At 58.4% G+C, this 106,286-nt stretch carries 86 protein-coding genes, 4 tRNA genes, 5 pseudogenes and 1 riboswitch; of the genes and pseudogenes, 43 read left to right on the plus strand and 52 right to left on the minus strand.

The window, feature by feature from the left end:
- Positions 1 to 163 precede the first annotated feature (163 nt).
- The 4 genes from MRS74_RS13970 (at position 164) to MRS74_RS13985 (ending at position 2,992) form a co-directional block, all read left to right on the plus strand.
- Positions 164 to 238 (plus strand) — tRNA-Gln (locus MRS74_RS13970).
- A gap of 4 nt (positions 239 to 242) precedes the next feature.
- Positions 243 to 319, plus strand: a tRNA-Met gene (locus tag MRS74_RS13975).
- Between the two features lie 202 nt (positions 320 to 521).
- Positions 522 to 596 (plus strand) — tRNA-Gln (locus MRS74_RS13980).
- A gap of 260 nt (positions 597 to 856) precedes the next feature.
- Positions 857 to 2,992 (plus strand): EAL domain-containing protein, encoded by a 2,136-nt coding sequence (locus MRS74_RS13985; RefSeq protein ID WP_254580896.1) that lies wholly within the window; start codon positions 857 to 859, stop codon positions 2,990 to 2,992.
- A 300-nt stretch (positions 2,993 to 3,292) separates the two neighbouring features.
- On the opposite strand, the gene serB is transcribed toward MRS74_RS13985, so the two are convergent.
- Positions 3,293 to 4,531: a phosphoserine phosphatase SerB gene (gene serB, locus MRS74_RS13990; protein WP_254580897.1), complete on the minus strand. Its 1,239-nt coding sequence runs from the start codon at positions 4,529 to 4,531 to the stop codon at positions 3,293 to 3,295.
- Between the two features lie 311 nt (positions 4,532 to 4,842).
- Between serB and MRS74_RS13995 the strand changes: the two genes are divergently transcribed.
- Positions 4,843 to 6,195, plus strand: coding sequence for a bifunctional DedA family/phosphatase PAP2 family protein (locus MRS74_RS13995; RefSeq protein WP_254580898.1), 1,353 nt, complete (start codon positions 4,843 to 4,845; stop codon positions 6,193 to 6,195).
- Positions 6,196 to 6,474: 279 nt separating this feature from the next.
- Here MRS74_RS13995 and rnr read toward each other — a convergent pair whose 3' ends face one another.
- The 6 genes from rnr to queA all read right to left on the minus strand — a co-directional run bounded on the left by rnr (position 6,475) and on the right by queA (position 14,697).
- Positions 6,475 to 8,943: a ribonuclease R gene (gene rnr, locus MRS74_RS14000; RefSeq protein ID WP_254580899.1), complete on the minus strand. Its 2,469-nt coding sequence runs from the start codon at positions 8,941 to 8,943 to the stop codon at positions 6,475 to 6,477.
- 297 nt (positions 8,944 to 9,240) lie between these two features.
- Complete coding sequence (gene secF / locus MRS74_RS14005; RefSeq protein ID WP_254580900.1) at positions 9,241 to 10,164, minus strand: protein translocase subunit SecF; 924 nt, start codon at positions 10,162 to 10,164, stop codon at positions 9,241 to 9,243.
- A gap of 10 nt (positions 10,165 to 10,174) precedes the next feature.
- Positions 10,175 to 12,028, minus strand: coding sequence for a protein translocase subunit SecD (gene secD, locus MRS74_RS14010; protein WP_254580901.1), 1,854 nt, complete (start codon positions 12,026 to 12,028; stop codon positions 10,175 to 10,177).
- A gap of 117 nt (positions 12,029 to 12,145) precedes the next feature.
- Entirely contained in the window at positions 12,146 to 12,478 is a 333-nt protein-coding gene (gene yajC, locus MRS74_RS14015) for a preprotein translocase subunit YajC (protein ID WP_254580902.1), read from the minus strand.
- A 36-nt stretch (positions 12,479 to 12,514) separates the two neighbouring features.
- Positions 12,515 to 13,636, minus strand: coding sequence for a tRNA guanosine(34) transglycosylase Tgt (tgt, locus tag MRS74_RS14020; protein WP_254580903.1), 1,122 nt, complete (start codon positions 13,634 to 13,636; stop codon positions 12,515 to 12,517).
- 14 nt (positions 13,637 to 13,650) lie between these two features.
- Complete coding sequence (gene queA / locus MRS74_RS14025) at positions 13,651 to 14,697, minus strand: tRNA preQ1(34) S-adenosylmethionine ribosyltransferase-isomerase QueA (RefSeq protein WP_254580904.1); 1,047 nt, start codon at positions 14,695 to 14,697, stop codon at positions 13,651 to 13,653.
- 124 nt (positions 14,698 to 14,821) lie between these two features.
- Here queA and MRS74_RS14030 point away from each other — a divergent pair.
- Together MRS74_RS14030 and MRS74_RS14035 are read left to right on the plus strand one after the other, a co-directional pair.
- Positions 14,822 to 14,908: transfer RNA gene (locus MRS74_RS14030), tRNA-Leu, on the plus strand.
- A 238-nt stretch (positions 14,909 to 15,146) separates the two neighbouring features.
- The gene (locus MRS74_RS14035; RefSeq protein ID WP_254580905.1) at positions 15,147 to 15,500 is read left to right on the plus strand and encodes a hypothetical protein; all 354 of its coding nucleotides are present in this window, start codon (positions 15,147 to 15,149) and stop codon (positions 15,498 to 15,500) included.
- Positions 15,501 to 15,551: 51 nt separating this feature from the next.
- On the opposite strand, the gene MRS74_RS14040 is transcribed toward MRS74_RS14035, so the two are convergent.
- From MRS74_RS14040 to MRS74_RS14050, 3 genes are all read right to left on the minus strand, one after another.
- Positions 15,552 to 16,055, minus strand: coding sequence for a DUF934 domain-containing protein (locus MRS74_RS14040; protein WP_254580906.1), 504 nt, complete (start codon positions 16,053 to 16,055; stop codon positions 15,552 to 15,554).
- The gene (locus MRS74_RS14045) at positions 16,052 to 17,734 is read right to left on the minus strand and encodes a nitrite/sulfite reductase (RefSeq protein ID WP_254580907.1); all 1,683 of its coding nucleotides are present in this window, start codon (positions 17,732 to 17,734) and stop codon (positions 16,052 to 16,054) included. The genes MRS74_RS14040 and MRS74_RS14045 overlap by 4 nt, the downstream gene beginning before the upstream one ends.
- A 105-nt stretch (positions 17,735 to 17,839) precedes the next feature.
- Positions 17,840 to 19,240 (minus strand): aminotransferase-like domain-containing protein, encoded by a 1,401-nt coding sequence (locus MRS74_RS14050; RefSeq protein ID WP_254580908.1) that lies wholly within the window; start codon positions 19,238 to 19,240, stop codon positions 17,840 to 17,842.
- Between the two features lie 97 nt (positions 19,241 to 19,337).
- Here MRS74_RS14050 and ccoG point away from each other — a divergent pair, with 97 nt between their 5' ends.
- The 3 genes from ccoG to MRS74_RS14065 all read left to right on the plus strand — a co-directional run bounded on the left by ccoG (position 19,338) and on the right by MRS74_RS14065 (position 23,107).
- Positions 19,338 to 20,696 (plus strand): cytochrome c oxidase accessory protein CcoG, encoded by a 1,359-nt coding sequence (gene ccoG, locus MRS74_RS14055; protein ID WP_254580909.1) that lies wholly within the window; start codon positions 19,338 to 19,340, stop codon positions 20,694 to 20,696.
- Positions 20,697 to 20,827: 131 nt separating this feature from the next.
- The gene (locus MRS74_RS14060) at positions 20,828 to 21,760 is read left to right on the plus strand and encodes a DMT family transporter (protein ID WP_254580910.1); all 933 of its coding nucleotides are present in this window, start codon (positions 20,828 to 20,830) and stop codon (positions 21,758 to 21,760) included.
- Positions 21,761 to 22,243: 483 nt separating this feature from the next.
- Entirely contained in the window at positions 22,244 to 23,107 is an 864-nt protein-coding gene (locus tag MRS74_RS14065) for a methylenetetrahydrofolate reductase (RefSeq protein ID WP_254580911.1), read from the plus strand.
- 211 nt (positions 23,108 to 23,318) lie between these two features.
- Here MRS74_RS14065 and MRS74_RS14070 read toward each other — a convergent pair whose 3' ends face one another.
- Entirely contained in the window at positions 23,319 to 23,654 is a 336-nt protein-coding gene (locus tag MRS74_RS14070) for an aminotransferase-like domain-containing protein (RefSeq protein ID WP_254580912.1), read from the minus strand.
- 36 nt (positions 23,655 to 23,690) lie between these two features.
- On the opposite strand from MRS74_RS14070, the pseudogene MRS74_RS14075 reads away from it, so the two are divergent.
- Positions 23,691 to 24,116, plus strand: a pseudogene (locus MRS74_RS14075) (cytochrome ubiquinol oxidase subunit I); the annotation flags it as partial.
- Positions 24,117 to 24,201: 85 nt separating this feature from the next.
- Here the strand turns inward: MRS74_RS14075 and MRS74_RS14080 are convergent.
- Positions 24,202 to 25,113, minus strand: a complete 912-nt coding sequence (locus tag MRS74_RS14080; protein WP_254580913.1) for a LysR family transcriptional regulator — start codon at positions 25,111 to 25,113, stop codon at positions 24,202 to 24,204.
- Between the two features lie 106 nt (positions 25,114 to 25,219).
- Between MRS74_RS14080 and mdlC the strand changes: the two genes are divergently transcribed.
- The 5 genes from mdlC (at position 25,220) to MRS74_RS14105 (ending at position 31,645) form a co-directional block, all read left to right on the plus strand.
- On the plus strand, positions 25,220 to 26,809 hold the full coding sequence (gene mdlC / locus MRS74_RS14085) for a benzoylformate decarboxylase (RefSeq protein WP_254580914.1): 1,590 nt from the start codon (positions 25,220 to 25,222) through the stop codon (positions 26,807 to 26,809).
- Positions 26,810 to 26,843: 34 nt separating this feature from the next.
- Complete coding sequence (locus MRS74_RS14090) at positions 26,844 to 27,866, plus strand: TRAP transporter substrate-binding protein (protein WP_254580915.1); 1,023 nt, start codon at positions 26,844 to 26,846, stop codon at positions 27,864 to 27,866.
- 35 nt (positions 27,867 to 27,901) lie between these two features.
- Complete coding sequence (locus MRS74_RS14095; RefSeq protein ID WP_254580916.1) at positions 27,902 to 29,353, plus strand: aldehyde dehydrogenase; 1,452 nt, start codon at positions 27,902 to 27,904, stop codon at positions 29,351 to 29,353.
- A 158-nt stretch (positions 29,354 to 29,511) separates the two neighbouring features.
- Entirely contained in the window at positions 29,512 to 30,489 is a 978-nt protein-coding gene (locus MRS74_RS14100; RefSeq protein WP_254580917.1) for a ketopantoate reductase family protein, read from the plus strand.
- Between the two features lie 22 nt (positions 30,490 to 30,511).
- Positions 30,512 to 31,645, plus strand: coding sequence for an alpha-hydroxy-acid oxidizing protein (locus MRS74_RS14105; protein WP_254580918.1), 1,134 nt, complete (start codon positions 30,512 to 30,514; stop codon positions 31,643 to 31,645).
- Positions 31,646 to 31,719: 74 nt separating this feature from the next.
- Here the strand turns inward: MRS74_RS14105 and MRS74_RS14110 are convergent, their stop codons facing one another.
- Complete coding sequence (locus MRS74_RS14110; protein WP_254580919.1) at positions 31,720 to 32,766, minus strand: helix-turn-helix transcriptional regulator; 1,047 nt, start codon at positions 32,764 to 32,766, stop codon at positions 31,720 to 31,722.
- Positions 32,767 to 33,102: 336 nt separating this feature from the next.
- Here MRS74_RS14110 and MRS74_RS14115 point away from each other — a divergent pair, with 336 nt between their 5' ends.
- From MRS74_RS14115 to MRS74_RS14125, 3 genes are all read left to right on the plus strand, one after another.
- Positions 33,103 to 35,388, plus strand: a complete 2,286-nt coding sequence (locus MRS74_RS14115) for a beta-glucosidase (RefSeq protein WP_254580920.1) — start codon at positions 33,103 to 33,105, stop codon at positions 35,386 to 35,388.
- Between the two features lie 78 nt (positions 35,389 to 35,466).
- Positions 35,467 to 36,843, plus strand: a complete 1,377-nt coding sequence (locus tag MRS74_RS14120) for an MFS transporter (protein WP_254580921.1) — start codon at positions 35,467 to 35,469, stop codon at positions 36,841 to 36,843.
- A gap of 121 nt (positions 36,844 to 36,964) precedes the next feature.
- Positions 36,965 to 38,299, plus strand: a complete 1,335-nt coding sequence (locus MRS74_RS14125) for a carbohydrate porin (protein WP_254580922.1) — start codon at positions 36,965 to 36,967, stop codon at positions 38,297 to 38,299.
- A 940-nt stretch (positions 38,300 to 39,239) separates the two neighbouring features.
- On the opposite strand, the gene MRS74_RS14130 is transcribed toward MRS74_RS14125, so the two are convergent.
- Positions 39,240 to 40,373, minus strand: a complete 1,134-nt coding sequence (locus MRS74_RS14130) for an IS110 family RNA-guided transposase (protein ID WP_254580979.1) — start codon at positions 40,371 to 40,373, stop codon at positions 39,240 to 39,242.
- 290 nt (positions 40,374 to 40,663) lie between these two features.
- Between MRS74_RS14130 and MRS74_RS14135 the strand changes: the two are divergent.
- A pseudogene (locus MRS74_RS14135) lies at positions 40,664 to 40,801 on the plus strand (IS5/IS1182 family transposase); the annotation flags it as partial.
- Between the two features lie 340 nt (positions 40,802 to 41,141).
- Here MRS74_RS14135 and MRS74_RS14140 read toward each other — a convergent pair.
- Positions 41,142 to 42,068 (minus strand): LysR family transcriptional regulator, encoded by a 927-nt coding sequence (locus tag MRS74_RS14140; protein ID WP_254580923.1) that lies wholly within the window; start codon positions 42,066 to 42,068, stop codon positions 41,142 to 41,144.
- 112 nt (positions 42,069 to 42,180) lie between these two features.
- On the opposite strand from MRS74_RS14140, the gene MRS74_RS14145 reads away from it, so the two are divergent.
- Genes MRS74_RS14145 through MRS74_RS14155 form a run of 3 tightly spaced genes read left to right on the plus strand, consistent with a single transcriptional unit; the run spans position 42,181 to position 44,641 of the window.
- Positions 42,181 to 42,654 (plus strand): DoxX family protein, encoded by a 474-nt coding sequence (locus MRS74_RS14145; RefSeq protein WP_254580924.1) that lies wholly within the window; start codon positions 42,181 to 42,183, stop codon positions 42,652 to 42,654.
- A 28-nt stretch (positions 42,655 to 42,682) separates the two neighbouring features.
- Positions 42,683 to 43,678: a glutathione S-transferase family protein gene (locus MRS74_RS14150; protein WP_254580925.1), complete on the plus strand. Its 996-nt coding sequence runs from the start codon at positions 42,683 to 42,685 to the stop codon at positions 43,676 to 43,678.
- Positions 43,679 to 43,720: 42 nt separating this feature from the next.
- The gene (locus tag MRS74_RS14155; RefSeq protein ID WP_254580926.1) at positions 43,721 to 44,641 is read left to right on the plus strand and encodes an SDR family oxidoreductase; all 921 of its coding nucleotides are present in this window, start codon (positions 43,721 to 43,723) and stop codon (positions 44,639 to 44,641) included.
- A 328-nt stretch (positions 44,642 to 44,969) separates the two neighbouring features.
- Here the strand turns inward: MRS74_RS14155 and MRS74_RS14160 are convergent.
- The 8 genes and pseudogenes from MRS74_RS14160 to MRS74_RS14195 all read right to left on the minus strand — a co-directional run bounded on the left by MRS74_RS14160 (position 44,970) and on the right by MRS74_RS14195 (position 53,238).
- Positions 44,970 to 46,342, minus strand: a pseudogene (locus MRS74_RS14160) (IS1182 family transposase).
- Between the two features lie 200 nt (positions 46,343 to 46,542).
- A complete protein-coding gene (locus tag MRS74_RS14165) occupies positions 46,543 to 47,565 on the minus strand; it encodes a carbon-nitrogen hydrolase family protein (protein ID WP_254580927.1) in 1,023 nt (340 codons plus the stop codon).
- A 33-nt stretch (positions 47,566 to 47,598) separates the two neighbouring features.
- Entirely contained in the window at positions 47,599 to 48,501 is a 903-nt protein-coding gene (locus MRS74_RS14170) for a SphA family protein (RefSeq protein WP_254580928.1), read from the minus strand.
- Positions 48,502 to 48,599: 98 nt separating this feature from the next.
- Positions 48,600 to 49,550 carry a branched-chain amino acid ABC transporter permease gene (locus MRS74_RS14175; protein ID WP_254580929.1) on the minus strand — a complete coding sequence of 317 codons (951 nt, stop codon included), beginning with the start codon at positions 49,548 to 49,550 and terminating at the stop codon, positions 48,600 to 48,602.
- 65 nt (positions 49,551 to 49,615) lie between these two features.
- The gene (locus MRS74_RS14180) at positions 49,616 to 50,482 is read right to left on the minus strand and encodes a branched-chain amino acid ABC transporter permease (protein WP_254580930.1); all 867 of its coding nucleotides are present in this window, start codon (positions 50,480 to 50,482) and stop codon (positions 49,616 to 49,618) included.
- Between the two features lies 1 nt (position 50,483).
- Positions 50,484 to 51,176, minus strand: coding sequence for an ABC transporter ATP-binding protein (locus MRS74_RS14185; protein WP_254580931.1), 693 nt, complete (start codon positions 51,174 to 51,176; stop codon positions 50,484 to 50,486).
- Positions 51,163 to 51,933 (minus strand): ABC transporter ATP-binding protein, encoded by a 771-nt coding sequence (locus tag MRS74_RS14190; protein WP_254580932.1) that lies wholly within the window; start codon positions 51,931 to 51,933, stop codon positions 51,163 to 51,165. Before MRS74_RS14190 ends, MRS74_RS14185 begins: the two co-directional genes overlap by 14 nt.
- Positions 51,934 to 51,948: 15 nt before the next feature.
- Complete coding sequence (locus tag MRS74_RS14195; protein ID WP_254580933.1) at positions 51,949 to 53,238, minus strand: ABC transporter substrate-binding protein; 1,290 nt, start codon at positions 53,236 to 53,238, stop codon at positions 51,949 to 51,951.
- Positions 53,239 to 53,592: 354 nt separating this feature from the next.
- Between MRS74_RS14195 and MRS74_RS14200 the strand changes: the two genes are divergently transcribed.
- Positions 53,593 to 54,624, plus strand: a complete 1,032-nt coding sequence (locus MRS74_RS14200; RefSeq protein ID WP_254580934.1) for a helix-turn-helix domain-containing protein — start codon at positions 53,593 to 53,595, stop codon at positions 54,622 to 54,624.
- Positions 54,625 to 54,654: 30 nt separating this feature from the next.
- Here the strand turns inward: MRS74_RS14200 and MRS74_RS14205 are convergent, their stop codons facing one another.
- Entirely contained in the window at positions 54,655 to 55,140 is a 486-nt protein-coding gene (locus MRS74_RS14205) for a thymidylate synthase (RefSeq protein ID WP_368671277.1), read from the minus strand.
- A gap of 116 nt (positions 55,141 to 55,256) precedes the next feature.
- Positions 55,257 to 56,244 (minus strand): annotated as a pseudogene (locus tag MRS74_RS14210) (IS5 family transposase).
- A gap of 96 nt (positions 56,245 to 56,340) precedes the next feature.
- Here MRS74_RS14210 and MRS74_RS14215 point away from each other — a divergent pair.
- A complete protein-coding gene (locus MRS74_RS14215; protein WP_254580936.1) occupies positions 56,341 to 56,766 on the plus strand; it encodes a TetR/AcrR family transcriptional regulator C-terminal domain-containing protein in 426 nt (141 codons plus the stop codon).
- Between the two features lie 57 nt (positions 56,767 to 56,823).
- Here the strand turns inward: MRS74_RS14215 and MRS74_RS24115 are convergent, their stop codons facing one another.
- From MRS74_RS24115 to MRS74_RS14230, 4 genes are all read right to left on the minus strand, one after another.
- Positions 56,824 to 57,294 carry an NAD-binding protein gene (locus MRS74_RS24115; RefSeq protein WP_306422003.1) on the minus strand — a complete coding sequence of 157 codons (471 nt, stop codon included), beginning with the start codon at positions 57,292 to 57,294 and terminating at the stop codon, positions 56,824 to 56,826.
- Positions 57,191 to 57,634, minus strand: a complete 444-nt coding sequence (locus MRS74_RS24120; RefSeq protein ID WP_306422002.1) for a hypothetical protein — start codon at positions 57,632 to 57,634, stop codon at positions 57,191 to 57,193. Before MRS74_RS24120 ends, MRS74_RS24115 begins: the two co-directional genes overlap by 104 nt.
- A 76-nt stretch (positions 57,635 to 57,710) precedes the next feature.
- Positions 57,711 to 58,337, minus strand: a complete 627-nt coding sequence (gene ycaC, locus MRS74_RS14225) for an isochorismate family cysteine hydrolase YcaC (RefSeq protein ID WP_254580937.1) — start codon at positions 58,335 to 58,337, stop codon at positions 57,711 to 57,713.
- A gap of 76 nt (positions 58,338 to 58,413) precedes the next feature.
- Positions 58,414 to 59,280 carry a pirin family protein gene (locus tag MRS74_RS14230; RefSeq protein ID WP_254580938.1) on the minus strand — a complete coding sequence of 289 codons (867 nt, stop codon included), beginning with the start codon at positions 59,278 to 59,280 and terminating at the stop codon, positions 58,414 to 58,416.
- A gap of 108 nt (positions 59,281 to 59,388) precedes the next feature.
- Between MRS74_RS14230 and MRS74_RS14235 the strand changes: the two genes are divergently transcribed.
- Positions 59,389 to 60,294 carry a LysR family transcriptional regulator gene (locus tag MRS74_RS14235; RefSeq protein ID WP_254580939.1) on the plus strand — a complete coding sequence of 302 codons (906 nt, stop codon included), beginning with the start codon at positions 59,389 to 59,391 and terminating at the stop codon, positions 60,292 to 60,294.
- Positions 60,295 to 60,442: 148 nt separating this feature from the next.
- On the opposite strand, the gene codB is transcribed toward MRS74_RS14235, so the two are convergent.
- The 3 genes from codB to MRS74_RS14250 all read right to left on the minus strand — a co-directional run bounded on the left by codB (position 60,443) and on the right by MRS74_RS14250 (position 64,767).
- Positions 60,443 to 61,744, minus strand: coding sequence for a cytosine permease (gene codB / locus MRS74_RS14240; protein WP_254580940.1), 1,302 nt, complete (start codon positions 61,742 to 61,744; stop codon positions 60,443 to 60,445).
- A 124-nt stretch (positions 61,745 to 61,868) separates the two neighbouring features.
- On the minus strand, positions 61,869 to 63,149 hold the full coding sequence (locus MRS74_RS14245; RefSeq protein ID WP_254580941.1) for an amidohydrolase family protein: 1,281 nt from the start codon (positions 63,147 to 63,149) through the stop codon (positions 61,869 to 61,871).
- Positions 63,150 to 63,789: 640 nt separating this feature from the next.
- Complete coding sequence (locus MRS74_RS14250) at positions 63,790 to 64,767, minus strand: YeiH family protein (RefSeq protein WP_254580942.1); 978 nt, start codon at positions 64,765 to 64,767, stop codon at positions 63,790 to 63,792.
- A gap of 94 nt (positions 64,768 to 64,861) precedes the next feature.
- Here MRS74_RS14250 and MRS74_RS14255 point away from each other — a divergent pair, with 94 nt between their 5' ends.
- A complete protein-coding gene (locus MRS74_RS14255; protein ID WP_254580943.1) occupies positions 64,862 to 65,746 on the plus strand; it encodes a LysR substrate-binding domain-containing protein in 885 nt (294 codons plus the stop codon).
- A gap of 174 nt (positions 65,747 to 65,920) precedes the next feature.
- Positions 65,921 to 66,103 carry a hypothetical protein gene (locus tag MRS74_RS14260; RefSeq protein ID WP_254580944.1) on the plus strand — a complete coding sequence of 61 codons (183 nt, stop codon included), beginning with the start codon at positions 65,921 to 65,923 and terminating at the stop codon, positions 66,101 to 66,103.
- Positions 66,104 to 66,155: 52 nt separating this feature from the next.
- On the opposite strand, the gene MRS74_RS14265 is transcribed toward MRS74_RS14260, so the two are convergent.
- Entirely contained in the window at positions 66,156 to 66,860 is a 705-nt protein-coding gene (locus MRS74_RS14265) for a glutathione S-transferase N-terminal domain-containing protein (RefSeq protein ID WP_254580945.1), read from the minus strand.
- A 123-nt stretch (positions 66,861 to 66,983) separates the two neighbouring features.
- Complete coding sequence (locus MRS74_RS14270; RefSeq protein ID WP_254580946.1) at positions 66,984 to 67,394, minus strand: hypothetical protein; 411 nt, start codon at positions 67,392 to 67,394, stop codon at positions 66,984 to 66,986.
- A 389-nt stretch (positions 67,395 to 67,783) separates the two neighbouring features.
- Here MRS74_RS14270 and MRS74_RS14275 point away from each other — a divergent pair.
- From MRS74_RS14275 to MRS74_RS14285, 3 genes and pseudogenes are all read left to right on the plus strand, one after another.
- Positions 67,784 to 68,871, plus strand: a pseudogene (locus MRS74_RS14275) (alkene reductase).
- Complete coding sequence (locus MRS74_RS14280; RefSeq protein WP_254580947.1) at positions 68,864 to 70,060, plus strand: MFS transporter; 1,197 nt, start codon at positions 68,864 to 68,866, stop codon at positions 70,058 to 70,060. Before MRS74_RS14275 ends, MRS74_RS14280 begins: the two are co-directional and overlap by 8 nt.
- 264 nt (positions 70,061 to 70,324) lie before the next feature.
- The gene (locus tag MRS74_RS14285; RefSeq protein WP_254580948.1) at positions 70,325 to 71,146 is read left to right on the plus strand and encodes a LysR family transcriptional regulator; all 822 of its coding nucleotides are present in this window, start codon (positions 70,325 to 70,327) and stop codon (positions 71,144 to 71,146) included.
- 17 nt (positions 71,147 to 71,163) lie between these two features.
- Here the strand turns inward: MRS74_RS14285 and MRS74_RS14290 are convergent, their stop codons facing one another.
- From MRS74_RS14290 to MRS74_RS14310, 5 genes are all read right to left on the minus strand, one after another.
- On the minus strand, positions 71,164 to 71,796 hold the full coding sequence (locus MRS74_RS14290; protein ID WP_254580949.1) for a type 1 periplasmic-binding domain-containing protein: 633 nt from the start codon (positions 71,794 to 71,796) through the stop codon (positions 71,164 to 71,166).
- 148 nt (positions 71,797 to 71,944) lie between these two features.
- Positions 71,945 to 72,706: a sulfite exporter TauE/SafE family protein gene (locus MRS74_RS14295; RefSeq protein ID WP_254580950.1), complete on the minus strand. Its 762-nt coding sequence runs from the start codon at positions 72,704 to 72,706 to the stop codon at positions 71,945 to 71,947.
- Between the two features lie 137 nt (positions 72,707 to 72,843).
- Positions 72,844 to 73,293 carry a cyanase gene (gene cynS, locus MRS74_RS14300; protein ID WP_254580951.1) on the minus strand — a complete coding sequence of 150 codons (450 nt, stop codon included), beginning with the start codon at positions 73,291 to 73,293 and terminating at the stop codon, positions 72,844 to 72,846.
- 69 nt (positions 73,294 to 73,362) lie between these two features.
- The gene (locus MRS74_RS14305) at positions 73,363 to 75,081 is read right to left on the minus strand and encodes a bifunctional protein-serine/threonine kinase/phosphatase (protein WP_254580952.1); all 1,719 of its coding nucleotides are present in this window, start codon (positions 75,079 to 75,081) and stop codon (positions 73,363 to 73,365) included.
- 51 nt (positions 75,082 to 75,132) lie between these two features.
- The gene (locus tag MRS74_RS14310; RefSeq protein ID WP_254580953.1) at positions 75,133 to 75,957 is read right to left on the minus strand and encodes a formate/nitrite transporter family protein; all 825 of its coding nucleotides are present in this window, start codon (positions 75,955 to 75,957) and stop codon (positions 75,133 to 75,135) included.
- 585 nt (positions 75,958 to 76,542) lie between these two features.
- Here MRS74_RS14310 and MRS74_RS14315 point away from each other — a divergent pair.
- The 4 genes from MRS74_RS14315 (at position 76,543) to MRS74_RS14330 (ending at position 84,007) form a co-directional block, all read left to right on the plus strand.
- Positions 76,543 to 77,862, plus strand: coding sequence for an HD-GYP domain-containing protein (locus MRS74_RS14315; RefSeq protein ID WP_254580954.1), 1,320 nt, complete (start codon positions 76,543 to 76,545; stop codon positions 77,860 to 77,862).
- A gap of 429 nt (positions 77,863 to 78,291) precedes the next feature.
- Positions 78,292 to 80,370, plus strand: coding sequence for a TonB-dependent receptor plug domain-containing protein (locus MRS74_RS14320; RefSeq protein WP_254580955.1), 2,079 nt, complete (start codon positions 78,292 to 78,294; stop codon positions 80,368 to 80,370).
- 98 nt (positions 80,371 to 80,468) lie between these two features.
- On the plus strand, positions 80,469 to 81,338 hold the full coding sequence (locus MRS74_RS14325) for an ABC transporter substrate-binding protein (RefSeq protein WP_254580956.1): 870 nt from the start codon (positions 80,469 to 80,471) through the stop codon (positions 81,336 to 81,338).
- A complete protein-coding gene (locus MRS74_RS14330) occupies positions 81,335 to 84,007 on the plus strand; it encodes a response regulator (protein WP_254580957.1) in 2,673 nt (890 codons plus the stop codon). Before MRS74_RS14325 ends, MRS74_RS14330 begins: the two co-directional genes overlap by 4 nt.
- A gap of 11 nt (positions 84,008 to 84,018) precedes the next feature.
- Here the strand turns inward: MRS74_RS14330 and MRS74_RS14335 are convergent, their stop codons facing one another.
- The 3 genes from MRS74_RS14335 to MRS74_RS14345 all read right to left on the minus strand — a co-directional run bounded on the left by MRS74_RS14335 (position 84,019) and on the right by MRS74_RS14345 (position 85,246).
- Positions 84,019 to 84,393, minus strand: coding sequence for a hypothetical protein (locus tag MRS74_RS14335; RefSeq protein ID WP_254580958.1), 375 nt, complete (start codon positions 84,391 to 84,393; stop codon positions 84,019 to 84,021).
- 3 nt (positions 84,394 to 84,396) lie between these two features.
- A complete protein-coding gene (locus tag MRS74_RS14340) occupies positions 84,397 to 84,879 on the minus strand; it encodes a DUF2489 domain-containing protein (RefSeq protein ID WP_254580959.1) in 483 nt (160 codons plus the stop codon).
- A 193-nt stretch (positions 84,880 to 85,072) separates the two neighbouring features.
- Complete coding sequence (locus MRS74_RS14345) at positions 85,073 to 85,246, minus strand: hypothetical protein (RefSeq protein ID WP_254580960.1); 174 nt, start codon at positions 85,244 to 85,246, stop codon at positions 85,073 to 85,075.
- A 344-nt stretch (positions 85,247 to 85,590) separates the two neighbouring features.
- Here MRS74_RS14345 and MRS74_RS14350 point away from each other — a divergent pair, with 344 nt between their 5' ends.
- A complete protein-coding gene (locus MRS74_RS14350) occupies positions 85,591 to 86,268 on the plus strand; it encodes a hypothetical protein (protein ID WP_254580961.1) in 678 nt (225 codons plus the stop codon).
- Between the two features lie 195 nt (positions 86,269 to 86,463).
- Here the strand turns inward: MRS74_RS14350 and MRS74_RS14355 are convergent, their stop codons facing one another.
- From MRS74_RS14355 to MRS74_RS14385, 7 genes are all read right to left on the minus strand, one after another.
- Complete coding sequence (locus MRS74_RS14355; RefSeq protein ID WP_254580962.1) at positions 86,464 to 86,961, minus strand: 6,7-dimethyl-8-ribityllumazine synthase; 498 nt, start codon at positions 86,959 to 86,961, stop codon at positions 86,464 to 86,466.
- Between the two features lie 141 nt (positions 86,962 to 87,102).
- Positions 87,103 to 87,273: riboswitch (FMN riboswitch) on the minus strand.
- Positions 87,274 to 87,367: 94 nt separating this feature from the next.
- Positions 87,368 to 87,667 carry a DUF6506 family protein gene (locus MRS74_RS14360; RefSeq protein ID WP_254580963.1) on the minus strand — a complete coding sequence of 100 codons (300 nt, stop codon included), beginning with the start codon at positions 87,665 to 87,667 and terminating at the stop codon, positions 87,368 to 87,370.
- Positions 87,668 to 87,844: 177 nt separating this feature from the next.
- Positions 87,845 to 88,780: a bifunctional enoyl-CoA hydratase/phosphate acetyltransferase gene (locus tag MRS74_RS14365; protein ID WP_254580964.1), complete on the minus strand. Its 936-nt coding sequence runs from the start codon at positions 88,778 to 88,780 to the stop codon at positions 87,845 to 87,847.
- Between the two features lie 325 nt (positions 88,781 to 89,105).
- Positions 89,106 to 90,869, minus strand: coding sequence for a sulfoacetaldehyde acetyltransferase (gene xsc / locus MRS74_RS14370; protein WP_254580965.1), 1,764 nt, complete (start codon positions 90,867 to 90,869; stop codon positions 89,106 to 89,108).
- Positions 90,870 to 90,937: 68 nt separating this feature from the next.
- Positions 90,938 to 92,047: an alanine dehydrogenase gene (gene ald / locus MRS74_RS14375; protein WP_254580966.1), complete on the minus strand. Its 1,110-nt coding sequence runs from the start codon at positions 92,045 to 92,047 to the stop codon at positions 90,938 to 90,940.
- Between the two features lie 451 nt (positions 92,048 to 92,498).
- Positions 92,499 to 93,965 (minus strand): MocR-like pyridoxine biosynthesis transcription factor PdxR, encoded by a 1,467-nt coding sequence (gene pdxR, locus MRS74_RS14380; protein WP_254580967.1) that lies wholly within the window; start codon positions 93,963 to 93,965, stop codon positions 92,499 to 92,501.
- 245 nt (positions 93,966 to 94,210) lie between these two features.
- Complete coding sequence (locus MRS74_RS14385; RefSeq protein WP_254580968.1) at positions 94,211 to 95,599, minus strand: aminotransferase family protein; 1,389 nt, start codon at positions 95,597 to 95,599, stop codon at positions 94,211 to 94,213.
- A 363-nt stretch (positions 95,600 to 95,962) separates the two neighbouring features.
- On the opposite strand from MRS74_RS14385, the gene thiS reads away from it, so the two are divergent.
- The gene (gene thiS / locus MRS74_RS14390) at positions 95,963 to 96,166 is read left to right on the plus strand and encodes a sulfur carrier protein ThiS (protein ID WP_254580969.1); all 204 of its coding nucleotides are present in this window, start codon (positions 95,963 to 95,965) and stop codon (positions 96,164 to 96,166) included.
- A gap of 41 nt (positions 96,167 to 96,207) precedes the next feature.
- Positions 96,208 to 96,945 (plus strand): beta/alpha barrel domain-containing protein, encoded by a 738-nt coding sequence (locus tag MRS74_RS14395; RefSeq protein WP_254580970.1) that lies wholly within the window; start codon positions 96,208 to 96,210, stop codon positions 96,943 to 96,945.
- Positions 96,946 to 96,953: 8 nt separating this feature from the next.
- Here MRS74_RS14395 and MRS74_RS14400 read toward each other — a convergent pair whose 3' ends face one another.
- Both MRS74_RS14400 and MRS74_RS14405 read right to left on the minus strand, forming a co-directional pair.
- Positions 96,954 to 97,655 carry a tRNA-uridine aminocarboxypropyltransferase gene (locus tag MRS74_RS14400; RefSeq protein ID WP_254580971.1) on the minus strand — a complete coding sequence of 234 codons (702 nt, stop codon included), beginning with the start codon at positions 97,653 to 97,655 and terminating at the stop codon, positions 96,954 to 96,956.
- Positions 97,656 to 97,770: 115 nt separating this feature from the next.
- Positions 97,771 to 98,271: a hypothetical protein gene (locus tag MRS74_RS14405; protein ID WP_254580972.1), complete on the minus strand. Its 501-nt coding sequence runs from the start codon at positions 98,269 to 98,271 to the stop codon at positions 97,771 to 97,773.
- Between the two features lie 248 nt (positions 98,272 to 98,519).
- On the opposite strand from MRS74_RS14405, the gene MRS74_RS14410 reads away from it, so the two are divergent.
- The 5 genes from MRS74_RS14410 to MRS74_RS14430 are packed head-to-tail and all read left to right on the plus strand — an operon-like array spanning position 98,520 to position 104,763.
- Positions 98,520 to 99,458, plus strand: a complete 939-nt coding sequence (locus tag MRS74_RS14410) for a phosphate/phosphite/phosphonate ABC transporter substrate-binding protein (protein WP_254580973.1) — start codon at positions 98,520 to 98,522, stop codon at positions 99,456 to 99,458.
- 15 nt (positions 99,459 to 99,473) lie between these two features.
- On the plus strand, positions 99,474 to 101,537 hold the full coding sequence (locus MRS74_RS14415; protein WP_254580974.1) for a putative bifunctional diguanylate cyclase/phosphodiesterase: 2,064 nt from the start codon (positions 99,474 to 99,476) through the stop codon (positions 101,535 to 101,537).
- 6 nt (positions 101,538 to 101,543) lie between these two features.
- A complete protein-coding gene (locus tag MRS74_RS14420) occupies positions 101,544 to 102,113 on the plus strand; it encodes a hypothetical protein (protein ID WP_254580975.1) in 570 nt (189 codons plus the stop codon).
- Complete coding sequence (locus tag MRS74_RS14425) at positions 102,113 to 103,189, plus strand: c-type cytochrome (RefSeq protein WP_254580976.1); 1,077 nt, start codon at positions 102,113 to 102,115, stop codon at positions 103,187 to 103,189. The genes MRS74_RS14420 and MRS74_RS14425 overlap by 1 nt, the downstream gene beginning before the upstream one ends.
- A gap of 14 nt (positions 103,190 to 103,203) precedes the next feature.
- Entirely contained in the window at positions 103,204 to 104,763 is a 1,560-nt protein-coding gene (locus tag MRS74_RS14430; RefSeq protein WP_254580977.1) for a SulP family inorganic anion transporter, read from the plus strand.
- A gap of 109 nt (positions 104,764 to 104,872) precedes the next feature.
- Here the strand turns inward: MRS74_RS14430 and moaA are convergent, their stop codons facing one another.
- A complete protein-coding gene (moaA, locus tag MRS74_RS14435; RefSeq protein WP_254580978.1) occupies positions 104,873 to 105,880 on the minus strand; it encodes a GTP 3',8-cyclase MoaA in 1,008 nt (335 codons plus the stop codon).
- Between the last annotated feature and the right edge of the window lie 406 nt (positions 105,881 to 106,286).

A 106,286-nucleotide genomic window follows, 5' to 3' on the forward strand; every position in this document is an offset into this window, starting at 1 on the left:
GCAACGCATTCATAATGCGTGGGTCGCAGGTTCGAGTCCCGCCATTGCCACCATTCTCGATGGATTGAGAATCCCGGCCATTATGGCCACCATTTTCGATACTGCGGTATTGGCAAATGGAGATCTCCTCCAGGGGAGGTCACAGATTAGACGTCGAGGCTGTAGGGGTATAGCCAAGCGGTAAGGCAACAGGTTTTGATCCTGTCACGCGGAGGTTCGAATCCTCCTACCCCTGCCACAGTGGCAATGTAGCTCAGTTGGTTAGAGCAACGCATTCATAATGCGTGGGTCGCAGGTTCGAGTCCCGCCATTGCCACCATTTTCTGATCGACTAAAAATCGATCTGAAAATAAAGGGAATGAAGTCCCGGCTGTAGTGGCCACCATCTTCTGATCGACTAAAAATCGATCTGAAAATAAAGGGAATGAAGTCCCGGCTGTGATTGCCACAGAGTTTCACGTGCAAGACTGCGCATGCAAGATGCGCATCAGGAGTCGCCCTCGGGCTCACTCTTCAGGTATTGGGGTATCGCCAAGCGGTAAGGCACTGGATTCTGATTCCAGCATGCGGAGGTTCGAATCCTCCTACCCCAGCCACTCTCTTCGAAGTCCTCTTATACGCATCACCCCGTTTCTAAAAACCCAAGCCTGCGTATCACGCCCGCTACTCGATTCAACTTTAGCTTCTGCCTGCGCAGCCACCTAAATATCAGGCAAAGCGCCCGCAACCTTGGCACACTTACACTCGGCCCCCGATAGCAGCGCGCTCATAGAGCCCCGTCACTGACAGCCCCGGGCAAAACAGCTACACTTGCTGCACAGTGCGCCCATACGGATCGATGGCAATTGGTACCCCCATGTCAGACTCAACCGCTGCAAATACCACTAACATCCCTTCAGACCCTTCCCTGGTCGCCCGTGACCCGCACCGGCTGCGCAAGAATGTACACATACTTTTTCTCGGTCTGGGGCCCAGCGAGACCGACCCCGTCATCAATCTGCTGCGTGCAGCCCGCATAGCCCCGCGCGGACGCCAGATTGAAAACGAAAAGGACTTTCTTGGCGCCCTGAGCGAGCGCTCCTGGGATCTGATTATCTGCTCGCCCAACGAAGGCGAACTGAAAAACAACCGCGTGCTGCATCACCTGCTGCGGCTGGACAAGGACATTCCGGTGATACAGCTGATGGATGAGCTGGACTGCTCCCGCATGGCCAAGGGACTCAAGGACGGCATGCGCGCCGTTGTCAGCAAGCAGGATACCGAGCTGCTGCTGCTGAGCCTGCAGCAAGAGCTCAGCAGCCTTGAGCACCGCCGCAGCCTGCACATGGCCGAAGCCAGGCTCAGCGATGCCGAACGGCGCTGCCAGCAGCTGATGGACGTCTCCAGCAACGGTATCGTCTGTCTCGATGGCGAACGCATCATGTATGCCAACCCCTGTTTCTGCCACCTGTTTGGCTATAACGACGAACGCCCGCTGATCAACCAGCCCTTCGAGCAGCTGATGATTGCGGAGGATCGCGATGAATTGACCGAGCAGCTGCGCGCGTTCAAGGATGCCCGGCGCAAGGACATGCTGATGCAACTGTCGGCGGAGCGCGCCGACGGCAGCAACTTCGTCGCCAATCTCGAAATGCAGGAGGCGCGCTATAACGACCGCCCCTGCGTGCAGCTCACCATCCGCCCGGACCGCCAGTTCCGCGAACTGCAGCAGGCGGCGCAGCAAGAGTTGGTCACCGGCCTGTACAATCGCCAGTTTCTGGAACAAAGCCTGGAGGACGCCATACAGAGCGCCCTGGATGGCGGCTACGACTGCAACCTGCTGTATATCAGCGTGGACCAGTACAGCATTATACGCTCTGAGATTGGCTTTGAAGGCTGCGATCAGGTGGCACGGGACATTGCCGACATACTGCGCCTGCACATCAACCAGGCCCATCTGATTGCGCGTCCCAGTGATGACATCTTCGTGGTCATCTTTCGCGACCCCAGCCCCGACAAGTCAGTGCGCCTGGCGCGCAAGCTGTGCAGTGCCATCGCCGACAGCACCACCAGCGTCAACGACACCCTGCTGCACGTGACCTGCTCCATCGGCGTCACCACCATCAACGATAACTCACCCCGGCCCGACGAAGTCGTGGCCCGCGCCCGCATGGCATCGGAAAGCCTGCGCAACCGCCAGAGCGGCGGCAATGGCGTCAAGCTCTACACGGTTGAAACCCAGGTCAAGCCGAGTGACTCCAAGACCGTGCGCATGCTGCGCGATGCCGTCAAGGACCAGCGCTTTCGCCTGCTCTATCAGCCGGTTGTGGCCTTGCACCAGGAAACCGATGCCAACCACTACGAGGTACTGCTGCGCCTGCTGGATCCGGAGAACCGGGAGATATCCCCCAACATCTTTCTGGCCACGGTCGATCATGCTGACCTCAGCATCACCATGGACCGCTGGGTCATCCGGGAAAGCCTGCAGCAGCTGCGCACGGAACTTGAAAAGGGCCACCGCAACCGGCTCTTTATCACCATTACCGGCAGCACCCTGAAGGACAAGGACCTGGTGCCCTGGCTGTCGGATATATTGCGCGAATTCCGACTGCCGGCGGATCGCATCGTTTTCCAGCTCAGCGAAACCGATATCTCGTCACAACTGCCGACAGCGATTGAGTTCACCCGCGCCGTCAAGGAACTGCACTGTCGCATCTGCATCAAGCATTTCGGCACCTCGACCAGCTACCGTGAAGTGGCCAAGGCCATCGCCGCCGACTACATCAAGATCGACGGCTCCTACGTGCAGGACCTGGCCAACAGCAACTCGCTGGATAAAAGCTTCAACCGCATGGTGGAGCAACTCAACGGTAACCGCCGCATAACCATAGCGCCGCTGGTCGAGAGCACCAAGGTGATGAGCAAGCTGTGGAAATCCGGGGTCAATCTGATTCAGGGCTATTATCTGCAGCCGCCACGCGAACGCATGGACTACGATTTTTTCGAGCACTAGCAGCCTGTCGGACTTGACCGATCGTAGCGAGGGAAAGTCCGTTTTGAGTCAGTTTTTGGGCTCTTTTAAGGCGAATAGTGGTTCTATTTAACGAAAAAGAGTGCGAAAAGTGGCCAAAATCGGCGTTTCCGCACGACTGCATGGATGCAGGAGGTAGGGCGAAGCAGGATGCCCGAGCCGAGTAGATCAGTGTTAAGTCCGACAGGCTGCCAGGACGTACTCTGGCGATTCAAAGCAGCACGCCGCCCCCAAGAACCAGAGCCCGCCATTGCAGCGGGCTCTGTTTTTTAACCTTGCTAATCAGCCGTTTTCGTCAGTCACCAGGGTGTCGCGATCCCGAAAGCCGATCAGGTACAGAATACCATCCAGCCCCAGGGTGGAAATTGCCTGCTTGGCACTCTGGCGTACCAGCGGCTTGGCGCGAAACGCAATGCCGAGCCCGGCAATGGACAGCATCGGCAGATCGTTGGCGCCATCTCCCACCGCAATCGTCTGCTCCAGACGCACACCCTCACGGGCGGCTATTTCCCGCAGCAGTTCCGCCTTGCGCTGACCGTTGACGATGTCGCCCTTCACTTCGCCGGTGACCTTGCCATCAACGATATCCAGCTCGTTGGCGTACACATAGTCAAAACCCAGCTTCTGCTGCAGGTAACGCCCAAAGTAATTGAAGCCACCGGACAGAATCGCCGTTTTGAAGCCCAGCGCCCGCAGGTTGGATACCAGCTCTTCCACACCTTCGGTCAACGGCAGGTTCTCGGCGATACGCTGCAGTACCGAAGCATCAAGCCCCTTGAGCAAGGCCACACGACGACGGAAACTCTCATCAAAGTCCAGCTCGCCCCGCATGGCCGCTTCAGTAATCGCAATCACCTGATCACCGACGCCCGCTTCCTTGGCCAGCTCGTCGATTACCTCAGCCTCGATCAGGGTGGAGTCCATATCGAACACCACCAGGCGACGGTTGCGACGATAGATATTGTCTTCCTGAAAGGCGATATCCACATCCAGGTCGCTGGCGGTCTTGAGGAACTCTTCACGCAGCGCAGCGTTGTCCGCCGGCACACCCCGCACCGAGAACTCGACACAGGCCTTGGTACGATCCCCCGCCCCCGGCGGCGCGTTCAGCGATACACGCCCGGACAGGCGGCTGATATTGTCGATATTCAGATCGTGCCGTGCGGCGATTTCGGTGACCTTGGCGATATGGCCCGCGGTAATGCGCCGGGCCAGCAGGGTAATGATATGACGTGACTTGCCCTGCACTCCGACCCAGGATTCATAGGCGCTCTCGTCCACCGGTTCAAAGCGCACGGTCATCTGCAGCTCGTGGGCCTTGAACAGCAGATCCCGCAGCACGCCGGAGGACTCGGCCGCGGCGGGCACTTCCACCAGAATGCCGAGCGACAGGGTGTTGTGAATCACTGCCTGACCGATATCGAGAATGTTGATGTTGTACTGCGCCAGAATGGCACTGATTGCGGAGGTCACGCCCGGCTTGTCGGTGCCGGAAACGGTTAGCAGGATAATCTCTTTCACGAATGATTCCATCTAGGAGCCTGTCGGACTTGACCGATCGTAGCGAGGGAAAGTCCGCTTTGAGGCAGTTTTTGAGCTCTTTTGAGACGAATAGTGGTTCTATTTAACAAAAAAGAGCGCGGAAAATGGCCAAAGGCGGCTTTTCCGCAGTAGGTTAGCGTTAAGTCCGACAGACTGCTAGTACGCCTTCACAGACGCAGCAGCCACAGGATACTATCGGCGGATTATAACAAGGCGCCCCCGATTTACCCATCAGCGACATCGCTTTCGCTTGCCCGCCGGTCCGTGCCGGCCATTCAGGAATCAAGACTATGGATCTGGCACAGCTCTCGCAGCCCTCTATTCTGCTGCTTATCGGCGCTATTGCCATGTGCGAATCCCTCGCCTTTATCGGTATCCTGGTGCCGGGTATCGCGCTGCTGTTTGCCATTTCCCTGGTCGCAGGCGAGCAGCAGATTGCGCTGCTGCCGCTGCTGTTCAGCGCCTTTGCCGGCGCTGTGGCCGGCGACGGTCTGAGTTATTATCTGGGGCGCTACGCCAATCCCTGGCTGCAGCACCGCTGGCCCTTCAACGCCTACCCGGCCTGGCACCAGCGCGGCGCCAGCTTTTTCAGGCGCTACGGCGCCCTCAGCATCCTCGCAGGGCGATTTATAGGCCCGATCCGCCCCGTTATACCCTTTGTGGCCGGCACCTTTGAAATGCCCGTAGCGCGCTTTTTCGGCGTTAATATCCTCTCGGCTGCGCTCTGGGCACCGGCCAACATACTGCCGGGTTACTGGGTCGGCCAGTCCGCCGAGGCGCTGCTCGGGCACTGGCAGGCACTGTTCTACCCGGCGCTGGGGCTGGTGATTCTGGTACTGGTGGCAACGATACTGCATCAGCACCTGCAGCCCGATCAGCCACTGGCGCGCTGGGGCTCCAGGCGCCTGGGCCTGAAGCCGGAACGCCTGGCGGCACTGCTGCTGTTCACAGCCGCCGCCAGCGGGCTGCTGATTCTCTGCCTGCTGCAGTACCTGGGGGTGGCCCAGGGCTGGAATCAGCACATCCAGCAGCTGCTCTGGCAAAGCGCGGAGCACGCCCGGCCTGCGTGGGTCTTTGTCACGGCGCTCGGCGACAGCAGCAGCCTGATTCCGGCGGCACTGCTGCTGGCCGCCAGTCTGCAAGGGCTCAGGCACTCCCGCGATGGCTGGCGTTTCGTGTTCCTGCTGTTGCTGTGCGTGGCACTTAACAGCACCCTGAAATGGCTCTTTCAGGCGCCGCGCCCCGAGATGGGTCCGATCATCTCGGGCTTCAGCTTCCCCAGCGGCCATAGCAGTGCCAGCGCGGCCTTTTTTGCCATGCTCGCCATCCTGCTGGGAACCGGCCATCGCCTGGTCTGGCGCCGCCTGGGCTACCTGAGCGCCCTGCTGCCGGCGGTACTGATCGGCATCTCGCGCATCATGGTCGGGGCACACTGGCCTCTGGATGTAATGGCCGCCTGGTGTGAAGGCCTGATGGCCGCCGCCGCACTGCGACTCTGGCTATTGCGACCACAGCGGGCACTGCATCCGGTACCGGGACGGGATGCCGGCCTGCTGATTGCCGGGTTGCTGTTCCTTCTGGGCGCACTGGCGTTGTGGCGCCTCGATTCCCAACTGCTGCACTACCAGGCCCTGGCGTTATAACGCAGCAAAAAGGCAGGGAAAAACTTACCCGCCAGAAACAACAAAACCGGGCTCAGGAGCCCGGTTTTGTTGATCAGTTCCCCTTTTCAGGAAACTGTCAGTGCGTCACGGCCGCCAGCAGCCTTTCGGGCTTGACCGATCGTAGCGAGGGAAAGTCCGCTTTGAGACAGTTTTTGAGCTCTTTTAAGACGAATAGTGATTCTATTTAACGAAAAAGAGCGCGGAAAATGACCGAAGTTGGCTTTTCCGCAGTAGATTAGCGTTAAGTCCGACAGGCTGCTATGACGGACGACGGTTGCGCGAGCGCGGACGCCGGCTTTTACCGGCAGGCTTCTTGCCAGCGGGCCTGGCGCCGTTACCGGCATTTCCAGCATTGCCGCCTTCTGACCTGGCACCCGAACGGCCATCGTCCAGCTTGCCTTCGGCCAGACGCTCACGCGTGCTTTTAGTCTTGCCAGAGCCGGGCTTGTCGAGCAGCTCGAAATCGATCTTGCGCTCATCCAGGTCCACCCGCAGTACCTTCACCCGTACCGCGTCGCCGAGCTTGTAGGTTTTGCGCATGCGCTCGCCCACCAGACGCTGCTTGGCGGCATCGAAGTGATAGTAGTCGGATGGCAGCGCAGTGATGTGAACCAGCCCTTCGACGTACACCTGCTTGAGCTCGACAAAGCAGCCAAAGCCGGTCACGGCGGTAATCACGCCGTCGTGCTCCTCGCCCACCTGATCCAGCATGTACTCGCACTTGAGCCAGGACATGACATCGCGGGTGGCATCGTCGGCACGACGCTCGGTCATGGAACAGTGTTCGCCAAGCTGCACCATCTGCTCTTCGGTGTAGCGATAGCGGAACTGCGGATTGGACTTGAAGCCATCCGGCCGACGCATGGTCTTGGACGATCCGCTGCTGAAGGCCGACTTGAGACGATCCATCAGCGAGCGGTCACCCTCGGCATGAATGGCAGCACGAATAGCCCGATGCACCAGCAGATCCGGATAACGACGGATTGGCGAGGTGAAGTGGGTGTAAGCCGCATAAGCCAGACCGAAGTGCCCCAGATTTTCAGGGCTGTACACGGCCTGGCGCATGGAGCGCAGCATCATGGTCTGCACGACCAGACGATCCGGGCGTTTTTCGATCTGCGCCGCCAGCTTCTGGTAGTCGGACGGCTCCGGCTTCTCGCCGCCACCCAGCGACAGACCCAGCTCGCCGAGGTAGGCACGCAGGCTCACCAGCTTCTGCTCTTTCGGGCCTTCGTGGATACGGTACAACGCCGGCACCTTGAGCTTGGCGAGAAAGCGCGCTGTCGCCACGTTGGCGCACAGCATGCACTCTTCGATCACCTTGTGGGCATCGTTGCGCACGACCGGCACTATCTCCTCGATCTTGCGTTCGGTGGAGAAGAGAATACGGGTTTCGGTGGTTTCAAAGTCGATGGCCCCACGCACATCCCGCGCCTTGCGCAGCCCGAAGTACAGGCTGTAGAGGTCTTCCAGATGCGGTACAACGGCGGCGTATTCACCGCGCAGCTGCTTGCCCTGGGCGCTTTTCGGCTCGGTCAGCATGCTGGCGACCTTGTTGTAGGTCAGGCGCGCATGGGACTGAATCACCGCTTCATAGAACTGATAACCCGACAGCTTGCCGCTGGCGCTGATGGTCATCTCGCACACCATGGCCAGGCGATCCACATGGGGGTTCAGCGAGCAGAGGCCATTGGACAGCACTTCGGGCAGCATGGGCACCACAAACTCGGGGAAGTACACCGAGTTGCCGCGGCTGATACCTTCCTTGTCGAGCTCAGTGCCGGGGCGAACATACCAGGACACATCGGCAATCGCGACCCACAGACGCCAGCCGCCGGTGCGCTTGCGCTCGGCATAGACAGCGTCGTCGAAATCCTTGGCGTCTTCACCGTCGATGGTAACCAGCGGCAGATGGCGCAGGTCGACACGGTTCAGCTTGGCGGATTCCTCCACCTCAGCCGACAGACTGGCCACTTCCTGGCGCACCGCATCGGGCCATTCATCGGGAATTTCGTAGTTGTGGATGGCCACCTTGATTTCCATGCCCGGCGCCATGTGATCGCCCAGCACCTCGACCACGCGAGCCTGGGGAATCTCGTGCTTGCCCGGCTGCTGCATCAGCTCGGCGACGACCAGCTGGCCATCACGGAACGGCGGGCTGCCCTTGGCATCCGCCGCGATCATGATCTGCTGGGTGATGCGCTGGTTTTCCGGAATCAGGTAGCCCAGGTCGCCCTGCACCTTGTAGCGCCCCACCAGAGTGCGGGTACCGCGCTCGAGCACTTCTATAATCTTGCCTTCGCGGCGGCCGCGGTAGTCGATGCTGACTTCCTGCACCAGCACACGGTCACCGTCGAATACCTGGCGCATCTGACGCGGGCTGATGAACAGGTCATCGCCTTTGGCGTCCGGCGTCACAAAGCCAAAGCCATCGCGGTGGCCGATAACACGGCCGGCGATAAGATCCATTTTCTTGATGATGCCGAACTCGCTGCGACGGTTGCTCATCAGCTGGCCGTCACGGCACATGGCCTTCAGGCGGCGGGACACCGCTTCAACACAGTCTTCATCATCTATACCCAGTTCACGGCACAGGCGGCCGTGGCTGATCGGCGCACCCCACTCCTGCAGGAACTCCAGCAGGAAGTCGCGGCTGGGCGCCGGCTTGCCATATTTTTCTGCTTCGGCCTGAGCCTGGGGGTCACGTTTTAGCCAGTCGTTTGTCATTAATAATCCAGTTAGGTCCTTGATCCCAGAAACATAATAGATGCGAATGCAGTGGGACGCCTGCGACGTTGCGCCCGCGCCCACAGCCCTGCGCAGCGGCATGGTTCTGAACGAACGTACCCGGTGCGCTTGAATACCCGGTTGTACCCGACAGCAGAGTGCGTCGGCGCGGTCTTTGCCCGCAGGCAACAGGAGGGGCATCACAGCCCTGTCACTTCCCCTGTACAGTTCTCTGAACTGCGAAGATCCGGTCAAGCAAAAAATTGAGCCGACTCTCAGGTCGGCTCGGGGAGTCTATCACGGCAACTCGTCGATCACGTCGTCTTCTTTGGGCGGCGGTATCAGGTCATCCCGGCTCACACCCATCAGCAGCATCACGTTGGCAGCCACATAGATGGACGAGTAGGTACCCACACCGATGCCCACCAGCAACGCCAGCGCAAAACCGTGGATAGTCTCGCCACCGAAGATTGCCAGCGCCAGTACCACCAGCAAGGTGGTAAAGGATGTCATCAGGGTACGGCTGAGAGTTTGCGTCAGCGAGATATTGATCACCTCGACCGCGTCTTCCTTGCGCAACAGGCGGAAGTTCTCGCGGATACGGTCGAATACCACAATGGTATCGTTGAGCGAGTAACCGATCACCGCCAGCACTGCCGCCAGTACTGTCAGATCGAACTCGATCCCCATCACCGAGAAAAAGCCCAGAGTGATGATGACGTCGTGGGCCAGCGCCAGCACCGAGCCCACGGAGAACTTGAACTGAAAGCGAAAGGCGATATACAGCATAATCATGAACAGCGCCATGAGCATGCCCAGGCCACCCTGCTCGCGCAGTTCTTCGCCGACCTGAGCCCCCACATATTCGTTACGGCGCAGCTCCAGCTTCTGGGTTTCGCCGGCCTGCAGCGCAGCCAGTACGGCGTCACCGAGCTTGGGATCATGGGCTTCACCCATACGAATCAGTACATCGGTGGCGGCACCGAAGTTCTGCACGATCACATCCTCGTAACCCGCCTCACCCAGCAGCTGGCGAATCTTGCCAAGATCGGCATCCTGCTGATAACCCACCTCCACCAGGCTGCCGCCGGTGAAGTCGAGGCCGAATTTCAGCCCCTGGGTGGCCAGGGATCCCAGCGAGATCAGGATCAGCAGGGCCGAAATCGTGAATGCGGCCTTGCCCAGTCCCATAAAGTTGATGATTTTGTTCTGCTTTGCCATAACCTGTTCCTCAGAGCGCCAAGCGGTTGAGCTTGCGCCCGCCGTAAGTCAGATTCACCAGCGCCCGTGTTACCACAATTGCCGTGAACATTGAGGTCACTATCCCCACCGACAGCGTCACCGCAAAGCCCTTCACAGGCCCCGTACCCATCGCGAACAGAATCAGCGCGGCGATCAGCGTGGTGACGTTGGCATCCAGAATGGTGGTGAAGGCGCGGCTGAAACCGGCATTGATGGCAGACTGCCCCGGCACACCGTTATTCAGTTCCTCCCGTATACGGGAGAAAATGAGCACGTTGGCATCCACCGCCATGCCCACTGTCAGCACGATACCGGCAATACCCGGCAGCGTCAGCGTGGCCGACATCAGCGACATGACCGCCACCAGCAGCACCAGGTTCAGCGACAGGGCGATATTCGCCAGAATGCCGAACACACGGTAGTAAAGCACCATGAAGACCAGCACCAGCGCGAGGCCGATCTTCACCGACATCACACCCAGCGCTATATTCTCGGCCCCCAGACTCGGCCCGATGCTGCGTTCCTCGACGAAGTAGATCGGGGCCGCCAGGGCACCTGCGCGCAACAGCAGCGCCAGTTCCGACGATTCTGTGGCGCTGTCCAGCCCGGTAATGCGGAACTGTGAGCCCAGCACAGACTGGATGGTCGCCAGCGAAATGATCTTCTTCTCGACGTAGGGAATACGCCTTTCCTGCGCCACGCCATCCACGGTTTCGGTCAGGGTGCGGCTCTTGTACTCGACAAAGAGTACCGCCATGCGACGCTGAATGGCGTTGCGCGTGACACGCCCCATCATCTGACCGCCCTTGGCATCCAGCGTAATGGATACCTGCGGCTGACCGTTCTCGTCGAAGGCGGCCTGGGCATTGGCAACGCTGGAGCCGGTAATGATGATGTCACGCTCGATGGTGGCTTCCCGGCCCGGCTGGCTGCGGAACTCGTAGGTTTCGGTGGTGACACCGGTCGCCTGGGGCGACGCTTCGAGGCGGAATTCAAGATTCGCCGTCTTGCCGATAATGCGCTTGGCCGCGGCCGCGTCCTGCACGCCCGGCAGCTGCACCACTATGCGGTTGCGGCCCTGACGCTGCACCAGCGGCTCGGCCACGCCCAGCTCGTTGACACGGTTGCGCAGGGTAGTGAGGTTCTGCTTGACGGCATAGTCCTCGATATCGCGCACCGTCTGCTCGGTCAGGTTGATAACGACAAAAAAGGCGCCGTCGACGGTTTCATCGGACAACAGGAATTCGGGGTAATCCTTGCGCAGCAGACTGCGAGCTTCATCACGCATCGCCTCGTCGGCAAACTTGACCTCAAGACTGCCATCGCTGCGGTGATCCACCAGCCGGTAACGCAGCTTTTCCTGTCGCAGCTTGGTCTTGATCTCGGAGACATAGACATCAAGCCGCTGCGCCACCGCCTGCACCGTGTCGACTTCCAGCAGGAAGTGCACGCCGCCACGCAAATCCAGACCCAGCTTCATCGGGCCCGCACCCAGGGCGCTCAGCCAGTCCGGCGTGGTGGGGGCCAGATTCATCGCCACGACATACTGATCACCCAGCAGCCCGGCAATAACAGCCTTGGCCCGCAGCTGGCTTGCGCCATCGGCGAAACGCACCAAACCGCTACCATTTTCAACTTCAGTGCCCTTGGAACTGATACCTTCGCGCTCCAGCACCGTGGTGATACGTTCCAGCAGCGGCTCATCCACGTGATAGGCTTCGCGCGTGCCCGACAACTGGATGGCATAATCATCGGGGTACAGATTGGGCGCCGCATACAACAGGCCCAATGCCAGCAGCAGCAGAATCAGCAGGTTTTTCCACAGAGGGTAGCGATTGAGCATAGGTCGCCCTGTTCGTTCAGCACCGCGCCTGCGCCAGCAGCGCTGCGCGGCATGCAATACATCCGGTGGTTAAATAAAAACGCCACTGAAGCAGTGGCGTTTTCCGTCAGGCAGGCATTAGATATTTTTAATCGTGCCCTTGGGCAGTGCCGCCGCCACGTGGGCTTTCTGGAAGCTCAGCTGAGTGCCTTCGCAGACTTCCAGTACCACGTAGTCATCGCTGACCTTGGCCACCTTGCCGATGATGCCGCCAGCGGTAAGCACTTCATCACCCTTGGCCAGATTGCCGATCAGGGTTTTATGGTCTTTTGCACGCTTGGCCTGCGGACGCCACATGAAGAAGTAAAAAATCAGACCAAAGCCGACCAGAAACAGAATGTTGAAAATGCCTGGATCCATACCGCCGACGCCGGCCTCTGCCGCCTGGGCTGAAGAAATCAGAAAGCTCATCTAGCTTTACTCCTTAGAACGTTGAAATGCTGTGATTTATATGGAGGCAAGCAGCGGCGTTTCAAGGCCTCGCTCAGCATAAAACTCATCCACAAAGGCGCTCAATTTACCCTGTTCGATAGCGGCACGCAAACCGGCCATCAACACCTGATAGTAATGCAGGTTATGGATGGTATTGAGCTGCGCGCCCAGGATTTCCTTGCACTTGTCCAGATGATGCAGATAGGCACGACTGAAGTTCTGACAGGTGTAGCAGTCGCACTGCTCGTCCACCGCGCGCGTATCCGTCTTATTGGCCGAATTGCGAATCTTGACCACGCCCTTGCCGGTAAACAGGAAGCCGTTGCGGGCATTGCGCGTCGGCATGACGCAGTCGAACATGTCCACGCCGCGGCGCACGCCTTCCACCAGATCTTCCGGCTTGCCCACACCCATGAGGTAGCGCGGCTTGTCTTCCGGCATTTTCCAGGCCAGATGATCCAGCACCCGCATCATGTCTTCCTTGGGTTCGCCCACCGACAGGCCGCCAATGGCATAGCCATCGAAGCCGATTTCGGTCAGACCCGCCAGGGACTCATCGCGCAGCGACTCGTACATGCCGCCCTGCACTATGCCAAAGAGCGCCGACGGACTGTCGCCGTGGGCGGTCTTGGAGCGTGCGGCCCAGCGCAGCGACAGACGCATCGACGTGGCCGCTTCGGCCTCGGTGGCAGGATGAGGCGTGCATTCATCGAAGATCATCACCACATCGGAGCCCAGATCCCGCTGCACCTGCATCGAACGCTCGGGATCGATAAACACCTTGGAGCCGTCCACCGGCGACTGGAAGGCCACGCCCTCTTCCGTAATCTTGCGCATGGCACCGAGGCTGAAGACCTGGAAGCCGCCGGAATCGGTCAGGATCGGGCCCTTCCACTGCATGAAGTCATGCAGATCGCCGTGCTGCCGAATAATCTCGGTGCCCGGGCGCAGCATCAGATGGAAGGTATTGCCCAGGATCATCTGTGCCCCTGTGGCCTCGATATCCCGCGGTAGCATGCCCTTGACGGTACCGTAGGTGCCCACCGGCATAAAGGCAGGCGTTTCCACCGTGCCGCGGGGGAAGGTCAACCGACCGCGGCGCGCCTTGCCATCAACGGCCAGGCGCTCGTAATTCATAAAACAGCTTCTGCTCACTTATCCTCCAAAGCCGCGCCACGGCGCGTCAGAAACATCGCATCCCCGTAACTGAAAAAACGGTAGCGCTCGGCCACCGCCTCGCGGTACGCCTGCATGATGCCGTCGTAGCCCGCAAAGGCGCTCACCAGCATCAGCAGCGTTGATTCAGGCAGGTGAAAATTGGTAATCAGGGCATCCACCGTGCGGTACTCATACCCCGGGTAGATGAAAATATCGGTATCGCCGCTGTAAGGCGCGATCTCGCCACTGCGACTGGCCGTCTCCAGACAGCGCACGCTGGTGGTCCCCACCGCCACCACGCGACCGCCACGGGCGCGGGTGTCACGCACCGCCTGGCACACCGCCTCGCTGACCTCGATAAATTCGGCGTGCATCTGGTGATCCTGCACCTGCTCAACCTTCACCGGCTGAAAGGTGCCGGCGCCGACGTGCAGGGTCACAAACGCCTGCTGCACGCCGCGGGCTTCAAGCTGTGCCAGCAGCTCATTGTCAAAATGCAGCCCCGCTGTGGGCGCGGCCACCGCACCCGGATTGCGGTTATACACCGTCTGATAGCGCTCGCGATCCGACTGCTGGTCATCCCGCTTCATATAGGGCGGCAGCGGCATATGACCGAACTCTTCCAGCACTTCAACCAGATGGCGGTCAATATCGAAGCTCAGTTCGAACAGGTTGCCCCGCCGACCGGTCACCTCGGCACGCACGGCGCCTTCAAGCAGCAACTCGGTGCCAGGCTTGGGCGCCCGGCTGGCGCGCACATGGGCCAGCGCCTGACGTGCATCCAGCACCCGCTCTATCAGCACTTCAACCTTGCCACCACTGGCCTTCTCGCCAAACAGCCGCGCCGGAATCACGCGGGTATCATTAAATACCAGCAGATCCCCAGGGTTGAGCAGCGTCAGAATATCGCTGAAGGCACGGTGCTCAATGGCACCGCTATCGCCCTCCAGACACAGCAGGCGGCTGGCTGAACGCCGCTCCAGCGGGAAGCGCGCGATCAGCTCGTCGGGCAATTCAAAACTAAAGTCTTTAACCTGCATCACAGCTCGAACGGACATTTGTGGAAAGGGAGCGGATTGTAACGGATGCGGAAGTTTTTTTCAGTCGTTTTGACTCATGGCGATTGACCCGCCGACAAAGCTACTTATAATATGCCCTCGCTGTGCCAGTGTGGTGAAATTGGTAGACACAGGGGATTCAAAATCCCCCGCCCTTAAAAGCGTGCCGGTTCGAGTCCGGCCACTGGTACCATGTTGAAGAAGCTTGCAGAAATGCAGGCTTTTTTCGTTTCTGGCGGATGTAAACGTCGTGATGCCAGGCAGGAAACCCCCTATCAGTCACGGACCAGCACATGGGGTTGCTGCAACAGACGCCGGAGTGGGTGAAGAAGTGCTCCAAACACCCACACCTTGCTTACGCGGCGAGAAGCTATTTGCAAGCCGGGTTGATAACGGGCTCTCTCAAAACCAACAATCGCAGAGACTAGCCGATGAACTTCAAAGACCCCTTCGGACGCCAAGAGAAAAGACGCGAGCGCGAGTACGCCTCGCTACGACAGAAACTGCCAGACGCAGGCGTCACCACCCGGGCCGACGCCGAGCAGCTGATAGAGAAAGTAGGTAAACGCGGCAAGTACGGTTTAATGTTTATTATTCCGCTAACGTTGCTGCTGATGCTGCTCATACCCGAAGGGCGTATTATTTGCGTCGCAACCGGCACTCTGGTGGGTCTGTGGGCATATATCACCAGCCGCAAGATTCAGGGTCACGTTCAGCGTTATATCCAGGAGGAGCTCACCACTGACAGCGACTCCGGATCAGCGCCCCCCGACGATGCAGGATGATCAAGCGGGCCGGCAAGGTGATTGCCGGCTTTGGATGTCACCAGTTCTAAGCTATGCGTGTACGGCGCACCGTCTCCTGAACAAGGGTTCGGGATTCAGAACCGAACGTGCATAGATCTGATCGAAGTTGTGCAACCCCTTCAGGGCGTCCTCCGCAGAACGGTCATGACGCACCGCGAAAGAACTGAATCCACAGTGGCGCATCGCCGCCAACTGATCGCGCAACACGTCACCCACCGCGCGAAGCTCTCCCTCGAACCCAAGGCGCGAACGCAGTAGCACGGCCTGTGTATATGCCCTCCCGTCGCGAAAGCTCGGAAACATCAGAGCAATGAGTTCAATCTGCCCCAGCCAGGGCGCAAGGATCTCGGGATCGTCATCTGGATACAGCAGCACCGCTGCCCTAACCTTGGCGCTGTCCGTCAGTACCTGCCAACGTGCCAGAGGCACAATCCTGTTATCAGCCACCGAGGCATCGCTATCCTCCTGAATTTCCCACGGATCCCGATCGACCACCTTGGCCTCACCATCAACGATCTTGATCAAGTTGTTCATGCCCCTGCCTCTTGAGCCACCTGGTCCCGGCCGTAAGCCCCTTCTTTGAACGGTCCCAGGCCGATGCGGTTCAGCGTATCCACGAAGGTTTCCTCAGCCTCGCGGTACTGCAGGTAGGTTGTCAGCACTCGATCGATCACATCCGGCACGTCCTCGGCACGGACCGAGGGTCCGATCACCTTACCGATTGCACTGTCCTTGCCCTGGGCTCCGCCGATTGTGATCTGAAAATACTCCTCACCTTTACGGTCGACGCCCAGGATGCCGATATTACCGATATGATGGTGCCCGCAGGCATTGACGCAACCGGAGATATTGAGACTGATTTCGCCGAGATCGTGCAGGTAATCGAGATCGTCGAACCGGGTCTGGATGGCCTTGGCCACTGGCAGCGATCGAGTACTGGCCAGACTGCAGTAGTCGCCGCCCGGGCAAGAAATCACGTCAGTCAGCAGGCCGACATTGGGCGTCGCCAGGCCGATATCCTCGAGCGCCTTCCAGACGAGGTAGAGGTCGCCCTTGCGGATATCCGGCAGCACCAGGTTCTGCTCGTGCGTCACGCGGATCTCGCCGAAGCCATAAAGGTCGGCCAGATCGGCGACGGCGTGCATTTGAACTCCCACCAGATCCCCCGGGGCGGAGCCCTCCGTCGGCTTGGTTGACAGCACGACGGATGTATAGCCAGAGACCCTGTGGGGCCGGGTATTGGTCTGTGCCCAGCAGGCAAACGCCGGATCCCGGGCCAGCCAGGCGCCGAATACAGGATCCAGTGCGTCGAGCCTCTGGTAGTTCGGAGACGCAAACCCCTCGGCGACCCGTTCGTACTCCGCTTGGGTCAGCTCGCCGGCGCTGTCGCGGATCTGTTCCCACTCTCGCTCGACCTCGGCCGCAAAGGCTTCGACGCCCAGGGACTTCACCAGTATCTTGATCCGCGCCTTGTATTTGTTGTCCCGCCGCCCGTAGCGGTTATAGACCCGCAGTACAGCCTCTACATAGGTCAGCAGGTGTTGCCAAGGCAGCCCCTCGCGGACCAGTTCATTGAGTATTGGTGTGCGCCCGAGTCCGCCTCCCACCATCACGCGCAATAGCATCTCACCGTTCTCGCCACGGTAGAGATAGAGCCCAATATCATGCGCGCGCAGCGCGGCACGGTCGACCTCGGATGACGAAATGGCGATCTTGAACTTGCGCGGCAGATAAAGGAACTCGGGATTGACCGTCGACCACTGCCGCAGGATCTCGGCCAGCGGACGGGGATCCAGCAGCTCATCGTCCGCAACGCCGGCAAAGGCCTCAGTCGTAATATTGCGCACGCAGTTGCCAGAGGTCTGAATCGCATGCATCTGGGAATCGGCCAGCACCTGCAGAATATCAGGCACCTGTTCCAGCTCGATCCAATTAAACTGGATATTCTGCCGTGTGGTGAAATGACCGTAGCCGCGATCGTAATCCTCGGCAAGCCGGGCCAGGGTCCGCAGTTGTACCGATGACAGCGTGCCATAGGGAATCGCGACCCGCAGCATGTACGCATGACGCTGCAGGTAGAGGCCGTTCTGCAAACGCAGCGGCAGGAATTCGTCTTCGCTCAGCTCGCCACTGATACGCCGGGCGACCTGGTCGCGGAACTGCTCGACCCGTGCCTGGACCAATGCGCGGTCGTACTCATCGTATCGGTACATTCTGTCCGCTCCTGATTTTTCTCGTGGAAAGGCGCCCAGACTAATGAAACCGATACCGCAGGTGCAGGCTCAAAAAATTTAATTCCGATCAGTACAGATTGATGGTCAGCGACGCAGCAGCAGCTCCGGCAGGCGGCTTAGCGCTTCGATCCTGCGCCCATCCCAGGGATGGGCGTAGCTGATGCGCAGACAATTGCGGAATTGTCCGGATACCGAAAATAGCGGGCCGGGCGTTATCACGACGCCTTGCTGCAGTGCCGCCGGGTAAGCCGCGAGGGTATCGATCGACTCGGGCAATTCCAGCCAGATGGCCAGACCACCGAGCGGTGTACTGACCCGAATCTCCCCGGGCCATGCATGCAAGGAGGCGATCAGGCGATCCCGCTGGGTGCGAAGCTCGTTGCGCTGGCGGCGCAGATGGGTCGCGTAGCTGCCGTCACGCATGAATTCAGCAACCCCCTGCTGCTGGTAGCGACTGCTGGCCAGCTGCGTCACCAGTTTCAGGTGCAGGATTTTTTGGTGCCAGCGCGCGCCGGATATCCAGCCAAGGCGCAGGTCGCGGGACAGACTTTTAGAAAAGGAGCTGCACAGAATGACCCGATCGGAACTGTCCAGCGCCTTTAGCGGGTCGGGTACCTGGCCAAAGGCGGTGTCGGCATAGATATCATCCTCGATGATCGCCAGGTCATTGGCGTCTGCCAGCGCCAGCAGACGCTTTCGCGCCTCTTTTGGCATCAACGCGCCACCCGGCGTGGCAAAGGCCGGTGAGACAACGCAAGCCTTGATATCCCAGCGCTCCAGCGCGGCTTCCAACGCCTCGATGTCCATTCCCTGCTCGCTGGAACTCGGTACCTCGACCACCTGCAGCTCCAGCTGTTCCAGTAGCTGCAGCACACCATAAAAGCCCGGCGACTCGACCGCCACGATGTCCCCGCGCCGGCAGCAGGCCATCAGCGCCAGGAACAGCGCATGCTGGCAACCCGACGTGATGCAGAGCTGCTCCGGCAGCACCGTCCAGCCGCGTCGCGCCGCATGCAGCGACAGCTGTTCACGCAGCCCGGGGTCGCCCGCCGGTTCATCGTAGTACTGATGATCGTCGCCTTTCTGGCGGCGCAGCGCGCGACCCAGCGCGCGATTAAGCGCCACGATGCCCGACGGCACCTCGCCCGCATGCAGATCCGGCAGCAGGTCGAACGCCGCACTGCGGCGCATGACATCGAGAAACAGCTCGCTGACCGTCACCGGACGGGGCGCTTCTACTTGAACCCGGCTGCGCGGCGCCCGGATCGTCTTTGGTTGAAGCCTGACGAAATAACCGGCCTTGGGCCGAGCCTCGACCAGCCCCTGCGCCTCGAGCCGTTGCAACGCATGCTGCACAGTCGCCTTCGATACGCCTTGTTGTTCGCACAGCGTGCGGATCGACGGCAGCCGTTCGCCAAGCCGCCAGCGCTGTTCCCGTATGCTCTGCAACAGCCAGTTTTCCAGTTGTTGATATCGGTAATCCACTCGATTCTGTCCCTATCGAATTTATTTTTTTTATACCTGATCCTATTCAAATCACCAAGTTAAGCTGCACACAAAGTTACACTTGCGGACAGCGACTATGGAAAAAATTGATGTTGTGCAGGACTATACGCCCCCGCTTGCGCGGGACGGGAAGTTTCATATACGCCTCATCGAAGGGCGTTTCCAGAACTGGCGCCGACTGACCAGCTGGCCGCTGCTTGCGTTGTTTTTCGGTCTGGTCTGGGTCCGGGTCGACGGCCAGCCCTGGCTGCTGTTCTCGTTCGAGCAGCGGCGGATCAACCTGTTCGGCAGCGCCCTATCCTGGCATGACTTGCCGCTCTTGGCGGGACTAATGATCGCTGGCGCCAGCCTGCTGTTCTTTCTCGCCGTCGCCTGGGGACGCATCTGGTGTGGTTTCGCCTGCCCACAGAGCATCTGGACCTGGCTCTTCATCCGCATCGAGCAGTTCACCGAAGGTCGCGCCAGTCAGCGCGCGCGCCAGGAGCATCAGCCACTCACCGCGGCATTGCTGCTACGCCGTGTCGTCAAGCACGGGCTCTGGATGTTGCTGGCGACCGCCACCGCCACCACCTTCACCGGCTATTTCGTACCGATCCGCGAGATCGTCGCCGATAGCGTGAATCTTGAAATGTCACCCGCTCTCTGGGGCTGGATTGTGATTATGGCCGCACTGACCTATGCCAACGCGGGCCTGGTTCGCGAGAAGATCTGCCTGCACGCCTGCCCCTACTCGCGCTTCCAGGGCGTGATGTTCGACCGCGAAACCCGCTCCGTCAGTTATGACCTTGGTCGCGGCGAACCGCGCGCGAATCGCCGCAACGCCGGTGCCGACAGCGGCGACTGCGTCGACTGCGGCATCTGCGTCCAAGTCTGCCCGACCGGGATCGATATCCGCGACGGGCTGCAGGCTGCCTGCATCGACTGCGGGGCCTGCATCGATGCCTGCGACAACGTGATGGAGAAAATCCAGCGACCGACCGGCCTGATTCGCTTCGCCTCCGAAGCAGAATTCGCCGGCGAAAAAGCTCGTCTCCTGCGTCCCAGGCTGGCCGGCTACGGCGCTGTGATAATCGCGGCCATGGGTGGGGTGCTCTGGGGCTTTGCCGGTACCACCGATCTACTGGTCGAAATCCGCAGGGATCGTGGCGCCCTCTTCACCCAATTGGATGAACATACCGTGTGCAATAACTATCGCGTCAAGGTTGAAAGCTTTGCCAAGGTGCTGTCACCGATCAATGTCTCGGTTCAAGGCCCGGAGCAGTTCGAATTATTCGGTGCCGAGACCATCGACCTGAACGAAAGTAATTCCACCTGGCTGCCATACCGGGTGTGCGGAATCGATATCGAACAACCGCGCTCCACCTTGACGTTCAACTTCCAAGGTCAGCAAGCCCTAGCTTCCAAGGAAACAACCTTCCTGACCCAACGCAAATAGACAAGCGGGACTTTTCTGATGCACGAAACAACATTGCTTTTGGTTCGCATCCAGTTCGGCTTCACAGGTTCCGCCCCTATCGTGCATGACGGTGCCGGCAGCCCGGCTGAATACCGGCGGAAGCGAGGTTGATGGTGGCAATAACCGAAGCTATCGCAATCGACCATCGTGCCAACAGGATGGGTTGCTTCTGGATGGTGTTTTCGATGGCGGCTTTCGCCATAGAGGATGTGTTCGTCAAGGCCGCATTCGAAAAGCTGCCTGTCGGTCAGATTCTCATCTTCTTCGGCTCGGGTGGCGCCCTGGTATTCGCTTGCCTGGCCATGCTCAAACGGGAAAGGCTGCTCTCGGCAGACGTCATTTCCCGTCCGATGCTCGTCCGTGCAGGCTTCGAGGTTCTTGGCCGCCTGTTTTACGTGCTCGCCATCACGTTAAGCCCGCTGTCCGTTGCAACGGTGATCCTGCAGGCAACGCCGATAGTGGTTGTGGCCGGCGCGGCCATGTTGTTTGGCGAAAAAGTGGGATGGCGGCGATGGGCCGCGATTGTCGTCGGACTGGCAGGCGTAATTGCCATTATTCGCCCGGGAACGGAAAGCTTTTCGACGCTGTCGATTCTGGCAGTCGTTGGAATGCTCGGTTTTGCCGGCCGGGATCTTGCCAGTCGCGCTGCCCCTGCCTCGCTTGGCACCTCGGTATTGGGGCTGTACGGTTTTCTGGCTGTTATAGCTGCCGGCGCCACGTTTTTGCTCTGGGAGTCAGAGGTTTTCGTGCGGCCCGACCTCGAAACCTCGCTGTACCTATTGGGTGCTATCCTGTCGGGTGTCGCAGCGTATTCAGCCCTGATGAAGGCGATGCGCACCGGAGAGGTTTCAGCCGTGACACCCTTCAGGTACACGCGGCTGCTATTCGGCCTTTTCTTCGGCGTTTTCCTGTTCGGCGAACAGTTGAGTTTTACAATGTTTATGGGGTGCGGTCTGATTGTTGTATCTGGCGTTTTCATCCTTTTGGGAGGGCAAGGGAAGCTGAAGAACAAGTTCTCTGTCGCGCTGTCACGTGAGCATTGATCCAAAAAAAGCCTTTCACTCTCGATACAGATCACACACTTTGTTTGTGTCTGCACCGGAATCGAGCCCATTCTAGTCAGATTGACAGACCAGCAACTGTCATGGACAAGAACAGCTTGATATTGCTTCGGCGCAATGTTCGCCTCCTGGGCCAGGAGACCTCAGTGGATAGTACCCTGACGCAGTTCTGCGCCCTGCTGATACCCGCCGACATAGCGCGCATTACCGGTTGTGGCGTACACCCAGTGTTTACTCTTTGACATCATCTCGCCATCAACGAGAACTCCGCTCCTGCCCGCTTGATTTGCGTTCAGCAGATCGGGCAGGTAGATAACCGTCTTTTTGGCCCGGAGTAACTGGCTGCCGATGGGATATCGACGAAGACGCACTAACGGGTTGGCCAGCCTGAAACGCCAGGGGCGATCCAAGTGATTTCGATCAAATATTCAATCGCTTATGAATTATTTTCTGGGAAGTCGACCAATGCATACTGTCAATACCGGGAGCGAGGCGCATTCCCGAAACCAACGGAGAGCAACGGCGTATGCGCTTGAAGTGACGGGTAAGGACATCCGTCAGGTCGAGGTGTCCGCATCGGAGATTCCGCCGGGCACGTCGATCAACATCGCGTTCTTGGGAAATGAAACCCACGATCAGCGCGTTAATGCCGCCCGGGTCATACGGAAATACGGATTCGAGCCTGTGCCGATTATCTCGTCTCGTCGCCTTCGCTCCGAACGGGATCTCGACAGCCTGCTCAACCTGCTCAACGAGGCCGCCAGTCCTTCACGCTTCATTTTTGTAGGGGGCGATCCTTCCACGCCTGCAGGCCCGTACAGGGATTCGCTGGCGCTCCTTGCAAGCGGGGTTGTACAACGTCACGCCATTCGTCATGTCGGAATCGTCGGCTATCCCGAAGGGCACCCTAAGATCGATACGGATACCCTCTGGCGATCTCTTAAATGGAAACATCGCTTTCTTCGGGACAGCGGCTGCACGGTGGAGATAACCACCCAGTTTGGTTTCGATACCGATGCCGTCCTTCACTGGACTCAACGGCTACGCGATGAAGGCATTGACGCGCCCGTTCGTATCGGCGTACCAGGACCGGCAGATGTCGGGAAGCTCCTTCGATACGCGAAGCAGTTTGGCGTCGTAACATCAACGGCAATCGCCCGGCGATATGGTTTCTCATTGACCAACCTTTTGCGCCACTCCGTCTCTGATCGCTATTGGAAAGATCTTGTGACCGGCGCGGCGCGGCAAAACCTTGGCGATATCCGTTACCACCTCTATCCATTCGGTGGAATGCTGGAAGGCGTCCGCTGGATGAACAAGCAGGTATAGATTTTCAGGTTGTTAATCACATGCAACGCCAGACCTCTGTGGCCATAGAACCAGATCGCCGTGTAGGCTTCACGAGATCAACCGCATGATGTTCTTTCAGCTCGGTGCTCTCACCCAGGGCCGAGCAACTGAAGAGGGCGCGTACCCTGCTACCCCCTCGGCTGAGCGCGCATCACCGGGTGTTTTGTACACCCAGTGCTTATGTTCGACGTTATGTCGTCAGCGAGGACAGGTAGGCCGGCTGGTCTATCAGGTCGGCGACCTGCTGCAGTCCTTCCTCCCAGCTGTCGCGACTGATCGGGCCTCCAAAGCAGAGACGGATGGCATCGGGCGGATGATTGTCAGTACTGAAGGCGGCGCTGGCGACGGCACTGACACCATGGGAGCGCAGCTGTACCGCCAGTTCCGACGGGTTCCAGTTGGAGGCCCTGGGCAGTTTCAGCCAGAGGTGAAAGGCGCCGCTGGCCGAAGCGATGCGATGGCGGCCGAGGTATTGCTCCGCCAGCTTGAGTCGGGCAATGGCTTCTGCGCGGATCGCCTTGATCACTGCCTCGGCGGTACCATCGTTGATCCACCGGGTTACTTCGCGCCTCTGATGGTCGCGATCGGCACGCTGATTTCAGCCACCTGGATTCTGGCCTCCAACTCCTGGATGCACACACCCGCCGGCTACACCATTATCGACGGCCGCGTCGTACCAACCGGCTGGTTGGCGATCATCTTCAATCCGTCTTTCCCCTACCGGCGGGTTCACATGTGGTTGTCCGGTGACCTTCATGGTTTGAATACACTTGAGCATCAACTCGCAAAGGTTGCAGCGATGGAAGGTCATTGGCGCAATGAGGTCAAAGGTGAAGGCGTGCCGCTACTGCTTTTTGGCTGGCCCTACAACGAAACAGAAACGACCCATTTTGCCATCGGCATTCCGCGCCTCGCCAGTCTCATCCTGAACAGCAGTTGGGATGGCACCTTGAAGGGTCTTTCCGAATTTGCGCCTTACGCATTGCCAGCGCCAGAGTTGAACGGTGCCCATTTCCTGAAGCTGCCCTTGGATCTGTTTTGAAGGTCGAGCAAGTCTGTCACGGCGACATTTTTCAGCACGCACCCTGACACTCTGCTTCAACACCCAATGCCTCTGCAATCAGCTGGCGCATCCAGCCTAACGCCGGTGATCGCTCGCTACGTGCGGACCAATAGAGCGCTACATCGATGGTCGGCACGACGAATGGCAAAGGAAATATCTCCAGCGCGCTGGCAGCGGAAAAAAGCTGTGCGATTTTGAACGGTACAATCGCGAGCAGATCTGTTTCACCCAGCACCGCTGGCAGTATCGAGAAGTGCGGTAGCACCAAACTCACCTTGCGCTGTACTCCAAGGTCGCTCAGCACCTCCTCCGCCAAGCCGTGGCCAAGCGAGCGACTGACCACCAGATGTTTACGACTCAAGAACTCCTCCATCGTCAGCGATGCCGGAGCACTTTTCGCATTCATGATGCAGACATAACGTTCCCTCAGGATCACTTGACGGCGAATATCACGCCCGGGAATCGGTCGACTGCAGATCACCGCATCGACTTTACCCGTCGACATCCACTCGCCGACTTTATCGATCTCAAGCGGCACTACTTCCAGTTCGGTGCAGGGCGCCTCATGCTGCAATAGTCTGAAGATGTGTGGCAGAAGGGCCATCTCACCAAGGTCCGTCATCGCCAGGGTAAAGCGCTTCTCGGAACGTGCCGGTTCAAAGCTCCTCGCGCTCTCTACTGTGTGCTCTATCTGTGTCAGAGACTGCCGCAGTACCTGATATAGCTGGGTGGCTGCGGCTGTGGGCTCCATCCCCTCTTTGGTCCTCACAAACAGGCGGTCATTAAACAGTTCCCGCAACCGGGACAGGGCGTAGCTCACCGAAGGTTGAGTCACGAATAGCTGCTCGGCGGCGAGGGTCACGCTACGTGCTTCGTACAAAACGACGAATGTGCGGACCAGGTTGAGATCAATACCGGACAATAATAGACACCATCTATTTTTATTAGAGAAACTATCAATTTGATCAATTTAAACAGACGCAATAAGGTGTGTTCAAGCATTAATCAATTTTTCAGAGACATCATCAATGGCGACCGTACATTCAGCGACCTATGAGCTACTGCGCAAACAGGGGATCACCAAGGTTTTCGGCAATCCGGGCTCCAACGAACTGCCGTTTCTGAAAGGTTTTCCGGAAGATTTTCAGTATATTCTGGGCTTGCATGAAGGGGTTGTCATGGGTATCGCCGACGGCTATGCCCTGGCCAGCTCTAAGCCTGCGTTCGTTAACCTCCATGCCGCTGCCGGTACCGGCAATGCGATGGGCGCTTTGACCAATTCCTGGTACTCGCACTCGCCGCTGGTTATCACCGCCGGTCAGCAGGCACGCGCACTGGTTGGCGTAGAAGCAATGCTATCCAATGTCGACGCCACTCAACTGCCCCGTCCATTGGTGAAATGGAGCTATGAGCCCACTTGGTCCGGCGATGTTCCACGCGCCCTGAGTCAGGCCATTCATATGGCTACCCAGCCTGCGCCCGGACCGGTTTATGTCTCAATTCCCCATGACGATTGGGCGCAGGAAATCGCCGATGATGCGCTGCTACTGGCAGACCGCGAGGTAGCCACAGCCGGGCTTCCATCCACAGCCCAGCTTACCAACCTGACGGACCGGCTCAACAACGCAAGCAACCCGGTACTAGTGCTTGGTCCAGACGTCGATGCTTACCAGGCCAACGCGATGGCTGTCGAGCTGGCGGAGAAACTGGCTGCTCCGGTATGGGTAGCACCATCAGCCCCGCGCTGTCCCTTCCCGACACGACACAGCTGCTTCCGTGGAGTTCTGCCAGCGGCTGTTGCAGGGATAGCGTCAAGACTCGAAGGGCACGACCTGATCGTCGTGATCGGAGCGCCGGTATTTCGCTATCACCAGCATGCCCCGGGGAGCTACCTACCTAAAGGCGCCAAGCTCATTCACCTCACTTGCGACCTTCAGGAAGCTTCTCGCGCGCCCATGGGTGACGCACTGATCGGCGATATCAGCGAGATGCTCAATCTGCTCGTGCAGAAGATCCAGCAGGTCGATCGCGCGATGCCCGAACCACTCCCCCTCCCTGCCCCGCATCCTGATTCGCAAGATGGCCCACTGGCTCCAGAGGTGATCTTCGATGAACTGAATGCGTTAGCGCCGGAAGATGCGATCTTTGTTAAGGAATCCACTTCGACCGTCACCGCCTTCTGGCAGCGGGTCGAGATGCGTCATCAGGGTAGCTATTACTTCCCCGCCGCAGGTGGACTCGGTTTTGGGCTTCCGGCAGCCGTAGGTGCCCAGCTCGCAAAACCCAATCGCCAGGTGATCGGCATCATCGGCGACGGATCTGCCAACTACTCCATTTCGGCGCTGTGGACCGCCGCGCAGTATCAGATTCCGGTGATCTTCATCATCCTGAAGAACGGTACCTATGGTGCTCTGCGCTGGTTCTCCCGCCTGCTTGACGCAGAAGACTCACCGGGACTGGATGTGCCCGGTCTCGATTTCTGCGCCATCGCACAGGGATACGGCGTCGAGGCCGTCGAAGCCAAAACGCGCGATGAGTTCAGAACCGCGTTCAACAACGCTCTGGCCGCGAAACGGCCGGTGCTTATCGAAGTACTCACAACAACAATCGAGCCTTGAAGGACCGCCGAATCAGAATGAACTGGAGATAATAATGAAAAAAGCACTTTCCACCTGCCTACTTAGCGCAACGCTAGCGTTTTCCGCCGCTCATGCATCAGCCGCAACAACCCTGCGTCTTGCCCACTTCTGGCCGTCGGGCTCGGCGTACCAGACCGACCTGTTCGAGGCCTGGGCCAAGAGCGTCGAAGAGGCATCCGACGGTGAGCTGAAGGTTAACGTCTACCCCTCACAAACGCTGGTTAAAGCGGCTAAAGCCTATGAGGGTGCCGTCTCAGGTATTGCCGATATCAGCGCAGTCATTCAGGGCTATAGCGCTGGCCGTTTTCCGCTATCCGAGATAGCCCAGCTGCCGGGCCTGACCTCATCTGCCGAGCAGGGCTCCTGCATCATCCAGAAGCTGTATGACGAGGGTAAGATCAGCTCAGAGTATCAGGATACAAAAACCCTGTTCCTGTTCTCCACCGGCCCCGCCTACCTGCACACCCGTGAGCGAGAGATTCAGATACCGTCGGATCTCGCCGGTTTGAGAATGCGCCGACCGAACGAGGTTGCAGGCGAGCTGCTGACCCAAATGGGTGCATCTCCTGTCGGCATTCCCGCACCGGAGATCTACCCGGCGTTGGAACGTGGCGTCGTGGATGGTCTGAGCTTCCCGTTCGAAGCAATGAAGGGTTTCCGCATCAACGAACTGACCCGTTACCACCTGAGAATCCCCTACACCAGCAGTATCTTCGTGCTGTCAATGAACAAACAGGCCTATGACCGTCTGTCGCCCAAGCAGAAAGAAGCTATTGACCAGAACAGCGGTATGCAATGGGCGATGAAAGCCGCCGATGTCTTCGCCAAGCTGGACAAAGCTGGGCTGGAAGAGGCGGAAAGCTTGGGACATGTGGTTCACTCCGTTGAAGACCCACTGAACGATGACAAGTGGAGCGCTCCTCTAAAGAAGGGCACGGAGCACTTCCTGAAGCGTGTAGAAGATCGGGGCAAACCGCAAGCACGTGAAATCTACCAGCGCGCACTCGATCTGCGGTCAGAGTGCGCGCTCTCCTGAGCAGTGCCAATAACAGAGTATATAAGGTAATAATAATGAACGAATTGAATCTTCTGGTCGCAGGCGAGGTGCGCCCGGCAGCCGGCAACGCAACCTTCCAGCGCTATAACCCCCTCAGCAAAGCAGCGGTTACTACAGCCGCGGCTGCCGACGTGACCGACGCCAACTCGGCTGCGGCCGCTGCAGCCCAGGCGTTCAAAACCTGGGCCAACAGCAGTGTCGGAGAGCGTCGTGCCAAGCTGCTCAAGGCCGCCGACCTGATGGAGTCATATCAGGGCGAGTTTATCAACCGGATGGTCGCCGAAACCGGCGCCACCCCCGCCTGGGCCGGATTCAACGTCATGGTCGCGGCCGGCATTCTGCGTGAAGCGGCGTCCCTGACGACCCAGATCGGTGGAGAGGTGATCCCGTCCAACGTGCCCAACAACTTGGCAATGGGAGTTCGTGTACCTTGCGGAGTCGTAGTTGGCATCGCGCCTTGGAACGCGCCGGTTATCCTCGGCACACGTGCTATCGCCACACCGCTCGCCTGCGGCAATACCGTGATACTGAAAGCATCTGAGCAGTGCCCCGCCACCCACCACCTGATCGGACAGGTGCTGATCGAAGCGGGCCTTGGCGATGGTATCGTTAACGTCATCACCAACGCGCCGGAGCAGGCGGCCGATGTGGTCGGTGCGCTGATCGAGCATGAGGCGGTGCGCCGCATCAACTTTACCGGCTCCACCGGTATCGGCCGCATCATCGCCGAGAAGGCAGCCCAGCAGCTGAAGCCCGTACTGCTGGAACTGGGCGGCAAGGCACCCTTAGTCGTACTTGAGGATGCCGACCTGGATGCCGCCGTCGAAGCTGCCGCCTTTGGCGCTTTCTTCAATCAGGGCCAGATCTGCATGTCCACCGAGCGTCTGATCGTGGTCGATGCCGTGGCCGATGCCTTCGCGGACAAGCTGGCGACAAAAGCCAAGAGTCTGAAAGCGGGCGATCCGCTGGCCGAGGGCAACGCGCTGGGTACACTGATCAACGAGCAGGCCGGCAGCAAACTCAACCAGCTGCTGGAGGATGCACTGAGCAAAGGCGCTACCCAGCTCTCCGGCGATGCTGCCGAGGGTGTGGTCATGCAAGCCACCCTGGTGGATAACGTGACTCCAGAGATGCGCTTATACCACGAAGAGTCTTTCGGGCCCATGGTTGCGATGATCCGCGCCCGGGATGAGGAGGATGCGATCCGGCTGGCAAACGATACCGAATATGGTCTCTCGGCGGCAGTCTTCAGTCGCGATATCGCGCGCGCCATGAACGTCGCCAAGCAGATCGAATCGGGCATCTGTCATATCAACGCACCTACAGTGCATGACGAACCGCAGATGCCGTTCGGCGGCGTCAAGGCGAGTGGGTATGGTCGCTTCGGCGGCAAGGCGGGCATCGATGAGTTTACCGATCTGCGCTGGATGAGCATCCAGATGGGGCCGCGACACTACCCGATTTAAATCGGCGGCGACTATCGCCTATAAAACGTCGGCGGGCCTTAGGCTGTTGCCGACGTTTTTGTCTTTTTGTCCGTATATCACCGGGCAACCGAGCCAACAGGTACGCTATCACGAGCACTCAGTCGCTTAGGCTCACTGTTCCCCACTTGGAAATTCAAATGTCACAACACTCATCGAATCAATACCAGAGCGCCACAACCGCGTGCAGTGACTCGCCTCACATTGTTGTCGTCGGTGCAGGCGCCATGGGCTGCTACTTTGGCGGGATACTGATGAAGGCGGGGCAACGGGTCTCGCTGATCGATGTCAACCCGACGCAGATCGAAATAATCAATCAGCGCGGTTTGATTTTGGAAACCGATGACGGGCGCGATGAGTTTCCAGCGACCGCGTCCTTGGCAAAGGATATGAGCGAGCCCGCCGACATTGTCATACTGTTTACGAAAACACTGCACACCGAGGCTGCCATGGCCTCTATCACCCATCTGCTGACCCCCTCTACCGTTATTCTTTCACTGCAAAACGGCCTGGGTAACGCCGAGCGTATTCAGAAATATCACGACCGCAGCCGTATTGCGGTCGGGACGACCCTGGTTCCAGCGGACCTTCAAGGCCCGGGACACGTGGTCTCTCATGGTCCCTCCAGCTCACGCATGATGGATGTAAACACTGCTGGTCCGGAGTGGACGGAGGCCCTCGCCAGCTTGTTCAATAACGCCGGATTGAGTACTGAACTAGACCCGGATATTCACTCAGTGATCTGGTCCAAAGTTGCGTTCAACGCGGCGCTCAACGCGATCTGCGCCGTGACCGGTGCAACACCTGGTCGCATCGGTGAGGTCGAAGAGGCGGTCTCCCTGGCACGGGCTGTTGTCCATGAAACCGTTCAAGTAGGCACCGCCCATGGCGCGGTACTCGATGAGCCGCACATCTGGCGAAACGTGGAAATGGCGATGCGTGAGCATCCGAACCATAAACCCTCAATGCTGCAAGACATTGAGCATGGCCGCACGACTGAGATCGATTCAATCAATGGCGCCATCGTCGAGGCCGCGGCCCAGGCTGGACTCGACGCCCCGAGCAACCGGACTCTGTTTCAGTTGGTGAAACTTAAGCAGACCCTGGTAACACTTTAGTCATTAGGTCCCAGGTAATTAAATGAGCAAGCAAAAACCGATCAAGATTGAGGATTACCGAGAGCTGGCCCGCAAACGCCTCCCCCGCATGGTGTTCGATTACCTCGATGGTGGCGCCGACGATGAGCACAGCCTGAAACATAACCGGGATGCGCTGGACAGCATCCGCTTCAAGCCCAAGCGGTTAGTCGATGTCAGTAGCCGCAGTCTGGAAACCACACTTTTTGGACACCGCTTGCCGGCTCCGCTGGCGGTCGCACCAACAGGACTGAACGGTATCTTCTGGCCGAACGGCGACCTGGCTCTGGCACGTGCAGCGGCAAAGTTCAAAATTCCCTTCATCCTCTCTACCGCCTCTAACGCCTCTATCGAGGAGGTGGCCCAGTGCTGCGATGGAGAGAAGTGGTTCCAGCTCTATGTGGTACACCGAAAGCTGGCACAGCAACTGGTCGAGCGGGCGCGGCACGCGGGCTACACAACACTGATTCTGACCACCGATGTAGCGATCAACGGCCTAAGAGAGCGGGATCTGCGTAACGACTTCGGCTTGCCTGTCCGTTACACCCCACGCGTCATGCTTGACGGCTGCCTACACCCACGCTGGTCGATCGATCTGCTGCGTCACGGTGTACCGCAACTGGCCAATTTCAAGAGTGCAGACGCCCAGGATACGGAGGTGCAGGCCGCCCTGCTCTCGCGCCAGATGGATGCCAGCTTCGACTGGGACGCACTCAAATGGCTACGTGAGCTCTGGCCCCACACCCTTATTGTCAAGGGGATTATCGATCCGGCCGACGCGCAGCGCTGCGTCGAGCTCGGTGCTGACGGCGTTATACTGTCCAACCACGGTGGCCGACAGCTGGACACCTGCCTGGCCCCGATCGAGTGTTTGGAAGATACGGTTCGGATGATCGACAAGCCGGTGCTAATCGACAGCGGCTTCCGCCGTGGCAGCGATGTTGTCAAAGCGATCGCGATGGGAGCACAGGGCGTGTTACTGGGTCGCGCCCTACTCTATGCCCTGGCCGCACGGGGTGAAGCCGGTGTTGAACACGCACTGGAGTTGATCACCAGTGAGATCGACCGTACCCTGGCCAATCTGGGCAGTCGCTCGATCACCGAACTCAACCGCTCATTTGTGCAATCCCCGTTCTGATCGCGCGCGGATGCAGATCCCTGCACTTTTTTACCCATATCCACGCCTGAAGTATATCGGGCTGATGCACAGCATCAGCCCGATATACTTTTACGATATTTCAACGGCGTCTGATTGAACTGCTCCCGGAAAAAGCGATTGAACGAACTGGCGTCAGAAAAACCCAGTATCTCGCCGATGTCCAGAACTGACATGGATGTTTCCGTCAGCAGCCTTGCCGCTTCCGCTCTGCGCACACCGGCCAACAGATCCGTATAGGTTGTCTTCTCCGCAGCAAGACGGCGATGAAGGGTGGCGCGGGAGATGTGGAGCTTATCGGCAACGAGTTCCACCATCCGTTTCGGCGCGGCTGCAGTCCCATCGTCACTGAACAGGAAAGCACGGATAAGATGCTCTACCTGATCACTGAAGTGCGAAGGACAAAATACACCGTTGTACTCCTTTATCGCCTGCTGCTTAAGTAGACGGTATAGGAGATCATTTCTGGCTGAAACCGGTGCATCCAGCATCGGTGCATCGATTATCAGCAAATTATTCGCCTGGCCGAACGTCGGAAGCAATCCGTCTTTGTCGGTGTATTCATCTTTCCTGAGGGTCGCCTGAGCGATCAGATTCATTCTGACACAGGCCTCGTGTTGCACATCGTAGCTCCTGATCAGGTCCTCCAGCATACGGAAGTAGATAAATGCCTGGTCTGACTCCGGCCGCCGATGACAATCCCCTCGATATTCAACCACGAGCCGGTTATCCACCCGCTTCGCATTCACGACATCGCAGGAGCCGACCAGAGGGCGAAAACGGAGAAAATTATCGACAGCCAGTGCCATCGTAGGGCTCGCGAGGCACAGAGAGACATAGCTGGTGAAGGGATCGAACAGGAACTCCAGCCCCCTCTCTATCACCTGCCGATAGATCGCCCGGTGTATCTCCGGGACTGCATGCATTTCGAGCAGCAAACCATGCTCATGGGCCGACAACCGATTACGCGCCAGCAGCGCTTCTATAGAAGGCAGGCCCAGCATAGTCAGCAACTCTTCAGCTTTGAAGCCCTGAGCTTCGGCAAACGCGATCATGCAGCGCGCCACATCGCTGGACACATGTCGCTGAATGTATGCCGCCATAGAACGAGTATCCTCCACACCTTGACTACCGATTTTGCCCCCTCAGTTTCCAACCGATCTAGGCGTTTCGGAGTTCCCTATCGTTAACTGATAGCAAGCTGCTCAGGCCACATCAATCGTTCAGACCTGTATCTCCCTTTGAACCAACAATCGATTCCGACTTAACAAACTCCATCTTTTTCGTTTAAACGGGCGATAGCTTTTGAGACCTGAAGCTAATTTTTCGAGCTCCGACGTCAGGTTCGAAAACACCGTCCTCAGTACCTTATCCATGTAGCAATACTGTCACACACCCGGCAGTTCAAACTCGGATATAACATGAGAGACGCTGTTCGAATGGATAACGCAACGCAACGGTTGATCGAAGCGATGACGCTCGAAGAAAAAGCCAGCCTCTGCTCAGGCTTGGATTTCTGGCGCACAAAGCCCATCAAGCGCCTGGACATCCCTTCAATCAGGCTGGCAGATGGACCCCACGGGCTGCGTATACAAGCCGGCGGCTCGGATCACCTGGGGCTTAACAACAGTATCCCCGCTACCTGCTTCCCAACGGAGGTAGCCCTTTCCTGCTCCTGGGACGAAGAATTGATTCGCCGAGTAGGTGTGGCGCTAGGCCGAGAGTGTCGCGCCCAGAACGTGGCACTGCTGCTGGGCCCCGGCGTCAACATCAAGCGTTCGCCCCTGTGCGGTCGCAACTTCGAATACTTCTCCGAAGACCCTTTTCTTTCCTCCGCGTTGGCGGCTGCGTACATCAACGGCGTACAGAGTCAGGGCGTTGGTACCGTTATCAAACACTTCGCCGCCAACAATCAAGAAACACGGCGCATGAGTGTTGATGTCAACGTGGATGAGAGAGCGCTCCATGAGATCTACCTGGCGAGCTTCGAGACAGCGATAACCCAAGCGCAACCCTGGGGGGTCATGTGCGCCTACAACAAGGTGAACGGCACGTTCGCGTCCGAAAATGCTGAACTGCTGACCGATGTTCTCAGGAACACCTGGCAGTATGACGGCATTGTGGTGTCGGACTGGGGCGCCGTCAACGACCGGGCTGCCGCGCTCGACGCCGGCCTTGAGCTGGATATGCCGGGTAATGACGGCCGCAGCGATCAGCGCATCATCGATGCGGTCAACAACGGCTTGCTTTCAACGGCCGTTCTGGACAGAGCCGTTGCGCGTCTGCTGAAACTGATCCGGCGCGCGACCACCGAGCAACCGCAGGTACCGGCCCTGGATATGGACAAACACCATCTCCTGGCCCGAGAAGCCGCCTCTGAATCGATCGTCCTGCTCAAAAACGATACCGACCTGCTACCGCTGCCATCATCGGGAAATTTCGCCATCATCGGTGAACTGGCGAAAAATCTGCGCTATCAGGGCAGTGGCAGCTCGCGGGTCAACCCCACCAAAATCGACACGCTAGTCCAGGAGCTCCAGCGCGCAGGAGGGTCGGCACTATTCCACTATTCAGCCGGTTACCGGCTGAATAGTGAACAAATCGATCTCTCCCTGTTGGACGAAGCGGTCATACTGGCCAGCAAAAGCGACGCGGCCATTCTATTTCTGGGCCTGCCCGATGACTATGAAACGGAAGGTGTCGACCGCAACCATCTGTGCATTCCTGCTACCCAGGTGGCACTGATTGAAGCGGTGTCTCAGGTACAGGACAACATTATCGTGGTCTTGAGCAACGGCTCGCCCATCGAGATGCCCTGGGTGGTCACGCCGAAAGCGATCATCGAGAGTTATCTCGGGGGGCAAGCGATGGCTGCAGCGCTGGCGGATATACTGTTCGGTCACGTGAACCCATCCGGAAAGCTGACTGAAACCTTCCCCGAGAGACTGGAGCATACGCCCTGTCACCTTAATTTTCCCGGTACATCTGAATGCGTGGAATATCGCGAAGGCGTATTCGTGGGTTATCGCTACTACGATAAGAAGGGTATTGAGCCGCTTTTTTCATTTGGCCACGGCCTAAGTTACACCAGTTTCGAATACTCGAGTCTGAAACTAAGTCACGAACAAATTCTGGACTCCGATCAACTCGAGATATCCGTCACCGTCAAAAACACCGGCAAACGCGCCGGAAAAGAGATAGTGCAGCTTTATGTCAGCGATACGGAAAGCAGTCTGATCCGCCCCGATTCCGAGCTCAAGGGGTTTAAGAAGATCGCCCTGGAACCCGGCGAATCCAAGCAGGTGAGCTTCAGCCTGAATCGACGCGCCTTCTCCTTCTACGATCCAAAAGTCCACGACTGGCATTTGGAAAGCGGCTGGTTCGAAGTCCTGATCGGGCGTTCGTCCCGCGATATCGTAGCGCGGGCCCCTGTAGAGATTGTTGGGCAGCAACGCCCAATCTCTCCGATTCACGCCAACAGCACTATCGGCGACATTCTCAAGCATCCCGCTCTGGTTCCCTTTTTCAATGACTGGCTGGAGTCGCTTTCTGAAAAGGGCAATGTGCTGAAGATGCTGAGAAATGGTGAACCCTGGATGGAGGAGCTCACCTTGCAACTGCCGTTGAGAACCCAGAGCGACTACAGCGAAAAGGCCCCGAACAGACAGGAGCTTCAATGCCTGATCGACTCTCTTAACCACCTCCTGCAGCAACAGCAGGGCTAAAGATGTAATGCAGACACGGCAAAGGCAACCATTCAGTCGCCTAGGCCTTCTTAAAAAGCATAATAAGGGAAAACAGATATGAGTAGTTTAACAACTGCCGAACGAGAGGTTATCCGCTTCAAGGAGAAACTGGGGTATGGCCTGGGTGATATGGCCAGTAACCTGGTTTTCACGTCGATGGGGATATTTCTCACCTTTTACTACACCGATGTAATCGGCATACCAGCCGCCATTGTCGGTACCATTATGCTGGTTTCCCGTGTTTTCGACGGTGTCAGCGATGTTCTGATGGGCGTCGTCGTCGACAAGACACGTAGTCGACACGGCAAAGCGAGACCCTGGCTGTTGTGGATGAGCATTCCATTTGCACTGGCGACGATTTTAACCTTCAGTGTTCCGCAAATGGATCAAACCCTGCAGGTTATCTATATTTTTATCAGCTATAACCTGCTGAACTTGGTATATACCGCAATCAACATACCCTACGGCGTTCTGAATGCGCTGACCACCCGTGACCCCTATCAGCGTTCGCTGCTGAATATCTTTCGCATTTTCATGGCCAATGTCGGCATCATTCTGGTGGGTCAGATCGTCATGCCACTTGTTCAGAGTTTCGGAGGCGGCCGCACCGGTTGGCAGCTTGCATTCACCCTGCTGGGTGTCGTGAGTACAGTTCTGTTCCTGATCACCTTTGCGTCGACCAAAGAGCGCGTAGAAACAGATCCCCGCATGAGAGAGGTTCCGATTAAGACAGGCGTTAAAGCCCTGTTTTCAAACCGCTACTGGGTCATGATGCTGGCCTTCTTCGTATCCTTCTTCATCCTGGTCGCACTGTGCTTCAGCACACCGGTTTTCTATGCCAACCACGTGCTCGGCGACAGCAGCATGATCGGCACGCTGATCCTGGGTACCGTGGCTCCCCAACTACCCGCTCTGTTCATCATGCCATACTTCGTCAAGCGCTGGGGCAAGGTAAGCTGCTGTCGCGTCGGCCTGCTGGTGATGGCCGGTAGTTATCTGCTGCTGCTGACCGATCCTCACAACGTTCAACTTGCTGTGATCGCAACCATCATCAAGGGTATCGGTATGGCGCCGATCATCGGCTCGGCATTCGCCATGCTGGCCGATACGATCGACTACGGTGAGTGGAAAACAGGTTTGCGTACTGAAGGTCTGACATACTCCGCGGGCAGTTTTGGCTCCAAGGTTGGTATCGGACTGGGATCCGCCATTGTCGGCTGGGTATTAAGCCTGGGCGGCTATGTGGGCGGCAGCGAAACCCAAACACCCGATGCAATAAATGCCATCATAAGCATCTTTGTAAGCATCCCCTGCGTAATCTCCATCGGACTATTTGTCTTAATGATGTTCTACAAAATGGATAAAATCATGCCAAGGATCTTGGCAGATCTTGATAAAAATGACGGCCTGACTATTGGTGAAATAAGCCTTTAACTCCTCGAAAAGCATTTATAAACCGAAGACCGCCGAACTATAAAAGCCATAAATAACGAAATAAAAACGCGATTTCTATACAAAAAAAATATAACCCGCCATATTTAACTAAGGTAATAAAATGAACCGAATTTCTGATAACAGAAGGGAGCTGCTCGCGTCCATATCACGCCGCGGCGGTTTTGCACTACTGCCGATCGCTATGGCTTGCTATACCAACCCGGCCTGGAGTTACGACTTTCACGGCTATTTCCGTGCCGGCATAACCGCTGCCGACAACGGAGAAACCATCGAATACCGAGTGAATGACCTGGGCCGATACGGTAATGAAACCACCGGTTGGTATACACTGTTCTGGGAAAACGATGTATTCGAGGAGGACGACAAGCGAGCCCACGTGGTCGCAAGTCTGGAGGGGAACACCCAGCTGTACACCGCTTTTGAGCCCATAGGTACGTCACGCACGACCGACCAGCCACCAAATACCAACGCCATCACCAATCTCTACGCCGATGTCATCGGATTTATTCCCGGTCATCCGGAAGCGCACCTTTGGGTCGGTAAGCGCAACTACGACAAGAAAGAACTGCAGATGATGGATTACAAATATGTCGCCATCGGTGGACCCGGAGTAGGTGTCGACCACTTAAATATGGGGCCAGGAACCTTGGCGATGAATTGGATCAGGGTGGATTCGAACACCGCCGAGCTCAATAGTCCTCGCACCTCAACAAGCGATAATATCAACGTCAACTTTCTGGACGCACGATATAAACTACCGGTATTTTCAAAGAGCTCTCTGGATTTGATCGGTGACTATGCCATCGTGAATAAAACCGGCAGCCAGGAATTGGACGAATCCAGCGATGCGGCGTATACAGCACATAATTCTCTCATGCTTACGTCAATCTATACCACTCCGTTCAGAAACGGTTTTAACGAAACCGTTTTCCAGTATGCGGATAAAGGGCTTGCCCCCAATATGACCGGCCTTGGTATCGACCTGCTTGCAAACTCCGATTATAGCAATGCCAAGGGATTCCGTTTTATCAATAGCGGCGAATTCTACCCAACCGATCATACCATCGTCGCCCATGCGCTCACCTATGCGGAGGCCAACAATCTATCCAGTGATGCCAGTACGCGCGCAGAGAGCGAAAAGCTGTTCTCCGTTGCGGTACGCCCGGGTTACCTCTGGGACGAGCACAACCGGAGCACATTCGAAATCGCCTGGTTCAATCGTCAAAACGACTATCTGGATGGGACCAGCGCCTCTGTCAGCGGTCAAAAATTCACCCTTGCACAGGTGATATCGGCCGGAACCAGCATGCTGACGGTGCGCCCGGAGATTCGCTTCTACGCCACTTATATCAACGCGGACGACGAACTTCCATTCAACGACTCCACCGAAGGCTCCCAGTTCAGCTTTGGCGCCCAGGTAGAGGCCTGGTGGTAACAGCGTAACACCCGATATACCCCTTCATTTATGCTGCACATTGACCGGCCGGGAGATCCTCTGCCGGTCTCTTTTCTACACTGCGCTCACACCTTTAATCGGTTACGGAATCATACAACTGGCCCGTAAGCGTTACCGACTGCTTACTTGTTCCTCTGATTTCGTTGATAACGCCATAGGCCCCATGGCTACTAAGCAGTACGAACACCACCCATGCCATATCGAATCGCACCCTGTTCAGGCGATAAAGCAACCTCACGCCAAAGACACAGCCCCCCCTTTCCCGGTGCCTTATCGAACAATACAAATGTGTTGAAGATACGCAAGTGTGAAGGATAGGAAACTGTCGATCTTCCATATACCCAAGGAATGCGAAATACGCCACGCGTGAAGCGGTTGCCAATAGTCCGGGACTCGTGCTTCCTTAGACGGTGGTTCCTACCGAACTCCTCAGTCGACAGTACACCACAACTAAAGCGCTGATTCGGCTACACCCCGCTCACTTGCGAATCACCCGAATTCCACACTGAGATCGAAGGAAAAAGTAAGATGCGGATTCATATCTGGCCATGCTTTGCTTGGAACAACGAAGTCAGTTTTATTAACCCGGCGGGTTGATATGTTTTGACCTGTCAACGGTTACTTGCATCTTTTCGGTTTCAAGCGCATTGGCTCAAGGCACACCCGGCATATTACGACGGTGGATCCTGCTGATATACGTGGATTGGCTACCATCAGACTTCACTACGTCGTAGAACTGGCCTTTCTCTAATAGCAGGGATCATCAGCCGGGAATGTCCCGCAGGGATTATCCTGTTGACTGATGCCGGTCTAACCCGGACAAGGGTTCTCCACACCGGCCCGGTATGCCCTGAGTCAACGCGCCTGTTGGTCCTCCTGCTTAACCGCTTTTCTTTTCCTGCTGGGGCTCTGCCATCGCTTAGGTCGCCGGACGTGCGAGCCGTGGCATCTCGTGCCTGACCACATCCCAGATAAAACCGGCCAGCTCCCGTGCAATCGCCACGCAGACCAGCTTGGTGTTCTTGCCCGCCTGCGTCAGCGTACGGTAACGCCCGCACAACCGCGTCTGGGCACGCCAGGCGATAGCTTTGGCCTCGTCACTGGCGTTCACCGCCTTGCGTTTCAGGTGCATCGTCTGGCGCGCCGGGAAGCGGTAGCTCCAAGCCGACTCGACCAACATGCGTCTGGCATGACCATTGCCGGTCAGGGTGATTCCGCCCTGGCGCCGTCGGGGACCGCTGCTGTGCTCACTGGGCACCAGGCCCAGATACGCCATCAGCTGCCGTGGAGACGTAAAGCGGCTGATATCGCCCAGTTCCGCCAGCAGAACCATCGCCGCGATCTTGTCGATCCCGCGCAGGGCGACCAGCGAGTCCACCACCGGTGCCAGCGACCACTGCACCAGGGCCTGCATCATCGAGGTGGTGAGGTCGGTGACGCGCTGGGACGCCGCCTTCTCGGCATCGATGTACTCCTGCAACACCACCTGCTGCCAGGGGTGCGCGAACTTGAGCGACTCCAGCCAGTTGTAGTGTGTCTGGGTCCAACGGGTTTTGCCTTTGGGCCAGCTGTGGCAGTGCCGCAGAACGAAGGCGCTGAGCTGCTGCCGCGCCTTCATGTCATCCCGGGCGCGGGTCAGGTCACGCATGGCTTCCTGTTCCTGGTCGGGGACCCAGATGGCCGTCAGGTCACCCGAGCGCAGCAGCCGGGCCAGTTTGAGCGCATCCCGCCGATCGGTCTTGATCCGCTCGCCTGGCTTGCGCGGAATCAGCGACGGCGCCACCACCTGACAGTCATGACCCGAGGCGATGATCTGCCGGTACAGTCCATACCCGCAAGGCCCCGACTCGTAGCAGAACAACACAACACCGCCATCCGCCTGTTCACTGAGCTGTCGGATCAGCTTCTCCACGGTCTTCGGCCTGTTGGGGATCTCGCCGCGGTAATCAGGCTCACCGCGTCCTGGTCGAGCCACGGCAACGGCAATGGTCTCCTTATGCACATCCAGTCCGACGTAGAGGCTGTAGAAATCCGATCGCGCCCCATCCTGCACAACCGCCAAGGCCTATGCAGTCTCGATTCTGACGTCGTTTGCGTTAAACTCTTTCATGCCTGCCCTCCTCAATGTGGCTCTGCCACAGTGTTTGTTTGCTCAACGGCCATGGTAATCCACGAGCGTTGAGGTAGGGCAGGTCAAAACATCATGTCTAGAGTGATGTCCATACAGGCTTAACTGGGGACGCTAAGACGGCAAGTACAAAAGGGCACCTCGAAAAACCTCCCGGGCCGGCAGTACCCTTGGGTAAAATTCACAGCGTCTGATACAGCCACGAACTGACACCGATGAAGAAGCCACGCAGCGCCATCGAGACTGATTTGTTTGCCGCCGATCAGCACCGGGAAAAGATCGACCGCCTGGGCGATCATCCTCCGGCGGAGATCAATCTGCACATCGACTTTTCCGCCCTGGCAGCGGCTGTTGCTCATGTGACGATGATGGCGACCTGCTACAACCTGAAGCGGTTGGTGGATTTGTGCCGAGCTGGAATCGAGGCTTTCTGGTGGCCGCCGTGGGGCGAATGGCGCCCAGCAGGCGTGATTCGAACTACGGATAGGCCTCAATCTAATGGAATAAACCTTCATTTGCCGGGGAAGTGCACAGGTTACCGCCGTCACCGTAAGGTCGATGCTCAATGCAGCAAAAATTATCGGTTAATCGCGGTGCCCAGATGTCGCACCGGTTATTGAATCGGTAGCAGAACTACGACAGATGCCTCGGCACTGGTAGCGATTCATTGAAATCGACATGCGTTGATGCGAGTTACCTTTTTTCTGGTAACGTACAAAGCCCTTGGTCAGCCCCAAAATACATCTTTTTCAGCCGACTGATAAACCACTTAAGCCCTTTCCCCTTGTTGGTATTTCGCCAAGCGACCGAGAGCGACTGAGGAGGACGGGGCTCCTCCAACTGAATCGACACCAGGCGGCCGCTTTCTAGCTCTTCATTTATTCGGTGACGAGGAAGATAACCAACCCCGAGGCCTTTGCATTGCGCCTCAATCTTTCGCTCGATCGAAGGCATCACAATCCGAGAGCGCCCATCCAGCAAACCGGTAGAGCGGGCCGGCAGATAGCGTGAGCTATCCGCCACCACCACGATGGGATAGTCCTGAATCGCCGACAGCGGCAGCGGCTGAGGCATCTTGGTGAGAGGGTGCCCTGCTGCGATAGCAAACTCGAACAGCACCTGTCCCAGTGCGTGAATCCCGAAGCCCTGGGAAGGAGGATCGCCCTCAGCGCCGATGACGATGTCGCAACGTTCAGCATTAAGTGCATCCCAGGTTCCTCCAAGAACCTCTTCGATCAACCTTACTTCAGTACGGGGCTGCACCTTCTGGAACGCCTCAATCAGGTCGTAGATCGGATCACACTTGAGCACCGAATCAATACAGATACGCAGCTCCATCTCCCAACCATCCGCCGCCTGCTTGGCCATTGCGGTTAGCTCTTCAGTGGCAGTCAGTATTTGGCGCCCCTGCTCCAGCAGCAGACGACCGACGGCTGTCAACTCCGCCTTGCGCCGGCTGCGGTCAAACAGCTCAACCCCCAGATCATTCTCCAGCTTGCTGATGGTGTAGGAAACCGCAGAAGGCACGCGAAACAGTTCATCTGCTGCAGCGGCAAAACTGCGGCGACGGTCGATGGCATCCAGTGTACGAAGGGCATCAAGCGTAATGGGTGAGTACATTGTTCAAATTGACTGATCTTTTAGACCAAATCACTCCGTTATTTTTTATTGATACTAGTAGATATAGTGGAACCATAAATCAACAGCACTGATCCATCTACGGAGACTAACTATGAACAGCTCACTTATCAACCGCATATTAACCACTGACAACAGCTTGGGCAGCCTGGCGCTTCGCCTGCCTGCAGGCATTATCTTTACCGCCCACGGCGCCCAAAAACTGTTCGGCTCCTTCGGCGGCTACGGCCTGGAAGGCACCGGTCAGTGGATGGCTTCGACCGGCCTCGAACCGGGCTACCTGATGGCCCTGGGCGCTGGCAGTGCCGAATTCTTAGGCGGCATCGCTCTGCTGGTCGGTCTGCTGGTACGACCTGCGTCAGTGGTACTGGCCTTCACCATGCTGGTGGCTATCTTTGCTGTCCACGCAAGCAACGGTCTGTTTATGAGTAACAACGGCTACGAATTCGCCCTGTCACTGCTGGCCATCTCCGTCGCCCTGGCCGTTAACGGCGCCGGCGCGCTGTCGCTCGATCGCCACTTAAGCCAAGCCCAAAAATTCGGTACTGCACAAGACACCCATTTTTAACCCGACAGATACAGATAAGGAGCCAACGATGGGCCTGCTAATCGAAGGGCAGTGGTTCGACCGCTGGTACGACACCCAATCCACCAACGGCCGCTTCGTTCGTAGCGAAGCCCAGTTCCGCAACTGGATCACGAAGGACGGCACGGCCGGCCCCACTGGCGAAGACGGATTTAAGGCCGAGCCAGGACGCTACCACCTTTACGTGTCGCTGGCGTGCCCTTGGGCCCATCGCACCCTGATATTCCGCAGCCTTAAGGGGTTGGAGTCGATGATCACGGTATCGGTGGTTCACCCGCTGATGGCCAAGCAGGGCTGGACTTTCGAGCAAGACGAAGGAACAACGGGCGATGCGCTGCACGGCGCCGACCATCTTCACCAGATCTACTGCAAGGCGCAACCCGACTATACCGGCCGGGTCACGGTTCCGGTGCTCTGGGACAAGCAGCGTGACACCATCGTCAGCAACGAGTCGGCGGACATCATCCGGATGCTCAACAGCACGTTCGACCATCTGGGAGCGACGCCGGGGGATTTCTATCCGAAAGATCTGCGCGCTGAGATAAATGACCTAAATGACTGGATCTACGACAGCATCAATAACGGGGTCTATAAAGCCGGATTCGCCACCACCCAGGAAGCATATGTGCAAGCGGTCTACCCCCTGTTTGACGCACTCGAGCAATTGGAGAAGCGTCTGGCGAAACAACGCTACCTGCTGGGCAACCGAGTCACCGAGGCTGACTGGCGCTTGTTTACCACGCTGATCCGCTTCGACGCCGTCTACCACGGCCACTTCAAGTGCAATCTTGGCCGGGTCGAGGACTATCCGAACTTGTGGGGCTATGTGCGTGAGCTGTACCAGTGGCCGGGGGTTGCCTCGACAGTAAACATGCAGCACATCAAGGATCACTATTATCGCAGTCACCTCACCATCAACCCCACCGGGATTGTGCCTGCCGGGCCTCGACTGCACCTGCAGGGTGCACACGGCCGCGATCACCTAGCCGGATGCAGCGCCGCTTAATGCTTCTAGAGACAAACCCCGAAACTTAACGAGACTAACGCCATGTTGAAAAACATCATTAACCAACTGATAGGAAAGAAAAAGATGAGCAAACCCATACTTCTGATCATCGGCGCAGCCGGCAACAACGGCGTCGCAACGATTAAATCCCTGACCGAAAAGCATCAGGACCGCTTCACCATCCGCGCCGGTGTGCGCTCCCAAGAGAAGGCCGATACGTTGACGGCGCAGTTCCCAGGTATCGAGACCACCATTCTGGACCTCGACAAGCCTGAAACTCTGTCCGCCGCCTTTGAAGGGGTTCAAGAGTTGTTCCTGATCCTCGGTAATGTCGAGAATCGCGAGCAGCAGGCCAAGCACGCGATCGATGCTGCAGTAGCCGCCGGCACCGTCGAGCACGTGCTGTTCTACTCGGTGGTGGGCGCCGAGTACGAAGCGATTCTATTCGCCAAGCAGTTCCGTGCCGGCGAGAAATACCTCGAGGCATCCGGTCTGAAGTGGACCCATCTGCGGACCATCTTCTTCCAGGAAAACTTTGCCGGCTGGGCCGAAGGCATCAAGCAGGGCACCCTTTACTTTGGCGTTCGCGACGGTCAGTTTGCCCCGCTTAGCATCACCGACATCGGCGAGATCGCCGCCAATATCATGGCAACCGAAGGGCACGAGGGCCAGGCGTACAACATAACAGGCCCCGAGCTTCTCTCGGGCCAGGATATTGCCAAGGTGTTCAGCGATGTGACCGGCAAGTCGGTGGGCTACGTCTCCCCGGATGAAGCAACCACCCTGGCTTCGCTGCTCGACAGCGGATGGCCCGAATGGCAGGCCAAAGGCTTATTGGAGCTGTTAGATCTGTTCGCCTCCAACCAAGCGGCGGTGGTATCCCCCGACGGAGAGAAGCTGCTAGGCCGCCCCTTGACCAAACTAAGCGGTTACGCCCAGGCCAATAAAGCGCTGTTTATATAACCCACCTTAGGCGCCCTCCCTGTTCTTTTCTCCCTACAGGGTTGGGCGCCGCTTATTTGCTGAGATCATGCCAGGAGTCCGTGATGCCGAAACACTACCGGGCACCTCGATAAACCCGTGATTTTCGCTGAATCGAGAAGCCGAGCAGACCCACCGCTCTCCTCCGATTTCCAAAATGCTGAAGATGGGCATCCCCCTAGCAGCCTGTCGGACTTGATGCTCTTGTGATAGCCAAGCGCCGCTCGTTATTGCAAATCGCACTATATTGGTGCGAATTTCAGTCTTTCATCGCGCGGATTCGCTTCCGACGAGCGAAATTCCCTGCCTTTTAATCCCATTGGGCGGAGTTCGAGCGCAAGACGGCCATGCGTTTCAATTTCCATGCAAGGCACACCAGCGTCCATTCGTTCCCGGCATTCGCCAGTCCGCGCAGCAGGAACTGGCTAAAGCCCATCACCGATTTGATAATGCCGAACACCGGTTCGACCGTCTGCTTTCTGAGCGCGTAGAGCGCCCGGCCGGCTTTGGTTTTCAGCGTACGCTTCATATGCTCGACCGGGCTGGCTGACGCTGACAGCGGTGCCGGCTCCTCGAAACGCTCGCGCCAGTGCGGGTGGTGCTCGTCGCGCCCGACGGCGATCAGCGGCGCGGTTCCTGCGCGGTGACAGGCGCCGACATTCTGCGCGCTGAAATAGCCGGTATCGCCCAGTAAATGCTCAGGCTGGTTCAGCCCCTCGGGGAGCGATTGCAGCTTGGCCAGCATCGGCTCGACCTGCTGCTTGTCATTTCCCGCCTGCGTCACCTGAGCCGCCAGGATCAGCAAGGACTCGGCATCGACCACCGCCTGGGCGTTATAACACTGTTCGAACCCACCTCCGGCAACTTTCATGATGCGGGAGTCTTCATCGGTCAGATTAACCTGATCGTTCGGGCGTGGGCCCGGCTGGGGCGGCTTTGGCGGCTTGCCTCCGGGCTTTTTTCCGGTGGCTTTTTCCCTGGCCTAGCGCTTGGTCATTTTAGCTAGGTACTCGGCTTGCTCTCGCTCGAAGCGCTCCCTTGCGCGCGCTTCGATCTTGACCTTGGCCGCCGCGATAGCGGCCAGGCGGTCTTCACGCCGCTGGATCTCCTCAGGCAGGCTGACCCCGTCGGGCACAGTGTTTTGGTCGGCGGCCTTCGCCAGATCGAGTAGCTCCTGGACTTCGGCCTTAAGCCGGGCCTCGATCTTCTCGGCGTGCCCATACGACAGCGCGCTGTGCCGCGAGGCATTGGCGTGGAGCTTGGTGCCATCCAGGCTCAGGGTGCCAAAACGCGAGAGCCGGTTCTCGCGGGCGACTTCCAACACCTGCACGAAGATCGCCGCGAATGGCGCGCCGAAGCGACGGCGAAAGCTGGCCAGGGTGTCGTGGTCCGGGTGCTGATCGCAGGCGATGAAGCGAAAGGCCAGCGAGTCGTACGTGGCCTGCTCGATCCTGCGGCTGGAGAAGGTGCCTGTTGCATACCCGTAGATCAGTAACGAAGCAGCAGCGCCGGGTGGTAAGCCGCGCTGCCCCGCCCCGCATAGGCGCGCTCCAGCTCCTACAAGTCCAGTCCTTCGACTCCATCCACAATGTAGCGCGCCAAATGCGACGCGGGCACCCAGTCCTGTATCGAGGGCGGAAGCAGGTAGTCGGTGTCGCGGTCAATCGGTCGAAAGCGGCTCATGAAATCGGGCTCCAGCAAGGATGTGCCATTCTACCGGCAAAGGTGGAAAAGACCGACAGGCTGCTAGCCTCGAGCAGACGATCACCACTTCCATGGGAGCAGGTTTAAGAGAGACAACAAAAAAAAGCGGTGTCTGATAAATCAGACACCGCAAAGGTGAAAGGCCGATGAACTAGATCTACCTAGGTAGATGGGGAGTATCATGAGCTCACGCTATCCTCCTGCTCATTACCCTCTGTATCGACCTGGTTTATCGGCAGCGCCATATGCTCGACCACGCGTTGAGACTTTTTGTTGAACAACAGGCGGGTCACATCGGGACGTGAGTAATGCCCCACCGGATCCATGGCGTTCTTGGCAACACCGATTATGCCCAGGTCCACATCCGCGTACAGTATACCCTCCTGGTCTTCCGGCAGTTTGTCACACAGCGGGCTACCGTCCGGTCCGAAGATCACGGTATGCCCCCCACCGACATGCACCAGGTCGAGCTTATCCGGCGTATCACACAGCATATCGAGCATCTCCTGAGAGAAGACCGAACTGGGCGCGATCACAAAGCAGGAACCTTCAACTGCGTAGACCTTGCTCACGGCGTTGTTAACATGGTAGCTAAGCGCATGGGCAAAGGGATCATAGGTGGAGAAGCTGGGCCAGGATGCGACATGTATCTGCTCATGCTGGGAGTACATCGCGTATTTATTCATCGACAGGATGTTTTCCCAGCAGTTCAGTGCACCAAGACGGCCCAGTTCTGTGTCATGCACCGCCAGATCGCTGCCGTCACCCTCGCCGAACACGGTGCGCTCCTGGTGGGTTGACCGGATCTTGCGGCGCTGCGCCAGGGTCTCGCCATCAGGCCCCAGCAGCCACTGCGCGATGTACAAGGTACCGCCTTCGCGCTCGGCCAGGCCGATCACGGCGGTAATGTTATTGCGGCGGACCGCTTCGCGGATCCGATCGGCCTCAGGGCTGCCGTAACTCAACGCATTATCGAAGTAACGCTGCACGAACCCTTTCCGGATCGCCCAAGCGGTGGTACCCAGCCAAACCCACCAGGGATAACCGGGAATCCACAATTCAGGAAAGGCGACCAGCTTGGCACCGGAAGCGGCGGCTTCCTCGATATACGCGATGGTTTTATCCACCGATGCATCGAGATCGAGAAAAGCGGGCGCCGCCTGTACCGCTGCGACTTTATATTTCGGATGTTGAATACCCATAACAGACACCTTTTGGATTAATACGTTACTTAATTAAAACGGGATGGAGGTTTTCAAGCGGAAGGCATAACCGGAGGGGCGATTGCGTGCATACACCTCCTCCTCGTATTTCGCGGTAAATACCCAACCTTTGTCATTCATGTATTTAACCGAGGGACCGATCGAGAACGCCTTACTCTTCGAGTCGGACAGGGTGCTGCCATTTTGCTTGTCGTTCTGCAGCTGGTTGTACCAGTAGCCGCTGGCGCCCAGGGTCCAACCGTTACCCAGGCCGTAACCAACCGCGTAATCAACAACGAGTTCCGTACCCGTTTTATAGTTGGTCGCGTCGTTCTCCTCGTTGAAGATCAGGTTGGCCTTAAAGTCGCCGTTGAATCCTTTCGGATCGATATAGGACATGCTGTACAGGCCGATGGTAGACCAATAGTTACGGCCGATATTGGCCAGGTCGCCGCTATCGTAGTCACCGGTCGGCGCGACGAAGTCGACGCCCAGTACACCGTGCAGCTTTTCCGAGTAGTGGTAGACGATACCCGGGCCAAAGATCACGTCGCCCAGCCCCTGTTTGTGATCGCTGGCACCGCCGGCCTCAACTTTCAGATCGACCAGCGGGAAGATACCGTGCATAACCAGGGTGCCGCCGCCGATCTCATAGGGGGTGGACCAGACCAAACGCGGCGCTACGACGTTAGCGGTGATCTTGAAGTCGTCAGGTGCGACGTTATCGCCATCGCTATTCAAAAACTCATCGGCCCGGTAGGCGTTACCGAAGATCAGCGTATAAAAGCCAGGCGGCGGTACGGCCCCCATCAGAAAGTTGTCACCGCCGGCAGGGTAGGTGGAACCACCGCCTTCAGCCGCGTAAGTATTGGATGCGGCACCCATCAAAACACCGGCGGCCAACAGTGCGTTAGTGCACAGATTTACTGCTTTCATCAGGTTTTTCCTGTTTTTAGGGCGTAAGGAGTCTCGGATCGGCGCGGTTGCGCCGACCAAGGCTTCAGGTTTATCGATTAAGGAGCGGAGTTAACGGATCAGGACAACATTCTGCGTATCCCGAAGGGATCGAGTGGCCGTCGTCGGGTCAGCAGACTCCAGGCACCGCCTGGGGCAAGCAGCATGGTCAGGATCGCGATGCAGCCCAGCACGATGAAATACCAACTGCCGTAACTGCTGAACATCTCGCGCAGCAAGAAGTAGACGAGCACGCCAATCAACGGCCCCTCAAGCGTGCCGATACCGCCGAGTACCGCGATAAAGATCGCCGCAGCGGTCCAGTTCAGACTGAAGCTGGCAGAAGGCGTAACCTGCAGGGTGTTCATATAGGCGACGGCGCCCGCCAAACCGGTGATTGCCGCCGCTACCAGCCAGAGGATCACCTTCGTGCGCAGCACGTTGACACCGCTGGCGGCAGCCGCCGCTTCGTTATCGCGTACGCTGAGCAGCGCCAGGCCAAGACGTCCGCGCAGCAACCACCAGACCACCCCCAGCGAGCCTACGCCCACCGCCAATGCGGCCCAGTAGATACCGGCATTGCGCAGCCAGCGGGTGATACCCATCATGGTGCTCAACGGCATGCCGGCACCGGCACCCAGCCAGTCGCTATTGAGCACGGCGATGCGTGTGATCTCCGCCAACACCCAGGTACCGACCGCGAAGTAGGCACCGCGCAACCGAAACATCGGCAGCGCGAACAGCAGGGCAAACAGCGCCGTTATGACGACTGCAGCGGGCAGCATCAACCAGGGGTTGAGACCGAACGAGGTGGAGAGGAAGAACAGGGAGTAAGCCCCGATGCCGATAAATACGTGCTGCCCAACGGCAACGATACCGCCATACCCGGCCAACAGATTCCAGGCCAGTGCGATGGCATAGAGGGTAAACACCTCGACCATCAAGCGCTGGGTCGCGTATCCGCCGATCCAGGGCAGCGCGACCAGTACGCCGAGCAGCACTAGCATGGCCAGTATCTTGCTGCTCTTCATTGCCACTCCACGCTTTGACGCTGTTACGTCCGAAGATGAATAACGCATGCCGTTTACCTGCAAGTTCATGCCCTGCCCGCCTTGAACAGCCCTTCGGGGCGGGCGATCAATACGACCAGGAACACTAGATGACCGAAGAAGGGTCCCAGACCGGTATCGATGCGCGCACCGAGCAGCTGTGCGACACCGATAATCAGGCCTCCGAAGAAGGTGCCCCAGAGATTGCCCAGTCCGCCCAGTACCACCGCTTCAAAGGAGTAGATCAGGCGTTCGGGGCCCGCGGTGGGGGAAAAGGGTGTACGCATGCCGTAGAGCACCGACGCCACCGCCACTGTTACCAGCACGAACCCGGCCATATAGGCGAACAGACGGCGGTCGTTGACACCCACCAGACGCGCGGTCTCCTGATCATCCGCCACCGCGCGCACGGCAGAACCTATCGGTGATCGGTTGATCAGGTGAGCTACAAACAGGAACGCCAGCACACTGATTCCGGCGGATATCAGCGGCAGTACACCGATATTGACGCCACCCAGCTCTATCCCCTGCAATGCCAGATCACCGGCAGGCAGGCTGCGGGTGTCTGCCGAGAACAGCTCCTGCAACAGGTTCTGGATCACGATCGACAGACCGAAGGTCAATAGCAGTGGAGAGAGCGGGTCGCGCCCCATCACGCGGTTGAACAGCAGCTTCTGCAGCAGCCAGCCGATCACGAACATCATCGGAATGACGATCAGCAGCGACGATAGGGGATCAAGATCGGTGTTCAGCACGATCACGCTGGACAGGTAGGCCCCCAGAACGATCAGGTCACCGTGGGCGATGTTGATCATGCGCATCACGCCAAGGCTCAGACTCAGGCCTATGCCGAACAGCGCATAGAGGGCGCCAAGCAGCAGACCGTTGATGAGTGTTTCAAGCAAACTCAGCATTTCAGACTCCAAAATAGGCATTTGCCACGGCATGGTGGTCAGCTTCGGCCGCCACGCCATCAAGCACGACCCGCCCCTTCTGCACACAGTAGAAGCGGTCCGCTTCCGCCAGCGCCCGCTGTACGTTCTGCTCCACCAATACCACCGACATACCGTCTTGGCGTGCCATGTTCAGCAGCCGGTACACCTCATCCACTGCATAGGGAGACAGGCCCAGCGAGACCTCGTCGCACAGCAGCAGACGGGGGTTGGTGACCAGGGCACGGGAGATGGCAACCAGCTGCTGCTGGCCGCCGGACAACGCCGTGGCAGGACGGTTCTGCACCTCGGCAAGCGCCGGCAGCTCCTGGAACAGCAGTTCCGTATCCCACCTGCCGGGGCGCCCGTGGCGTTGGGCCAGTTCTATGTTCTCCCTCACGCTGAGGCTCGGGAACAGCCGACGCCCCTCCGGTACCAGCGTAATGCCGCGCTTGAGCTGCTTGCGCTCGGATGCGCCGCCAACCGCCTCGCCGTCGAACTGCACGCTGTCCGCGCTGACCTTCACCGCGCCGACCAGAGAGCGCAGCAGTGTGCTTTTGCCGGCACCATTAGCCCCGATCAACGCCATGCACTCTCCTTCGTCAACCCTCAGATCAACCTCGAACAGAGCCTGAAACAGGCCGTAATACGCCGATAACTGTTCAACACGCAGCATGGCTGTCTCCCGATTGCGGCTGGGGCACTTCGTTGTCATCGTCCAGATCAGACCCCAGATAGGTCTCACGCACCGCTGGTACCTCCAGTACCTCACGCGGTTTGCCATCGGCGACGATCTGCCCCTCCGCCAGTACCACCAGACGCTGCGCCACCGACACCAGCGCATGTACCAGATGCTCGATCCAGAGCACGGTGACACCGCTTTGGTTGATGCGCACGATCAGCTCAAGCAGCTCAATTACCTCGGCATCGGTCAGGCCACCGGCCACCTCGTCGAGCAGCAACAGGCGGGGTTTTGTAGCGATAGCACGAGCCAGCTCCAGACGCTTGCGCTGCAGCAGCGTAAGGGTGTCGGCGGCGTTGTTGGCCAGCGGCAGCAGGCCGGTCTGCTCTAGCGCCTGGCACGCCGCCGCCTCCGCTTCATGACCGTCCAGCTTGGCGCCAAAGGTCGCCGATACCAGCGCGTTCTCGTACACCGTCAAGCCAAGAAAGGGCTGAGGGATCTGAAAGGTGCGCGCTATACCGAGGTGGCAACGACCGGCCGCATCGATACGGGAGATATCCGCCCCCGCCAGCTTCACCTGCCCGCTATCTGCCACCAGGCCTCCGGATATCACACCGAACAGGGTCGACTTGCCAGCACCGTTGGGACCGATAACGCCGACGAATTCGCCCTCTCCAACCGCAAGACTCAGGCCGGGAATGACGACACTCCGCCCATAAGCCTTGCGCACATCTCCTAACTCCAGAAACATCTTGCCACCCTAGCTTCACAGTGATTCGAAGGTGCGCTGAACAGGAATCTCCGGCGCCATCTGATTGTCAGTGATCATAATCTCCGGCTTGCCAGCCTCGATGCGCCACTGCCCGCCGACAACTCGCATGCCGGATACATTCTTCGCCGGGCCATTGGCGAAATCGAGACGACCGATAACCGAATCCACCTGCATGCTACCGATCGCCTCGGCCACCGCGTCAGGATTCTTCGGATCACCACTGTTCTTCAACGCCTGAATGCCCGCCTCGAAAAGTGCATGGGCAACACCCAGCGGCTGGGTCCAGGCCTGTCCGGTCTGGTTCATGTAGGTGTTGGACAGCTGTTCGGCGGTCTGCCCCGTCAGGCTGGAGGAGAACGGATAGGCGGGCGTCCACCAGATTTCGGTGGACATGCGATCGGCTGACTGACCCAGCGTCTCGACCCCCGACGGGAACAGCAGCGCCTTGGCCGGCGTCATGATCTTAGGCTTGAAGTCCATCTGATGGCTCTGAGCGACGAAGGTTGCCCACTCCGGCGGGTTGAACAGGCCGGTGACAATATCCACACCCTCTTTCTTGAAGGCCTGGATATGCGCGGTAAAGTCATCTGCGCCAACGGGGAACTTGCCAACCTCAATCAATTCGTATCCGGCGGCCTTGAATACTGCCGGCATGCCATGTTCAGCATCACCCATCGCCAGCCCCGGCACGTCGTTTGACCAGAGCATGCCAACCTTCTTGTTGGTCGGGATCTCGCTCCACATCCCCTCGTAGACACGCGCGATATCGAATACACCCCAGAAGAAATGATACGCGTATTGGAAGCCCACATCCGGCTTACCACCCATAGGGAACATCCAGGCCTCCCAGGGGCCCATGGTGCTGATACAGGGCACACCATTGAGTTCACACTGCTGCGGTACGCTGGGACCGATTGACACCTGCGCCAGCATCAGGTCAACCTCTTCGCTATTGATCAGATCGGCGGCCTGGTTCGAGGCGCGATCGGTGCTGCTCTGGTCATCACGCACCAGAATCTCAACGTCATAATGCTTGCCGCCGATGGTCAAGCCACCTGCCAGAGACTGGCGTACCTGCTCTATAATAAAGTCATCAGCTTTGGCAAAGGGTGCGAAGGGACCGGATTTGGGACTGACGTAGCCGATGCGTATCACGTCAGATGACGCGAACGCCTTTAGGGACCCGGAAAATGCAGCAACAGTACCGAGTGCTGCTGTTGTTTTCAGAAAGTCCCGACGCCCCTGGCTGGGCACGCACGACCGCGTGTTTTTTTCGTGCTTCATTTTAAGTCACTCCGCTGATATTAAGGTGCAATGTCGGACTGCAACCTAGCGCCTGGCAGTTGCCCATTGGCTTTAAGCTACCCCTAAAAGCGGCTTCTAAGCTTGCTTAAACAGGAGCACTTTCATGGTCGAAACGGTAGAGTTGGTTCTGTGAGAACCGGGAGCTGGCTGTAGAGGAAGCGGAATGAAATTTTGGTAAAAATAGTTTGATCGGGCTCAGCTGCAGCCTATGATGTTTCGCATAAGGGTATGGTTTTTGCTTAATGAGGAACTATCGGAACAGATCTAATTAACTGAAAAGTAGTCAACAAGCCCCGGCGGGAAAAGTGGGGTTTGTGCTAGAGGTATTTCTACATGGCCTACGAACTGTCTAAAGATAAATACAACAATGGCACTCAAGGCATCACTGAATATGCAAAAGCGGGTCTGTTCACCACATCCGGACTCACCCCGACCGAAAAGGTCGATTTCTGGCGAGAAGTGGTGTGCAACAAAGTGGTGTCACTGGATTTCGATGTCGAGCCCAAGGGCTCTTTCGAGGGCAATCTACGCTGGACCCAGATCGGCGAGATACAACTGTCCGATATCAATGCGACACCACATGTCGCATTGCGAACCCTTTCCACGATCAAACACTCGGAATCAGACTTCTTAATCTTCAACCTGCTGCTGTCGGGCCTGTGCGACGCTGAACAGGACGGCATAACGTCCCACCTGACTGCAGCCGATATGCATACCGGAATGGGTTGGCTCTGCAATGCCGCCCGCCCTTACGACCTGCGTTTCGACCAGCCCTTTCACCTGGCGACATTGCAGATACCCCGTCATATGATCACGCAGAACATATCCGGTGTTGATCGCTTGGTTGCACGCAACCTTGGCAGCTCCAGCCAGCTGTTCCCTCTGGTTCAGAGTTACATTTTGCAACTCGCCGGGCAGCGGCCCCAGTTCGACAAGGCGATGTCGGAGAGGGTCGCCAATAACCTGGCAGACCTGATCAGCGCCCTACTTGGCGAACATCTGAGCGGCTGCGAATCACCTCTGTCGGATAGCAAGATCGCAACGCTTATGCGTATCCGATCTTTTGTTGAGTCCAATCTGCACGACCCCGAACTCAGCCCCAGTAAGGTTGCCGAGGCGATGCGGATGTCGACCCGCTATATCAACCAACTGCTGCAAAGCGAGGGAACATCGCTGAGCCGCTATATCTGGCAACGGCGACTGGATCGAGTATCTCGCCTGTTAAAAGACCCTGCAAATCAGGGCAATCATATCTCGACCTATGCTTTCGCCTATGGATTCAACGATATGACGCACTTCAGTAAGGCGTTTAGAAAGCAGTTCGACATGAGCCCGAGCGAATATCGCCAGTTTTATCTCGCCTGACCCTCAACCGCTCGCACACCCACAGGGAGATCACACCGAAAACGGGTAGGCGATTGCCGGGTGATGCCGGTACCCTTCAACCCTGAAATCATCCAGCGTCACCCAGGTTTCCAAATCCTGCAGGGTGCGGATATCGGGATTGATCTCCAAGCGGGAATGCGCAAAGGGCTTGCGCTTGAGCTGTACGTTGCGTAGCAAATCCAGTTGATCCTCGTAGATATGGGCATTAACGATCTTGTGGTATGGCCTACCTGGCTTGTGACCGGTGATCTGCGCAATCAGCAGAAGCAACGCAAATACCTGCACCTGATTGAAATTGAGTCCCAGCGGTACGTCACAGGAGCGTTGGTAAGAGGTCAGGTGGAGCCTATCGCCTAACAGCGAAAAGGTATGGGTATGCATGCAGGGGCGCAGGCAGCCCAGGTGGAATTCACCGGGGTTGTAGAACCTCAGGATCTCGCCCCGGTCGTCGATTCCCCGGCTCAGGTCATCGACCAACTTCGCTAGGGAATGTATGAATAAGTCCCGCCCAGCTCCCTAAAACGCCATTGCCTCTGCGTCAGGGTCATAAACTGAGCACTTTCTACCCGTTTTAACCGACTGCAACTGCCTTTTCAGGCCATGCAGGCGGATTAACCCTGTGCTCTCAACATCTGATCCACGCGCACAACGTTGACCAGTGCGAACAACATCGCCAGCTTGCCATCGTTTTTCTTTAGGCCGCGGTAGTGGGCTTTTACAAAGCCGAACTGGCACTTGATGACCCGAAACGGGTGCTCAACCTTCGCCCCTATGCTGGCTTTCATGTACTCGGTCTTGATTATGACCTTATTGATGCGGGGGTGTTGCTTTAGGGCCTTCAGTTGTCCCGGCTGCTCGGCAATATGCCAGTCAGCCTGAAGGTGTTTCAGCTCAGCCCGCTTTTCCGCCCCACGGTATCCAGCATCCGCGAAGATGAACGCCTCTTCACCATGCAGTAACTGGTCCGCTTGATTGAGGTCATGCACATGCGCGGCAGTTGTGGTGAAGCTATGCGTGATGCCGGTACGGCCATCTACACCAATATGGGCTTTCATGCCGAAGTGCCACTGATTCCCTTTCTGGGTTTGATGCATCTCCGGATCACGTTCACCGGTTTTGTTCTTGGTGGAGCTGGGTGCTTCGATAATGGTGGCATCGACTAGCGAGCCCTCTTTCAGCAGCACACCGGCTTCAGACAACCACTGATTCACTTCTTCAAGAATCTGGCGGGCCAGGCCATGGCGCTCCAGCAGGTGACGGAACTCCAGAATGGTGGTGTGATCGGGGATGGATTTATCCAGCGACAAGCCAGTAAACAGCCTCATTGACGCAATCTCGTACAGCGCATCTTCCATGGCCGGATCACTGAGGTTGTACCACTGCTGCATGCAATGAATCCGCAGCATAATGGACAACGGGTAAGGCCGACGGCCGAAGTGCCCTATGGGTATTGCCGGCCTTGGGGTAGTGAGGTTCGTTGACCGCTTCGAGGCGCGCCCATGGGATCAGCTTGTCCATCCGGCCCAGGAACTTCTCCTTGCGGGTCTGGCGGCGCTTGTTGCTGAACTCGCTGTCAGCGAATGTGAGTTGCTGATCCATCTCTAAGTCCTCGATCGTGTGCGCTCGCATCATCTCACGCAGCGGACTTGATCACACCTTCCCAAGGATGGCCTCTTCGCCGCCATCGTCGAGCAGATGTGTTCGGAAATCGTCACCCCGCTCACTCATCTGGATCTCAAGAGGCTGTCGCTGCGCGAAGCGCTTTCGACAATCGCACACACCTTTCTCGAGGTTCTATTGTCACCCCGCACCATTGCCCTGCACCGCCTGATTATCGCCGAGGCACTCCGGGCACCGGCCTCAGCCCGTACCTTTTTCAACGCCGTACCGGCCACATCCTACCGCTGCCTCACCGAGTACTTTATCTGGGCCGACGGCGCCGGACTCGTTATTCCGGGCGACGCCCATGCCAGGGCCATCCTTTTTCTCGACTCCCTAACCGGCCAACTCCAGTTGCGCAGCTTGCTCGGGCAGGAAAATCCGGCACCGGTTGAGCAGGAACGGCTGATCGACGAGGCTATCGCTGTCTTCACCAAGGGCATTGCCCCAACCACCGAATGATTGAGGCCAGGCGCACCTGGCCAGCCTACTTTACCCGCCGCCTGCACGAGGCACCCCTTAGCCTTTTTCCGAGCCGTCGAGTACATCGGACTCGAACAGCGTCTCCAGCTCCGCACGGGCGTCTCTGGCAGTCTGGATAACGGCAGTCTTGTCGTCATGCACCAATTGCTGGGCCTTCAGCAGCTCTTCATCATGGCGCTGGAAGCGTTTTATCCGTGCGTCTGCCTGGTCGGCGCTCAACCCCAGGCCTAACAGAGACTTTCGACTCATCTCCAGGCTTGAGTGGAAGCTTTCCCGTACAACCTCCACGCCCAGGCCGACCAGCCGGAGCGCATGCTGACGATTACGCGCTCTGGCAATCACCCTGATGCCGGGATAGAGCCGGCGCACCAGCTCCGCGATCCTGATACTGGTTTCGGGGTCATCAGCGGTAATAATGAATAGCTTTGCTGACGGGGCGCCAGAAAAGGCACACGCTGCGCGTGCAGAACGCGGGCGACCATCTGCCCATCCGGCCCATGCCGGCAATGACGACCTTAGGTTCGTCAGCGTCAATGTCCCGAAAATCCTCCGGTATCGCTTCGGGGTCCGACTTCGGCTTGGCCAGCCGCCCAGCCAGATCCATCAGCCAGGCAGTCCTGATAACGACAAGCAGCGCCGGTGCGGCCAAGACCTCCTGCATGCCGGTCTTGGCCACGATACGAAACACCGGTCGCAGTAAAGAGCGCCCGCCGACAACCAGGATAGCGATGCTGCCGAGCACCCTGAGCACAGGCACCAGGCCGCTACCCTCCGTTTCGCCAGCACCGACGCCGCTGAGCAACGGCAGCAGCGCAATCAGAGGAATGGCGGCGATGTCCTGAAACAACAGGATGGCGAACGCCTAGCCTGCTACCGCGGTCTCTTCGCTCAGCAAGTTTTAATAAGCTGACAGCTGGCGCTGATCATTTGCCGCCCTGAAAAGTGCTGTAGCTGGAGATCAGGTTGCGGTAGTCCGGTATATGGTTGGAGAAGAGCGCACCCAGCCCTTCGATATCGTTGCGCCAGTCCCGATGCAGTTCACAGGCAGCACCAAACCAGGTCATCAGCTGGGCCCCGGCCGCCGACATGCGATCCCATGCGGCATCCCGGGTGATGGGATTGAAGGTGCCGGACGCGTCGGTCACCACGAAGACCTCATAACCGGCCTCCAATGCCGACAACGCCGGGAAGGCAACGCAGACTTCGGTCACGACGCCGGCAATGATCAGCTGCTTTCTGCCCGTCGCCTTGACGGCCGCCAGGAAGTCCTCGTTGTCCCAGGCATTAATCTGACCGGGGCGGGCAATGTAGGGAGCCTCGGGGAACAGCTCTTTCAGCTCCGGCACCAAAGGCCCGTTGGGCCCAGTCTCGAAACTCGTGGTCAATATGGTCGGCAGTTCGAAGTACTTGGCCAGGTCGGCCAGCGCCAGCACGTTATTCTTGAACTTATCCGGCTCAATATCCCGCACCAGAGAAAGCAGACCTGCCTGGTGGTCCACCAGCAAAACCGCAGCCTGAGTCTTGTCCAGTCTCACGTATGGAGTTGTCATGATAAATTCCTCGTTCCGGTTGGTTTGCCAGCGCGCTAATGCCGAATGCCTGTTTCTGTACACCGTTAGCAGACTGTCAGGGGGCAATCTGGCCGAAGCGACCGTTATTGATGTCGGCGATAGCCTGGCTAATCTCGTCCTGGGTGTTCATGACGAAGGGGCCATAGCCCACAATCGGCTCGTCTATCGGCTCGCCACTCAATAGCACCATCACTGAGTCGACCGTCGCGTCCAGCACCAGGCTATCCCCGGCGTTGTCCAGCAGCACCAGCTGCGGGCCCGTGACGACGGTGTTGCCATTTAGGGTTACAGAGCCTTTGAGCACCACCAGCGCGGTGTTCCATCCCTCAGGCAGCGGCAATTCAATGCTTCCGCCCTGGGATAAACGCATATCCCAGACATGCATCGGCGAGTGGGTACGGGCAGGGCCGGCCTGGCCTGCAAATTCACCGGCAATGACCCGTACCGACCCGTTACCTTCGGCCAAGGCGACCTCGGGAATCTCGTCGTTACGAATGGTCTGGTAGCCCGGCGCCGTCATTTTGTCGCGGGCCGGAAGGTTCACCCAGAGCTGCACCATTTCCAGGGCGCCACCGGAACGGCTGAAGGCCTCGGAATGAAACTCTTCATGCAGGATGCCGGAGCCTGCCGTCATCCACTGCACATCCCCGGGGCCGATCACACCGCCCTGCCCGGTCGAGTCTCGATGCGCGACCTCCCCGCTGTACACCAGAGTGACCGTCTCGAAGCCCCGGTGGGGATGTTCGCCCACTCCCCGGGGCCGGTTCGCAGGCGTGAACTGCGCAGGACCGGCGTAATCCAGCAGCAGAAAAGGGCTGAGCTGCCTGCCATACCCCTGGTACGAAAATAACGACCGCACGGGAAAACCGTCTCCAACCCAGTGCGGCCGCGGAGCACTGTATACGCCAAGAACTTTTTTCATGACCACCTCACCGTTGCGATACGATAAACAAAATAGATTGCCGCACCGACTTTGGGTAGAGGCCAAAATTGAGTCTCAGCGTCCTGTTTGGGGAACGATAGGAACGATATGCAGGATTTGAACGATCTTTACTACTACGTAAACGTAGTGGATCATGGCGGATTCGCGCCGGCCGGCAGAGCCCTGGGGATACCCAAGTCAAAGTTGAGTCGCCGTATTTGCATGCTGGAAGAGCGCCTCGGTGTGCGCCTGATAAACCGCTCCACGCGCCATTTTTCAGTGACCGAAATCGGCCAAACCTATTACGCGCACTGCAACGCCATGCTTGTCGAAGCCGATGCGGCTCAGGAAGCCATTGACATGACCCGGGCAGAGCCCAGGGGGGTTATTCGAATGACCTGTCCGGTCGCGTTGCTGCATGCGCATATCAGCGCCATGCTGACCGACTTCATGGTCCAGTACCCCGGAATCACTATCTACCTGGAGGCGACAAATCGTCGCGTCGACCCTGTCGGTGAAGCCATCGACCTGGCCATACGGGTACGCCCGCCTCCCATCAAAAGCAGTGACCTTGTCATGCACGTACTGGCAGACCGAAGCCAGTCACTGGTGGCGAGCCCTTCGCTGCTTGCGCGCCACCCCGCTCCTCAATCGCCCGCCGGCTTGAGTGAATTGCCCAGCCTTGGCTTGGGAACGCCGCAGCAGGATCATGTCTGGAGCCTGTCGTGCCCGGATGGCGCCCATGCAATGATTCCCCATAGGCCGCGTTATGTTACGACTGACATGTACGCTCTGCGCAGCGCGGCGATTGGAGGCGTAGGGGTGGTGCAACTCCCGACCATGATCTTGCAGAAGCAGCTCGCACAGGGCACGCTAATCAAGCTGGTGCCGGATTGGGCACCGCGCCGGGAAATCATACACGCCGTTTTCCCCTCGCGACGCGGCTTGCTGCCGTCCATCAGGAAGCTGATCGACTATCTGGAGCAACGCTTTAAAGCACTGGAAGAAGACTGACAGCTTAAGGTCCGAGCCCTGCTGAACCCTGGGGGCTTATGCAATAGCTGCCACCCAACAGCGCTCTCGAAAATAGAAGCAAAACGGGGTACAGCAGGCGCGAGCTATGCGCCCACGCCGGCCCCCTTCTCTTCTTTACGAATGTTATCTACGGATAACTGCGACTCAGAGCAGCGCCTTCTTTGCGGTAGATCAGCTTGTAAAACAGCACATAAGCGAGCATGGCGGTGATAATCGCATTCAGCGGTGCGATGCTGAAAATACCGTCCGCAGGCGAGATCACCGAGACACAGATGGCCGTGGCCCAGGCGGCCATCGCGGCCCAGTTGATATGCTTGAAGGCGTATTGTGCCGGGTCCGGGTACCGGGCTTTGCAGCGCAGGTAGAAGTCGCTAATGATGATGCCGCCAATCGGTGGCAGGGACACACTCAGGAACACCAGCCAGCTGACGAAATTGTTGTACAGGAAGTCCGCCAGAATGGTGCCCACGGCGCCGGCCGCCAGTACCAGATGCACCCGTTTCAGGCCGGTGATATTGGTCAGCCCCAGGCCAGCGGCGTAAAGGGCATTGTCATTGGTGGTCCAGATATTCAGCACCAATAACGCTATTCCTGCGCCCAGCAGGCCCTGCTGTGCCAGCACTTCGGCGATATCGGACATGCCCGTAGCCGTGGCCCCCACGGCGCCAAAGATAAACATCAGGCTGTTACCGAAGGTGAAACCGATAATGGTCGCGATCACGCCGACGCGCCGCGTTCTGGCATAGCGCACAAAATCCGGCGTCAGGGTTGCGCCACTGATAAAGGAGCCGACCGCCAGCGCAATACCCACCGCCATGCTCATGTTCTCCACCGGATTCAGGTTCATCAACGTATCCAGGCCGCCCTCGGTATCGGAAATCGCCGTGGCAACGGAGGTAAAGCCCAGAATCAGGATGGCGGGCACGGCAATGGCGCTAAGCCATTCGATCGCCTTGAACCCCACCACCACGGTGTAGGTCATCACTATGCCGCCGCCCAGGATCAGCGGCAGGTTGGGAATATCCATAAACTTGTTAATGGGATAGGCAAACATTGCCACACCGACGCCAAACCAGCCGATCTGGGTAATCGCCAGCATCATGGAGGGCAGTTTGGAGCCGAAACTGCCAAAGGCGTACCTGGAAAGAATATGGGTGGAGAGATTGGTTTTCGCCGCCGCATATCCCAGAAGCGCGCCATAGCCCCCCAGTATCAGGTTGCCGGCCAGGATGACGATAATCAGATCCGGCCAGAGTTTAAAGCCCTGCCCCAGGGTTCCGCCGGTCCACATGCTGGCGGCGAAAAAGGTAAAGCCCAGCATCACCGCCGACATGGACAGCAGGCCGCGACGGGCGTTTTCGGGAACCGGGGTTAATGCATAGTCATCATGTGCAGCAGCATAGTTTTTATTTTCTTGCTGTTCAGACATTGGAATGTCTCCTGTTGGGATAATGGGTACCACCGCTTATTAGCGACGGCACCAGCGGGGTTCTTATTGCACTTTATTTAAATAGGCCTGGCTCGGAATCAACCCGGCAGATAATTGCCGGTTTCTAAAACAGGCCTCTCGAAAAACTGACCTCAGCCTCCCCCTCACCCAGCATCACCTGGGTGCGAGTCGGCGGTGTTTTGGCGATGACCTCGCCGCGGCGGATGATGAACAGCCGTGCGGGCCTCAGTTGCAGCGCCTCGACCACACTGCGGGCCTGCAGAATCACCATATCGGCGGGCTTGCCCACCTCCAGACCGTAGTTTTCCAGCCCCAGCACCCGGGCACCGTTTGCCGTCACCGCCTCATAGGCCTGCTGCATCTGCTTCAAGCCCGTCATCTGGGCAACGTGCGCCCCCATATGGGCCACATCCAGCATGTCGTGGGTGCCGTAGCTGTACCAGGGATCCATAACGCAATCGTGGCCGAAGGCGACGTTAATCCCCGCCGCCAGCATTTCCGGCACCCGGGTCATGCCGCGGCGCTTGGGATAAGTGTCATGCCGACCTTGCAGGGTGATATTGATCAAGGGGTTGGCAATGGCGTGCACACCGGCTTCGCGTATCAGCGGCAACAGCTTGCTGACGTAGTAGTTGTCCATGGAGTGCATCGAGGTTAGATGGGAGCCACAAACCCGCCCGTTCAGCCCCAGGCGCTGGGTTTCTGCGGCCAGCACTTCGATGTGCCGCGACAACGGGTCGTCCGATTCATCGCAGTGCATGTCGACGCGCAGCCCGCGGCGCTCGGCGATCTCGCACAGCGCCCGGATGGAGGCGGAGCCGTCTGCCATGGTGCGCTCAAAATGGGGAATACCACCCACCACATCAACGCCCTTGTCCAGCGCCCGCAGCAGGTTTTCATGGGAGGGCGGGTAACGGTAGTAACCATCCTGGGGGAAAGCCACCAGCTGCAGGTCTATATAAGGCTTCATCTGCTGTCGTACTTCCAGCAGGGCCTCCACCGCCAGCAGGCGGTCATCGCAGATATCCACATGGCTGCGAATGGCGAGGGTGCCACGGGCAATGGACCAGCGGCACATCTCCAGCGCCCGTGCCTTGATGGCCTCCACGGTCAGATCCGGCTTGAGCTCCCCCCAGATGGAGATGCCCTCCAGCAGGGTGCCGCTGGCGTTCAGCCGCGGCTGGCCCAGGCTCAGAGCCGAATCCATATGAAAGTGGCTGTCCACGAAGGGCGGCGATGCCAGCTGACCCTGGCCATCAATCTCGATAACGGCCGACGCCTGGATGGCGGGGGCCATTTCGACAATAAGCTTGTCCTTGATGGCAATATCAATGCCCTTGCGACCATCGGGCAGGTTCACATTACGCACGAGCATATCCAGCATGCTTTAATCCTCTCTATAAACCGGATGTTGTTTAAATACGCGACCGCAAACAGACTCAAATATAAGGTCTGCCGACAGCGGTATTCAAACAATAAGATCGAGCCCGCCGCTGTTAATCCATTGCCCAATAAAAACCAGGCAATATAGAATCAACGCAAAAAAGCGAAAAGGCAGGCTAAAAAGCAGGTGAAGGTGTGAGCGGGCGCTCAGGCGTTAACGAGGGTAAACAGCTTGGTTTGCTTCTGGTTGAACAGATAGATGGACAGCAGCGAGGGGGGTATCACGTGAAAATGTCGGGCACAGGTTGCACCGAGAAAAGACAGGCTTTGCGTCATCAGGGCGTATAACAGGGTTATCAAGGCGAAGGGCAGCGTCAGAAGCAGGGTCACTAAATGACAAGTGCCCAGGGGTCGTGCCTGCAGCCTCTGGCATGAATGACGGCAGCAGGAGGCATGATATTGCATGAGAATGCTCACCATGTTCAGAACCTTTTATTATTGTATGCAGGCTGTGAGACTAGAAACATAGCAGCATTTTTACCATCTGGTCAACCACTGTTATGCCTGATTCTCCGCCAGCCTTTCGCGGCCCGATATTGCATCCGCCTGTCACGAATATGTACCGGGCGCCCGGCAAGGCATCAGCCGTAAAACAACAGGTTCAAACCAAAACCGCCCAGCATCAGCACCACAAAAAGCACCAGCGACAGGGCCAGCGGTTTGATACCCGCCTGGCGAATAGTAGCCCAGCGGGTCTTGATCCCCAGTGCCGCCATGGCGATGGCCAGACTCAGCTGAGATGCCAGTTGCAAGACTTCCAGCACAAGAGTCGGCAGGGTCAGCACGCTGTTCAGGGCCGCCGTGGCAATAAACCCGAAGACGAACCAGGGAATGGGCACGGGTTGGCGCTCGCGGTTGCCAGCGGCACGTCGGAAATAAAGACTGCCCAGGGCAATCACCACCGGCGCCAGCAGCATCACCCGGATCAGCTTGGCGACCACGGCATTCTGCATGGCCTCGCCGCCAATGGACTGGCCCGCCGCCACCGCCTGGGCGACTTCATGCACCGTACTGCCGATATAGATGCCAAAAAGAGACGGCTCCATACCAGCAAAACTGTAAATCACCGGGTAGCTGAACATCGCCAGGGTGCCGAAGAGCACCACTGTTGCCACGGCCACAGTCACATCCTGCTCCTTGGCACGAATCACCGGCTCCGTTGCCATGATGGCGGCGGCGCCGCAGATCGCGCTGCCCACCGACGTCAGTATTGCGATCTCCCGTGGCAGCCCGAACAGCCGAATGCCGATAAAAATACCCATCGACAGCACTACAGTAATCACGATCATGTCGAGCAGAATCGCCTGATACCCGACCGCGGCAATCTGCTGAAAACTGAGGTTAAAGCCAAACAGAATAATGCCCAGGCGCAGCAGTTTTTGCTGGCTGAACGCCAGTACGGTGGCATCCCGGCCGCTATTTGCGGGCCTGGCGACATTGCCATACGTAATGCCCATCAGGATCGCCAGCGGCAGCGCGCTGAGCCCGATGGCGCTGAACGACTCGGTTTGGGCCAGCGCCGTGGCAGCAATGGCGATAAGTAACAGTCGAATGAGCATGGCCTGGTCCCCTTATTCCAATTAGAGAGGACTTTATAATCGACCTAACTGTAAGTATATTGGATTGTACTTACATATAACTTAAGAAAAACCGATGAATATAAGCCTGCGTCAGCTGCATCTGTTTGAAGCCACAGTGCGCCTGGGCCGACTCGGACTGGCGGCGGAGGAGCAGGCCATCAGCCAGTCCGCCGCCAGCCAGGCGATCAAGGAGCTGGAGCGCGCCCTGGGCTACAAGGTACTGGATCGCATCGGGCGCGAACTGGTGGTCACCGAGGCCGGCCAGGCCATTCTGCCCCGTGTGCGGCAGATTCTCAGCCTGAGCGACAGCCTGACCCAGCCGGACGATCGCCGTATCGCCGGTACCCTGCGCATCGCCGCCAGTGTCACCATCGCCAGTTACCTGCTGCCCAATATGATTGCCCAGTTTTGCCGCCAGCATCCAGAAGCCGACGCCAAGCTGGAAATCACCAACACCGAGGGCGTTTTGAGCCGGCTCGAAAAAGGCCAGGCACAGCTGGGCATGATCGAGGGCCCGGCCCTGCACCCCAGCCTCGATATAGTGCCCTGGCGCTCGGATAGTCTGGTGGTTTTCTGTGCGCCCGAACATCCACTGGCCCGCAAGAGCCCACTGGATACCCGCACCCTGGAGACTCAGGATTGGATAGTGCGCGAGGCGGGCTCCGGTACCCGCGCGGTGCTGGATGCCGCCCTGCAGGCCCAGGGCCTCAGGCCCCGCATAGCCCTGGAACTGACACGTCACGAAGCCATCAAGCAGTCCGTACGGGCGGGGTTGGGCATCGGCTGCCTGTCGAGCCTGACCATCGCCGATGAGGTGGCCGCCGGCCAGCTGGTACGGCTGGAAACCTCGCTCAACCTGACCCGGCGCTTTGCCTGGGTCTGCTCACCGGAAAACCGCGACAACGCCCTGATTCAGGCGCTGTTACAGCAACTCAGGACGCCGCCTGAGGCGGAGTAAAAGACACCGCCCCCTCACATAGAATGGTCACCAAACACGAGCCTGTGCCTTGAAACCTGAGCGCAGCAAGGCCAGGCTGTTACCCGTTACAACAGTGCTAACATGGTTGCTGCCACAGGCTCAGCTATTCGTTTTAAAAATGCACGGCATACCCTAACCAAAAAGGTGATGATCTTGGCTGTAATTCTTCGAAATTTTAATATCGTACGCATCACCGATGGCAAGAAAGTCGTTAACTGCACCGTCATTAGCATGTGTCCGGACTATGCCGTCATCAAGTACGATGGCAAAAAATACAAAGTCCCCTACCCCATTATCAAGGAAGTTATCGGCCATGAGCTGCTGATTTCGGCCTGAGAAAGGCTGCGGCACCTGCCTCAGACTTCGCAATTCCACCAGGCTCAAGCCGTTAAGGCGCTGCGGGTATCATCAGTCCTCGCTGCACCGCAGGGCGCGCCAGAAAGGTATCCAGCACGCGGGTGACCTCAGGAAAGTCGCCAATGCCCACCAGATCCCCCGCTTCATAGAAGCCGATCAGGTTACGCACCCAGGGAAAAGTGGCGATATCGACGATGGAATAGCTGTCGCCCAATATCCATTCACGCCCCTGCAGCCGCTGATTCAGCACCGCGAGCAGACGCCTGGACTCGGCCACGTAGCGATCCCGTGGACGCTTGTCGTCATAATTCTTGCCGGCAAAACGATTAAAGAAACCAACCTGGCCGAACATGGGCCCGATGCCTCCCATCTGGAACATCAGCCACTGCAGCGCCACGTAGCGCTCGGCGGGATCTTCAGGCAACAGCTGCCCGGTCTTGTCGGCAAGATAGACGAGGATGGCACCGGAATCGAACAGCGCCAGAGGCTTGCCGCCCGGCCCCTGCGGATCCAGAATTGCCGGGATCTTGTTGTTGGGACTAAGTGACAAAAACTCCGGCGACAGCTGATCATTAGCGGCAAAATCCACCCGATGCGCCTCGTAGGCCACGCCGGTTTCCTCCAGCATGATGGAAACCTTGACCCCGTTCGGCGTCGGCAGCGAATACAGCTGCAGCCGCTCCGGCTGACGGGCGGGCCACTTGCGGGTCACGGCAAAAGCGGAAAGATCGGTCATCGATGAATTCCTTTTGTCTTGTGTACATAGAGGTAACGACAGAGCGCCAACAGTAACGTCCTGCCAGCAGCGCCGGTGACAATATGCCACAGCCCCGCCATTTTCTGAACGCCAGCCCTTACTTCAAATGCGGCGGCGGTGTTGCAATATAATAGCATTCAAGCCGTACGATCTTGCCGGCGCCAGCGACAGATCGAAGGGCAGGGTTCGGCCCAGACAGGCAACGAGCACAAAGAAGAAACTGCCGGGCGGCGGCATGGCAAAATGGCGACTGACGATGGTTGCAAAAAAGGCGGCCAGGCCCAGGGTAAAACTGACGGAAAATCCAAAGGCGCACAGCCCCAGCGTAGTCAGCCGATGGGGCGTCGACGTCTGCGGCATGTACAGCATGACCAGCCCGCCCATACCGCCCATACCGCCCAGAATCCCCAGTGCAAACTGATCACGCCAGGCTCCCATCCCGACGGGCAGGCCCACCGACAGGGCCACCATCACCAGAAAACTCCAGGGGCGCTTGTTATCACTCAGTGTCACCAGACTCCTGAGATTATACGACCAGCGAGCAGCGCCCTCTGCGCCCGAATTATTCTGTCCCACGATGTGACCTCATGCTGGCGAAAACCTGATCAGGATAACAGCCGCAGGTCTGCTGCGCGAAGACACGGCGAGTATAGCCAGTGCTGCACGCCGTTCCACCGCCCTCACCCCATCACAGTGCCGCTGTTGCGTTTTACGCAATAGCCATTTGCACCAGCGCCCGATTCTCCCAGCTCCCCTGAAACCCTAGTCTAGCCCTGTAAATTGCTCTGCTGAATTCGTCTGCAGGCAATCCCCCTGTTATCCCGCCTCTGAGAGGAGACACTGACATGACGCTTTTTTCCGCCATCCAGCTGGGCGACATCGAACTTGCGCACCGCATCGCCATGGCCCCACTGACCCGTTCCCGGGCCGGGCAGCCCGGCAATATTCCCACGGCGATGAATGTGGAGTACTACCGCCAACGCGCAGGTGCCGCGCTGATCATCACTGAAGCCACGCAGATATCCCAGCAAGGCCAGGGCTATGCCTGGACACCCGGTATCCACAGCCAGGAACAAATTGCCGGCTGGAAAGCCGTCAGTGAAGCGGTGACAGCGAAAACGGGCACATCTTCATGCAGTTATGGCATGTCGGGCGTGTATCCCATCCCGTTTTCCAGCCAGGTGGCGCCTTGCCTGTCGCTCCCAGCGCGCTGCCGGTGCCGGGTAAAACCTTCATTATTGATGAATCCGGCAACGGCGTCTGGGGCGATGTGCCGGTGCCCCAGGCGCTGTCCATCGATGCGATCCAGTCCATCATTCAGGATTTCCGTCAGGCTGCCAGAAACGCCATGGAAGCCGGCATGGATGGGATCGAGATCCATGCCGGCAACGGTTACTTGCTGGATCAGTTCATCAACAGTAACAGCAACCACCGGGAAGACCGTTACGGCGCCAGCATCGAAAACCGTGCCCGCCTGCTGCTGGAAGTCGTCGCCGCCGTCAGCGAAGAGATTGGTGCGCGTCGGGTTGGGGTACGCCTCACACCGATGGGGCGTTTCATGGGCATGGGTGACAGCACGCCGATCAAAACCTTCGGCTATATCGCCGAGCAGCTCAATACCTTGGGGCTGGCTTACCTGCACCTGGTAGAACCCGCAATGGTGGGCACGGTGCGGGATGAAGCCGTCGATCCGGCCTGGGATGAAATCATGCAGGCGCTACGCGCACGATTTAGCGGTGTGCTGATGATTGCCGGCGGCTACGACCAGCAGGGCGCTGAAGCGGCACTGTCCGCCGGCAGGGCCGATATCATTGCCTTTGGTCGGCCTTTTATCAGCAACCCCGATCTGCCGGCACGCTTTCGTCAGGGCTTCGCCATAGCGGCGGCCGATGACAGCCTGTTCTTCGGTGGCGATGCACGGGGCTATATCGACTACCCGACGGCAAGCGCCCCCCTGACCCATACATCGGAGGAACAGTCAGGTGACTAACAGGACGATTACTGCGCCGAACACTTCGCCGAATACGCTATTAACCCAGGGGCTGGTGCTGCTCTTTGCGGTTTGCTGTGGCGCCATCGCCGCCAACCTTTACTATGCCCAACCCATTATCGGGCTGATTGCCCAATCCGTAGGGTTGACCACAGCCGAAGCCGGCCTGGTCGTTTCACTGACACAGATCGGCTACGCCCTGGGACTATTGCTACTCGTTCCGCTGGCCGATCTGGTTGAAAACCGCCGACTCATGATCGTGACAGTGCTGATCTCGGCGGTCAGCCTGGCCCTGGCAGCCGTCAGCCAGCAGCCAGGCCCCTTTCTGCTGCTGTCCTTGATGATCGGCCTCAGTTCCGTGTCGGTGCAGATGCTCATCCCACTGGCCGCATACCTGGCGCCTGCGGCGTCGCGCGGCAAGGTTGTCGGGAACATCATGGCAGGGTTGCTACTGGGGATCTTGCTCGCCAGACCCATCGCCAGCCTGGTAGCGGATCACTATGGATGGCGCACCGTTTACATTGCAGCCGCCGTGCTGATGCTGGCAATCATGCTGGTCATGATTCTGACGCTGCCAAGGCATAAGCCCGATCACCGCGCCAGCTACGCACAGTTACTGAAATCACTCGCAGGGCTCCTGGCCACCTATCCGGTGCTGCGCCGACGCGCCCTTTATCAAGCACTGATGTTTGCCGGTTTCAGCCTGTTCTGGACGGCGGTGCCACTGGAATTGTCACTGCACCTGGGGCTGTCCCAGACGGCCATCGGCATCTTTGCGCTGGTTGGTGCCATCGGAGCCTTGTCCGCGCCTTTGGCGGGCCGCCTGGCCGATGCCGGCCATACCCGCAAAGCCACCGCCATGGCCATGCTGATTGCACTGGTGGCATTTCTTGTCGGGGTAACCGAGCCGGGATACAGCCTGGCGGGACTCGCTATCACGGGAATTCTGGTCGATTTTAGTGTGCAGATGAACATGGTGCTGGGCCAACGGGAAATCTACGGGCTGGAGCCGAAAAGCGGTGCCCGCCTGAATGCCCTTTACATGACGAGCATCTTCATCGGCGGTGCCGCAGGGTCGGCACTGGCCGGCGCCCTCTATACTGCAGCCGGCTGGCCCGCCATCGCCTTACTGGGTGCCGGGATAAGCGCGGCCGCGCTGATCGCATTTCTGTTTCACAGCAGGCGGTAATATGATGGCTGGATGCCAATGCCGCCGTGGCTGGCCCGTTAGAGCCCGGCTTTTAGCAAGGCGTCGCGCCGTCCTGACAGCGGTGACCCAATAAAAGGACCTAGTGTACTGTTGCACGCTATATGAAGATTATAACGGCCCCTTTTTCCGCCATCCTGCGTTGTTCGTTGTCGCCGTAGCCCCACTATGACTCCGCCTCACGCCTTGACTGGCGAAAAAATGAGCGCGTTCTAAAGCACCATCAAGAGTGCACCAGTACACTAGATGGACAAGTTACTCGCACTCAGAATGTTTATTGCCACCGTGGAGGCCCGGGGTTTTTCATCCGCCGCCCGCCGCCTGGGCCTGGCAACCTCATCGGTGACCCGTATGGTGAGCGCGCTGGAGTCCCAGCTAGAGACCGCGCTACTCAACCGCTCAACACGCCAGGTTACCGTCACCGAAGCGGGTGCAGCCTACTACCAGCACGCATGCCGGATACTGGACGACCTTGCCGATGCCGATGCCCTCGTCAGGGATAGTGGCGACGAACCTTCAGGTCCACTGCGAGTGTCGGTACCCGCGGCCTTTGGCCGCAGTCAGATCGGACCGCACATTGGCGTCTTTCTGGCTCGCTACCCCGCAATAGAGCTGGACCTGACCCTCACCGACAGTATCAGTGATCAGTTCGCGGACAGCATCGACCTGTCTATCCGGCTGGGCTCGGTCGCCCCCATGGACGGTGTCGTAAGCCGAACGATCGGGCAATTCCAGCGCTGGGTGGTCGCCAGCCCTGCCTATCTCGAACAGCACGGTTACCCTGAACAGCCACAGGATCTGCGAGAGCATGAATGCCTGCGCTCCAAGAGCAACAATGCCGAAATGCTGCGCGAAATCGCCCTGGCAGATGCCGGTGTCGCCCTCCTGTCCGACTGGATGGTTCAGCAGGATGTCGAGCGCCAGCACCTGCAACGGCTTTTCAGCAGCTATCAGGTCACCCCCAACAATGCCAGTGCGATAATATCGGCCCTCTACCTGCCCAACCAGCGCGGCTCGAAACGGGTGAATGCATTTATCGACTTTATCATCGACATAGTGCCCCACTGACGTATTAACCCGGGTTGTTATTGCTGGCGCTGTAGCAAGAGCGCGTCGGCAAACTGCTGCTGCAGCAGCGCCTTGTTGCTGAAGTGACCGTCGGTCGGGCGCACGGCTATATCGATCAGACGGGCAATGGCATAGCCGCGCTGCGCGACCGTATCCGGAGCACTGCCGTAGAACTGGCTATAAGCATCACCGAAGGCGAGCCTTGATGCTGCGGACAAGGCCGGCGGCGTGAAATGATTGGGCGCCGGGGCATCTTCGTTTGCGGCCAGCAGGACCACCGCAGGCACGCCCTCTGGCAGAGCCTCAAGCATCGGGGTCTGATCGGGCCCCAGCACGGCGATAAGAAACCCCTGAGACTCACCCAGCGCACGCAGTTGCTGCGCGACCTGTACCACCCCCGCCTGACTGTCGATCCGTCGCAGATTGGAATCCACAGCCCCCAGATGACCATCGGATGTTTCCTGCGGATGGCCATCGGCTTCACGGGTGGCCACACGCATGCCTTGCCACAGGCTGGACCCCAGCGTCGCCGCAGGCCCGGAGAAGGGCGCTATCACCGCGATATCAAAGCTGTGCGCCCAGAGCAGTGCTGGCGCTCCCATCAGCAAACCCACAACGAGCAGCATGCGCAGTCGGTTTAATCTCAGCATCAGTTCTTTCCCAGGCAGCAGAACAATGTCGACCATACCAGCGCCGGAAACCTTCACCGCCGGCGTGCGCCAGGGCGTCCAGGACCCTGTCCACACGCCTGAAAGCATAGCTGTCGCCGACTGTGGATAACAAACAGCTGCCGAAAGATCATAACCAGGGGCTCAGGCCGTCCCACAGCAGTTTCAGCGCCAGCAGTGTCAGGGTGAGCTTCAATAGCTGGGAAAAGTGCTCGTTGGGAATGCGATCCAGCACTTTCTTGCCGACAAGGGTACCCATAAAGCCGGTGATGATCATCAGCACCACCAGCCCCAGCCAGTCGGCGAAAGCGAAGCCGAACAGACCAAACACTAGTGCCTTGAGGGCATGCTGCACGGCCATCAGCGCCGCCATGGTACCGACCAGTTGCATGCGGTCGGACAGGCTCTTGCGCAGGGCGGCAATAATGAAGGTGGCGGTAACGCCAACAAACATTGCCACAAATGCGGTGATGGCCCCCAGCAGCACACCGGTCTTGCCGCCCGCCAGTCCGGTGCGCAGCGGCAGCCAGCAGCTGTAGAGTATAAAGCTGCCGATAATGAGCTTTAGCCAGTGCGGTGGAATGCTCACCGCAATCTGCCCACCCAGCAGGCTGCCCCCCAGACAGCCGAGGGCAAACCAACCCACCAGCGGCCAGCGAATGTGCTCTTGCATGGTCCAGACCCGGCCCAGGTTCGACCCCAGCTGTACTGTGCCATGCACTGGAATCACGGCGATGGGCGGCAGTACATTGGCCATGACCGCGATCAGCACCGCGCCGCCACCCACCCCCATCATGGCCGTCATCGCCGAGGTAAAGGCACTCAGGCCGATCAGAAAAAGAAACGGCCCCTGCTCCAGCGCAGCGGGCCTTAGCCAGTCCAGTAATTCCATCAAGAGAGTCTGCCCTGCTGTAAAAACCTGATGCGCAAATGCCCGCCCATGCTAATCGAAGCGGGCGCAGACCTCAGCAGAATATTGGCGCTCTGCGTGATGCTAACTTAATGAGTGTTCCGCGGGAGCTTGCCCTGTCAGTAGGATTTGTAGGGCAGGAACTTGCCCGACAGCACCACCTGGACACGGTCGCCGTTGGGGTCCGGCTGGCGCTGCAGGTCCATCGAGAAATCGATGGCACTCATGATGCCGTCGCCAAATTCTTCATGAATCAGCTCCTTGATGGTGCTGCCATATACATTTACCAGCTCATACCAGCGGTATATCAGCGGATCTGTCGGTACCGCCGTCGGCAAGGATCCCTTGCTGGGCGTCACCTGCAGCCAGGCCACGGCTTCGTCGGGCAAGCCAAACAACTCGCCAACCATCTCGGCCTGCGCCTTGTTAAAGGTCATCTGCCCGAGGCAGGCGGCGGTGGTCCACTCCTTCGACAAGCCGATTGCCGTGGCGACATCCTTCCATTGAATGCCCTTCGCGACCTTGGCGCTCAGAATCATCTGGGTAACTTCATCACGATTGCTGATCATTGCTGTTTCCTCTTTTCTTTAGGGAAATAGAACGGGTTTGAAATAACCTCAAGAAAATTGCAGACCCGATTAGCGCTGCAAAAGCACAACGATAATACCGGCCAGAATGGCCGCAACGCCTTGCCAGAAGCGTACCGGGTTGCGTTCCAGCAGCGGCGGCCGCGCCCGGTTGAGGAACTGCCGGTTGGGCTGTCGCAGGTCGGCGATGAATTCCGACAGTTCCTGATAGCGCTTGTACGGAGTGATATGCACGGCCTTTTTGAGGGTTTCATCGATCCAGGCGGGAATCTCCCGCTCATCATGCAGCACCGAAGCGTACTGCAGCCGCCGCTGCGCCGCCGAGGTTCTGCATTTGGACACCTCGGTACCGTAGGGGAAATCACCGGACAGCATGTGATAGGTCAGCACACCCAGCGAATACAGATCGGAGCAGGATGTACCCACCTCCCCCATGAAATATTCCGGCGCCGTATAGAGTGCCGTTCCCAGAATCAGATCCTGCTCCACGTCTGGCTCAGACTCCACAATGCCCGCCACCCGGGCGGCGCCGAAGTCGATGATTTTCACCGTGCCGCTGTTGTCGATCATGATGTTGTCGGGCTTGAGATCCTGATGCAGGATTTCCATGCGGTGCAGCGCCTGCAGCCCGCGGGCGACCTGCTCGACTATGCCCCGCACGGTTTCAAGCCCGGGCCTGGGGTTATCCACAAGCCACTGTTTCAGCGTCTGGCCTTCAATAAATTCCATCGCCGTGTACAGGTACTGGCGCGGGCGGCTCTGGGGCGCAGCCTTGAGCACATGGGTACTGTTGATGCGCCGCGCCGTCCACTCCTCCATCAGAAAGCGCTCCAGATAAGCCGGGTCGCCACCCAGATCAATGGACGGCGTTTTCAGCACTACCCGGCTATTGGTTGCCTCATCCAGCGCCAGATAGACATGGCTGCGGCTGGTGGCATGCAGCTCGCGCAGGATTTTATAACCATCAAAACGCGCGCCCGCCGCCAGTATCGGCGGCAGCTCCAGCGCTTCTGCATCGCGCTGCAGCGAGGCTGAACCGGGCCTTGGCAGCGCATCGATGCGCACGATCTGAAGACTGAGGTTATCCCCACTGCCCTGTTCCAGCGCGTGTTCGACGATACGCCTGGCGGCGGTATCGAGGTCACTGCTGTTTGCAATACTGTTGAGCACAAAGGCCGTGTCGGCGTATTCGTAAACGCCATCGGTCGCCAGCAGGTAGATATCACCCTGGCGGAGCGGCCGTGACTGATAATCGAGCTCGATCTGAGCTTCAACCCCCAACGCGCGGCTGAGGTGACTTTGGGTTTGCGACACCCAGAGCCGGTGATCATGGGTCAGCTGCTCCAGACCCTTGTCGTGCAGCCGGTAGATACGGGTATCACCGACGTTAAAGATATGCGCCCGGGACGCCTTGATCACCAGGGTACTGAGCGTACAGACATAGCCCCGGTCCTTGTCGAATCGGTAGGGGCTGTTCAGCGTTTGGCTGTGCAGCCAGGCATTGCAGGCCGTCACGACACGCTCCACCGAATGCTGCACCGACCAGGCATCCGAGGTGCAGAAATAGTCATCGAGGAAATTCTTTACCGCCGTTTCGCTGGCGATATGACTCAGCTCACTGCTGCTGATCCCGTCCGCCATGGCAAAGGCCACGCCCTTGCGACTCAGCAAGGGTTCGGTGGGCAGGTAACAGCCATGAAAGTCCTGATTGGAGGCCTTGCGGCCCTTATCGGCATACTGACCCACGGATACTTTTAAGCGACTGCTCATGGGCGCTCCCCGGCGCCCCGGCCAGCATGAGTGACCGGGGCTTGGCGGCTATTAGACAGAGACAGGCTGCAGAGCGCGTTTTTTGCCGGTACGCACATGGGTGGTGTAGAGAGTAAGACCGGTAAAAGCCAGACCGCCCACCAGGTTACCCAGTGCGGTGGGAATTTCGTTCCAGATGAAGTAATCCATGATGGAGAAGTCACCGCCCATGATCAGGCTGAACGGGAACAGGAACATGTTGACCACGGAATGTTCGAAGCCCATGAAGAAGAACAGCATGATCGGCATCCACATGGCAATCACCTTGCCGCTGACATGGGTAGAGATCATGGCACCGACGACACCCAGGGAGACCATCCAGTTACACAGCATGCCGCGGATGAAGATGGTGATCCAGCCATCCATACCGTACTCGGCATAACCCAGCGTACGCGCCTTGCCAATACCCGCGACCTTTTCGGCGATCGCGCCGCCATCGGCGTTGTAGCCGTAAGTGAAGATGTAGGACATCATGAAGGCAACTGTCAGCGCGCCGGCAAAGTTACCCAGGAACACCAGACCCCAGTTTCTGAGGATGCCCTGAACGGTGACTCCCGGGCGCCGATCCAGCCAGGCCAGCGGTGTCAGCATGAAGACCCCGGTGAGCAGGTCAAAACCCATCAGGTAGAGCATGCAGAAACCCACCGGGAACAGGATGGCGCCAATCAGAAAGACACCGGTTTGCACGGCGACAGTAATGGCGAACACCGCTGCCAGCGCCAGAATGGCCCCGGCCATATAGGCCCTGATCAGGGTATCGCGAGTCGACATGTGAATCTTGGATTCACCGGCATCGACCATCTTTGTCACAAATTCAGACGGAACCAGATAAGCCATATCTATTGCCTCATTCAGCGATAATTTTGTAACTATTCATTTGGTACCGGCCCTGTTCAGGCATGCTTTACAGCTGCAATCCTTCCCTGTTTTGCGCAGGCGAAAAAAAGGCGACCACAACCGCTCTGCAGAAACAGATCAGTGAGGACGCCGTTGTCCGTCTATTACTCAGTTTGTAAAGGCCCGAGTCGGCCAAACGATAATTAATTAAAAGCCATTTGTTCAAAGCAATAGTCGTGCCTGGTTTTGTTTTTATCGGATTAATACCGTCCTGCGAGGTTTATTGACGCATGAACAAGGCGATCAGGGCCCGTATTAGCCTTTAAAGCGTGCGTTCGGACAGTGCGATTAATTAAACACCCGCACCGAAACGGAGCGAAATAGCTGCAGTGGCTTGAGTCAAAGTCGATATTGAAAGCCTCGGAGGCTCGGTAGTTTTGGCCTTGCGGCCCGCGACCGGCCTATAAATGGCTAGACCGCCAACCCAAAGTGCCAAAAATAGCGTACGTACCCTAAACCGCCTCACTCGCGGTACAGTCCACTAAAACCAGCGCACAGGATGAAGGCATGCTCACAGGTTTAAAAATGTCAGAACTCATCGGCGCCCTCAGTCATGCCCTGGACATGACCGAAGGTCAGCCCAGGGGCCACTGTGTGCGCAGCTGCTGGATCGGCATGCATATTGGCCGTGAGCTTGGCATGCCCGATGCACAGCAATGGGAGCTCTACTACAGCCTGTTGCTGAAAGATCTGGGGTGTAGCAGCAATGCCGCCCGCATCTGCCAGCTTTATGCCACAGACGATCTCGCTTTCAAGCATGATTTCAAGGAAGTCGACGGCAGCCTGCCCCAGGTACTGCGTTTTGTCATGCGCCATACCGGGCTTAGCGGCAGCCTCGCCGAGCGCTTTCGCACACTGATGACCATCGTTCGAGATGGCTCCGAAATCGCTCAGGAGCTGATTCAGACCCGCTGCGAGCGCGGCGCCGACATCGCCAAAAAGCTGCGCTTTAGCGAAGGCGTCGCCGCAGGCATCCGAGCCCTGGATGAACACTGGAATGGTAACGGCAAGCCCCGGGGCCTGGCCGGTGAAGCGATTCCGCTCTATGCCCGCATCGCGCTGCTGGCCCAGGTTGCCGACGTTTTTCAGTCCACCGCAGGTCCCGGGGAAACCCTGGCCGAAATCCAGCGGCGCAGCGGTTCCTGGTTCGACCCCGAGCTTGTCAGGGTATTCGAGCAGGTTTCCAGGCGCCCGCATTTCTGGTCGATGCTGCGGGACCCCGAGCTGGAGCAGGCGGTCATGGCACTGGAACCGGCCCAGCATGAGGTCAGGCTGGACGAGGACTACCTCGATGAAATCGCAGCCGCCTTTGGCCAGGTGGTCGACTCCAAGAGTCCCTATACGGCAGGCCACAGCGAGAGGGTGGCCTTCTATACCGACCTGATCTGCACACAGATGGCCCTGGACGACAAATCGAGACGCTGGCTCAAGCGCGGCGCCCTGCTCCATGACATCGGCAAACTGGGCGTCAGTAACAGCATTCTCGACAAGCCCGGCAAACTCGATGACCAGGAATGGATTCAGGTCCGCCAGCACGCCGCCTATACCGAGGACATCCTGATCCGAATCGGTGCCTTTTCACGCCTGGCAAAAATCGCCGGTGCCCACCATGAACGCCTGGATGGCAAAGGCTATCCGCGGGGGCTGTCGGCAGCCGATATCAGCATGGAAACACGCATTATCACCACCGCCGATATCTTTGACGCCATTACCGCTGATCGGCCCTACCGGGGCCCTATCCCCATTCCCGACGCCCTGGCCATCATGGAAAAGGAAGTCGGTAACGCCATCGATGCCGACTGCTTCCTGGCACTCAAACGTGCCCTAGCAGCCTGTCGGACTTAACACTGATCTGCTGCGGAAACGCCGATTTTGGCCATTTTTTGCACTCTTTCTCGTTGAATAGAACCACTATTCGCCTCAAAAGAGCACAAAAACTGCCTCAAAACGGTCTTTCCCTCGCTACGATCGGCCAAGCCCGACAGGCTGCTAGCTCAGCTGGCGCTGGAAACCCCCTGCGCCGAACCTGCCTGAGCGGCGCACATTTTTCTTTTTGCAGTGCAGCACCCGTGGGCTGAATAGGCTGTTTGTGTTACGTTAAGTGCCTATTTTCACGTCGCCGGTACTCGGACAGAACCATGCTTGACTGGATACTGACAACCAATGGCTTCATTCTGGAAGCCCTGCTGCTGGTTGCGGTACTGATCTATGTCGGCACAAGGATCTAATCCGCAACGCTGAAATTCTATTTACTGTCAATTGCGAAAAGTCGCCATGAAACACACCCAATCACGCCTGCAGCAGGGCACCCTCGCCTTGATCCTGCTGATACTGACCCCGCTGTGCGCTACAGCCCAGGCGTATCCTGATGATCAGGATCAGGCCATATTCAGCGAAGCCGACTTCTATGCAGTCATTCCGGAAGTGGTTTCGGCTACCCGCATCACCCAGAAACTGACCGAAGCACCGGCCTCCATCAGCCTGATCGACCGCGACATGATTCGCGCCTCAGGGGCGCTTAACATTACAGATCTGTTGCGTCTGGTGCCCGGCTTTCAGGCATTTCATGTCAACGCCAACAAGTTTGGTGCCACCTACCACGGCGTGAGTGATGATTTCCCCCGTCGCCTTGAGGTACTGGTGGATGGCCGCTCGATCTACCTGCCGCTGCTGTCCACCGTCGACTGGAATTCCCTGGGACTCAGCCTCGATGACATCGAGCGTATCGAGGTGGTGCGTGGCTCCAACGTGCCGACCTACGGCTCCAACGCCTTTCTGGGCGCCATCAATATTGTCACCCGCTCGCCCTACAGCGAAATCGGCGCATCACTCAAGATGCTGGGAGGCTCGCAGGATACCCGCCGCGTGGAAGGCCGCTTCAGCGTACCCATGGGCAATGCCCAGATGCGATTTACCGCAGGCCATGACCAAAACGATGGCAGCGATCGCTTTCAGGACGGCGCGCGCAGCGACTACTTCAACCTGAGCGGAACCCTGGCACCAACACTGGCCGACACCGTACTGATGCAGGCGGGTTTCAGCAGCGGCTATGCCGATCGCGGCGATATGGATCGCACCTTCAAGCCGGTCATTTCCCGTGATAGCCAGGCCAATTATCAGTACCTGCGCTGGAATCACGTCACGGACGGCAACGGCGAAACCCAGGTCTCCGCCTACCACAACTACCTGAACCTCTCCATTGCCGCCCCGACCGTTGCCGACCTGGTGAAGTATGAGGGCCTGCCAGCCGGCTTTGCTGCAGGGCTGCTGTTACAGAATCCGGATTTCAGGCTGGACACTGAGCACGGCAAAACCGAACTCTACGATATCGAAGTGCAGCATACACAACAGTGGATCCCCGACCAGGCCACCTTTCTCTGGGGGCTGGGCTATCGGCAGGAAATCGCCCAGAGTGGCGCGCTGCTGCAGGAGCAGGGACGTATAAATGAAGATCGCTGGCGCCTGTTCGGCAACCTCGAACTGGTACCCGCCGATGCCATTACCCTCAATTTAGGCGCCATGCTCGAGAGCAGCAGCACCAGCGCCGACAGTGCGCAACTGTCTCCCCGCCTCGCCTTGAACTACCGCCCCGATGAGCAGTCGGTTATCCGCACGTCCTTTAGCCAGGCCTATCGCATGCCCTCGCTGCTGGACAAGAGCAACCGGTCGATTATTTATGACCCTGCCGGCGACGTGCTGGATAACGTCGTCGTGCCGAACTCAAACATAGGCGCAGAGCGCATCAATACGGCTGAAATTGGCTACTATCGCGCATTCCAGCCTGTTGCCGGACATTTCGATGTGCGAATATTTGTCGAGGATATCGATGACGCCATCAGCACTTTCTGGGTAGACGATGATGATGATGTTATCGACGGCCGACGGCGCTTTAACGCCAACAACGCCTCTTGGCGCAACAGCGGCGCCGAGTTTCAGCTGCGTCTGCAGCCGAGTGACCAATTCTGGCTACTGCTGAATTACAGCTATATCAACACCACGGACTTTGTGGTCAATAAGGGTACAGCTCAAAAGAAAGGTGGCGTGGAGCGGCCGACCAAACCACAATCCCCGCTGCATACGGCCTCCATGCTGCTGAACTACAATTTTGCGCCACGCTGGAGTTTCAGTCTGGCGCAGTACTACATGGATGATGTCCAGTGGGATGAGGGCGGATACCGGGACAGCTACAACCGCACGGACGTGCGCCTGGAAAAGGAATGGAGCCTGCCTGCGGGTCAGCGCCTCTCAGGCGCACTGATTTTTCAGAACCTGCTGGGCAACAGGTACTCCGAATTTTACCGGTATAATGAATTCGATCAACGGACCTATCTGCAGCTACAACTCGAATTTTGATAACCCGGCGACGCGAATGGATACGCTGAATGCAGGCACCGGACACACCTAGATACAGGCGATACCCCAACCTTTGGCGGTCAGGACTCCTGCTGCTGATGCTTATTGTTGGATTTACCGGCACCCGCGCTGTCGCTCAGCCGCTGATGCTAATGAGCGATAACAGCCCGCTCTATCGGCTGGTGGCCGAGGAGATCAGGCGCAGCGCCCAGCTACCCATGACCCTGTACAGCATCGAAAACACACCGTCCCAGGAGCGGCTCGACCAAGGGCTCAACATTGCCATTGGCGCCCGGGCCTGCGAACAGCTGCTGCAGCACAACGGCCAAGCCGATCTGATCTGCACCTTTATTCCGCGCACCACCTTTGAGTCCCTGTCGACCCTGTACGACAATGGACAGCGCCGCCTCAGTGCGGTCTATCTGGATCAGCCGCTGCAACGCCAGCTGCGCCTTGCCCGCCTGCTGGTGCCAGATGCAAAAAGTATCGGCGCCATGTTCGGCCCTTTTTCCACGGCATCGAGGCAGCTGTTCGACGAGGCCTCCCACAGGGAAAAGCTGGCACCCATGTCCATCACTCTGGACGAAGCGGATAACCCGATCGAGCGGCTAACGCCACTGATTCAGCAAAGCGACGTCTTTCTCGCCTTGCCGGATCGGGCCCTGTTTAACCGCGCGACCGCCAAATGGCTGCTATATATCACGCTGCAGCAGAAAGTGCCGGTGATCGGTTTTTCCAAAACCTATGTCGAAGCCGGGGCCCTGGCCGCGGTATACTCGACACCCGGGCAGATAGGCCAGCAGACCGGTGAGCTGCTGCGCGAGCTCGACCTTTCCCGGCCTTTGCCGCCACCGGCCTACCCGAAATATTACAATGTCAGCACTAACCCGATAGTGGCCCGCACCCTGGACCTGTCCGAACCTGACAACCAGGCGCTGCACCGGCAACTGGAGGACGGCACAGAATGAAACGCCGCCTTAAAACCCTGGGAATCCGCCAGCGCGTGCTGATGATATCGCTGTTGCCGATGGTCATCTTCGCCCTGGTGCTGGGTGGCTACTTCATCAGCACGCGGATCGACGACACCCAGTTCACGATGCTGGAGCGTGGCCAGTCCATCAGCCGCCTGCTGGCATCTGCCTCTGAGTTTGGCCTGCTACTCGGCAACCACGAACTGCTGCGCAATCTTGGCAAGGGCGTAAGTCAGGAGCCCGATGTGGCCGACGTGGTCTTCCTGGATAACCACTTTGACCTCATCACCCGCTCCAGGGCATTCGATCTGCAGCTGAAACCCCAGGGCCCCTTTGTCTATCAGGACAATAATCACTGGTACTTCGCAGAGCCTGTGCAGGTGACCGGCATCTCTTTCCAGGATTTCCCCGAATATCCCGACGCCAAGGATCAGCTGGATACCATTGGCTGGGTTATCGTCATTTTGTCCAACGATCCGACACGCAACCGCCAGCGCAGTATCCTGATTACCGGCCTGCTGCTGATGCTCGGCACCTTTGGCATCACCTGCATCATAGCGCTGCGCTTTGGCAACCGTATCACCCAGCCCATACAGGGCCTCAGCCATGTAGTGGAGCGTCTGCAGGACGGCCAACTCGATACCCGCGCTGAAGTCTCCCTTACCGGCGAGCTGCGCACGCTGGCCCGCGGCATCAACCGCATGGCGGCCCGTATCCAGGAATCCAGTTCCATGATGGAAACCAAGGTGGATACCACCACCAAACGGCTGCGCGCCACGCTGAACCACCTTGAAACCAAGAACCACGAGCTGGAGCTGGCCCGCTTTAAGGCCGACACCGCCAACCGTGCCAAGGACGAATTTCTGGCCCGTATGAGCCATGAGCTGCGCACCCCCATGACCTCGGTACTGGGCTTCGCCCGCCTGCTCGATGAAACCGACGCCAACGATGAGCAGCGCGAGTACACCCGCATTATCAACCAGACTTCCACGGTCCTGCTCAGCATCATCGACGACATCCTTGATCTGTCCAAGCTCGAATCCAATGCCATCAGGCTGGAACAGATTCCACTAGACCTCGAAGACCTGTTGCTCGACGTGCTGGAAATGCAGGCTCCCCTGGCCCACAACAAGGGGCTGGAACTCGTCCTGCACTATGCCCCAGGAATACCCGATATCCTGCTGGGCGATCCAACCCGCCTGCGCCAGATCCTTACCAACCTGGTCGCCAACGCCATCAAGTTCACTGAAAAAGGCGAAGTCCAGCTGTTCGTGGCAGCCGAAGACCTCGACAGTCATCAGTGCATGCTGCGAATCAGGGTGGAGGATTCGGGTATTGGCATTGCGGAAAACCAGAAAGGCAAACTGTTCAAGGCATTCACCCAGGCCGATACATCCATCACCCGCCGCTTTGGCGGCTCTGGACTGGGCCTGGTCATTACCCAAAGGCTGACCAGCCTGATGAATGGCACCATCAAACTCAGCAGCGAGCTTAACGAGGGTACACAGATCAGCCTGACGATCCCCTTTGCCTACAGCGAGCAGGACGTAAAACCCCAGCCTGGGGCTCGGCTAGAGCGCGGCCCAATACTGTTCTACGAGCCTCACCCGGCCATGCGAAAATCCCTGCAGGCATTGTTGCTGCGCCTGCACCTGAACATAGACACTGCACTGAACTTCGATGACTTTTGCCGCCGTGCAGCGCAGTATGACTGCCTGATCTGGGGCGACAGCCCAGGCATGAGCAGCGAGCAGTTCAGCGCCTTGCTGCAACGGCTGCGCCTGGGTTACAGCGCACGCCTGGTCATTCTCTGCGCCAGCGGCTTCAGCCAGCCCCAGCTGGATGAGCAGACACTGATCGTGCACAAGCCGGTGCGGACCCGCAACCTGCTGCGGGCGCTGAACACAACGGCACAAGGCCCGGCGGGCTATAAAAGTATCGCGCAGGCCAGCACCACCGCCAAGACAGCCCCCAGTCAGGGCCTGGACGTGCTGATTGCCGAAGACAACGACCTGAACCGCCTGCTGATCACGAAGATTCTCAGCCGGGCCGGCATCCGCTCAAGGCAGGCCACCAGCGGGCTGGAGGTACTGGAACAGGTGAGGCACAAGGTACCGGACCTGATCCTGATGGATGTGCACATGCCCAGGATGGACGGTATCGAGGCAACAAGACGTTTGCGCAGAACCTGCCCAGAGCTGCCAATAATCGCACTGACAGCCAACGTGGTGCCGCGGGAACATCAGGCCCTGCAGAACGCAGGTATCACCAAAATCATGTTCAAGCCCATCAATGAACCGGAACTGCTCGCGGCGGTAAAGCGCCATTGCAGCCCCGCTCCCACACGCCCGGCCCCCCAGGCTTCGGCGGACAAAGATAGCTCAACGTTGCTGAGCTACGCGCAGATACAGCAGGAAATACAGCGCCAGCTGGAGGCTTGCCAGCAGGGAGTGCTGAGCCAGGACACCGCCAAAATGCGTCACCATGCCCACCAGCTGCTGGGCATCAGCGGACTTTACGACTGGCCGGAGTTCGAGGCGCTTACCGCCGACTTCCACCAGTGTGTAACTGCCGGCAGCGGCCAGCGTGAACTCTGGCAGTCGCTCTGGCGCCTGCAACGGCTTAGCAAACAGCCACTGCCAACGGCAGATACAGACTCGGCTTAGCAGCCGGTCGATCAGAATTCGCGGTAGACCGGATCCCTGGCGATCAGATGTGTCAGGTCATCCACTATGCTGCGCAGCCGCTCTCTGCCAGCGCGGTCAAACAGATAATCGTCAATCCCTTCCCCCGCCGCGGGCTCGTTCTCATCCCCTTCCTGCAGTACCAGGCAGCGCAGACGTATGGCCTCGAGATCCGGGTCATGTTGCATGGGCATGCCGACATAAAGATCCCAGCGCTGTCGTGTTGTCGAGCCATCCAGTACGCCCTGCAGCAACGCCAGTATCTCGGCCCTGGACGGACGATAGGTCGGCGCCCGGCCGAAATGAAGCGCCGCGGCCATTAGACACAGAAACACCAGAGTAATGGCGAACGCCGCCAGGAAGGCCAAGGGTCAGTGCATCCGATCAAGCGGATACTCATGCAGCTTGGCTGCTGCACGCAGCAGCGCGTCGCGGTGCTGTTTTTCCAGCACATCCATTTCCTGGCGGTAGCGCCGCTGCTGCGAAGGCTCCAGCGACGTCCACTCCTTCAGGTAGGGGATATGCCGGGTGGCCTCGTAATGTGTCGAAATGATTTCAAAGTCGGGGTTATGGTGCAGTTCCGGCATCAGATTATCGAGCAGTACCTTCAGGCGGATGGAGCCTTCGGTCAGGGTCATCTTCTCGTCTTCCGACATGGCACGGGCAATCACCCGGATACTGTCAATCAGATACTGGCGCTGCTCCCGAGCCTTGGCTTCGGCCTGGCTCTGACGCGCCTCCCGCTGCTGCCTTTGCTGCCGCAGGGCACGCAGATGCACGACGATATACCAGGACGAAGCCGTTATGATCACCAAGCCCAGGCCCGTTGCCCAAAACATCAAACTGTCACTCATCCGCCACCCTGTCGTTCCGCCTGTTTAGTCAGGTGAACCATTATGCATAATCGCCACCTGAAACCCAGAGTCCCTGCCACCGCACTGCCCGCAGCACGCACAAAAAAGCCCGTTACTGGCCAGTAACGGGCTTTAACAATCGGGGAAAGGGGGTTGATTCGCCGTGCGGCGTGGCGCCCGAATCAAGCAGCGATCAGCCAGCGATACCCACGAAGTCGTACTGCGGGGCCGCGGCTTCAGTCGGCTTCCTGTTCATCTGCTGCATGCGGGCATTGCGCTGCTCAAGCGCCTGGGCCAGAACCTGAACTCCGGTTTTGCTCGGAGTCTGCTGGGCAGTTTCCAGACGTACCTTCAGATTCGCACTCATGCTCAAGCCTCCTGCGGCTTTGTCTATCGCACTGGCAGTGACCCGAAGAGCCTATGGGGCCAGTTATCAAATTCGACTGGGGCCAGTATAGACAGAACCGTTTAGCATGTAATGGAATATCATATTCTATATTTAGACCATAAGCGCATATGCACTGTGGATGAATCCGACCCGCCGAGCCCCCTCCCCGCCTGGCTCCAACTATTCCGGAATGCTGGCGCTACGCCTGCGCAATACCACGCCCTATAGTGGACAGACATTGTGAAATAAACAGGCAGTCGAGCCAGGCAAAGAGCCGGGCCCGGCGCTACCGGCACCCTTATCCCGCTACAGAGAGCCTTGTCATGAACGCCCTGTCCCCTGTTGTGCCTCAGGCAGCCACCATAGAATTACTGCGGCACTGGCAGCAGCCCCACCCTGACTTCACCTCAGGCCAGGATAAGCGCAGCAGCGAAAATGCGTTGCTGGTGCTGCTGTACGGCGGTCTGGAAAAGGCGGCGCGCTACGGCTGGCTCAATGCGGGCCGAACCCTTATCGACAAGACCTATCTGCGTATCTTGTGGACTACCCAGCAGCTCGCGCCCACGGGTATCAGTTTTGATGAACTGGCCGCGCGTCTCGACGGCTTTATCCGCCGCGAACTGCAGCCACACTGGGACACTCTGGACGGTCTTGAACACGATGCCCGTCATGAACTTGCCCAGGTTCTGGTAGACCAGCTTCAGGCTCAGGTATTCCAGAGTACTGCACAGCTGGAGTCCGCCACCGCCTTGCTGTTTTTCCTGTGCCCGCAGATACCCGTTTTTGCCTATGAAAGCACCGCGAATGCAAAGGGCATCCCCGCGACCGACTACCCAGGCTGGCACCAGAGCTGCCGCCAGCGCCTGATCGCCCTGCTGCCCCAGGCCTGCGGCACCACACCTTCGGCCACTTACGGTACGGCGCAGGAGCAGCAGCTGATCACCCGCCTGCTGGCCCAGAGCGACTGGTGGCCGCGGCGACTGCTGTCTCGGCGACGCTAGCCCGTCGCATCCTCCGCTATGCGATAAGATCCGCTCAACTCCGGCGACAGCCAGCCCTTTGTCAGCACCTTCGGGTGCTGTTTTTTCAAGATCCCGGCACCCGTTCAACCACGTCAAATACACAAAAGCCCCGACCGCACAGGCGATCGGGGCTTGGCACTGAGGAGTCGCCAGGCGTCTCGATGGCAACGACGATCAGCGATCGATAAGTCGGCGAATAGCCTGCAGGTTTTCCATGGTGCTGAGGCACGCCTGGGCCACTTCCGTACCCTTGCTGGTGAAATGGCGGTAAAAGAAATCATGGTGCGTGGCGTGCTCATGGAAATGATGCGGCGTCAGCACCACCGACATCACCGGCACTTCGGTCTCCAGCTGCACCTGCATCAGGCCTTCGATCACGGCCTGAGCCACAAATTCGTGCCGATAAATGCCGCCATCGACGACAAAGCCCGCCGCAACAATGGCGCCGTAGCGACCACTTTTGGCGAGCAGCTTGGCCTGCAGCGGAATTTCATAGGCACCGGCCACGGTGAATATATCCACCTGTTCGGCCGCCAGCCCCTGGCGTGTGCATTCGGCAAGAAAGGCATCGCGGGCCTGGCCGACGATATCACTGTGCCACTGCGCCTGAATAAAGGCGACGCGCTGTGCGCGGGTCTCATTGCTGAGTTTGGGGGGGTACGTCTGATTCATGGTTATCCTCGTTGATAGTCACCAGAATCAGGGCATGCGGAACCTGGACGCACTCAAAAGATACCAGCTGACTGCGCCTTGCGGCACGCAGGTATCGATTCGACCACGTCTTTGCGCCGGGCGATGATCGCCGGGCACCGGAACCGTTCTCTTTCATCCGGACTATGACCGTCGGCTTCGGAGTTGCACCGAATCTGCTGACCCCGGCTGCGTTGTATCCCATCGGATGCAAACAGTACCGGGCGCTCGCGGGCTTGGCGACACAGCGCCTTTACCGCCGGTGGGGACTTTCACCCCGCCCTGAGAACAATAAAATGCTGCGAATCACTCGCAGCGAGCGCTATCTTAAGCGCACTGCGCCCGGATGCCAAGCCTGCAAGCTGACAGCCTGAACGCGGATCAGGTCTTAGCCGAATTCCCGGGCCAGACGCTCGCGCTCTTGGGGCGTGTACTGCACCCGGCCAATCGGGATCATGTCGTTGGTCGCCGCACGGATGCGGTCGGCATCCTCAGCGCTAAAGCCGCCACAGAGCTCGATCAGCTGCACATGCTTGGTCAGCAGTTCCTGCGCCACCAGAATGGCTTCATCGACCGTTTTCACACCGGACACCGCCATATCAAACAGCTCGGTTTGAATGCGGCCGTGATGCTTGATGATTTCCAGATCCGGACCCTTAACAATAAAACCATATCGCGCCAATGCCATCTGCGCTGCTCCTGCCTGAATGAACGGGGAATGATGCATTCATTAAAGCCCGCGCGGCGCCGAGAGATTAGAGCCAGAGACCTAAAAAAGGTGGGGCCACCGGCTGGCCACTGCGCGTGCGCGACAAAAAAGGCCCCGGGATAAACCGGAGCCTTTTGTAATACCGCAGCCCTTAACTCAGGCCGTTTTCTGCGCCAGATAGTGGCTGTAAATGGAGGCCAGCGCACAGGACGCCAGACGCGCCTCCGGCGGATCGGCACGGGAGGTCAGAATGATCGGCACCCGGGCACCCAGCACCAGGCCCGCGGCCGTGGCACTCATGAAGTACACCATCTGCTTGAACATGCAGTTGCCGGTTTCAATATTGGGCACCAGCAGCAGGTCGACATCGCCGGCCACCCGGCTTGTCATGCCCTTGAGATCGGCCGCATCGCGCGAAATCGCATTATCAAACGCCATCGGACCTTCGATGATGGCATCCTGCATGCCGCCCAGGGACGCCAGCTTGACCAGCTCGCCTGCATCCACACTGGAGGGCATGGCGCGGTTTACTTCCTCGGTGCCGGACAGCAGCGCGACCTTGGGCTGGGTGATGCCAAGCGCGTGCAGCAGGTCGAGGGCATTGCGCAGGATGTGGGCCTTGTCGACAACCGTGGGCTGCACATTGATCACCGCATCGGTGATGCACAGCGGGCGCGCATGACCCGGTACTGTCATATGGAATACATGGCTCAGGCGCCGCGACGTACGCAGGCCTGCATCACGGCTCAGCACGGCCTTGAGCAGGGTATCGGTATGCAGATGCCCCTTCATCAGCGAGTGCGCTTCACCGGCAGCCACTATGCCCGCCGCTATACGGGCCGCATCGGCTTCAGTCGCTGCATCTTCCAGACGGATAGACGTCAGATCCCAGTCCAGCTCCCGGGCCAACGCCTGAATAACATCGGCCTTGCCCACCAGCACAGGCTCGATAAGACCTGCGTCTGTGGCCATTTTCGCGCTCTCAAGCGAGACCCGGTTCACCGGGTTCACTACGGCAGTCACCACCCGGGGCAGTGCCCTGGCTTTCTCAAGCAGGTAGGAGGGACACTCCACCGGAGTTTTGCTCAACATGGCAGCTTACCTAGATCCGTTGCACAGTTTGAATATCAGGGTGCCGGCCTGCAAAGGCTGACAGGGTTTGCACAGACGTTCGGGGCCCATTGGGCCAGCCTCCGCCTGCTCTGCATGGACAGGCGCTGCAGTTTGGGCTGTAGCAAGACAGTACCCGGAACCCAGGGGCCAGCAACAGAGGACGGTTAAACGCTTGTGCGAACGATTAGGAAAACCGGCTGGCCTTCCTTTAAAAACGGAACCGAAGGCCCGCGGCCTTCGGTGGGTCCCGACCAGCGCTGCCAGGGCTGCTCCGGTCGGGCTATTGCGTCTTGAGCCTTGCGGCTTAGACGTAGTCTTTGTACTTGTCGAGATAGCGCACCGGCTTGGACAGTGCGTCACGGCGGAACGGGTCGCCCAGCTCGCGCGTACACATGATTTCGATAACGGTGGTCTTGCCTTCTTCCATCTGACGGGTGATAGCGGCCTGCAGAGTCGGTCCGATATCTTCCAGCTTGTCGACGGTTACGCCTTCAGCCCCCATGGAGCGTGCGATTTCAGCGAAGCTCGGGTTTTCCAGCTCACCGGCAACAAAGCGACGGTTGTAGAAATCCACCTGGTTTTTCTTCTCGGCGCCCCACTGACGGTTGTGGAAAACGATGGAGGTGACCGGGATGCTTTCCCGCACGCAGGTCAGGATTTCCATCATGGACATGCCCCAGGCACCGTCGCCGGCGTAGGAGATGGCCGGACGATTCGGCGCAGCAACCTTGGCACCAATAATGGTCGGCAGCGCGTAACCGCAGTTACCGAAGCTCATGGCCGCGAAGAATGAACGCGGTTTTTCAAAGCGCAGGTAGCTGTTGGCAACGGAGTTGATGTTGCCGATATCGGTAGACACCATGACGTTTTCCGGCATGGCTTTTTCCAGCTCGCGCAACACCTGACGCGGGTGCAGGAAGCTGCCTTCTTCGCCTGCCTGTTCATTGATCATGTCCAGCGAGAACTCGTCCTTCTCGTGGATCCAGTCGTTCAGCTCGTTTTCCCAGTTCGCCTTTTCAGCAGCGATTTCTTCAGCACGCGCGCCTTTGGTGGCAACGCAGGCAACTGAAGTGTTTTCCAGACGCTGCAGCAGGTTGCTGGCAGCAGCCTTGGCATCACCGCAGATACCCACGGAAATTTTCTTCACCAGACCCAGCATCTTGGCATCGCAGTCGATCTGGATGACTTTGGCCTGCTTGGGCCAGTAGTCCAGACCGTGCTGCGGCAAAGTGCCGAAGGGCCCAAGGCGGGTACCCAGCGCTACAACAACGTCAGCACGGGACAGCAGCTTCATTGCCGCCTTGGAGCCCTGGTAACCCAGAGGACCGCACCACAGAGCGTGGGACGCCGGGAAGGAGTCATTGTGCAGGTAGCTGTTCACAACAGGTGCGCCGAGGAATTCAGCCAGTGCCTGACATTCGCCCAGGGCATCAGCCATAACGACACCGCCACCGGAGATGATGACCGGGTTTTTAGCGCCAGCCAGCAGTTCAGCCGCCTGCGCCAGGCTCTGCTCGCCACCCGCACCGCGCTCGATGCGCATGGGCTGCGGGATTTCAACGTCGATATCGCCGTAGAAAAAATCACGCGGGATGTTCAGCTGAGTCGGGCCGTTTTCGTGCATGGCACGGTCGAAGCAGCGCGCCGTCAGTTCAGCCATGCGCGCAGGATTGGCAACGTGGCCCTGGTACTTGGTGATGGTTTCAAAGAACGGCAGCTGCTGTGCTTCCTGGAATCCGCCCAGACCGTTGGACATGGAGCCGGTTTCCGGCGTGATGCAGACCACCGGGCTGTGCGCCCAGTAAGCAGCCGCAATAGCGGTGACAAAGTTGGTGATACCAGGACCGTTCTGCGCGATGCAGACACCGTGGCGACCGCTGACACGGGCATAGCCGTCAGCCATGTGGCCGGCGCCCTGCTCATGCACGACAGGAATAAAACGAATGCCTGCCGGCGTAAAGATATCCATGGCGTCCATAAAGGCAGAACCCATGATACCGAACATATCGGTAACGCCATTGGCGACCAAAGTTTCGACCATCGCCTCACTTGGAGTCATACGAGCCATATCAGTTTTCCTTTGCTTTGCTGTTGCAGACGACGGAACCGCCGTCGGCCGTTGGGTACCGGTTTTAATTACTTTGCCGTGTAGGGGACAAATTCTTTTCCCAGAGCCTGGGCAACTTCCCTGCAGGCCACTTTGCCCGCATGAATGTTGAGGCCATTGGCCAGATGCGTATCCCTTCGGATCGCCTCTTCCCATCCCAGGTCTGCCAGCGCAAGAATGTGCGGCAGCGTGGCGTTATTGAGGGCCAGAGTGGAGGTTCTCGCCACGGCCCCCGGCATATTGGCAACGCAGTAATGCACTACGTCATCAACGATATAGGTCGGATCTTCATGGGTGGTGGCATGGGAGGTTTCGAAGCAGCCGCCCTGATCAATCGCCACATCCACAACCGCAGAGCCTGGCTTCATGCGCTTGACCATCTCGACGGTCACAAGCTTGGGCGCCGCCGCACCCGGAATCAGTACACCGCCAATCACCAGGTCGGCCGAGAGCACATGCTCTTCCAGTGCCGCCTTGCTGGAGTAAACGGTCTGCACCTGAGTGCCGAACTCGGATACCAGCCGGCGCAGCACATCGACGGAGCGATCCAGCACCACCACCTGAGCGCCCATGCCGATGGCCATGCGAGCTGCATTGCTGCCCACCACACCGCCACCAATAATGACGACCTTGGCGGATTCGACACCCGGCACACCGCCGAGCAGCATGCCGCGTCCGCCGCGGGATTTTTCAAGACAGGCGGCACCGGCCTGGATGGACATGCGACCGGCCACTTCGGACATCGGTGCCAGCAGTGGCAGGCCACCGCGCTCTGAGGTTACGGTTTCGTAAGCGATACAGGTGGCTCCGCTGGCCAGCAGGTCATCGGTCTGGGCCAGGTCCGGCGCCAGGTGCAGGTAGGTAAAGAGTACCTGGCCGGCCCGCAGCTGCTTGCGCTCAACCGCCAGCGGCTCCTTGACCTTGACCACCATCTCGGCCCTGGCAAAGACGTCTGCCGCGGTCGCTGCGATGGTCGCGCCGGCGGCGACATAATCAGCATCGGAAAAACCAATGCCGTTGCCAGCCAGGGTTTCCACCAGTACCTGATGACCGCGTGAGGTGAGTTCCTGCACGCTGGCCGGAACCATGCCCACGCGGTACTCGTGGTTCTTAATTTCCTTGGGGACTCCGATTAGCATTGTCACCACTCCCGTCATTATTTTTTGTGTTCGGTTGTGAGCTCACACCCAGAGACTTTCTGCGGCCTGGGTGCCTGTGATCAGAGGCTGAATGTTTCAGATCAGCTTGGTTGTAGATTAGGAGGGAGGAGCAATGGCAGGTAGAACCAGTTGCCGGACATATGTTGCGCCAGACTGGCCCAGGCAGTGCAGACAGCTGCGCGGACTCGACGCGAAGCCCCGGGGTACGGGCTTTTCAGACTTAAATCAGGCTATTTTTGCAGAGCAGAGCAGGCACGAAAGCGCAGGTAAAAGGCGGGGAAAAAGAGGTATGGCGTGAGGTCCACCACGAGCGGGCGGTATAAAGACCAGGACAAAAGAATCGAATATCACACAACTTGATACGTTTGATTTCGAAAAACAAATATTATTTCGTCAATCCCGGGCGCACGAAGCGCGCCCGGGATCCGGCTCAGGTCATGTCCAAAATGAGTTCGGCCAGCGTCTTGATACCGGGGCGGATGCGCTCGGCGCTGATGGACGAGTACCCCAGACGGAAGAAGTTGAGTGGCGGGTTTTCACCCGCGAAATGCAGATCGCCGGACTCGATCAGGATACCGCGATCGGCCGCTTCCTTGCGCAGCAGACGCGCATCCAGCCCCTCAGGCCCCTCGACCCAGTAACAGGAACCGCCGAAGCTGGGTTTCTGCGACGACGCCGGCAGGAATTCGCCCAGGGCCGCACCCATTTCCTGCCAGCGCTCCTCGTAGGCCCGCATGATGGTCATGATCAGGGCATCGTGGTAACCCCGCTCCAGGAAGAGCGCCACCGAGCGCTGGTTGTTGGCCGCAGGATGGCGCAGCATCAGGCGACGCAGCGCCCTGGCCTCGCGAATAAACTCGGCCGGCCCCACCAGATAACCCAGCCGCAGGCCCGGCGCCAGTGTTTTTGACAGGCTGCCGACATAAAGCACCCGTCCGCTGCTATCCAGGCTTTTCAGTGCCGGAATGGGGTTGGACTTGAAGTTGGTTTCGCTTTCGTAGTCATCCTCGATGATGACAAAGTCGTGCTCGTTGGCCCGCTTGAGCAGCTCGTAACGCCGCTCTATGGGCATGGTGGCGGTCGTCGGACACTGGTGACTCGGTGTCACGTAGAGGCAATCGAGGTCGTTCAGGCTGTCATCCACAATCAGGCCATCGCCATCCACCGGCAGGGGCCGCACCTGGGACGGGTTGAGCGTCGAGATATTGCGAATATCCAGATAACCCGGATCCTCCATGCCCATGATGCTGTCCTTGTCGAGCAGCAGACGCGCCAGCATGTAGAGCGCCTGCTGGGCGCCCACGGTCACCAGTATCTGATCAGCCGACGCCCAGACGCCCCTGCGGGGCAGCAGCCGGGTACGTATCTGCTCCACCAGCAGCGGATCGTCATTGTCGAACCGATCCGATGCCCAGTCGCGAATCGCCGGTACGCTCACCGCGTCGCGACAGCACTCGCGCCAGTTGTTGGTGGGAAACAGCGTCGGATCGAACTGACCGTAGATAAACGGATAGGGGTATTTTTGCCAGTCCCGGGGCTTGCTCAAGTTCTGCTGATTCGACGGATACAGCTTGAGACAGCTCGACCAGTCCGGCGGCGTCCCTTCCACGGCGGCAACGGGGCTCTGCTTGATCACCACCTTGCCCGACATGATGTCCGGGTTGACGTAGTAGCCGCTGCGCTCGCGGGCAATCAGGTAGCCATCATCCAGCAGGTGCTCATAAGCCAGCACGACGGTATTGCGCGCAATATTGAGCTGCTTGGCCAGCTTGCGGCTGGAGGGCAACGGGCTATCCAGGGGAATATTGCCGTTCAGTATGCCGGCGGCAATCTGCTCACGCAGCTGTTGCTGCAGGCTGGCGGGTTTTTCTGGAGAAAGGTGAAAGAGTTGAAACATCCGCGGACCATACCTGTTTCCGACGCCAAAGCCGTGTTACTGCAAAGGCGCCTAGGATTATTATGCCATTCTGCCACTTGCCGAGTCTGACCCGGAAATATCAGTATATCACTGATATTAAAAGGCGTTCAGCCGGTCAGCGAGCTGACTCCCGGCCCCAGAACGCAGAAACCCCACGGCCATGCACAGCATGCCCGCAGGGTTGAGAAAGTCGACCAGCCACCCGGCTGGCCGACCGCAGCCAATCAGGCGTTGGGGGCCAGACGGGCGAAGGCGTTGTCCAGCGCATCGATCATCTGGTCCAGCTCCGCCTGGGTGACGATCAGCGCCGGGCTGAAGCACAGCGTATTGTTGAACTCCTCGAAGCTGCGGTTGGTGCGACCGATGATCACGCCCTGCTTCATGCAGTCTGCCGCAATGGCGATCGCCAGGCTTTCATCCACCGGCTCCTTGCTCTGGCGGTCCTTGACCAGCTCCAGACCCGCGAACAGCCCCTTGCCGCGCACATCACCAATGACATCATACTTGTCATACAGCTGATGCAGGCGCCCCATCAGGTACTCACCCATCTGGGTGGCGTTCTCAAGCAGGTTTTCGTCCTCGATAATCTTCATGTTTGCCAGTGCCGCGGCAGGACCTGCGGTGCAGCCGCCGAAGGTGCTGATATCACGGAAGTAGCCCATGCGATCAGACGGATCATCCTTGAAGGCTTCAAACACGGCTTCGGTGGTCACGGTGCAGGAGATGGCCGCATAACCGGACGCCACACCCTTGGCCATGGTCACCATGTCAGGCTTGATGCCGTAGTGCTGGTAACCGAACCATTTGCCGGTACGACCCAGACCACAGACGACTTCGTCGATGTGCAGCAGGATGTCGTACTTCTTGCAGATTTCCTGAATCTTGTCCCAGTAACCCTGGGGCGGCGTAATGACGCCACCACCGGCGGTGATCGGCTCCAGACAGACAGCCCCTACGGTATCGGGGCCTTCGGCCAGAATGACCTTTTCCATTTCCAGCGCTGCGCGCACACCATAGTCGTCGACGTCACCAAACTGCGAACGGTATTCGCAGCAATGCGGGAATTCAACGAAACCGGGCGTAAAGGGGCCGTACTGATGCTTGCGTTCGAACTGGCCGGTGGCGCTCAGGGCGGTGATGGTGGTGCCGTGGTAGTCACGCTCACGGAACAGAATCTTGTGCTTCTTGCCGCCGTATTTTTTGTGGGCAATCTGACGCACGATCTTGAACGCTTTCTCGTTGGCTTCAGAGCCCGAGTTGGAGTAGTAAACGCGGCTCATGCCCGGCATTTTTTCAATCAGTTTTTCAGCGAACTGCGCCGCCGGTATGTTGCCGGCAGACTGGGCGAAGTAGTTCATTTTAACCAGCTGATCGCGCACCGCATCGGCGATGGACTCGCGGCCGTAGCCGACGTTTACCGTCCAGACACCACCGGACACAGTATCCAGATATTCATTGCCCTTGGCATCCCAGACCCGCATGCCCTTGCCTTCCACGATCACCATCGGATCGTTCTGCTCGAACTGTTTGTGCTGGGTAATGTGATGCCACACATGCTTGCGATCGCTGGCGATAACGGCGGCTGCGTCGAATTCGTTTACATCGTGCTTCATGATGTTCACCCCCTGTCTGTATGGAGTAGTTCTTGTGCAAACGGGCAGGAGGCAGGGTCCTGTTGACGTGTGCCGATAGTTCCTGCAAACGTCAACAAGGACAAGCTCCGGACACCAATTTCCTGTTGATGCCTAACAAGCTAAATTTATCCCTCAGGTCGGGTTAGAACCAGTTGTTTACCACCTATGATGCCAGCCCGTCACTGCTGGCTTGGGCAGCAAAAAAAGGCGCCAGCTCGCGCAGACAGCCACAGTGGCAGCATCCAACTGGACCGACCCCGCAGGTGCGGCTGGCTCTAGTGAGCCAATTGATTCAGGCCCACTATGGCATGGCCTGTTTAACCTGCGTTGCGGAAGATCAACATGATTCAGTGTCACATAAATGGCCAGGCCACCCGGATACCCGAAAATCAGAGTCTCACCGACCTGATTGAACAGCTGGGTCTTACCGGCCGGCGCCTGGCAATCGAGCTGAATGCAGAGATAGTGCCGCGTGCCGCACATGCAACGGTGTTGCTAAATGACAACGATCACGTAGAGATCGTCCACGCCATTGGCGGAGGCTGAAGCGCCGCCCGGATACTGTCAGAAAAAGGGAGTCTGCCAAGATGCATGACCCGGCAAACGAATCTGATCGCTTTACCATCGACGGCCAGCTGTTCGACTCGCGCCTGCTGCTCGATATTGGCTACTACCGCGACCCGCAGCGCGCCCTGATAGCCGCCAGGGCCAGTGGTGCAGAAATCATCTGTGTCTCGGTACGGCGCAACAATCTTGGCCAGCGCAACGGCGAAGCCAATCTGCTCGACACCCTCACACCCGACGAATTCATGATCCTGCCCAGCAGTTCAGGCTGCTACAACGCAGAGGATGCCATCGCATGCTGCCGTCAGGCCCGTGAACTGCTCAACGGCCAGAACCTGGTCAAACTGGAAGTTATCGGCGATGAGCAGACGCTCTACCCCGATATAGCCGCGACCCTCAGCGCGGCACAGACGCTGATCGACGACGGCTTTCGGCTGCTGGTCTACTGCAATGACGACCCGGTCATCGCCAGGCGCCTGGAGGCCATGGGCGCCGCCGCCCTGATGCCCATGGGCGCACCGCCGGGCTCCCGCCTGACGCAGTACAACCCCGGCAACCTGCGCAGGTTCATTGATCAGGCCAGCATACCGGTGCTGCTCGGTGGTATTTGCAGCGCCTCAGATGCAGCTCTGGCCATGGAGCTGGGGTGCGATGCGGTGGTGATAGACCGGGCCATAGCCCACGCCCAGGAGCCCGTGTTAATGGCCCAGGCCATGTGCTTTGCCGTACAGGCCGGCCGCCTGGGCTATCTGGCAGACTAACTGCAGGCTCAGCCCGCCAGCGCTTGCACCCTTGCCTCAGCCAGGCGCTGCTTGGGGGCGGCAAGATCGTTCATCGGACGCGTGCGCCGGGAGGCGTGGTAGTACTCGTTGAAGACCTCGAAATAGGCGTCCAGCACCTCGGCGCTATGCCCATCCCCTATCTGCTCCAGCAAGGCGGCCGCCACCTCACAGGTGCACAGATGATGATCCTGCGCCTGGGTACGCAGATCGTAGCGGGTCTGGCGCTGGGTGCGCGGCTCTATCACCGGTACCTGATCCAGATAACGGCTGTGACGAAACATGCGCCGCGCCTGCCGCCAGGTCCCATCGAGAATAATAAACACCGGTTCCCGGCCGGGCTTGGGCTCAAATTCCACCATGCGCTGGTCATAATCCGGGGCCGCAGGAAAAACCAGATAGGGGTCTAGCCCGGGGTTGGCGAGCTGCTCCAGCAGATCGGGCTCAGGCTCGGTACGACTCCATGCAAAGGTGCGAGACCGGGCGATGGTATCCAGAATCAGCCGGCCGGTATTGGTCGGCTTGTAGATCTCGTTACGGTGAGTCAGCAGCCAGAAGCGCGCCTGCGCCTCAACCTCAACGCGGTATTCACAAATACAGCGCAGATGCGGCAGCAGGCAGCGTTCACAGCGGGTGATTCTGGAACCCCGGGCAACAAAGGGCTTGCGCGGCGGCGCAGACAAAAAGGACATAGAAGGAAAATCGACTCTAGTGCGGGCTGGGATCAGGTGCAGGATAATACCGCGACCGGCGACGACATGCACAACCTGAAGCTGCGCAGATGCACAGGAACTAAAGGGCTAAGGTCTACTGCAGCGTCTGGCTGGCCGGGATCTGGCTGCCAAACAGCTGCGCAGGCGCCCCCCAGTCCAGCGACTGGCTGCCACGGTGCAGTAGATGCAGCACCTGATGCAGCTCGGCGTAACTGAGCACGCTGACTGCCGCCGCCTCTTCACTATCGCCGGTAAAGAAACTCAGCTGATAGCGCCCGCCGCGAAAACTGGCATCGAGCCTGTGCAGCACAGCGGCCGGCGCCCGCGTCTGCAGCGGCGCTTCCTGCACCTGCAACGCCTCACGGGCCCGTTCGTGCTCAAACTGCGCAACGGCTTCCCGATGTTCCGGCGCCGTACGGCTTACCTGTTTTGAAGTCTGGCGAATCAACTCGTCCGCGGCGCCCAGAATGCGCAGGCACAGACGCCTAGTAAGCCAGAAATCGACCCTTGGCTGGCCGTTGTTCATATTGCCAATCAGCCGGATGCGATCTTCGCACTGGTCGTATTGAAAGGTAAAAGATCCAATATTTGTCATGGCCCCACCCTACCCCTATCCCCGCAAAGGGGTCAACTTTGGCCAGAAGTCAGACTCAGACCCGTTCCGTTAATGACGAAAAACGGTGCAGCCAACGCTGCCATCCATCGGCTAAAAACCCTACGCAGTTGCACAAAGAAGCCAATAAATTCAATACGTTATATATTGATGTTTGACAGTATTCCAGCACCTACTCTAGTATCGGGTGCCATCCAAACAAACGTATGAATTACTCGGGAGACAACAGGATGTTATATCGCCACCTGCATTTACCTGTCTATCCCCATGTCTCCTGCCAGCCTCGCCCAGCGACCCTGCTGCGATGGGCCGCTATCCTGCTGCTGGTACTGGCGTCACTGCTGGCCGATGCCCTGGCCCTGGCGCCCCGGGCCGCAACCCAGGAGCCGCTGACGCTCGGCATACTGCCAAGGCGCAACGCGACCCTGACAACGGAACTCTTTACGCCCCTGGCCGAATACCTGAGCAAGTCGCTCGGACGCAAGATACAACTGGTCACATCAAAGAACTTCGAGGCCTTTCTGCAGGACGTACAGGATGAGCGTTTCGATATAGTGCACTTTAACCAGTACCATTATGTCCGCTCATCCGAGCAGTACCGCGTCATCGCCCATAACAGGGAGTTCGGCCGCAGCACTGTCGCCGGCGCACTTTATGTCAAAAAAGATAGCGGTATTACCCGCGTCGAACAGTTGCGCGGCAAGACGATTATTTTTGGCGGCGGCCAGGACGCCATGATGAGCTATATCCTGCCGCGATACCTGTTGATGCAGGCCGGTCTGCAGCCTGGTGACTACCGGGAAATTTTTGCCAAAAGCCCACCCAACTCGCTGATAGGTCTGTACTATGACGAGGCTCAGGCCAGCGGCGCTGGCGATATTCTGATCGATCTCAAGGTCGTCAAGGACAGCGTGGACACCAGTCAGCTGACCCACCTTGCCGTCACAGAGCAGCTGTTGCACCTGCCCTGGGCTGTACGCCGCACCATGGAGGACGACGACGCAGCACGCATTCAGGCCCTGCTTATCGGTCTCGAAGCCAGCCCGGAAGGCTTGGCAATCCTTAAACAGGCCCAAATGACTGGCATAGGAATTGCCAATGACGACAGTTACGCCCCCCACCGGCGTATCATCGATCAGGTCATGCCGCCCAGCCAGGGTCGTCACTGACGACGGAGCATAGAAGTGCGCTTAGCCTCCAGGTTCATTCTTATTGTCAGTGGCATTCTGTCGGTAACGCTCGCACTCAACGCCTACTACTTTATTCACAGCCAGAATCAGTTGCTGGAACAGCAACTCAACGAGCGCGGACGGGTACTTGGCCACCTGATCGCACTGATCAGCCCCGAAGCCATGCTCAACTTCGATTTCCTGACCCTCAACGAATATGCCCGCGAAGTGTCGCGCCAGCGCGATGTCGTCTACGGCGTTATCGTCAACGACAAGGGCACCCCCCTCACCTCCTTTTTCAACAGCCAGGATCCCCGCGTACTGGATGCCCTGCAGGCGCTGGAGCTGGATCTGGAAACCGCCCCTCTGACACCGCCCAAAACGGCCCGGCTGGTGGCGCGCCTGTCATCCAGTCTTTATGACCTGCTGCCCATGGAGTTTCCCATCAGCCATGGTGACCGCACACTGGGCCAGCTAAAGGTCGGCATCAGTCGCGAGCAGCTGCACTCACAGACCCAACGCCAGCTACTCATTCAAAGTTCGATCTATGGCCTGATCATTCTGTTCCTGTGCAGCGCCATCTTCTGGGTCTTCCGTTACAACGTCATGGGGCCCGTCAATCGCCTGATGGCCGCCTCCCTCAATGTCGGCCTTGGCGAGCTGGAAGAAGTGGCGGTGACCTCAAAGGACGAACTGGGTAGCCTGGCCGAAACCTTCAATACCATGATTCACGCCATCCGCGAGGAGCAGGCCAAACTGCACTATCAGGCCAACCATGATGCGCTGACCTCGCTGCCCAACCGCATGATGGCCATAGAACGGCTGGACCACGAGCTGCTTCTGGCACGGCGCCACAAAGAGCTGCTTGCAGTGATCTTTATTGATCTGGACAACTTCAAGGTGGTTAACGACACCATGGGACATGCCGCCGGTGACGAGCTGCTGGCCATGCTTGGCGCCCGCCTGCGGTCCCGTCTGCGGGATGGGGATACACTGGCGCGCCTGGGCGGTGATGAATTCCTCGTACTGCTGCCGCGGGTACAGAGTATTGAGGAAGTGAAGCAGGTCGCAACACGACTGCTCGAAGCCACCTCCGAACGCCTGATGCTGCACAGCCGTGAAGTCATCGTGCATTGCAGTATCGGCATCGCACTCTACCCGGATGACGGCATCAGCGCCGAAGAACTCATGGCCAACGCCGACAATGCCATGTACCAGGCCAAAACCCCCGGCCACCTGCCCATCTGTTTCTTCACCCAGGAAATGAACGTGCGGGTACGCCAACGGCTGCAGCTTGAACAGGATCTGCACCTGGCCGTCGAGCGCGACGAGCTGGAGCTCTACTTCCAGCCCATCTTTCAGGCCGGCCAGTGCCGGCCCATAGGGGCGGAAGTGTTGCTGCGCTGGCAACACCCGCAGAACGGCGTTATCAGCCCGGCAACCTTTATCCCCCTGGCCGAAGCCACCGGACTGATAATCCCCATCGGCGACTGGGTGCTGCAGCAGGCCACTTCCTTGCTGCGACACTGGCTCGACCTTGGACTCGCCCCCGGTACCCTGGCGATCAACATCTCCCGCCTGCAACTGCAGGAACGACTGATTCCGGTGATCCGTGATCTGGTGACGCAGCACCGCATTCCAGCGAACGTGCTCGAGCTGGAAATGACGGAAAACATACTGCTCGATGATCACGCCGCAATCAGCAAAACCCTGGATCAGCTGCAGGCCATGGGGCTCAAGCTCAGCCTGGACGACTTCGGCACCGGCTATTCCTCCCTCAGTTACCTGCGCCGCTTCTCCTTCGATACACTCAAGATCGATCGCAGCTTTATCCAGGGACTGCCTCAGGATCAGGACGGCTGCGCCCTCATTGGCGCCATTGTGGTGATGGCCCATCGCCTGGGGTTGCGTGTGGTTGCCGAGGGTGTGGAAACCATCGAGCAGCGCGACTTTCTGCAACAGCAGGGCTGTGACTACCTGCAGGGTTATTTGCTCGCCCGGCCCATGACAGCCGACGCCTACCGGGCGACCCTGCCCAGCCAGGCCTGCCCGCGAATGAGTACAGACAAGGAGATGTAAGTCAGCATGCAACAACCCGCCCATTCGCCTGCAGTATTGCGTGCCAGAGCCGCCCGCAAAGAGACGCTGAGCGCCACCGTACGACCGCTATTGTGTGCCGTTATGCTGTTGCTGTTTGTGCTCTGGGCGCACCTGGGTTCAGGACTCGCCACCTTTTCGCACAAGACCCGCACGGAGCCCGGCTGGGAGGACTTTCGCCTGTCCTATCAGGTCGACAGCTTTGGTCGCGACGGTTATTTTGTGCGGGCCGTGCAAAACGGCTACAACCTGACGCACCACACGCCCGAGTATGCCTGGCGCTTTACCCGAAAATCATCCACCGACAGCAACAACAGCTGCAGCAGCTGCCACAGTAATGAGGACCTCGCCTATGCCCTGGTCAACGGGGATAGATTCGAACCGGAACTGGAACGGCGTGTATCCTTCGAGGAAAGCGTGATGCGCTGCTACGCCAAACACCTGGATGGTTTCGTGCCAACGATCTATGACCCGGCGGTGCGCGACGTGCGCATCTTTGCCCGCATGGTGGCCCATCACCTGCAACTTGGCGAAGGCAGTCTGGGGGGAGCCCCCTGATGGACCTCTCCCCCCGAGCCGTAAAAATTATCCAGATAGGACTCTTACTCGCCCTGCTGGCAAGCCTGTACAGCGTGGCCCAGAGCTATCATGCTGAACGGGCCCTGATTCGCCAGAACGCAGTAACGCTGACACCCGGCTGTAAGGCGAAGCTGTCGGCCTATGGACTCCAGCCCGGCGACGTCTACATCTCGCCCTATATCCAGCAAAAAACCGGCCAGCAGGTCGTCAGGCAAGGTTACAGCGCCGAAGATGTACGCGCCATCGAGCGCGGCTGCAATATCATCGACGACCTGCAGGGACAGCATGCCGAGAACAACAGGCTAGAACGCTGGAACTCGACCCGCTTTGTACGCGGCAACCAGACCAGCTGCGATCACTGCCACCAGGGCATCGGCGACAAGCAGACCCCCGACGCCGAGCCCCAGATAGGCTCCCTGAGCCTGGGCGCCTCCTGGGTCATGGCCGACATGTATGACCGCTTCACCGGCATACTGCTGCCCTACGAGCTGCGCCAGATGCAGTGCTTTATCAACTCATCCAATGGTTTCAAGCCCAATATCGCCGACGACCTGATCGGCGATGTGACCGCCTACAGCCGCTTTCTGTCCGCCGCGCTGGACCTTCGCATCGGTAATCGCTACCCCGAACAGGGTATCGATGAGGTCACCGCCTCCATGACCGACAAGCGCGGTGACGATTACGTGCGCGGGCAGTCCCTGTACCGGGACAAGTGCGCCCAGTGTCATGGCCGGCAGGGGCTGGGCACCGTTGTGGACAAGCAGGTACTGTTCCCCGCGGTGGCCGGCCCCGATGCCTTCAACCTGCAGTCACGCAACAACTTTTCATTTGTTTCGACCATCCTGCCGGGATTTATCTGCCGCAACATGCCACTGGGCCAGGAAGGCACCCTGGAACCCCAGGAATGTCGCGACATTGCCTTTTATATCAGCAACCTGCCCAGACCCGCCGGCGACAAGCAGGGACCGCTGGCCGCTGCCTGGCAGCAGGTGATGATGTTTGTCATGCCACCCCTGGTGGCTGCCGTTGAAAACTTTCACGCCAACAAGCCGTAATCCAAGGACCCAGCATGCACGCCTCCCTGATGAACCGCGGCAAAGATTACGCAATCGGCAACAGCCTGCTGGTGGGCCTCACTCTGGCGGTGGTGGTCCTGCCCCAGGCCATCGCCTTTTCCACCACCCTGGCAGGGCTGCCGCCCTACTTCGGCATCTATGCCGCCATCTGGGGCGTGCTGTTCACCGCCCTGCTCAATCCTTCGCGAATATTCCACGGCGGCCCCAACAGCGCCATGTCGGCGGTGATCGGCGTGACCCTGCTGCCGGTGGCACCGCAGTTTGGCAATGACTATATCGGCTACGCCCTGAGCCTGATCCTGATGGCCGGTGTCTTCCAGCTGCTGTTCCTGCTGATACCCGCGCTGGGGCGCATGCTGGACTTTCTCAGCGAGCCTGTGATCAACGGCATGATCTGCGGCATAGGCCTGTTTCTGATCTTCAAATCCTTTGCGGGCTTTGCCGGTCTGCCGATTAATACCGAGGTTGAATGGCCCCTGTGGATAGCCTGGCAGACTTTCCTTGCCATGCTCGAAATCGGCAATATGCATGCCATCCACATAGGCCTGGTGACGCTGGTGGTCACCGTACTGGCGCGGCAGTTCCAGCCCATTCGCAATGCCGCCATCCTGCTGGGAATCATCGCCGGCACCCTGCTGTCGGAATACCTCAACAGCCGCTATGGTCTGGAAAACACCCTGATCGAACAGACCGCAGACATGTCTGCCATTGGCTTCGTGTTCCCGTCCATTCCGCTGTTCACGCAGGAAGCCATGCCCGATCTGATCAGCATCATTCCAGGTGCCATCACGCTGGCATTACTGGGGCTGTTCCAGACGGTGGCTGCCATGCGGCGCATGAACCGCAAGCAGGGACGTTACATCAGCGCGCGCCATGGCATTTTCGCCGACAGCCTCAGTAATTGCCTACTGCCCTTTATATCCTCGCTGCCGACCTGTGCCTCGTTCAACCGCATGTGGCTGATGCACGCCATGGGCGCTGTCAGCCGCCTGGCGGCGGTTTTCTCTGGCCTGATACTGTTGCTGCTGGTGCTGTTTTTCTCCGACCTGATCGCCATTATTCCGATCCCCGCCATGGCTGCCACCATCATGATCGTCGGCGCCAACATGATTAAGTGGTCGGATATAAAACCCCATTTCCACAACGTCCCCGAAGCCATAGTGTTTTCGACATCCTTTATATCCGTGCATATCTTTGGGCTCTTTGGCGCGGTGATCTGCGGTTCGCTGCTGGCGCTGGCCTATGCGAAATGGGAAAAAGCCCACCCCAATGTGTCTCTGGACGGCAATACTCTGCGGATCAAGGGGAACATCTATTATGGATCTCTACCGGTAATCGAATCCCTGTTTCACAAGGCCATAAACCAACAGGATGAACTGGTAGTGGATTTCTCGGCGGTGCACCACATAGACCCGGAGGGCGTCCGCTGGCTGGCAGAGCTCCGCCAGCATGAAAAGGTACGCTTCATGGACAGACGTAGCGGCATGGACAGACGCACCGGCAAGCGCGTCAAGCACAGCAAAACAGACCGCCGCCAGCGCCGGGTACTTTGAGATTCTGGCGTTATGGCGCTAAGGCAGGTGACGAGCCGAAGCGCCTCCCTGTCGGGCAGGCGCTTGTCGTGTAGAGAGGAGCTATAAGGCAGATGGATTGAGCGGGGCCTTAGCCACCGGTCATGTTCATGAAGCGAACGATCTGTACGTCACCCTCATTACTGAAGTGGTGACGCTCCGGCTTGTGCTGAATGGCTTCTACGATAGCCGCCTTGAGGCGCTCTATATCACCGGGATAGCGGCGCAGCAACGCTTTGAGATCCAGCGAATCCTCATTCCCCAGGCACAGTAGCAGGCGACCTTCCACCGTTACCCGCACCCGGTTACAGTCACCGCAGAAGTTATGACTGTGGGGCGATATAAAGCCAATACGGCTGTTGCTGTCCGCCATGCGCCAATATTTCGAGGGGCCACCGCTGGACTCGGTGGTTGGCAGCAGCGGGTAGTGCGGCTCAATCAGCGCCCGAACATCGTCGCTGGAACAGAATGTTTCGGCACGATCATGTTCCGATATCTGTCCCAGGGGCATTTCCTCGATAAAGCTGATGTCCAGGGAACGATCCCGGGCATAGCTCACCAGCTCATGTACTTCGTCGTCGTTACGCCCCTTGAGCACTACGGCATTCAGCTTGATACGCTCGAATCCTGCTTCCCGGGCTGCCTCAATACCATCCAGCACCTGCTCCAGCCGCCCGGTACGGGTAAGACGCAGAAAGCGATCCGGCTGCAGACTGTCCAGACTGATATTCAGACGATTCACACCGGCGTCTTTTAGCTGCCGGGCATAACGGCGCAGCTGCGAGCCATTGGTCGTGACACAGAACTCACGCAGCCCCTCCAGTTTGCCGATACCATCAAACAGAGTGATGACATCACGCCGTACCAGAGGCTCGCCACCGGTCAAACGAACCTTGTTCACGCCCAGCTCCGTGAAAGCCCTGGCAATGCTCTGAATCTCTTCCAGCGACAAGACCTGCTGGCGCGGCAGGAACGTCATGTCCTCGCCCATGCAGTAGACGCAACGGAAATCGCAGCGGTCTGTCACCGACATCCGTACATAGGTAATCTGGCGTCCGAAGGGATCAATCAGCTGCTCAGTCGCCACAGGGCACCTCATGTTAATCTTTTTATCAGGTTTACCGGACAGGGTATCGGAACCGATAGTCCGGCAGAATCGTCGATACAATATCACGTTGTACAGAATCTGTCCGGTGCAGAAAAGACATTGACCGACTAATCATGCCCCCGGGTACTCACATGTGGAGACCCACAGGACCCTCGGCGATACCGCGTTGACGTGCAGGGATGCACTAATTCCGCGGGAGCATGGATGCTCAGGAGCGGTCGCTGCTGGGCGCTGCGGCAGATAAAGAGCGGATGGGATCAGGCGGCTCCCGGCGACGTTCAATTGGCTTTAAAATCCACATACAAAAACGCCCCGACCAATGGTCGAGGCGTTTTCGTTGAATAAATGCTTGGCGATGACCTACTCTCACATGGGGAGACCCCACACTACCATCGGC

The organism is Marinobacterium sedimentorum, assembly GCF_024267675.1.
In the GTDB taxonomy this organism is placed as follows: domain Bacteria; phylum Pseudomonadota; class Gammaproteobacteria; order Pseudomonadales; family Balneatricaceae; genus Marinobacterium_A; species Marinobacterium_A sedimentorum.

What these genes read in the sequence shown, in the direction of transcription:
- MRS74_RS13985 (WP_254580896.1), top strand. Translation starts at nt 857, where the DNA reads ATGTCAGACTCAACCGCTGCAAATACCACTAACATCCCTTCAGACCCT.
- MRS74_RS13995 (WP_254580898.1), top strand. Translation starts at nt 4,843, where the DNA reads ATGGATCTGGCACAGCTCTCGCAGCCCTCTATTCTGCTGCTTATCGGC.
- rnr (WP_254580899.1), bottom strand. Translation starts at nt 8,943, where the DNA reads ATGACAAACGACTGGCTAAAACGTGACCCCCAGGCTCAGGCCGAAGCA.
- secF (WP_254580900.1), bottom strand. Translation starts at nt 10,164, where the DNA reads ATGGCAAAGCAGAACAAAATCATCAACTTTATGGGACTGGGCAAGGCC.
- secD (WP_254580901.1), bottom strand. Translation starts at nt 12,028, where the DNA reads ATGCTCAATCGCTACCCTCTGTGGAAAAACCTGCTGATTCTGCTGCTG.
- yajC (WP_254580902.1), bottom strand. Translation starts at nt 12,478, where the DNA reads ATGAGCTTTCTGATTTCTTCAGCCCAGGCGGCAGAGGCCGGCGTCGGC.
- tgt (WP_254580903.1), bottom strand. Translation starts at nt 13,636, where the DNA reads ATGAATTACGAGCGCCTGGCCGTTGATGGCAAGGCGCGCCGCGGTCGG.
- queA (WP_254580904.1), bottom strand. Translation starts at nt 14,697, where the DNA reads ATGCAGGTTAAAGACTTTAGTTTTGAATTGCCCGACGAGCTGATCGCG.
- MRS74_RS14035 (WP_254580905.1), top strand. Translation starts at nt 15,147, where the DNA reads ATGAACTTCAAAGACCCCTTCGGACGCCAAGAGAAAAGACGCGAGCGC.
- MRS74_RS14040 (WP_254580906.1), bottom strand. Translation starts at nt 16,055, where the DNA reads ATGAACAACTTGATCAAGATCGTTGATGGTGAGGCCAAGGTGGTCGAT.
- MRS74_RS14045 (WP_254580907.1), bottom strand. Translation starts at nt 17,734, where the DNA reads ATGTACCGATACGATGAGTACGACCGCGCATTGGTCCAGGCACGGGTC.
- ccoG (WP_254580909.1), top strand. Translation starts at nt 19,338, where the DNA reads ATGGAAAAAATTGATGTTGTGCAGGACTATACGCCCCCGCTTGCGCGG.
- MRS74_RS14060 (WP_254580910.1), top strand. Translation starts at nt 20,828, where the DNA reads ATGGTGGCAATAACCGAAGCTATCGCAATCGACCATCGTGCCAACAGG.
- MRS74_RS14065 (WP_254580911.1), top strand. Translation starts at nt 22,244, where the DNA reads ATGCATACTGTCAATACCGGGAGCGAGGCGCATTCCCGAAACCAACGG.
- mdlC (WP_254580914.1), top strand. Translation starts at nt 25,220, where the DNA reads ATGGCGACCGTACATTCAGCGACCTATGAGCTACTGCGCAAACAGGGG.
- MRS74_RS14090 (WP_254580915.1), top strand. Translation starts at nt 26,844, where the DNA reads ATGAAAAAAGCACTTTCCACCTGCCTACTTAGCGCAACGCTAGCGTTT.
- MRS74_RS14095 (WP_254580916.1), top strand. Translation starts at nt 27,902, where the DNA reads ATGAACGAATTGAATCTTCTGGTCGCAGGCGAGGTGCGCCCGGCAGCC.
- MRS74_RS14100 (WP_254580917.1), top strand. Translation starts at nt 29,512, where the DNA reads ATGTCACAACACTCATCGAATCAATACCAGAGCGCCACAACCGCGTGC.
- MRS74_RS14105 (WP_254580918.1), top strand. Translation starts at nt 30,512, where the DNA reads ATGAGCAAGCAAAAACCGATCAAGATTGAGGATTACCGAGAGCTGGCC.
- MRS74_RS14110 (WP_254580919.1), bottom strand. Translation starts at nt 32,766, where the DNA reads ATGGCGGCATACATTCAGCGACATGTGTCCAGCGATGTGGCGCGCTGC.
- MRS74_RS14115 (WP_254580920.1), top strand. Translation starts at nt 33,103, where the DNA reads ATGGATAACGCAACGCAACGGTTGATCGAAGCGATGACGCTCGAAGAA.
- MRS74_RS14120 (WP_254580921.1), top strand. Translation starts at nt 35,467, where the DNA reads ATGAGTAGTTTAACAACTGCCGAACGAGAGGTTATCCGCTTCAAGGAG.
- MRS74_RS14125 (WP_254580922.1), top strand. Translation starts at nt 36,965, where the DNA reads ATGAACCGAATTTCTGATAACAGAAGGGAGCTGCTCGCGTCCATATCA.
- MRS74_RS14140 (WP_254580923.1), bottom strand. Translation starts at nt 42,068, where the DNA reads ATGTACTCACCCATTACGCTTGATGCCCTTCGTACACTGGATGCCATC.
- MRS74_RS14145 (WP_254580924.1), top strand. Translation starts at nt 42,181, where the DNA reads ATGAACAGCTCACTTATCAACCGCATATTAACCACTGACAACAGCTTG.
- MRS74_RS14150 (WP_254580925.1), top strand. Translation starts at nt 42,683, where the DNA reads ATGGGCCTGCTAATCGAAGGGCAGTGGTTCGACCGCTGGTACGACACC.
- MRS74_RS14155 (WP_254580926.1), top strand. Translation starts at nt 43,721, where the DNA reads ATGTTGAAAAACATCATTAACCAACTGATAGGAAAGAAAAAGATGAGC.
- MRS74_RS14165 (WP_254580927.1), bottom strand. Translation starts at nt 47,565, where the DNA reads ATGGGTATTCAACATCCGAAATATAAAGTCGCAGCGGTACAGGCGGCG.
- MRS74_RS14170 (WP_254580928.1), bottom strand. Translation starts at nt 48,501, where the DNA reads ATGAAAGCAGTAAATCTGTGCACTAACGCACTGTTGGCCGCCGGTGTT.
- MRS74_RS14175 (WP_254580929.1), bottom strand. Translation starts at nt 49,550, where the DNA reads ATGAAGAGCAGCAAGATACTGGCCATGCTAGTGCTGCTCGGCGTACTG.
- MRS74_RS14180 (WP_254580930.1), bottom strand. Translation starts at nt 50,482, where the DNA reads ATGCTGAGTTTGCTTGAAACACTCATCAACGGTCTGCTGCTTGGCGCC.
- MRS74_RS14185 (WP_254580931.1), bottom strand. Translation starts at nt 51,176, where the DNA reads ATGCTGCGTGTTGAACAGTTATCGGCGTATTACGGCCTGTTTCAGGCT.
- MRS74_RS14190 (WP_254580932.1), bottom strand. Translation starts at nt 51,933, where the DNA reads ATGTTTCTGGAGTTAGGAGATGTGCGCAAGGCTTATGGGCGGAGTGTC.
- MRS74_RS14195 (WP_254580933.1), bottom strand. Translation starts at nt 53,238, where the DNA reads ATGAAGCACGAAAAAAACACGCGGTCGTGCGTGCCCAGCCAGGGGCGT.
- MRS74_RS14200 (WP_254580934.1), top strand. Translation starts at nt 53,593, where the DNA reads ATGGCCTACGAACTGTCTAAAGATAAATACAACAATGGCACTCAAGGC.
- MRS74_RS14215 (WP_254580936.1), top strand. Translation starts at nt 56,341, where the DNA reads ATGTGTTCGGAAATCGTCACCCCGCTCACTCATCTGGATCTCAAGAGG.
- ycaC (WP_254580937.1), bottom strand. Translation starts at nt 58,337, where the DNA reads ATGACAACTCCATACGTGAGACTGGACAAGACTCAGGCTGCGGTTTTG.
- MRS74_RS14230 (WP_254580938.1), bottom strand. Translation starts at nt 59,280, where the DNA reads ATGAAAAAAGTTCTTGGCGTATACAGTGCTCCGCGGCCGCACTGGGTT.
- MRS74_RS14235 (WP_254580939.1), top strand. Translation starts at nt 59,389, where the DNA reads ATGCAGGATTTGAACGATCTTTACTACTACGTAAACGTAGTGGATCAT.
- codB (WP_254580940.1), bottom strand. Translation starts at nt 61,744, where the DNA reads ATGTCTGAACAGCAAGAAAATAAAAACTATGCTGCTGCACATGATGAC.
- MRS74_RS14245 (WP_254580941.1), bottom strand. Translation starts at nt 63,149, where the DNA reads ATGCTGGATATGCTCGTGCGTAATGTGAACCTGCCCGATGGTCGCAAG.
- MRS74_RS14250 (WP_254580942.1), bottom strand. Translation starts at nt 64,767, where the DNA reads ATGCTCATTCGACTGTTACTTATCGCCATTGCTGCCACGGCGCTGGCC.
- MRS74_RS14255 (WP_254580943.1), top strand. Translation starts at nt 64,862, where the DNA reads ATGAATATAAGCCTGCGTCAGCTGCATCTGTTTGAAGCCACAGTGCGC.
- MRS74_RS14265 (WP_254580945.1), bottom strand. Translation starts at nt 66,860, where the DNA reads ATGACCGATCTTTCCGCTTTTGCCGTGACCCGCAAGTGGCCCGCCCGT.
- MRS74_RS14285 (WP_254580948.1), top strand. Translation starts at nt 70,325, where the DNA reads ATGGACAAGTTACTCGCACTCAGAATGTTTATTGCCACCGTGGAGGCC.
- MRS74_RS14290 (WP_254580949.1), bottom strand. Translation starts at nt 71,796, where the DNA reads ATGCTGAGATTAAACCGACTGCGCATGCTGCTCGTTGTGGGTTTGCTG.
- MRS74_RS14295 (WP_254580950.1), bottom strand. Translation starts at nt 72,706, where the DNA reads ATGGAATTACTGGACTGGCTAAGGCCCGCTGCGCTGGAGCAGGGGCCG.
- cynS (WP_254580951.1), bottom strand. Translation starts at nt 73,293, where the DNA reads ATGATCAGCAATCGTGATGAAGTTACCCAGATGATTCTGAGCGCCAAG.
- MRS74_RS14305 (WP_254580952.1), bottom strand. Translation starts at nt 75,081, where the DNA reads ATGAGCAGTCGCTTAAAAGTATCCGTGGGTCAGTATGCCGATAAGGGC.
- MRS74_RS14310 (WP_254580953.1), bottom strand. Translation starts at nt 75,957, where the DNA reads ATGGCTTATCTGGTTCCGTCTGAATTTGTGACAAAGATGGTCGATGCC.
- MRS74_RS14315 (WP_254580954.1), top strand. Translation starts at nt 76,543, where the DNA reads ATGTCAGAACTCATCGGCGCCCTCAGTCATGCCCTGGACATGACCGAA.
- MRS74_RS14320 (WP_254580955.1), top strand. Translation starts at nt 78,292, where the DNA reads ATGAAACACACCCAATCACGCCTGCAGCAGGGCACCCTCGCCTTGATC.
- MRS74_RS14325 (WP_254580956.1), top strand. Translation starts at nt 80,469, where the DNA reads ATGCTTATTGTTGGATTTACCGGCACCCGCGCTGTCGCTCAGCCGCTG.
- MRS74_RS14330 (WP_254580957.1), top strand. Translation starts at nt 81,335, where the DNA reads ATGAAACGCCGCCTTAAAACCCTGGGAATCCGCCAGCGCGTGCTGATG.
- MRS74_RS14340 (WP_254580959.1), bottom strand. Translation starts at nt 84,879, where the DNA reads ATGAGTGACAGTTTGATGTTTTGGGCAACGGGCCTGGGCTTGGTGATC.
- MRS74_RS14345 (WP_254580960.1), bottom strand. Translation starts at nt 85,246, where the DNA reads ATGAGTGCGAATCTGAAGGTACGTCTGGAAACTGCCCAGCAGACTCCG.
- MRS74_RS14350 (WP_254580961.1), top strand. Translation starts at nt 85,591, where the DNA reads ATGAACGCCCTGTCCCCTGTTGTGCCTCAGGCAGCCACCATAGAATTA.
- MRS74_RS14355 (WP_254580962.1), bottom strand. Translation starts at nt 86,961, where the DNA reads ATGAATCAGACGTACCCCCCCAAACTCAGCAATGAGACCCGCGCACAG.
- MRS74_RS14360 (WP_254580963.1), bottom strand. Translation starts at nt 87,667, where the DNA reads ATGGCATTGGCGCGATATGGTTTTATTGTTAAGGGTCCGGATCTGGAA.
- MRS74_RS14365 (WP_254580964.1), bottom strand. Translation starts at nt 88,780, where the DNA reads ATGTTGAGCAAAACTCCGGTGGAGTGTCCCTCCTACCTGCTTGAGAAA.
- xsc (WP_254580965.1), bottom strand. Translation starts at nt 90,869, where the DNA reads ATGGCTCGTATGACTCCAAGTGAGGCGATGGTCGAAACTTTGGTCGCC.
- ald (WP_254580966.1), bottom strand. Translation starts at nt 92,047, where the DNA reads ATGCTAATCGGAGTCCCCAAGGAAATTAAGAACCACGAGTACCGCGTG.
- pdxR (WP_254580967.1), bottom strand. Translation starts at nt 93,965, where the DNA reads ATGTTTCAACTCTTTCACCTTTCTCCAGAAAAACCCGCCAGCCTGCAG.
- MRS74_RS14385 (WP_254580968.1), bottom strand. Translation starts at nt 95,599, where the DNA reads ATGAAGCACGATGTAAACGAATTCGACGCAGCCGCCGTTATCGCCAGC.
- thiS (WP_254580969.1), top strand. Translation starts at nt 95,963, where the DNA reads ATGATTCAGTGTCACATAAATGGCCAGGCCACCCGGATACCCGAAAAT.
- MRS74_RS14395 (WP_254580970.1), top strand. Translation starts at nt 96,208, where the DNA reads ATGCATGACCCGGCAAACGAATCTGATCGCTTTACCATCGACGGCCAG.
- MRS74_RS14400 (WP_254580971.1), bottom strand. Translation starts at nt 97,655, where the DNA reads ATGTCCTTTTTGTCTGCGCCGCCGCGCAAGCCCTTTGTTGCCCGGGGT.
- MRS74_RS14405 (WP_254580972.1), bottom strand. Translation starts at nt 98,271, where the DNA reads ATGACAAATATTGGATCTTTTACCTTTCAATACGACCAGTGCGAAGAT.
- MRS74_RS14410 (WP_254580973.1), top strand. Translation starts at nt 98,520, where the DNA reads ATGTTATATCGCCACCTGCATTTACCTGTCTATCCCCATGTCTCCTGC.
- MRS74_RS14420 (WP_254580975.1), top strand. Translation starts at nt 101,544, where the DNA reads ATGCAACAACCCGCCCATTCGCCTGCAGTATTGCGTGCCAGAGCCGCC.
- MRS74_RS14425 (WP_254580976.1), top strand. Translation starts at nt 102,113, where the DNA reads ATGGACCTCTCCCCCCGAGCCGTAAAAATTATCCAGATAGGACTCTTA.
- MRS74_RS14430 (WP_254580977.1), top strand. Translation starts at nt 103,204, where the DNA reads ATGCACGCCTCCCTGATGAACCGCGGCAAAGATTACGCAATCGGCAAC.
- moaA (WP_254580978.1), bottom strand. Translation starts at nt 105,880, where the DNA reads ATGAGGTGCCCTGTGGCGACTGAGCAGCTGATTGATCCCTTCGGACGC.